The sequence below is a fragment of the Myxococcus faecalis genome, assembly GCF_050039385.1.
GTDB lineage: Bacteria > Myxococcota > Myxococcia > Myxococcales > Myxococcaceae > Myxococcus > Myxococcus fulvus.
On record NZ_CP144336.1, the window covers coordinates 8,645,001 to 8,758,867 of the forward strand.

The 113,867-nt window shown below is 69.9% G+C and carries 95 protein-coding genes, 2 tRNA genes and 2 rRNA genes (2 of these 99 cut by a window edge); 75 read left to right on the plus strand and 24 right to left on the minus strand.

What is annotated here, in order from left to right:
• From VZQ01_RS34975 to VZQ01_RS34995, 5 genes are all read left to right on the plus strand, one after another.
• Window positions 1–1,691 (plus strand): 23S ribosomal RNA (locus VZQ01_RS34975) (it extends 1,273 nt beyond the left edge of the window).
• A 164-nt stretch (window positions 1,692–1,855) separates the two neighbouring features.
• Window positions 1,856–1,972: ribosomal RNA gene (gene rrf / locus VZQ01_RS34980) — 5S ribosomal RNA — on the plus strand.
• Window positions 1,973–2,596: 624 nt separating this feature from the next.
• Window positions 2,597–5,479, plus strand: a complete 2,883-nt coding sequence (locus tag VZQ01_RS34985) for a serine/threonine protein kinase (RefSeq protein ID WP_426745800.1) — start codon at window positions 2,597–2,599, stop codon at window positions 5,477–5,479.
• Between the two features lie 99 nt (window positions 5,480–5,578).
• The gene (locus VZQ01_RS34990; RefSeq protein WP_141327821.1) at window positions 5,579–6,949 is read left to right on the plus strand and encodes a KamA family radical SAM protein; all 1,371 of its coding nucleotides are present in this window, start codon (window positions 5,579–5,581) and stop codon (window positions 6,947–6,949) included.
• Window positions 6,949–8,196, plus strand: coding sequence for a KamA family radical SAM protein (locus tag VZQ01_RS34995; RefSeq protein ID WP_426749013.1), 1,248 nt, complete (start codon window positions 6,949–6,951; stop codon window positions 8,194–8,196). The genes VZQ01_RS34990 and VZQ01_RS34995 overlap by 1 nt, the downstream gene beginning before the upstream one ends.
• Window positions 8,197–8,232: 36 nt before the next feature.
• Here the strand turns inward: VZQ01_RS34995 and VZQ01_RS35000 are convergent, their stop codons facing one another.
• The 3 genes from VZQ01_RS35000 to VZQ01_RS35010 form a co-directional block, all read right to left on the minus strand.
• A complete protein-coding gene (locus VZQ01_RS35000) occupies window positions 8,233–8,949 on the minus strand; it encodes a hypothetical protein (protein ID WP_223751711.1) in 717 nt (238 codons plus the stop codon).
• A gap of 139 nt (window positions 8,950–9,088) precedes the next feature.
• Complete coding sequence (locus tag VZQ01_RS35005; RefSeq protein ID WP_426745802.1) at window positions 9,089–9,424, minus strand: hypothetical protein; 336 nt, start codon at window positions 9,422–9,424, stop codon at window positions 9,089–9,091.
• A gap of 455 nt (window positions 9,425–9,879) precedes the next feature.
• Window positions 9,880–10,485: a hypothetical protein gene (locus VZQ01_RS35010; protein WP_426745804.1), complete on the minus strand. Its 606-nt coding sequence runs from the start codon at window positions 10,483–10,485 to the stop codon at window positions 9,880–9,882.
• Window positions 10,486–10,512: 27 nt separating this feature from the next.
• On the opposite strand from VZQ01_RS35010, the gene VZQ01_RS35015 reads away from it, so the two are divergent.
• The 6 genes from VZQ01_RS35015 to secF all read left to right on the plus strand — a co-directional run bounded on the left by VZQ01_RS35015 (window position 10,513) and on the right by secF (window position 17,433).
• Window positions 10,513–11,625, plus strand: coding sequence for a SpoIID/LytB domain-containing protein (locus VZQ01_RS35015; RefSeq protein WP_223751708.1), 1,113 nt, complete (start codon window positions 10,513–10,515; stop codon window positions 11,623–11,625).
• A 60-nt stretch (window positions 11,626–11,685) separates the two neighbouring features.
• The gene (gene queA / locus VZQ01_RS35020; protein WP_267700348.1) at window positions 11,686–12,771 is read left to right on the plus strand and encodes a tRNA preQ1(34) S-adenosylmethionine ribosyltransferase-isomerase QueA; all 1,086 of its coding nucleotides are present in this window, start codon (window positions 11,686–11,688) and stop codon (window positions 12,769–12,771) included.
• Window positions 12,772–12,776: 5 nt separating this feature from the next.
• Window positions 12,777–13,982 carry a tRNA guanosine(34) transglycosylase Tgt gene (gene tgt / locus VZQ01_RS35025; RefSeq protein ID WP_408889887.1) on the plus strand — a complete coding sequence of 402 codons (1,206 nt, stop codon included), beginning with the start codon at window positions 12,777–12,779 and terminating at the stop codon, window positions 13,980–13,982.
• A 143-nt stretch (window positions 13,983–14,125) separates the two neighbouring features.
• Window positions 14,126–14,485: a preprotein translocase subunit YajC gene (gene yajC / locus VZQ01_RS35030; protein WP_141327827.1), complete on the plus strand. Its 360-nt coding sequence runs from the start codon at window positions 14,126–14,128 to the stop codon at window positions 14,483–14,485.
• A gap of 2 nt (window positions 14,486–14,487) precedes the next feature.
• The gene (gene secD / locus VZQ01_RS35035) at window positions 14,488–16,260 is read left to right on the plus strand and encodes a protein translocase subunit SecD (protein ID WP_141327829.1); all 1,773 of its coding nucleotides are present in this window, start codon (window positions 14,488–14,490) and stop codon (window positions 16,258–16,260) included.
• 24 nt (window positions 16,261–16,284) lie between these two features.
• Window positions 16,285–17,433, plus strand: a complete 1,149-nt coding sequence (gene secF / locus VZQ01_RS35040; RefSeq protein ID WP_426745807.1) for a protein translocase subunit SecF — start codon at window positions 16,285–16,287, stop codon at window positions 17,431–17,433.
• Window positions 17,434–17,537: 104 nt separating this feature from the next.
• Here the strand turns inward: secF and VZQ01_RS35045 are convergent, their stop codons facing one another.
• The gene (locus VZQ01_RS35045) at window positions 17,538–18,137 is read right to left on the minus strand and encodes an outer membrane beta-barrel protein (protein ID WP_426745809.1); all 600 of its coding nucleotides are present in this window, start codon (window positions 18,135–18,137) and stop codon (window positions 17,538–17,540) included.
• Between the two features lie 227 nt (window positions 18,138–18,364).
• Here VZQ01_RS35045 and recJ point away from each other — a divergent pair, with 227 nt between their 5' ends.
• Complete coding sequence (gene recJ / locus VZQ01_RS35050) at window positions 18,365–20,080, plus strand: single-stranded-DNA-specific exonuclease RecJ (protein WP_426745810.1); 1,716 nt, start codon at window positions 18,365–18,367, stop codon at window positions 20,078–20,080.
• Between the two features lie 57 nt (window positions 20,081–20,137).
• Here the strand turns inward: recJ and VZQ01_RS35055 are convergent, their stop codons facing one another.
• From VZQ01_RS35055 to VZQ01_RS35065, 3 genes are all read right to left on the minus strand, one after another.
• Window positions 20,138–20,377, minus strand: a complete 240-nt coding sequence (locus VZQ01_RS35055) for a YHS domain-containing protein (protein WP_046714783.1) — start codon at window positions 20,375–20,377, stop codon at window positions 20,138–20,140.
• A gap of 186 nt (window positions 20,378–20,563) precedes the next feature.
• Complete coding sequence (locus tag VZQ01_RS35060; RefSeq protein ID WP_141327837.1) at window positions 20,564–21,346, minus strand: hypothetical protein; 783 nt, start codon at window positions 21,344–21,346, stop codon at window positions 20,564–20,566.
• The gene (locus VZQ01_RS35065) at window positions 21,346–22,629 is read right to left on the minus strand and encodes a hypothetical protein (RefSeq protein ID WP_248546492.1); all 1,284 of its coding nucleotides are present in this window, start codon (window positions 22,627–22,629) and stop codon (window positions 21,346–21,348) included. The genes VZQ01_RS35060 and VZQ01_RS35065 overlap by 1 nt, the downstream gene beginning before the upstream one ends.
• 323 nt (window positions 22,630–22,952) lie before the next feature.
• On the opposite strand from VZQ01_RS35065, the gene aspS reads away from it, so the two are divergent.
• Window positions 22,953–24,770, plus strand: a complete 1,818-nt coding sequence (gene aspS, locus VZQ01_RS35070; RefSeq protein ID WP_248546491.1) for an aspartate--tRNA ligase — start codon at window positions 22,953–22,955, stop codon at window positions 24,768–24,770.
• Window positions 24,771–24,773: 3 nt separating this feature from the next.
• Here the strand turns inward: aspS and VZQ01_RS35075 are convergent, their stop codons facing one another.
• Window positions 24,774–26,180 (minus strand): aminotransferase-like domain-containing protein, encoded by a 1,407-nt coding sequence (locus VZQ01_RS35075; protein WP_426745812.1) that lies wholly within the window; start codon window positions 26,178–26,180, stop codon window positions 24,774–24,776.
• A gap of 123 nt (window positions 26,181–26,303) precedes the next feature.
• On the opposite strand from VZQ01_RS35075, the gene VZQ01_RS35080 reads away from it, so the two are divergent.
• From VZQ01_RS35080 to VZQ01_RS35090, 3 genes are all read left to right on the plus strand, one after another.
• Window positions 26,304–27,191, plus strand: coding sequence for a PhzF family phenazine biosynthesis protein (locus VZQ01_RS35080; protein WP_426745814.1), 888 nt, complete (start codon window positions 26,304–26,306; stop codon window positions 27,189–27,191).
• A gap of 310 nt (window positions 27,192–27,501) precedes the next feature.
• The gene (locus tag VZQ01_RS35085) at window positions 27,502–27,939 is read left to right on the plus strand and encodes a hypothetical protein (protein WP_426745816.1); all 438 of its coding nucleotides are present in this window, start codon (window positions 27,502–27,504) and stop codon (window positions 27,937–27,939) included.
• A gap of 156 nt (window positions 27,940–28,095) precedes the next feature.
• Window positions 28,096–29,019, plus strand: a complete 924-nt coding sequence (locus tag VZQ01_RS35090) for a diacylglycerol/lipid kinase family protein (protein WP_223751700.1) — start codon at window positions 28,096–28,098, stop codon at window positions 29,017–29,019.
• On the opposite strand, the gene VZQ01_RS35095 is transcribed toward VZQ01_RS35090, so the two are convergent.
• Entirely contained in the window at window positions 29,009–29,713 is a 705-nt protein-coding gene (locus VZQ01_RS35095) for a DUF2306 domain-containing protein (protein WP_426745818.1), read from the minus strand. The genes VZQ01_RS35090 and VZQ01_RS35095 overlap by 11 nt on opposite strands.
• 137 nt (window positions 29,714–29,850) lie before the next feature.
• On the opposite strand from VZQ01_RS35095, the gene VZQ01_RS35100 reads away from it, so the two are divergent.
• From VZQ01_RS35100 to VZQ01_RS35115, 4 genes are all read left to right on the plus strand, one after another.
• Window positions 29,851–31,011: a sensor histidine kinase gene (locus VZQ01_RS35100; RefSeq protein ID WP_223751698.1), complete on the plus strand. Its 1,161-nt coding sequence runs from the start codon at window positions 29,851–29,853 to the stop codon at window positions 31,009–31,011.
• Window positions 31,012–31,300: 289 nt separating this feature from the next.
• Window positions 31,301–31,942, plus strand: a complete 642-nt coding sequence (locus VZQ01_RS35105) for a response regulator (protein ID WP_074955558.1) — start codon at window positions 31,301–31,303, stop codon at window positions 31,940–31,942.
• Between the two features lie 132 nt (window positions 31,943–32,074).
• The gene (locus tag VZQ01_RS35110) at window positions 32,075–33,130 is read left to right on the plus strand and encodes a DUF72 domain-containing protein (RefSeq protein ID WP_426745820.1); all 1,056 of its coding nucleotides are present in this window, start codon (window positions 32,075–32,077) and stop codon (window positions 33,128–33,130) included.
• Window positions 33,131–33,410: 280 nt separating this feature from the next.
• Window positions 33,411–33,782 (plus strand): Smr/MutS family protein, encoded by a 372-nt coding sequence (locus VZQ01_RS35115; protein ID WP_223785406.1) that lies wholly within the window; start codon window positions 33,411–33,413, stop codon window positions 33,780–33,782.
• On the opposite strand, the gene VZQ01_RS35120 is transcribed toward VZQ01_RS35115, so the two are convergent.
• From VZQ01_RS35120 to VZQ01_RS35135, 4 genes are all read right to left on the minus strand, one after another.
• The gene (locus VZQ01_RS35120) at window positions 33,764–36,523 is read right to left on the minus strand and encodes an SNF2-related protein (protein ID WP_141332169.1); all 2,760 of its coding nucleotides are present in this window, start codon (window positions 36,521–36,523) and stop codon (window positions 33,764–33,766) included. The two genes, VZQ01_RS35115 and VZQ01_RS35120, sit on opposite strands and share 19 nt — an antisense overlap.
• A gap of 201 nt (window positions 36,524–36,724) precedes the next feature.
• On the minus strand, window positions 36,725–38,071 hold the full coding sequence (locus tag VZQ01_RS35125; RefSeq protein WP_426745822.1) for a DUF58 domain-containing protein: 1,347 nt from the start codon (window positions 38,069–38,071) through the stop codon (window positions 36,725–36,727).
• A complete protein-coding gene (locus VZQ01_RS35130) occupies window positions 38,068–39,003 on the minus strand; it encodes an AAA family ATPase (protein WP_223751694.1) in 936 nt (311 codons plus the stop codon). Before VZQ01_RS35130 ends, VZQ01_RS35125 begins: the two co-directional genes overlap by 4 nt.
• Window positions 39,004–39,083: 80 nt before the next feature.
• Complete coding sequence (locus VZQ01_RS35135; RefSeq protein WP_426745824.1) at window positions 39,084–40,043, minus strand: hypothetical protein; 960 nt, start codon at window positions 40,041–40,043, stop codon at window positions 39,084–39,086.
• A gap of 49 nt (window positions 40,044–40,092) precedes the next feature.
• On the opposite strand from VZQ01_RS35135, the gene VZQ01_RS35140 reads away from it, so the two are divergent.
• On the plus strand, window positions 40,093–42,240 hold the full coding sequence (locus VZQ01_RS35140; protein WP_426745826.1) for a peptidylprolyl isomerase: 2,148 nt from the start codon (window positions 40,093–40,095) through the stop codon (window positions 42,238–42,240).
• Window positions 42,241–42,250: 10 nt separating this feature from the next.
• Here VZQ01_RS35140 and VZQ01_RS35145 read toward each other — a convergent pair whose 3' ends face one another.
• Window positions 42,251–43,366 (minus strand): HD domain-containing phosphohydrolase, encoded by a 1,116-nt coding sequence (locus VZQ01_RS35145; protein ID WP_223751691.1) that lies wholly within the window; start codon window positions 43,364–43,366, stop codon window positions 42,251–42,253.
• Between the two features lie 237 nt (window positions 43,367–43,603).
• On the opposite strand from VZQ01_RS35145, the gene VZQ01_RS35150 reads away from it, so the two are divergent.
• The 4 genes from VZQ01_RS35150 to VZQ01_RS35165 all read left to right on the plus strand — a co-directional run bounded on the left by VZQ01_RS35150 (window position 43,604) and on the right by VZQ01_RS35165 (window position 47,773).
• The gene (locus VZQ01_RS35150) at window positions 43,604–44,605 is read left to right on the plus strand and encodes an NAD(P)H-dependent amine dehydrogenase family protein (RefSeq protein WP_426745827.1); all 1,002 of its coding nucleotides are present in this window, start codon (window positions 43,604–43,606) and stop codon (window positions 44,603–44,605) included.
• A gap of 14 nt (window positions 44,606–44,619) precedes the next feature.
• Window positions 44,620–45,069 carry a MaoC family dehydratase N-terminal domain-containing protein gene (locus tag VZQ01_RS35155; RefSeq protein WP_046714763.1) on the plus strand — a complete coding sequence of 150 codons (450 nt, stop codon included), beginning with the start codon at window positions 44,620–44,622 and terminating at the stop codon, window positions 45,067–45,069.
• Window positions 45,069–45,758, plus strand: a complete 690-nt coding sequence (locus VZQ01_RS35160) for a MaoC family dehydratase (protein WP_223751689.1) — start codon at window positions 45,069–45,071, stop codon at window positions 45,756–45,758. Before VZQ01_RS35155 ends, VZQ01_RS35160 begins: the two co-directional genes overlap by 1 nt.
• 170 nt (window positions 45,759–45,928) lie before the next feature.
• Window positions 45,929–47,773, plus strand: a complete 1,845-nt coding sequence (locus tag VZQ01_RS35165) for an acyl-CoA dehydrogenase family protein (RefSeq protein WP_223785403.1) — start codon at window positions 45,929–45,931, stop codon at window positions 47,771–47,773.
• Window positions 47,774–47,913: 140 nt separating this feature from the next.
• Here the strand turns inward: VZQ01_RS35165 and VZQ01_RS35170 are convergent, their stop codons facing one another.
• Together VZQ01_RS35170 and VZQ01_RS35175 are read right to left on the minus strand one after the other, a co-directional pair.
• Window positions 47,914–48,363, minus strand: a complete 450-nt coding sequence (locus tag VZQ01_RS35170) for an ExbD/TolR family protein (protein WP_141324745.1) — start codon at window positions 48,361–48,363, stop codon at window positions 47,914–47,916.
• Window positions 48,364–48,382: 19 nt separating this feature from the next.
• Window positions 48,383–49,102 (minus strand): MotA/TolQ/ExbB proton channel family protein, encoded by a 720-nt coding sequence (locus VZQ01_RS35175; RefSeq protein ID WP_426745828.1) that lies wholly within the window; start codon window positions 49,100–49,102, stop codon window positions 48,383–48,385.
• A 43-nt stretch (window positions 49,103–49,145) separates the two neighbouring features.
• Here VZQ01_RS35175 and VZQ01_RS35180 point away from each other — a divergent pair, with 43 nt between their 5' ends.
• The 27 genes from VZQ01_RS35180 to VZQ01_RS35310 all read left to right on the plus strand — a co-directional run bounded on the left by VZQ01_RS35180 (window position 49,146) and on the right by VZQ01_RS35310 (window position 76,712).
• Complete coding sequence (locus VZQ01_RS35180; RefSeq protein ID WP_426745829.1) at window positions 49,146–49,976, plus strand: DUF4292 domain-containing protein; 831 nt, start codon at window positions 49,146–49,148, stop codon at window positions 49,974–49,976.
• Window positions 49,977–50,036: 60 nt separating this feature from the next.
• Entirely contained in the window at window positions 50,037–50,798 is a 762-nt protein-coding gene (locus VZQ01_RS35185) for a cyclic di-GMP-binding domain-containing protein, MshE-related (protein ID WP_141324748.1), read from the plus strand.
• A 9-nt stretch (window positions 50,799–50,807) separates the two neighbouring features.
• On the plus strand, window positions 50,808–51,791 hold the full coding sequence (locus VZQ01_RS35190) for a GspE/PulE/PilB domain-containing protein (RefSeq protein ID WP_426745830.1): 984 nt from the start codon (window positions 50,808–50,810) through the stop codon (window positions 51,789–51,791).
• A complete protein-coding gene (locus VZQ01_RS35195; protein WP_223751683.1) occupies window positions 51,788–52,813 on the plus strand; it encodes an ABC transporter ATP-binding protein in 1,026 nt (341 codons plus the stop codon). The genes VZQ01_RS35190 and VZQ01_RS35195 overlap by 4 nt, the downstream gene beginning before the upstream one ends.
• A complete protein-coding gene (locus VZQ01_RS35200; RefSeq protein WP_426745831.1) occupies window positions 52,810–53,865 on the plus strand; it encodes an ABC transporter ATP-binding protein in 1,056 nt (351 codons plus the stop codon). The genes VZQ01_RS35195 and VZQ01_RS35200 overlap by 4 nt, the downstream gene beginning before the upstream one ends.
• Complete coding sequence (locus VZQ01_RS35205; RefSeq protein WP_141324752.1) at window positions 53,834–54,241, plus strand: DUF2085 domain-containing protein; 408 nt, start codon at window positions 53,834–53,836, stop codon at window positions 54,239–54,241. The genes VZQ01_RS35200 and VZQ01_RS35205 overlap by 32 nt, the downstream gene beginning before the upstream one ends.
• A 115-nt stretch (window positions 54,242–54,356) precedes the next feature.
• Window positions 54,357–54,956 (plus strand): RNA polymerase sigma factor, encoded by a 600-nt coding sequence (locus tag VZQ01_RS35210; protein WP_254043128.1) that lies wholly within the window; start codon window positions 54,357–54,359, stop codon window positions 54,954–54,956.
• Window positions 54,953–56,386, plus strand: a complete 1,434-nt coding sequence (locus VZQ01_RS35215) for a zf-HC2 domain-containing protein (protein WP_223785399.1) — start codon at window positions 54,953–54,955, stop codon at window positions 56,384–56,386. Before VZQ01_RS35210 ends, VZQ01_RS35215 begins: the two co-directional genes overlap by 4 nt.
• A 96-nt stretch (window positions 56,387–56,482) precedes the next feature.
• Window positions 56,483–57,469, plus strand: a complete 987-nt coding sequence (locus VZQ01_RS35220) for a TadE/TadG family type IV pilus assembly protein (protein WP_141324755.1) — start codon at window positions 56,483–56,485, stop codon at window positions 57,467–57,469.
• A 15-nt stretch (window positions 57,470–57,484) separates the two neighbouring features.
• Window positions 57,485–59,542, plus strand: coding sequence for a TadE/TadG family type IV pilus assembly protein (locus VZQ01_RS35225; RefSeq protein WP_223751679.1), 2,058 nt, complete (start codon window positions 57,485–57,487; stop codon window positions 59,540–59,542).
• Window positions 59,543–59,562: 20 nt separating this feature from the next.
• Window positions 59,563–60,723 carry a TadE/TadG family type IV pilus assembly protein gene (locus VZQ01_RS35230; protein WP_223751678.1) on the plus strand — a complete coding sequence of 387 codons (1,161 nt, stop codon included), beginning with the start codon at window positions 59,563–59,565 and terminating at the stop codon, window positions 60,721–60,723.
• A gap of 19 nt (window positions 60,724–60,742) precedes the next feature.
• Window positions 60,743–61,504 (plus strand): hypothetical protein, encoded by a 762-nt coding sequence (locus VZQ01_RS35235; protein ID WP_248546473.1) that lies wholly within the window; start codon window positions 60,743–60,745, stop codon window positions 61,502–61,504.
• Window positions 61,501–62,322 (plus strand): hypothetical protein, encoded by an 822-nt coding sequence (locus VZQ01_RS35240; RefSeq protein ID WP_141324758.1) that lies wholly within the window; start codon window positions 61,501–61,503, stop codon window positions 62,320–62,322. Before VZQ01_RS35235 ends, VZQ01_RS35240 begins: the two co-directional genes overlap by 4 nt.
• Entirely contained in the window at window positions 62,319–62,543 is a 225-nt protein-coding gene (locus tag VZQ01_RS35245; RefSeq protein ID WP_046714745.1) for a hypothetical protein, read from the plus strand. The genes VZQ01_RS35240 and VZQ01_RS35245 overlap by 4 nt, the downstream gene beginning before the upstream one ends.
• A complete protein-coding gene (locus VZQ01_RS35250; RefSeq protein WP_223785398.1) occupies window positions 62,540–63,316 on the plus strand; it encodes a hypothetical protein in 777 nt (258 codons plus the stop codon). The genes VZQ01_RS35245 and VZQ01_RS35250 overlap by 4 nt, the downstream gene beginning before the upstream one ends.
• Before the next feature lie 125 nt (window positions 63,317–63,441).
• Window positions 63,442–64,185: a hypothetical protein gene (locus VZQ01_RS35255; RefSeq protein ID WP_267700366.1), complete on the plus strand. Its 744-nt coding sequence runs from the start codon at window positions 63,442–63,444 to the stop codon at window positions 64,183–64,185.
• A 185-nt stretch (window positions 64,186–64,370) separates the two neighbouring features.
• The gene (gene cpaB, locus VZQ01_RS35260; RefSeq protein ID WP_046714742.1) at window positions 64,371–65,186 is read left to right on the plus strand and encodes a Flp pilus assembly protein CpaB; all 816 of its coding nucleotides are present in this window, start codon (window positions 64,371–64,373) and stop codon (window positions 65,184–65,186) included.
• Window positions 65,187–65,225: 39 nt separating this feature from the next.
• Window positions 65,226–66,071 (plus strand): type II secretion system F family protein, encoded by an 846-nt coding sequence (locus tag VZQ01_RS35265; protein ID WP_141324761.1) that lies wholly within the window; start codon window positions 65,226–65,228, stop codon window positions 66,069–66,071.
• A 28-nt stretch (window positions 66,072–66,099) separates the two neighbouring features.
• Window positions 66,100–66,966 (plus strand): type II secretion system F family protein, encoded by an 867-nt coding sequence (locus tag VZQ01_RS35270; RefSeq protein ID WP_223751674.1) that lies wholly within the window; start codon window positions 66,100–66,102, stop codon window positions 66,964–66,966.
• A gap of 86 nt (window positions 66,967–67,052) precedes the next feature.
• Window positions 67,053–69,008, plus strand: coding sequence for an FHA domain-containing protein (locus VZQ01_RS35275; protein ID WP_408891706.1), 1,956 nt, complete (start codon window positions 67,053–67,055; stop codon window positions 69,006–69,008).
• A 35-nt stretch (window positions 69,009–69,043) separates the two neighbouring features.
• Entirely contained in the window at window positions 69,044–70,780 is a 1,737-nt protein-coding gene (locus VZQ01_RS35280; protein ID WP_223751673.1) for an FHA domain-containing protein, read from the plus strand.
• Window positions 70,777–72,501, plus strand: a complete 1,725-nt coding sequence (gene xseA / locus VZQ01_RS35285) for an exodeoxyribonuclease VII large subunit (RefSeq protein ID WP_426745835.1) — start codon at window positions 70,777–70,779, stop codon at window positions 72,499–72,501. The genes VZQ01_RS35280 and xseA overlap by 4 nt, the downstream gene beginning before the upstream one ends.
• Before the next feature lie 48 nt (window positions 72,502–72,549).
• A complete protein-coding gene (xseB, locus tag VZQ01_RS35290; RefSeq protein ID WP_046714739.1) occupies window positions 72,550–72,897 on the plus strand; it encodes an exodeoxyribonuclease VII small subunit in 348 nt (115 codons plus the stop codon).
• A gap of 24 nt (window positions 72,898–72,921) precedes the next feature.
• Window positions 72,922–73,302, plus strand: a complete 381-nt coding sequence (locus tag VZQ01_RS35295; protein ID WP_141324765.1) for a response regulator — start codon at window positions 72,922–72,924, stop codon at window positions 73,300–73,302.
• A gap of 28 nt (window positions 73,303–73,330) precedes the next feature.
• Window positions 73,331–74,224: a polyprenyl synthetase family protein gene (locus tag VZQ01_RS35300; RefSeq protein ID WP_223751670.1), complete on the plus strand. Its 894-nt coding sequence runs from the start codon at window positions 73,331–73,333 to the stop codon at window positions 74,222–74,224.
• Entirely contained in the window at window positions 74,221–75,969 is a 1,749-nt protein-coding gene (locus VZQ01_RS35305) for a 1-deoxy-D-xylulose-5-phosphate synthase (protein WP_426745837.1), read from the plus strand. The genes VZQ01_RS35300 and VZQ01_RS35305 overlap by 4 nt, the downstream gene beginning before the upstream one ends.
• A 2-nt stretch (window positions 75,970–75,971) precedes the next feature.
• Complete coding sequence (locus tag VZQ01_RS35310; protein WP_141324772.1) at window positions 75,972–76,712, plus strand: TlyA family RNA methyltransferase; 741 nt, start codon at window positions 75,972–75,974, stop codon at window positions 76,710–76,712.
• Window positions 76,713–76,765: 53 nt separating this feature from the next.
• Here the strand turns inward: VZQ01_RS35310 and VZQ01_RS35315 are convergent, their stop codons facing one another.
• Window positions 76,766–78,385 carry a hypothetical protein gene (locus VZQ01_RS35315; RefSeq protein WP_426745839.1) on the minus strand — a complete coding sequence of 540 codons (1,620 nt, stop codon included), beginning with the start codon at window positions 78,383–78,385 and terminating at the stop codon, window positions 76,766–76,768.
• 559 nt (window positions 78,386–78,944) lie between these two features.
• Between VZQ01_RS35315 and VZQ01_RS35320 the strand changes: the two genes are divergently transcribed.
• The 9 genes from VZQ01_RS35320 (at window position 78,945) to VZQ01_RS35360 (ending at window position 88,147) form a co-directional block, all read left to right on the plus strand.
• Window positions 78,945–81,452 carry an ATP-binding protein gene (locus VZQ01_RS35320; protein WP_141324769.1) on the plus strand — a complete coding sequence of 836 codons (2,508 nt, stop codon included), beginning with the start codon at window positions 78,945–78,947 and terminating at the stop codon, window positions 81,450–81,452.
• A 43-nt stretch (window positions 81,453–81,495) separates the two neighbouring features.
• Complete coding sequence (locus VZQ01_RS35325; protein ID WP_426745841.1) at window positions 81,496–83,373, plus strand: tetratricopeptide repeat protein; 1,878 nt, start codon at window positions 81,496–81,498, stop codon at window positions 83,371–83,373.
• A gap of 12 nt (window positions 83,374–83,385) precedes the next feature.
• Window positions 83,386–84,225 carry an alpha/beta hydrolase gene (locus VZQ01_RS35330; protein WP_426745843.1) on the plus strand — a complete coding sequence of 280 codons (840 nt, stop codon included), beginning with the start codon at window positions 83,386–83,388 and terminating at the stop codon, window positions 84,223–84,225.
• A 55-nt stretch (window positions 84,226–84,280) separates the two neighbouring features.
• The gene (gene bacN, locus VZQ01_RS35335) at window positions 84,281–84,622 is read left to right on the plus strand and encodes a bactofilin BacN (RefSeq protein ID WP_046714731.1); all 342 of its coding nucleotides are present in this window, start codon (window positions 84,281–84,283) and stop codon (window positions 84,620–84,622) included.
• Window positions 84,623–84,677: 55 nt separating this feature from the next.
• Window positions 84,678–85,001 (plus strand): bactofilin family protein, encoded by a 324-nt coding sequence (locus VZQ01_RS35340; protein ID WP_002636698.1) that lies wholly within the window; start codon window positions 84,678–84,680, stop codon window positions 84,999–85,001.
• 3 nt (window positions 85,002–85,004) lie between these two features.
• A complete protein-coding gene (gene bacP, locus VZQ01_RS35345) occupies window positions 85,005–85,700 on the plus strand; it encodes a bactofilin BacP (RefSeq protein WP_223751665.1) in 696 nt (231 codons plus the stop codon).
• Between the two features lie 352 nt (window positions 85,701–86,052).
• A complete protein-coding gene (locus tag VZQ01_RS35350; RefSeq protein WP_223751664.1) occupies window positions 86,053–86,952 on the plus strand; it encodes a ParB/RepB/Spo0J family partition protein in 900 nt (299 codons plus the stop codon).
• Window positions 86,952–87,518, plus strand: a complete 567-nt coding sequence (gene pyrE / locus VZQ01_RS35355) for an orotate phosphoribosyltransferase (RefSeq protein WP_074955483.1) — start codon at window positions 86,952–86,954, stop codon at window positions 87,516–87,518. Before VZQ01_RS35350 ends, pyrE begins: the two co-directional genes overlap by 1 nt.
• Window positions 87,515–88,147 carry a hypothetical protein gene (locus VZQ01_RS35360; RefSeq protein WP_408889909.1) on the plus strand — a complete coding sequence of 211 codons (633 nt, stop codon included), beginning with the start codon at window positions 87,515–87,517 and terminating at the stop codon, window positions 88,145–88,147. The genes pyrE and VZQ01_RS35360 overlap by 4 nt, the downstream gene beginning before the upstream one ends.
• A 19-nt stretch (window positions 88,148–88,166) precedes the next feature.
• Here the strand turns inward: VZQ01_RS35360 and VZQ01_RS35365 are convergent, their stop codons facing one another.
• From VZQ01_RS35365 to nadB, 3 genes are read right to left on the minus strand one after another with little or no spacing between them, the layout of a single operon-like run.
• The gene (locus tag VZQ01_RS35365) at window positions 88,167–88,760 is read right to left on the minus strand and encodes an LOG family protein (RefSeq protein WP_223785389.1); all 594 of its coding nucleotides are present in this window, start codon (window positions 88,758–88,760) and stop codon (window positions 88,167–88,169) included.
• A 1-nt stretch (window position 88,761) separates the two neighbouring features.
• Entirely contained in the window at window positions 88,762–89,487 is a 726-nt protein-coding gene (locus tag VZQ01_RS35370) for a rhomboid family intramembrane serine protease (protein ID WP_426745846.1), read from the minus strand.
• Window positions 89,488–89,492: 5 nt separating this feature from the next.
• Complete coding sequence (gene nadB / locus VZQ01_RS35375; protein WP_223785387.1) at window positions 89,493–91,082, minus strand: L-aspartate oxidase; 1,590 nt, start codon at window positions 91,080–91,082, stop codon at window positions 89,493–89,495.
• A gap of 87 nt (window positions 91,083–91,169) precedes the next feature.
• Between nadB and VZQ01_RS35380 the strand changes: the two genes are divergently transcribed.
• The 10 genes from VZQ01_RS35380 to VZQ01_RS35425 all read left to right on the plus strand — a co-directional run bounded on the left by VZQ01_RS35380 (window position 91,170) and on the right by VZQ01_RS35425 (window position 105,417).
• Window positions 91,170–91,859: a lytic transglycosylase domain-containing protein gene (locus VZQ01_RS35380; protein WP_223751659.1), complete on the plus strand. Its 690-nt coding sequence runs from the start codon at window positions 91,170–91,172 to the stop codon at window positions 91,857–91,859.
• Entirely contained in the window at window positions 91,816–93,681 is a 1,866-nt protein-coding gene (locus VZQ01_RS35385) for a tetratricopeptide repeat protein (RefSeq protein ID WP_426745848.1), read from the plus strand. The genes VZQ01_RS35380 and VZQ01_RS35385 overlap by 44 nt, the downstream gene beginning before the upstream one ends.
• Before the next feature lie 10 nt (window positions 93,682–93,691).
• Window positions 93,692–94,381: a CDP-diacylglycerol--glycerol-3-phosphate 3-phosphatidyltransferase gene (pgsA, locus tag VZQ01_RS35390; RefSeq protein ID WP_141324607.1), complete on the plus strand. Its 690-nt coding sequence runs from the start codon at window positions 93,692–93,694 to the stop codon at window positions 94,379–94,381.
• A 78-nt stretch (window positions 94,382–94,459) separates the two neighbouring features.
• Window positions 94,460–94,534: transfer RNA gene (locus VZQ01_RS35395), tRNA-Gly, on the plus strand.
• Window positions 94,535–94,627: 93 nt separating this feature from the next.
• Window positions 94,628–94,702, plus strand: a tRNA-Gly gene (locus VZQ01_RS35400).
• A gap of 219 nt (window positions 94,703–94,921) precedes the next feature.
• Entirely contained in the window at window positions 94,922–95,704 is a 783-nt protein-coding gene (locus tag VZQ01_RS35405) for an ABC transporter permease (protein WP_223785385.1), read from the plus strand.
• Between the two features lie 9 nt (window positions 95,705–95,713).
• A complete protein-coding gene (locus tag VZQ01_RS35410; protein WP_408889912.1) occupies window positions 95,714–97,006 on the plus strand; it encodes an ABC transporter ATP-binding protein in 1,293 nt (430 codons plus the stop codon).
• Between the two features lie 75 nt (window positions 97,007–97,081).
• The gene (locus VZQ01_RS35415) at window positions 97,082–100,894 is read left to right on the plus strand and encodes a rhamnosyltransferase WsaF family glycosyltransferase (protein WP_426745851.1); all 3,813 of its coding nucleotides are present in this window, start codon (window positions 97,082–97,084) and stop codon (window positions 100,892–100,894) included.
• A 273-nt stretch (window positions 100,895–101,167) separates the two neighbouring features.
• Window positions 101,168–103,129 carry a class I SAM-dependent methyltransferase gene (locus VZQ01_RS35420; protein WP_426745853.1) on the plus strand — a complete coding sequence of 654 codons (1,962 nt, stop codon included), beginning with the start codon at window positions 101,168–101,170 and terminating at the stop codon, window positions 103,127–103,129.
• A complete protein-coding gene (locus VZQ01_RS35425; protein WP_426745855.1) occupies window positions 103,126–105,417 on the plus strand; it encodes a glycosyltransferase in 2,292 nt (763 codons plus the stop codon). Before VZQ01_RS35420 ends, VZQ01_RS35425 begins: the two co-directional genes overlap by 4 nt.
• Window positions 105,418–105,465: 48 nt before the next feature.
• Here the strand turns inward: VZQ01_RS35425 and VZQ01_RS35430 are convergent, their stop codons facing one another.
• The 3 genes from VZQ01_RS35430 to VZQ01_RS35440 are packed head-to-tail and all read right to left on the minus strand — an operon-like array spanning window position 105,466 to window position 109,939.
• The gene (locus tag VZQ01_RS35430; protein ID WP_426745857.1) at window positions 105,466–107,649 is read right to left on the minus strand and encodes a glycosyltransferase; all 2,184 of its coding nucleotides are present in this window, start codon (window positions 107,647–107,649) and stop codon (window positions 105,466–105,468) included.
• A 21-nt stretch (window positions 107,650–107,670) separates the two neighbouring features.
• A complete protein-coding gene (locus VZQ01_RS35435) occupies window positions 107,671–108,315 on the minus strand; it encodes a hypothetical protein (protein ID WP_426745858.1) in 645 nt (214 codons plus the stop codon).
• Window positions 108,305–109,939 (minus strand): glycosyltransferase family 4 protein, encoded by a 1,635-nt coding sequence (locus tag VZQ01_RS35440; protein ID WP_426745859.1) that lies wholly within the window; start codon window positions 109,937–109,939, stop codon window positions 108,305–108,307. The genes VZQ01_RS35435 and VZQ01_RS35440 overlap by 11 nt, the downstream gene beginning before the upstream one ends.
• Before the next feature lie 120 nt (window positions 109,940–110,059).
• On the opposite strand from VZQ01_RS35440, the gene rfbB reads away from it, so the two are divergent.
• Genes rfbB through rfbC form a run of 4 tightly spaced genes read left to right on the plus strand, consistent with a single transcriptional unit; the run spans window position 110,060 to window position 113,443 of the window.
• The gene (rfbB, locus tag VZQ01_RS35445; RefSeq protein WP_046714716.1) at window positions 110,060–111,085 is read left to right on the plus strand and encodes a dTDP-glucose 4,6-dehydratase; all 1,026 of its coding nucleotides are present in this window, start codon (window positions 110,060–110,062) and stop codon (window positions 111,083–111,085) included.
• A gap of 1 nt (window position 111,086) precedes the next feature.
• On the plus strand, window positions 111,087–111,989 hold the full coding sequence (locus VZQ01_RS35450) for an SDR family oxidoreductase (protein ID WP_223752192.1): 903 nt from the start codon (window positions 111,087–111,089) through the stop codon (window positions 111,987–111,989).
• Between the two features lie 15 nt (window positions 111,990–112,004).
• Window positions 112,005–112,889, plus strand: coding sequence for a glucose-1-phosphate thymidylyltransferase RfbA (rfbA, locus tag VZQ01_RS35455; RefSeq protein ID WP_426745860.1), 885 nt, complete (start codon window positions 112,005–112,007; stop codon window positions 112,887–112,889).
• Window positions 112,886–113,443, plus strand: a complete 558-nt coding sequence (gene rfbC, locus VZQ01_RS35460; RefSeq protein WP_426745861.1) for a dTDP-4-dehydrorhamnose 3,5-epimerase — start codon at window positions 112,886–112,888, stop codon at window positions 113,441–113,443. Before rfbA ends, rfbC begins: the two co-directional genes overlap by 4 nt.
• A gap of 24 nt (window positions 113,444–113,467) precedes the next feature.
• Here rfbC and VZQ01_RS35465 read toward each other — a convergent pair whose 3' ends face one another.
• A protein-coding gene (locus VZQ01_RS35465; protein ID WP_141324597.1) for an SRPBCC domain-containing protein crosses the window boundary here: on the minus strand, window positions 113,468–113,867 show its 3' portion. The gene runs 41 nt beyond the window's last position; the window shows 400 of its 441 coding nt (coding positions 42–441); the start codon falls outside the window, past its right edge; it ends in the stop codon at window positions 113,468–113,470.

The following is a 113,867-nucleotide window of genomic DNA, read 5'->3' on the forward strand; positions in this document are numbered from 1 at the left end:
GCCGACCGAAAGGGCGACTGGAGCGGTTGGGAGTGCTGATGCCGAAATGAGTAGCGATAAAGGGGGTGAGAAACCCCCTCGCCGTAAACCCAAGGTTTCCTGGGTCAAGTTAATCTTCCCAGGGTTAGCCGGAACCTAAGTCGAGGCCGAAAGGCGTAGATGATGGAAAGCGGGTTAATATTCCCGCGCCATCTTGCAAGCGTTGAACTAAGGGAGGACGGAGAAAGCTAGACGAGCTGACCGGCGGTTGTGTCAGTCTAAAGGCGTAGGGGTGTCGCGTACGAATAAAGGCGCGGCAGCTATCCTCGAGACCTTATGGCGCCCCGTAAGGGGTAAGTCGTCGATGCTCTGCTTCCAAGAAAAGTCCCGTAGGGAGCTTGCAGGGTGTCCGTACCGTAAACCGACACAGGTGGGTGAGGAGAAAATCCTAAGGCGCTTGAGAGAACTCTCCTCCAAGGAACTAGGCAAATTTCCACCGTAACTTCGGAAGAAGGTGGGCCTCTGGTAGGTGAAGGCGTACAGCTGGAGCCGAGAGAGGTTGCAGAGAAATGGCGGTAGCGACTGTTTACCAAAAACACAGGACTCTGCGAAGGCGACAAGCCGACGTATAGGGTCTGACTCCTGCCCGGTGCTGGAAGGTTAAGGGGATTCGTCAGCCGCAAGGCGAAGCGATGATCCGAAGCCCCAGTAAACGGCGGCCGTAACTATAACGGTCCTAAGGTAGCGAAATTCCTTGTCGGGTAAGTTCCGACCTGCACGAATGGAGTAACGACTTCCGCGCTGTCTCGGAGAGGGACTCAGCGAAATTGAAATAGCTGTGCCGATGCAGTTTACCCGCAGCAAGACGGAAAGACCCCGTGAACCTTTACTATAACTTGACAGTGACACTAGGGATTGACTGTGTAGGATAGGTGGGAGCCTTTGAAGCCGGGCCGCTAGGTTCGGTGGAGGCAACGGTGAAATACCACCCTGTTGATTTCTGGTGTCTAACCATGTCCCGTTAGCCGGGATTGGGACACTGTCTGGTGGGTAGTTTGACTGGGGCGGTCGCCTCCCAAAGAGTAACGGAGGCGCGCGATGGTTCCCTCAGCCCGATTGGAAACCGGGCGGCGAGTGCAATGGCATAAGGGAGCTTGACTGCGAGACGGACACGTCGAGCAGGTGCGAAAGCAGGTCATAGTGATCCGGTGGTCCTGAATGGAAGGGCCATCGCTCAACGGATAAAAGGTACTCCGGGGATAACAGGCTTATCTCCCCCAAGAGTTCACATCGACGGGGAGGTTTGGCACCTCGATGTCGGCTCATCGCATCCTGGGGCTGGAGCAGGTCCCAAGGGTTTGGCTGTTCGCCAATTAAAGCGGTACGCGAGCTGGGTTCAAAACGTCGTGAGACAGTTTGGTCCCTATCTGCTGTGGGCGTAGGATACTTGAGAGGCTCTGACCTTAGTACGAGAGGACCGGGTTGGAGGCACCGCTGGTGTACCAGTTGTCTCGCCAGAGGCATCGCTGGGTAGCCATGTGCCGATTGGATAACCGCTGAAAGCATCTAAGCGGGAAACCGACCTCAAGACCAGGTATCCCGGGCGCAAGCCCCTGAAGACCCGTCGAAGACTACGACGTTGATAGGCTGGGTGTGTAAGCGCGGTAACGCGTTGAGCTAACCAGTACTAATTGGTCGAGCGGCTTACTTCCCCCTATCTCTTGCGCGCCCCCTCGAGGGGAGTAAGGGACTCGGGGCCAAGGCCGAGGCTTGAATGCATGCGCATTCACCCGGAAGAAACTTCTTTAAAGCACAGCGAGGCTTGATACTCGCAGAATGCTGCAACTTACCCTTCGTATGCACTGTCTCTATGTTTTCCGGTGGCAATGTCGGAGGGGTCACACCCGTTCCCATCCCGAACACGGAAGTTAAGCCCTCCAGAGCCGATGGTACTCCGCGGGAAACCGCGTGGGAGAGTAGGTCGCTGCCGGATTCTTTTTGAGAAGCCCTCGTCGCCTCGTGCGACGGGGGCTTTTCTTTTTCCGCGTGGACCACCCGCCTCAGCGCTCCAAGGACCTGCAGGCCTGGGGAAGCGCGGCGTGCCCAACGCGGCCTGCGTGGCTGTCCTGCTCAGCGCCGGACCCCATGCCTTCGTACACGAAGCCCTCGTTGCGCGCCTGTTCGTCATCGCGCGGACGGCCGGCGAGCTCGACCGCGTCAATGGCGCCACTCGGCTCCCTGAGCGACTCCGCGCGCCGCTTCGCTGCCCCGGCGCGCGTCGAAGGGCTTCGGCCGACACCGTTTCTCCCGCAGGAATCCGGCGGGAGTCGCCGTCGCGGCGCCATCGGTTCAAGCACCGGGCGGGGTGGGATCAGCGCGGCCGATGTGGGGCGTTTGCCGGGAGCGCATCAGGTCCTGTCCGACAGACGACGCTGCGCCTGGTCCCCACGCTGCCTCCGAGTGGCCTCTGAACCCCTCAACCTTCTGAATTCGTTCGGCTTTTGGGGCTGCCGAGGTGTTTGACTCGCTATCTGTGCAGAACTAGAGTCCCACTTCTCCGCCCGGTCTGCGCTCCGCCTGCCGCGGTGCTCACCCCGGCCTCGGACCGCTCCACGAGATGAAGAAGCCGACCCTTTTTGGGAAGTACCTGCTCCTCGAGCGCATCAACGTCGGCGGCATGGCCGAGGTGTTCATCGCGAAGGCCTTCGGCGTCGAGGGCTTCGAGCGCATCCTCGCCATCAAGAAGATCCTCCCCACGATGGCGGAGGACGAAGAGTTCATCACGATGTTCATCGACGAGGCGCGGATCAGCGTTCAGCTGAACCACGCCAACATCGTGCACATCCACGAGCTCGGGAAGCACGACGACACCTACTTCATCGCCATGGAGTACGTGGCGGGTCGCGACGTGCGGACCATCCTGGAGCGGTACCGGCGGCGCAAGGAGATCATGCCCACCGCCCAGGCGGTGTTCATCGCCTCCAAGTTGTGTGACGGCCTGGACTACGCCCACCGCAAGAAGGACGCGCGCGGCCAGGACCTCCACATCATCCACCGCGATGTGTCGCCGCAGAACGTCCTCATCTCGTACGAGGGCGAGGTCAAGGTCATCGACTTCGGCATCGCCAAGGCGGCCAACCGCTCGCAGAAGACGCAGGCCGGCATCCTCAAGGGCAAGTTCGGCTACATGAGCCCGGAGCAGGTCCGGGGCATGCCCATCGACCGGCGCAGCGACATCTTCGCCGTCGGCGTGCTGCTCTACGAGATGCTCACCGGCGAGAAGCTCTTCGTCGGCGAGTCGGACTTCTCCACCCTGGAGAAGGTGCGCAACGCGGACGTCCCGCTGCCGCGCGAGTTCAACCCGAACATCCCCCCAGGGCTCGAGAAGGTCGTCCTCAAGGCGCTCGCCCGCGAGCCGGAGGAGCGCTACCAGTGGGGCTCCGACCTCGCCGAGGACCTGATGCGCTTCCTCCTCGCGGGGGATGCCATCTACTCGTCGAAGCATCTGTCCTCCTACATGAAGGAGGCCTTCGCCGAGGACATGCTCCGCGAGGCGGAGAAGATGGAGCGGTTCGCGGGCATCGAGCGCCCGGACCAGATCGAGACCTCGGGCATCACCGTCCCGCCTCCCGCGCAGGTTCGCAGCACCAAGCAGCGTCCTCCGCCGGCGGTGGTGGTGACCGGCTCTCCCGCGGGGCGTGCCCCGACGGCGCCGGGGCATCCAGCCCCTGGCTACATCCCGCCTCCCTCCGCCGAGGAGCTGGAGGAGATGGGCGTCGGCGCGGGCGACAAGACGCAGATCGTCGACTCGACCCAGACCTTCATGTCGCCGGAGACGCGCGTCGCCGAGAGCAGCGTGCTCGTCGACGACAGCATAACGGGACGGTCCGAGAACCCCACGCTCCAGGGCAGCGGCACCGCGTCCGCCTATCCGTCGCGTGAGCCCGAGCCCTCGATGCGCAAGGGCAAGAGCGGGCCCAAGGCCCAGGTGGTCATCGCGAGCGAGGACGGCGAGGCCTACTCCGGCGCGACGATGATTGGCCCGGCGCCGACGGCTCCGCCCTCGCGCCCGAGGCCGATGGAGGACGAGCCGCCCGAGGAGACGACGGGCAACATCACCGTCGCCCAGAACGGGCGAGGGGGCCGTGGCGGTCAGCGCGGCTCGCAGCAGCCCCACGACACCGGCGCCTTCGATGCGCCCCAGGACGAGGGCTACGACCACCAGGACGGCTACGGTCAGCACGACGACGGCGCCTACGCCGACGACCACCAGGACCCTGAAGAGGTCACCGGTTCCCAGGCGCCCGCGCCCGTGGCGAACAAGGGCGGGAAGGGGAAGGCCAAGCCCGTTCAGCCCACGAAGGCCAAGCCCAAGGCGAAGGGCTCCGGCAAGGGGCAGCCGCCGCTCCTGCAGACGCTCGCGAACCTGCCCAAGCCGGTGCTCTTCGGTTCCGCGGCGGGCATCGTCGCCGTGTTGATTCTGCTCCTGGCGCTCGTGATGAGCGGCTCGGGGGGAGAGCAGGTCATCTTCTCCGTGACGCCCCAGGTGGGCGCGTCCGTCACGGTGAACAACCAGGCCGTCGAGCCGAACACCGTCCTGGCCCTCCCCGCCGGTGACTACGAGGTCATCGCCAGCGCTCCGGGACACAAGTCCGAGCGGAAGTTCGTGAAGGTCGTCGAGGGCACGCCGCTCGCCGAGTCCTTCAGCCTGGTGCCCGATGCAGTCGAGCCTCCGGCGGACGAGCCTCCCCCGAACAAGCCCGTCGAGGTGGCCGAGCGCCCCGCGACGCCCCCGGAGAACAACCCGGGAACGGTCGTGGACCCGGGCCAGCCCGGCACGCCTCCAGCCCAGCCTGGGACGGAGTCTCCGAGCGATGCGAAGCCGGGCACCGACTCGCCGACGGAGACGGTGAAGGTGGAGCCTCCTCCCAGCACGCCCACGGCCCCCGTGGAGCCGCCCGCGCCCAAGAAGCTCGCGGCGGTGTTCGAGGGCACCGAGGGCGCGGAGATCTCCGTGAATGGCAGCCGGGTGGGGCTCACGCCCGACGCGCGGATGGCCAACCTGGAGGCGGGCAAGACCTACCAGTTCACGGCGAAGCTCGCGGGTTACAAGCCCTACTCGGGCAAGTTCGTCGCCAAGGGAGAGGGGGACGAGCTGACCGTTCCGTTCCAGCTCGTGAAGGAGGAGGCTCCTCGGCCCCCCAAGCCCGTGGTACAGGCCGACCCGCCGCCGACTCCGAGGCCGCAGCCGCCCAAGCCGCCTCCGGCGTCCAAGGCCACGGGGACGCTGGCGTGCAGCACCAAGCCCGCGGGCGCGGAGATCTTCGTCGACGGAAAGAAGACTGGCCGACAGACGCCGGTGACCCTCGGCAGCCCCCTGGTCCTGCCGGTGGGCAAGCGGAAGATCACCTTCAAACTCAATGGCAAGACGAGCAAGCCTTTCGTTGTCTCCATCGCGGAAGGCAAGATGGAGAAGCTCGTCAACGTCGCCATCGAGTGAGGAGTCGGGCAGGCTGCGCGTCGTCGAATTGTTGAATGAACCGGTGCCGGGCGCGGTATGACGCCCGGCCCGCGACGCCACACGCTGAGGGAATGCGCCATGACCACGACGCCCATCCGGGGCAAGACCGAGGCCGGTCCTGCCCAACAGCCTTTTTCCTATCCGCTCCGCCGTGAGTTCGTCGAACCCGACTGGAAGCGCATCCCCGGGTACAAGGACGTCACCCAGGCGGAGTGGGAGAGCTCCGTCTGGCAGCGCAAGCACACCGTCAAGAACCTGAAGGAGCTCAAGGCGACGCTCGGCGCGCTGCTCCCGGATGACCTGGCGGAGAGCCTGGAGCGGGATCAGCGCGAGCGCGCGACGATGTCCATCCTCGTGCCCCCGCAGATGCTCAACACGATGGACTTCCAGGACCTCTGGAAGGACCCCGTGCGCCGCTACATGCTGCCGGCCTTCGCGGACCGCCTGACGGACTGGCCCAACCACCCGAAGGCCAGCCGCGACAGCCTCCACGAGCAGGACATGTGGGTCGTCGAGGGGCTGACGCACCGCTATCCGACCAAGGTGCTCGCGGAGATGCTGCCCACGTGTCCCCAGTACTGTGGACACTGTACCCGCATGGACCTGGTGGGCAACGACGTGCCCCAGGTCAGCAAACACAAATTCTCGATAGGCCCCAAAGATCGCTACGAGCAGATGCTCGAGTACCTGCGTCGCACGCCGACGGTGCGCGACGTGGTGGTGTCCGGCGGTGACATCGCGAACCTGCCCATCCAGCAGCTCGAGCCGTTCGTCAGCTCGCTGATGGACATCCCGAACATCCGGGACATCCGTCTGGCCAGCAAGGGCCTGATGGCCATTCCCCAGCACTTCCTGCAGGACTCGGTGCTGGCGGGGTTGGACCGGCTGGCGAAGAAGGCGGTGGAGCGGGGCGTGGACCTGGCGCTGCACACGCACGTCAACAACGCCTCGCAGCTCACGCCGCTGGTGGGCAAGGCGGTGCGAAAGCTGTTGGACATGGGCTTCCGCGACGTGCGCAACCAGGGCGTGTTGCTGCGCGGGGTGAACGACAGCGCGCAGTCGCTGCTCGAGCTGTGCTTCACGCTGCTCGACCACGCGAAGATCCTGCCGTACTACTTCTACATGTGCGACATGATCCCCAACAGCGAGCACTGGCGGCTGTCGGTGGACCAGGCGCAGCGGCTGCAGCACGACATCATGGGCTACATGCCGGGCTTCGCCACGCCGCGCATCGTCTGTGACGTGCCCTTCGTCGGCAAGCGCTGGGTCCATCAGATCGCCGAGTACGACCGCGAGCGCGGCATCTCGTACTGGACCAAGAACTACCGCACGGGCATCGAGGCGAACGACCCCGAGGCCCTCAACCGGAAGTACGAGTACTTCGACCCCATCGACTCGCTGCCCGAGGCGGGCCAGGCCTGGTGGCGGGAACAGACGAAGGCGGCGTGATGGATTCCTCCGCGTGGGTGGTGCCCCGGTCGCCGGAGCCTCGCTCCGAGCGGACCTCGTTGAGCTCCGAGGGGCGCCGTCGCCTGTTCCCCCAGGCCACCGACGCGGAGTGGGCGGACTGGCGTTGGCATCAGCGGCATGCGGTGCGCGGGCTGGAGCAGCTCGAGCGCTACGTGCCGCTGACCGCCGATGAGCGCGCGGGCGTCCAGGAGACGGCCTCGCTGTTCCGCATCGGCATCAGCCCGTACTACCTGTCGCTCATCGACCCGGAGCATCCGTTCTGCCCGGTGCGCATGCAGTCCATCCCCGTGCGCGCCGAGGCGCGCGTGCGTCCCGGCGAGCTGGAGGACCCGCTCGGCGAGGACAAGACGCGGCCGGAGGAGTGCATCGTCCACAAGTATCCGGACCGGGTGCTGTTCCTGGCGCTGGATACGTGCTCGGTCTACTGCCGTCACTGCACGCGCAGGCGCATCACCCAGGGCGGCGTGGCGGAGCTGTCCAAGGACCAGATGCGGCGGGGCATCGACTACGTGCGCCGTCACCCCGAGGTGCGCGACGTCCTCATCTCCGGCGGAGACCCGTTCCTGCTCAGCGAGCAGCGGCTGGAGGAGCTGCTCGCGCCGTTGAGCGAGATTCCCCACGTGGAGATGATTCGCATCGGCACCCGGGTCCCCGTGGTGCTGCCCATGCGCGTCACCGACTCCCTGGCGAGCCTGCTGCGCCGCTACGCGCCCGTCTTCGTCGTCACCCACTTCAACCACCCGAAGGAAGTGACGCCCGAGGCTCGCGAGGCCTGCGAGCGACTGGTGGACCACGGCGTGCCCGTGGAGAACCAGGCCGTGTTGATGCGGCAGCTCAACTCGGACGCGCGCATCATCAAGGAGCTGTCACACCTGCTGCTGCGCACGCGCGTGCGCCCGTACTACCTGCACCAGATGGACGTGGCGGAAGGCTGCGAGCACCTGCGCACGCCCATCGCCAAGGGGCTGGAGATCATCCAGCAGCTGCGGGGGCACACCACGGGGCTCGCCGTGCCCCACCTCGCGGTGGACCTGCCGGGCGGCGGCGGCAAGGTGACGCTCCAGCCGGACTACGTCGTCGAGCGCAACGAGCGCGAGACGGTGTTCCGCAACTTCAAGGGCGAGCGTTACGCCTATCCGGAGCCCGAGGAGACCGACTGCGCCTGTCCGTATGACGAGACGTGGCGCGAGCGGGCCCAGCAGTTCGGCTACCACCGGAAGGGCTGAGGCCCGGGCCTCGGCCCAGGCTCCGTGGGACGACGCTCAGTCGTCCCTCGACTTCTTCTTCCGGACGAACTTCTTCTTCGCCTTGGACGACTCGGAGCTGGCGCGGCGCACGGCCTTCTTCGCCGGCTTCGCGTCGCCGTCGCCCATCACCTCCACCTGCACGTTGTCCTCGGCCGACGCGGCGGCATCGGCGCCCACCGCGCCTCCACCCTCGCCCTCGGCGGTCTCCACGCCTTCACCGTTCTCGCCGCCCGCCTCGTCCTCGACGGGGATGCCAATCTCGACCTCGGGGCCATCGCCTCCGGAGGACTCCAGCTCGACGGGGTTCTCGTTGTCGAAGCCCTTCTGGACGGAGACCTCCTTCTCCTCGCTGGCCTTCGCCGCGGCGGCCTGGCGGGCCGCGGCCGCCTTGGCCTGGTCTTCCAGACGCTGGGCCTCGACCTTGGCGCGCTCGTTGCCCTCCGGCCCCATCTTCGCGGTGAAGCGCTCGTACTCCTTCGCGCTGACGCCGTGCTTCTCCATCACCGCGGCGGTGACGGCGGCCTGCTTGCGGCTGGCCTGTCCGCGCTCCTCGTTGCTCATCTCCGAGGGCTTGCGGTTGCCGAACTCCTCATCCACCTGCTTCATCGCCGCCGCTTCGTCCCGGCGGATCTGCGCCACCTTCTCGGGAGTCATCTCGCCCCCTTCTTGCGCTCCAGCACCGCCCGGAACGACGAGCAGGGCAGCGATGAGCATGGAGATGGGGCGGGACATGACGCGGCTCCTCGATGTTGGAAACAAGGGCATCTAAGCACGGCCATCCACCGGCGTGCACCGGTTGCGTTCCTGCTGGAGAACAGTGTGGCGACGGGGGCGAATCCCGTGAAGCCCCGGCGGGCGCGCGCCGGTGGGCTCAGCCATTGCGGCAGCTCGTACAGCCGTCCCGGGCGCTGGAGCACTGCTCCCGACCCTCGGCGCAGCGCGGGGGCAGGTCATCGCGGTCCGCGTGACGGTCCACCAGGGCGCAGAGCTCCTCGGAGACCTCGCACGTCTGTGTCGCCGCGGCGCAGCGCTGGTCGCACGTCAGGTCGTCTTCCGCGGTCCGCACCCGCAGCTCCTCGAGTCGCGCGGTGGCGCCATCGATGGCCGCGTCGTCATCTCCCGCGACGCGCGTGTCCACGTTGCGCGCGCAGCCAGCCAGGAGGGACGTGAGGACGACCAGGGGCAGGGCGAAGGAGAGGGCACTCATGGATTCCCCTTACGCGCCGGGTTGCCCCGTCGTCCAGCGCCCCAGGCTCCCAATGTCGGCCGATGACCGGCGCTCCGGCGCTGTCTGCTGCGCGCGCCCGACGGTGCGGAGTCTTTGCTCGGTCCGTGGAGAAGCGGCCTGAAGTTGTCGAAGCGCGAAACCCCCAGCCACGGTGGCCGCCGCGCTGGGCTGTTGTCCCATGCCAGGCGCGGCGGTCCATCGGCGGCGGATAGGCGCTCCGGTGGGACTGTCAGGTGCGTCGGCGAAGCCAGGGGCAGCGCCTCCCACGAGGCGGCCCGTCGGAGGAGTCACTGCACCGCTGCGCTGGGCTGACGTCCCATGGACGCCGAAGGTCGGGATGGCGCCCCCCGCTTCGCGAGGTGCCTGGTGTGTTCGTCCACGCGGCCAGGGGCGAGGCGGCACGTGCAGGGCGATGCCCCCGTGCTCTCGAATGCTCAGGGGCGTCCCGAGTCCGGCGCCGTGGGCTGTGGCGCCGTGCTGGGGCGACGCGCGGGCTCCTCGGGACGCGACAGGTACAGATAGGCCGTCAGCGCCAGCAGGGCCATGACGGCGAGCCTGCGGAGCCAGTCCTCACGACGCCGCTGGGGCGATGCCTGGTCCTCCCGCGTCGCGGCCTCGAGCCCCGCCGTCACGTCGCCGCTCAGCGCGCGCAGCCTGCGACACGCCTCCACCACGGGCACCAGGCCCGCGGGGACCGGGGCGGCCTCGCGCTCCAGCGCCGCCGCGAGCATCCTCGCCCAGGCGGATTCCTCCTCCGCCGTCGCGGGCTCCCGGGCCCCGGGGAAGACATTCCGCGTCAACGACACGGCCGCCCGAAGGAGCATCACCGACAGCGCCTCGTCCGTGACGCCATAGAAGCGCGCGCAGTCGCCCAGGGACGCCCCCGTCACGAGCCGACGGGTGAGGACGGCGGCGGAGCGGGGCTCCATCTCTCGCAGGGCCCGGACGAAGGCCTGGGGGGGAGGTCGGGAAGGGGGGGACTCGGGAGGTGTCACGTGGCCGCCATCCTCGCCCATCCACTGGTCGTTTTCTTGAGGCACGTGGCCACCCTCCTACACTCCCAGGCCATGTTGCGACCTGTTGCACTCCTCCTGCTCCTGCTCGCCGCTCCTCGCTCGCTCGCCGTGGAGACCCTGCGCATCGCCATCGAGGACACGGGGAGTGAGGTGCGCATCCGGGGACAGGGCCTCGGCTTCGGCGCGGACAGCGAGGAGGCCACCTACGTCTCCATCCCCTCGGAGGTCGCCATCGTCCGACGCAAGGCCGGCAAGCTCGAGGTCAACGGCGCGCCGGTGCTCGGGGACTCGGTGCGCTTCCGCGCCGGCTTGAGCACCTCCGAGGACGCGGGGACGATTCCCGGGGAGCAGCCCATCAAGGCCGGCAACACCCAGGTGCGCGGCGATGTCGTCGTGCGCCCGCTGCGCGAGGGCCTGCAGCTCATCAACGTCATCCCCCTGGAGGACTACCTGGCCGCGGTGCTCGGCAGCGAGATGCCCGTGTCCTTCCCGCCCGAGGCCCTCAAGGCCCAGGCCGTGGCCGCTCGCACCTACGCGTTGCAGAAGAAGCTGGATGCCTACAGCAACGCGTTTCATCTGGGCAGCAGCGTGCTCCACCAGGTGTACGGCGGCGTCAACCGCGAGGACCCGCGCACCCGCGCCGCCGTGGACGCCACCCGCGGCCAGGTGCTCACCTACGAGCTCGCGCCCATCGAGGCCTACTTCCACGCCTCCTGCGGCGGCCGCACCGAGTCCGGCCAGGATGCCCTCCACCGGGACTTGCCCTACCTGCAGCCCGTCGACTGCCCGTGCGGCCGGCTGCCCGCGAGCCGCTGGTCCGCCTCCATGTCGGATGCCGAGATCAAGGCGGCGCTCAAGCGGCCCGCCCAGGGCATGAAAATCACCGCCCGCACGTCCACCCGCCGCGTCACGCGCGTCACCCTGGGGGACGGCAGCTCGGTGGACGGCGTGGAGCTGCGGCGGAGGCTCGGCTACACCCGGCTCAAGAGCCTCGATTTCGAGGTGGAACGGACCGACCAGGGCTACCAGTTCTCCGGACGCGGCTATGGCCACGGGGCCGGGCTCTGCCAGTGGGGCGCCAAGGCGCTCGCCGACAAGGGCAGGGGGTACCTGGAAATCCTCACCCACTACTACCCCGGCGCCGAGCTGCAGCAGCTCTACTGAGGCTCCCGGCGTCGGCGCGCTTTCCGTGGCGGCGTGGGGGCTGCTACAAGCGCCAACCCCGTGTCGTCCCGCCTCTCAGACTACGACTTCGAGCTCCCCGAGTCCCAGATTGCCCAGGCGCCGCTCCCCCAGCGCGACGCCTCGCGGCTGATGCACGTGCGCCGCGCCTCGGGCGACGTGAGCCACCGCCAGTTCTCCGACGTACTGGAGCTGCTCGGCCCCGGAGACCTGCTCGTCCTCAATGACGCCCGCGTCATCCCCGCGCGCCTGCTGGGCCAGAAGGCTGGCTCCGGAGGCCGCGTGGAGCTGCTGGTGGTGCGTCCGGCCGCCTCCACGCTCACCTCCGCCGCGCTCGGTGGTGCCCCCGAGTCGCTCGACTGGCTCTGCCTGGGACAGGCCTCCAAGGGCCTCAAGCCCGGCCAGCGCCTCACGTTCGCCAGCGGCCTTGAGGCCGAGGTGCTCGAGGTCCTGGGGGGCGGGGAGTACCGCGTGCGCTTCCACGCGCCGCCCGGTGCGTCGCTGGCCTCGCTGCTCGACGCCGCGGGCCGCCTGCCATTGCCGCCCTACATCACCCGCGAGCCCGACGCCGCGGACGCCGAGCGCTACCAGACTGTGTACGCCAAGGCCTCCGGCGCCGTGGCCGCGCCCACCGCCGGCCTGCACTTCACCCAGGACACCCTGGCCGCGCTCGAGGCCCGCGGGGTGCGCCGCGCCCTGGTGACGCTGGACGTGGGGCCCGGCACCTTCCTCCCCGTGCGCGAGGAGGAGTTGGACAAGCACCACATGCACCCCGAGCGCTACACCGTGCCCGAGTCCACCGCGCGCGAGGTGAACGCGGCGAAGGCGGAAGGCCGGCGCGTGGTGGCCGTGGGGACCACCGTGGTGCGCACGCTGGAGTCCGCCACCGACGCGGCGACGGGCCAGCTGCGCGAGGGCCCCGGCGAGACGACGCTCTTCATCCGTCCGGGCTTCACCTTCCGCCAGGTGGACGCGCTGTTGACGAACTTCCACCTGCCGCGCTCCACGCTGGTGGTGCTCGTCAGCGCCTTGTTGGGCCGGGAACGCACGCTCGCCGCGTATTCAGAGGCGGTGCGCGCGGGATATCGATTCTTCAGCTACGGCGACGCCATGCTGGTGTCGGAGTGAGTGTCATGGGTGAGCAGCACGAGCAGGACGCGGGCACGCCGCGCGAGAAGGGCGACACGCGGGTGGCGCCGGGCATGGTGAAGTTCGAGCTGCTCCACGAGGACGCCTCCGGCACCAAGGCCCGCCGCGGACGGCTCGACACGCCCCACGGCCCCATCGAGACGCCCATCTTCATGCCCGTGGGCACCGTGGGCAGCGTCAAGGGCGTGGGCCCGGACGACCTGCTCGCCATGGACGCGCAGATCATCCTCGGCAACACGTACCACCTGATGCTGCGCCCCGGTGAGGCGCTGGTGGGCGAGATGGGCGGCCTGCACCAGTTCGTCTCCTGGAACCGGCCCATGCTCACCGACAGCGGCGGCTTCCAGGTCTTCAGCCTGTCGGAGAAGCGGAAGATCACCGAGGAGGGCGCCGCCTTCCAGTCCCACCTCGACGGCGCGCGTCACTTCCTCACGCCCGAGCGCTCCATCGACATCCAGGAGACGCTGGGCGCGGACGTCATCATGGCGTTCGACGAGTGCCCGCCCTCCACCGCCGAGCGCGCGTATCTGGAGAAGTCCCTGGCGCGCACCACCCGCTGGCTGCACCGGTGCGAGAAGGCGTGGACCCGGGGGCGCTCGTCGCTCTTCGGCATCGTCCAGGGCGGCCTGCACGAGGATCTGCGCAAGCGCCACGCCGAGGAGGTGTGCGCGGTGGACCTGCCCGGCTACGCGCTGGGCGGCTACTCGGTGGGCGAGGCCCCCGAGGCCATGCACGCGGGCGTGGCGTACTCCGCGCCGCTGCTGCCCCGGGACAAGCCCCGCTACCTCATGGGCGTGGGCACCCCGGTGGACCTGGTGACGTGCGTGGAGCACGGGGTGGACATGTTCGATTGCGTGCTGCCGACGCGTTGTGCACGCAACGGCCTGCTCTTCACCTCGGAGGGCAAGCTCACCATCCGCAACGCGGCGTTCGCCAAGGACCCCAGGCCGGTGGACCCTGAGTGCTCCTGCTACACCTGCCGCAACTTCAGCAGGGCCTACCTGCGCCACCTGTTCGCGGCGGGGGAGATCCTCGCCATGCGCCTGAACACCCTGCACAACCTCCATTACTTCCTGGGGTTGATGGCCCAGGTGCGCCGGGCCATCGCGGAGGACCGCTACGCCGCCTTCGCCCGGGACTTCCGCGAGCGGGCGCGGGCCCAGGAGGCCGAGCGGACCCGTGGCCGCTGAGCGGGCGGTTGGGATGTCGGGGTTCCCGCGTTCACTTGCTCACATGGGGACCCCTTGCTAAGAGGGCCCCCTTTCAGGATGGGTTCCTCGATTAGCGTGGGGGGTCCCCCATCCCAAGCCTTCCACAACCGACGAGGCAGTCTGTGGCTGAGAGCTTTTTGATGCTGGCGCAGGCCGGGGGCGGCGGGACGAGCCCGCTGAACACCCTGGCTCTGCTCGTGGGATTGGTCGCGATCATGTACTTCGTGATGATCCGCCCACAGCAGAAGCAGATGAAGGAGCACCGCAACCTGCTCACTTCGCTCAAGAAGGGCGATGAGGTGGTCACCGCGGGCGGCATGCTCGGGAAGATCCACCAGGTGGACGAGCGGACCGTGACGGTGGAGGTCGCGAGCGGTGTGCGCATTCGCATCCTGAAGACGTCCATCAGTGCCAAGGGCACGGTGGCCGAGGGCGCGCAGGCGGGGGCGCCGACCGAAGAGAAGAAGAAGGAGGAGAAGTAAAAATGGACCGCGGCTGGTGGTGGAAGTTCGGACTGATTGTCGCGGTGACGCTGGGGACCCTCTGGTTCCTGATTCCGACGTATTACACGCTGGTGGTCATGGATCGTGACCAGCGCAACAACCTGGCGCTTCTCGAGGAGAAGCTGCCGGCGTGGGCGCCCCCCGCGAAGTACCGGCTCAACCTGGGCCTGGACCTTCAGGGCGGCATCCACATGGTGATGCGCGTGGACACCAAGACGGCGCTCCAGAAGCGGACCGAGCGCCGAGGCCAGCAGATCGCCACGTACGTCGCCGACAAGAAGCTCGGCGAGGTCACGGCGGATACGGACCCGGAGAAGCTCCAGCTCACCTTGACGGCGAAGGACCCGGCGACGATGGACGCCATCGAGAAGGACGTCCTGGCGACCTTCGGCGACTTCAAGCGGGTCAGCCGCGACGGCGCGACGCTCGTGCTGTCGCCCGACGACACGCAGGTGAACCGCTTCCGTGAGGAAGCGGTGGACCAGGCGATGCTCGTCATCCGCCGCCGCATCGACAAGTGGGGCGTGGCCGAAGTGGACGTGCGAAAGCTCGGCACCGACTCCATCCAGATTTCGCTGCCCGGTCGCAGCAACCCGGAGCAGGCCAAGGAGCTGGTGGGTACCACCGCGCAGCTCGAGTTCCGGATGGTGGACGACACCAACCCGCAGTTCTTCGCGCAGATGCTCCAGACGACGCCGCCGCCCGCGGGCAGCGACATCACCGTGACGGACGAGGGGGGCTTCGCGCAGCTGCAGAGCGCCTCGCGCGAGGCGCTGCTCGAGTACACCAAGGACAAGGTTCCGGAGAACCGCCAGGTGGTCACCGAGTGCATCGCGAACCCGCTGAAGAAGAACGAGTGCTCCTCGTACCGCACGTACCTGCTGGACAAGAACGTCCCGCTCACGGGTGAGAGCCTGGCGGGCGCGGACGCGTCCGTGAACCAGATGAACGAGCCGGAGGTGAACATCGCGTTCGACCCGGCCGGCGCGCGCGAGTTCGAGAAGCTGACCGAGGCGGGCGTGGGCCGCCGGATGGCCATCGTGCTGGACGACAACGTCCACACCGCGCCGAACATCAACGAGAAGATCGGCGGAGGCCGCGCGCGCATCACCATGGGCCGCATGGGTGCTCGCACCCGCGACGAGTGGCTGGGCGAGGCGCAGACGCTGGCGCTGGTGCTCAAGGCGGGCGCGCTGCCCGCGCCGGTGACGGTGGGCGAGATTCGTCAGGTGGGCGCGAGCCTGGGTGACGAGCTCATCAAGAAGGGCGGCCTGGCCGTGGTCCTGGGGCTGGGCCTGGTGGTGCTCTTCATGGCGCTCTACTACCGCAAGGCGGGGCTCATCGCGGACGTGGCCCTCATCCTCAACGGTCTGCTCATCCTGGCGGGGTTGGCGTTCTTCAACGCGACACTGACACTGCCTGGCATCGCGGGGTTCGTGCTGACGCTGGGCATCGCGGTGGATGCCAACGTGCTCATCAACGAGCGCATCCGCGAGGAGCTGTCCCACGGGAAGACGGCGAAGGCGGCGGTGGACCAGGGGTATGATCGTGCCTTCTGGACCATCTTCGACGCGCACGTGACGGCGCTCATCGCCGGCTTCATCCTGTTCTTCACGGGAACGGGGCCGGTGCGAGGCTTCGCCACCACGATGATCATCGGGCTCTTGGCCTCGCTGTTCACGTCCATCATGGTCACGCGCGTGCTGATGACCTACTTCGTCCACGGCCGTAATGCGCAGTCGGTGTCCGTCTGACCGGCGGGAGCCCGGGAAACTGCCATGCAGATCCTCAAGAACAAGACCAACATCGACTTCATCGGCAAGCGCAAGCCGGCCGTGTTCATCTCCACCCTCATCAACCTCGCCATCCTGGTGGGGATTGCGACGGTGGGGTTCAACTACGGCGTGGACTTCGCGGGCGGCACGGTGGTCGAGCTGAAGTTCGACCACCCCGTCTCCGCGGCCGAGGTGCGTGAGCGCGCGGAGAAGGGTGGCCTGCACGACGTGAGCGTGCAGAACATCGGCAGCGCCTCCGAGAACGCGTTCCTCCTGCGCATGGGCGGCGTCACGCAGCTCAACGAGGAGAACGCGGACAAGGCCAAGGCGGCCATCGAGGGCCTGGGGAGCGTGAAGAACGTCTACGCGGACCTGGCCAACGGCATCATCAACTTCCGCTCCTCGACGCCGCTGACGGCGGAGGCCATCAAGGCGGCGGTGGAGAAGTCCGGCACCGGCGTGCAGGAGGTCCGCGTCCTGGGCGAGAACCAGGGCGGCACGGGCGTCGACTACCAGGTCGTCGCCAGCGGCATGGCGGACAAGGTCTTCGGCGCGCTGAGCGCGGGCCTGGAGAAGCCGGACTTCGAGCAGCGCCGCGTGGACTACGTCGGTCCGCAGGTGGGCAAGCAGCTGCGCAACCGCGGCGTCATGGCGCTGCTGTACTCCATGGTGGCCATCCTCATCTACGTGGCGTTCCGGTTCGACTTCAAGTTCGGCCCCGGCGCGCTGCTGGCCATGCTCCACGACGTCATCATGGTGGCGGGCTACTACCTGGTGAGCCGCCGCGAGTTCAACCTCACGGCCATCGCCGCGCTGCTGACCATCGTCGGCTACTCGGTGAACGACACCATCGTCATCTACGACCGCATCCGCGAGGACATGGCCAAGTTCAAGGGCAAGCCGTTCGCGGAGGTCATCAACATCGCCATCAACGACACGCTGGGCCGCACCATCCTCACCTCCGGCACCACGGCGCTGTCGCTCATCGGCCTGCTCATCTTCGGCGTGGGGGAGATCTTCGACTTCGCCATGGCCATGCTGGTGGGCATCCTGGTGGGCACCTACTCGTCCGTGTACATCGCCAGCCCACTGACCATCTGGCTGGACGAGCGCGCCGCGGCGAAGGAAGCCCGCGTCACCGCGACGGCCTGAGGCCGCGTGGGCCCTGCAGGGGCGACGTGACACGAAAGAGGGCCCTGCGCTTCCGGAGGTTCGGAAGTTCAGGGCCCTCGGTGTTTCTGGAGCGGGACGTCGCGCTAGAAGCGCGCGCCCAGCGTCACGGAGGCGTCGAAGAGGCCGCCGTCGGAGTCCTCCACCGCGCCGTTGGCGAAGCCCGCGTCGTCAATCAGCAGGCGGTAGGTGGCCCGGAGGCCCGCGGTGAGCGCGCCGCTGTTGAACTCCAGGCCCGCGGCGAGCGGCACCTCCTCCATGGTGTCGTTGTCGTAGAAGCCGCCGCCGGTGCCGCGCACGTCCACGTACGTCAGGCCGAAGCCCGCGCCGACGAAGGGCCGCACCGAGGTGAGCATGGGCGGCGAGAGCTTCACGAGCGCGCTGCCACCCTGCCGGACGATGGACGGGCCATCATCAAGGATGCGCACGTCGTTGATGCCGTTCTGCGAGCCCTCGTAGCCCAGCTCGAACCCGAGGAACGTGGTGGGCTGCACGTTGAGTGTGAGGCCCCATGACGGACCGGTGCTCGTCAGATCTCCCAGGTCGCCCGTGTAGTCGCCCAGGCCGCCCTTGAGGAACACGTTGACGTCTCCGCGCTTGCCCGCTTTACGCTCCTGCGCGGAGGCCGTCCCCGCAGCGAGAATCGCGAGCGCGAGCGCGCCAACCTGGATACCCCTTGAAAACATGCGTCCTCCCTATCAGGTGGTGTGCACTCAAGCTGTGCACCGGGCGCACGGCGCGCCTCCCACCGGCAGGCAACGGAGCAAGCGCATGCCTGAACGCGTGAGCAGGAAGGGAAATGTCGTGCCCCAGGTTGGACTTTCCTCGTCAGACGTCTGAGGTACTGTCTCGCGTGTCAAGATTTCGTCCCGGCCACGGAGGAGTTCCGTGCGCCGAGGAGGGGAGCTCGCGAGTGCGGTGGTTGCTTCCAGACGTGGTCGAGGAGGAGGTGGGGTCGCTCGCTGGGGAGCTGTCGCTCCATCCGCTCGCGGCGAGGGTGCTCCTGCACCGGGGATACCGGACGCCGGAGTCGGCCTCGGCGTTCCTGTCGGACCGGTTGGCGGACCTGCCGGACCCCTTCCGGATGAAGGGCATGGCGGCGGGCGTGGAGCGGCTGGTGCGCGCGCTGCACAAGCGCGAGAAGGTGACGCTGTACGGTGACTACGACGTGGACGGTGTGTGCTCCACGTCGCTGCTGTTCCTGTTCCTGCGCGAGCTGGGCATGTCGCAGCTCGCTACGTACATCCCCCACCGGCTGGATGAGGGCTACGGCCTGAACCTGGGCGCGGTGGAGCGCATCGCCGGGGACGGGACGCGGGTGCTGGTGACGCTGGACTGCGGAATCACGTCCGTGGCCGAAATCACCCGCGCGAAGGAGCTGGGGCTGGACGTGGTGGTGGTGGACCACCACACGGTGCCGCCCACGCTGCCCCCCGCGGTGGCGGTGCTCAACCCGCACCAGCCCGGCTGCGAGTACCCCACCAAGGCGCTGTGCGCGGCGGGCGTGGCCTTCAACTTCTGCATGGGGCTGCGCAAGCGGCTGCGCGACGACGGCTACTTCGCCACACGCAAGGAGCCCAACCTCAAGGCGCTGATGGACCTGGTGGCGCTGGCCACGGTGGCGGACGTGGTGCCGCTCACCGGCGCCAACCGCATCCTCGTCACCCACGGGCTGCAGGAGCTCACCGCCGCGCGTCGTCCCGGCGTGCGCGCGCTGAAGGAGGTGGCGGGGATGGACCCGGACACCCCGATCACCGCGGGCCAGGTGGGCTTCCGGCTGGGGCCTCGCATCAACGCCGCGGGTCGGCTGCATGACGCGTCGCTGGGCCTGCAGCTGCTCTGCTCGGAGTCGCTCGAGTCGGCGCGCGCGCTGGCGTCGGTCCTGGACCGGGCCAACGCGGAGCGCCAGGGCATCGAGAGCACCATCCTCACGCAGGCGCTGGCGCAGGCGGAGGAGCGCAAGGACGCGCGCGGCTTCGTGCTCTACGACGAGGGCTGGCACCCGGGCGTCATCGGCATCGTCGCCTCGCGCGTGGTGGAGCGCTACCACCGGCCCACCGTCATGGTGGGGGTGAAGGACGGGGTGGGGAAGGGCTCGGCGCGCAGCATCGAGGCGTTCCACCTGTTCGACGCGCTCAGCGGCTGCTCGGAGCTGCTCACCAAGTTCGGCGGGCACAAGCACGCCGCGGGCCTCACCATCAACGCGGACAAGCTGCCCGCCCTGCGGGAGGCCTTCGAGAAGATTGCCCTCCAGCGCCTGTCCCCCGAGGACCTCATCCCCCGCTGCCGCGTGGACGCGGTGGTGAGCCCCCGGGAGCTGGACGCCACGGCGGTGGAGGCGCTCCAGCGGCTGGGGCCCTTCGGTCAGGGCAACCCGGAGCCCGTGCTGGTGCTGCGCCACCAGGTGGCCCGTCCGCGCGTGCTGCCGGCCAAGTCCGCGGGCAGCCACGGCCACCTCAAGCTCGCCCTCCTGGACGCGCCGGAGCTGGACGCCATCGGCTTCGGCATGGCGGACCGCGTGCGGCTGGTGGAGGGGCCGGTGGACCTGGCCTTCCAGGCCGGCTTCGACACCTTCCGGGGCCAGCGCAAGCTGTCGCTGCGCCTCAAGGACGTGCGCGTCGCCGCTTGAGCCCTTGGCTTGTGAGGCGGGCCCTCGCGGGTGTCGCGCGGGCCCGCGGGTGTCACCTCAGGCAAGGCCCCAGCGCACCCGGCCGGGCGTCATCAGCGCGCCCACGCGGGCCAGCTCGTTGAGACGGAAGCGCTCCGCCTGACGCTCGAAGGTGTGGCGACACCGCTCCGAGCAGAAGAAGTACCGGCGCTTCTTGTACTCCGAGGAGGGCTGGCCCTCCGGCGTCTCCAGCTGCTTGCCGCACACCGGATCCCAGTGCTTGCCCTGGCCCTGCGTCTGTCCCTGCACGCCTGTCATTCCTCGCCTCCCCGCGCCGCCCTGAGGGCTCTACGCCCACACCCGACGGTGGACACAAGCAGGGGATATGCCAACCCCCAACTCCTCGGAATGCCGAGGGGCGGGGGAACGCACGGTGGGCAGGAGGTGGAAAAACTTCCACTCGGCCGCGCCCGCGTGGGAGCGAGCGCGGCCGGGAAGTGTTCTTCAGAAGGCGATGCCGGCGCTGCCGCCCAGGAAGAAGTCGTTGAGGTAGCCCCGGCGGAAGCCCATGGCCTCCAGGCGCAGGGACAGCCTCATGTTGCTGTCGCCGAACACGCGGGGACGTCCGCGCAGGCCCAGGCCGTACTGGATGACGGGCTTGATTCCGTTCACCTTCGTCTCGGCGGTGTCGATGGTGATGGACGTGGCCTGGTAGGCGATGCCGCCGCCCACCTGCCCGAAGACGCCGAAGTCCGACTTGCCGAACTTGAACTCGTAGGCGGGGGCGAGGGTGAAGTAGTGCTGGCTGGAGCGGCCCTTCAGGAACCGGGTGCCGTCGCTCTGGCTGCCGTACGTCCAGCGCAGGTCCGCCCAGAGCGCCTCGCGCAAGGGCTCGATGTCGAGGATGCGGCCGTACTCCCAGGTCGCGCGGATGCCCAGGCCGAGCACGGGCTCGGCGAAGCGGCCTCGCGACGAGTCGAGCAGCAGCGCGCCGGCGAGCAGCTCCGCGGCGAAGCCCTTGTTGGGGTCGTCGATGCCGGCGAGCCGCTTGAAGTCGCCGTCCTCGCCCTCCTGCTCGGAGATGTCGCGGAACTCCTCCACCTGGTCCGCGTTGCGGCGGCGGCGCTCGTAGGCCTCCTCCTCGTCGAGCTGCTCCTGGGTGGGGCCCGGCTCGTCCTCCGGATAGGCGTACGGGTCGTCATCGGTCTGCGCGTGGGCGGCGGGCGCGACGAGCAGGCCGCCCAGCAGGCAGCGGGTGAGCCAGGTCTTCACGGTGGCGGTTCTCATCAGTCTTCGCTCAGGCGGGGGCAGGTGGTGCCGCCCGCGGCGCTGGGCGGGCAGAGGTTGGGATTGGTGGTGCCGACGAGCAGATCCCGGGGAATCTGCAGGTGGTCCATCACCTCGTTGCAGACGGCCTCCTTCAGGCGCAGGTCCGTGATGTGGGTGATGATGGGCGTCACCGCCACGGCGAGCGTGAACTTGGTCTGGTCCGACAGGTACTGACGGGTGAGCTGCAGGATGCCCGGCGTGGTCGTGGACTCGTCGTTGTACGCCGTGACGATGGAGCGCAGCAGGATGTCGCGCTGCCCGGTGGCCTCGCCCGCCTGGTACAGGGCGCTCGCGAGGATGGTGCCCACGCGGTAGTAGTTCTCGAACTGGTTCAGGTTGGCGCTGAGCAGCGTGTCGCGCAGGTTCTCGTCGATGCAGCGGTCCGAGCGGGCCAGGTCGCGCTCGTCGGCGACAGCGCCGTACTGGCCCTCGAAGGACGTGGAGAGGAAGCGCGTGTCACAGCCGTTCTTGGAGCGGCAGGTGGCGCCGTAGGCGTGCAGGTCCGCCAGGCCCTCGTCCATGGACTTGAGGATGTTGGCGCCCGGGCTGGGGCCGCCGCCGTCGGACCACGTGCCCAGGGCCTGCGGGAAGGGGTTGCCGCCGTAGGCCTTCTGGTTGAAGACGCGGTGCGCGTACTCGTGGGTGGTGACGCCCGCGTTGATGGCGAGCGGCGCGCGCTGCAGCTCGTCGAAGGGCAGGATGAAGAAGGAGTCCATCGCCGAGAAGTACAAGGCGTTGTCCCGCAGGGGGTCCTTGTCGGTGGCGGGGGTGCGGAACTCGGGGAAGTAGTACGTCCTGGGAGGCTTCTTGAAGTCCGCGACCGGGATGTTGGTGACCTCGCGGAAGTAATCGAAGGCGCGCTCGAGGTTGTAATACGTCGTCACCATGTTCCAGGTGTGGAAGTCCGCCGGCCACAGGACGTCGCCCTGGGTGATGTAGCTGGCGGTGACGTCGCGGCCCTCGTCCTTGAGCAGGGCGTTGACGAAGGCCTCGGGGGTGGTGGCGCGGTCGAGGTCCGGGTCGTTGGGGTCCAGGACGATGCGCGCGCCACCGTGCAGGTCGGCCACGCTGCCGCTGAGACCGACGATGTCGGAGACCGTCTTGAGCTCGACCTCCTCGGGGATGTACTGCCCGTTGCTGGAGAGCACCAGGGCGCGAATCTTGACCGGCGCGCTCGGGTCGGGCGCACAGCCGGCGGCCAGGCCGAGCACGGCGGTGGTGGCGATGACTGTTCGGAGCATGGGGCCGTTTTACTCCGGTCCGGGCGGAACGTGTATTCCCCTCCGGGTGCCAGCGGCGCGTGAGGGAGACGCGGGGTGTGGGCGCGCGGCCGGACAGGGCAGGGGGCCGAGCATCCTGGCCGCGGGGACGAGGACGCGGGGGCCGTGAGGTTCTCCAGGCAGGTCGACGTCGGGCGGGCAGGGCTTTCCGGGGCCGTCAGGAACGCGCGTCAGGCGGCGACCGTCTGGGAGCTGTCAGGCCGGCGCGGACTCCTTGACGCATCGTTTCCACGCTCTTTATGGTGCCGCGCCTTTTCCCTCTACGCACAGCGCAGGCGGTCTTTATGGCGGTCCCGTTCATCTCCGAGGTCAAGCGTACCCACACCTGCGGCCAGCTCACGGCGCGCAATGTCGGCGAGGAGGTCGTCCTCTTCGGCTGGGTGCACAATCGACGCGACCATGGTGGCGCGGTCTTCATCGACCTGAGGGATCGCGACGGCTTGACGCAGGTGGTGTTCGAGCCGGACCACGCGGAGGCGCATGGCCTCGCGGGCAGCCTTCGGCTGGAGTACTGCATCGGTGTGCGCGGCAAGGTGGTGTCGCGCGGCAAGAACGTGAACCCGAAGATGAAGACGGGTGAAATCGAGGTCCAGGCGAGCGACCTGACCATCTTCAACCGCTCGGAGCCGACGCCGTTCCCGATCGAGGACTCCATCGACACGTCGGAGGAGAAGCGGCTGGCGCACCGCTACCTGGACCTGCGCCGCGCGCCGCTGCAGAAGTCGCTGCGCACGCGCTCGCAGATGAACGCGCTGACGCGGGCGTACATGGTGGACCAGGGCTTCCTGGAACTGGAGACGCCGTTCATGGGCAAGTACACGCCCGGCGGCGCGCGCAACTTCCTGGTGCCCAGCCGGATGAACGCGGGCAAGTTCTACGCGCTGGCGGAGAGCCCTCAGCTCTACAAGCAGCTCTTCATGGTGGCGGGCTTCGACCGGTACTTCCAGATCGTGAAGTGCTTCCGTGACGAGGACCTGCGCGTGGACCGGCAGCCGGAGTTCACGCAGATCGACGTGGAGATGAGCTTCGTCAGCCAGGACGACATCTTCACCATCATCGAGGGGCTCATCAAGAAGCTGTGGGGCGAGGTGCTGGGCATCGACGTGCCCACGCCGTTCATGCGCATGGACTTCTACGAGTCCATGGCGAAGTACGGCAACGACAAGCCGGACCTGCGCTTCGGGCTGGAGCACACGGTGCTGACGGACCTGATTCGCGAGCACGGCGAGGCGGGCGGCGTGCCGATGATGTTCGAGGCGGTGCAGAACAAGGGCATCGTCAAGGCGATGGTCATCCCCGCGGACAAGGCGATGAGCCGCGCGGAGAGCGACAAGCTGGAGGAGTTCGCCAAGCAGGCGGGCGCCAAGGGCCTGGCGCGCGCGAAGGTGGCGGAGGGTGGCGAGTGGACGCAGTCGCCGCTGTCCAAGACGATCACGCCGGCCTTGCGCGCGGCCATCAACCAGGCGGTGGGCGCGAAGACGGGCGACCTCATCCTGTTCCAGTTCGGCAAGGAGGCGCTGGTCCACACGGTGATGGCGAACCTGCGCGTGCACGTCGCCAAGAAGCTGGGGCTGATTCCGGAGTACGGCAGCGGCGGCCAGTGGAAGTTCCTGTGGGTGGTGAACCCGCCGCTGTTCGAGCACGACGAGGAGACGAACACGTGGGTGGCGGCGCACCACGCCTTCACGCGGCCGCACGATGGCGACGTGCAATATCTTCTGACGGAGCCGGGCCGGGTGAAGTGCCACCGCTACGACGTGGTGCTCAACGGCTTCGAGATTGGCGGCGGCTCCATCCGTCTGCATGACCCGAAGGTGCAGGCGGAGGTCTTCAAGGCGCTGGGCATCGGCGACGAGGAGGCGCAGACGAAGTTCGGCTTCCTGCTGGACGCGCTCAAGTACGGCGCGCCGCCGCACGGTGGCATCGCGCTGGGCATGGACCGGCTCGCCTTCCTGCTCACCGGCTCCGAGTCGCTGCGCGACGTGATTCCGTTCCCGAAGACGAAGACGGGCACGGACCTGATGACGGGCGCGCCGGGCGACGTGGACGACAAGCAACTGCGCGAGCTGCATGTCCGTCCGGTGCCGCCGCCGCAGAAGTAGTCGTCAGACGATGGAGGCGAGGGGCTCGGGCCCTCCCTCCAGCGTGTCTTTGAGGCGCTGGAGGCCCTTCTCCAGCGCGGCGCGGGTGCGCGGTGCTCCCAGGCACAGGCGCACCGCCGCCGGCGCGGTGGCGGGCCCCACGCTGAAGACCTCGGCGGGTGTGACGGAGACGCCGCGCCGACGGGCCTGCGACGTGAACGGCTCCGCGCGGAAGCCGCCGGGCAGCTCGAGCCACAGGTGATAGGTGACGTGGTTCGCGGGAATGCGCCGCAGCCTGTCTCCCAGGATTTCCTTCGCCAGCTCCAGTCGCTCCCGGGCCTCGCGTCGACGGCGGGTGACGAGCTCGTCCGCGGTGCCGTCGTTCACCCATCTCGCGGCGAGCTCGGCCGTGAGCGCGGGCGTCATGCGTGAGGCGAGCGCGGCCTCTTCCGCGAGGCGCTCCGTACCAGGGCCCTCGGGCGCCGCCAGGTAGCCGATGCGCAAGCCCGGGGCGAGCAGCTTGGAGACACCCGCGATGAACCAGCCGGACTCGGGCAGGAGCGCGCAGAGCGGGGGTGGGCGCTTGTCGAGCAGCAGGCCGTAGGCGTCGTCCTCCACGACGGAGAGCCCGTGCTTGCGGGCCACGGTGGCGATGCGGCGGCGGCGCTCCTCGGACATGACGGCGCCGGTGGGGTTCTGGAGATTGGGCAGACAGAAGAGGACCTTCGCGCCGCCCCGGCACGCGGCCTCCAGGGCTTCGGGCACAAGTCCTTGCGCATCCATGGCCACGCCCTGCAGGCGCAGGTGGAGCCGGCTTGCGAGCACCTTGAGGCCCGGGTAGGTGAGGGCCTCGCAGAGCACCGTGTCGCCCGGGCGCGTGAGGACAGTGAGCGCCACCTCCATCGCGTGCTGGCCACCGGAACACACCATGACGCGCGCCGGGGACACGTCGAGGCCGAAGCGGGACATCCACTCGGCGCCGGCCTCGCGGTGCGCGAGGTTGCCCAGGTGCGGAGCGTACTCGAGCAGCTCCGCGACGCGGGGCGAGCGTTGCAGGGCGTCCAGGGTCTTCGCGAATGCGGCGCTGGCCGGGTCCTTCGCTGGTGTGGCGGGCCAGTTGAGGCCCAGCTCCACCAGGGCGTCATCCCCTTCATCCGGTGCGGGGGAGGGCAGGTGGCGGGGCGTGTCGCGGTGGCGGACGAAGGTGCCTCGGCCCACCTCTCCGCCGATGAGGCCTCGGCGCTCCGCCTCCGCGTAGGCCCGAGTCACCGTGCCCACGGTGACGCCGACCTTCTCAGCGAGCTCCCGGTGGGTTGGCAGGCGTGTCCCCGGAGCGAGGCGGCCCTCCTCGATGTCCGCGCCGAGCGCATCCGCGATGACCCGGTACAGCGGACCCTCTCGGTCGCGGAGGTTGGGCGTCCAGATTGTCATGGTGACAATTCATACGGTTGACGGGCGGCTCCGCGCAATGCATCGATTGTGTCGATTCTTGAGGTCGATTGTTTCGGTACAATCCACGGCCATCGAGCGAGGTGGCCAGCGGAGGAGCACACCATGCAGGTGAGCATTGTCGATGCCTTCACGCGGACGCCGGGAGTCGGCAACCGCGCGGGAGTGGTCCTGGATGCGGCCGGGTTGGGGGAAGACGCCATGCAGCGCATCGCCGCGGCGGTGGGCGCGTCGGAGACAGCCTTCGTGTTGGCGGGCCCCGGAGCGCAGGGGGTGAAGCTGCGGTACTTCACGCCGGAGGCGGAGATTGATTTCTGCGGCCACGCGACTGTGGCGACGTTCCATCTGCTAGCCGAGCGAGGGCTGTTGCCGCGCTCCGGGGCGACGCGGTTGGAGTGCGCGGCGGGGGTGCTCGACGTGGAACTGGAGGCGCTGGAGTCGGGTGGCAGCCGCGCGTGGATCGTGACGCCCAAGAACCCGTGGCTGGAGTCGCCGGTTGCGCTGTCACAGGTGCTCGCGTTGGTGGGCGGGACGGTGGAGATGGTGGATGCGTCGCTCCCGGTGCGGCGCAATGCACATCGATTGATGGTGCCGTTCCGTCGGCGCGAGGATGTGTGGGCATTGGCGCCGCGCTCGGGAGCGCTGGCCGAGTTGCTCCGGCCGCATGGGCTGAGTGGTGTGTATGTCTTCACGCGCGAGACGCGTGAGGCGGGGAGCGTGGCGCACTCGCGCTACTTCGTGCCGGGGCTGGGTGTGCCGGAGGACCCCGCGACGGGCTCGGCCGCGGGGCCGCTCGGGATGTACCTGGCGATGCACGGTGCGCTGGAACTGCCGGCCTCGGGTGGAACGGTCCGGGCGCGCATCGAACAGGGCGACGCCATGGGCAAGCCGGGGCGCATCGAGGTCGAGGTCTCCGGTCGCGCGGGCCATCCCGAGCAGGCCCGCATCGGCGGTGTCGCGGTGACGGTGCTCGAAGGCTCGCTGCGCGTTTGATTCGGACTGCTCGAAGGTCCTCTCGGGCCCGTTGGTGAAGTCCGCGGTGACAGTCCTCGACGGCCCGCTGCGCGTTTGAATCGTGCAGCGGGATTGTGTCCGAGCGACTGCTCGATTCGCGGATGAAGTCCGAGTTGGCGCTGCGGTGAGACGCGTCTGGGCTTGCGCCTCGCGTTTTTTGTGGCTTCTTGTCCGTGTCGGGCGGCCAGCCCGTCCGCGCCGCATGCGATTGCTTGCCTACAGCTATGTGGGGTCCCGGGAGATACGACAGCGCTCGCTCGGGACTCCCGGGACACCCGTGACGTCTGCGTTGGCGCTCCGTTCCTGGCTCTCCGTTCAGCCGGAGGCCTTCAGCGAAGGAGCGACCTACGTCGTCGACCTGCTCGGACGCCTGCGTCTGGCTCCGCGCCGCTCCGAGCACGTCGCATGCGCGGACGGCGAAGAGGTGCTCGCGGCCGGAGAGCTTCGCTTCCGGCTGGATGCAGGACAGCCCTCCGTCGCCGAGGTCTCGAACCTGTCCACCGGCTACTGCCCGGACGTCACCTGCTGGGCGGCCGTGGCCCGGGCCCTGGCGCCCTTGGGGCTCCACTCGCCCACCGGCTTCACCGGGGCGATGGACTTCCGGCGGTGCCTTGCGTGCGGTGAAGTCACCCTGGTGAAGGAGCGGTGGTTCGTCTGCACCTTCTGCGACGCGGACCTGCCCTCTGACTGGAATGTGTCGCTCGCCCGGGAGGTGGACGTGGAGTGACGGCATCGTCGTGCCTCAAACGGCCGGGGCCTGTGCGCTGCGTCAGCGGAGGGGCGGGGTCGCGGGGACCTGGACGACCTGGGGAGGGGGGCTGCGAAGTGGAGGTTGGCGGCACAACCGCGTAAACAGGGGCGTTACAGGGAGGGGTAGGTGCCGATGAAGACGTTCCTCGTGGTCAACCCGCGCAGCGCGAATGGTCAGACTGGAAAGCGCTGGGTGGAGATTGCCGCGCAGGTGGGAAGGGTGCTCGGCGACTTCGGGCATGGCTTCACCCAGGGCGGGATGGACGCCGCGCGCATCACCCGGGAGGCCATCGACCAGGGCTACGAGTGCATCGTCGCCGTGGGCGGTGACGGCACCCTCAACGAAGTGACGAACGGCTTCTTCCGCGACGGCAAGGCCATCAACCCGAACGCCGCCCTCGGCCTCATCCCCCGTGGCACCGGCGGCGACTTCCGCCGCACCTTCGGCTGGGGCCTGGACCTGGAGTCGTCCCTGGAGCGCCTGCGCACCGACACCACGGAGCCGTTCGACGTGGGCCGGCTCGACTTCATCGACAACGACGGCAAGCCCGCGACGCGCTACTTCGCGAACATCGCCTCGTTCGGTGTCAGCGCGGTGGTGGCCCGCGAGGTGAACAGCGGCAGCAAGGCGCTCGGCGGCAACTTCAGCTTCGTCTGGGGCACGCTGAAGGGCCTGGTGAAGTACACCGAGCGCAAGGTGAAGGTGTCCACCGACGGCGGGCCCGCGCAGACGCTCGATGTCACCGCCGTGGCCGTGGCCAATGGCCGCTACTTCGGCAGCGGCATGTTCGTCGCGCCCGACGCCATCACCCACGACGGCGCCTTCGACGTCACCATCTGGTCCGGCTATGGCCTGAGCGACTTCCTGCTCAAGTCGAAGGGCGTCTACAACGGCTCCCACGTCACCTGGAAGGGCACGCGCCGGCTGCGCTGCCAGTCCGTGCATGCCGAGCCCGTCGACGAGCAGGAGGTGTTCCTCGACGTCGATGGCGAGACGCCGGGCCGCCTGCCCGCGACGTTCACGCTCCTGCCCTCGGCCATCCGCATCAAGGTATAGCCGGCGCCGTGGCGACGTTGGCGCGGGACTTGGGCGCGAACTTCTTCAGGTAGTACCGCTCCCACAGCTTGAGCCCGGTGACGCCCACCACGGTGGGCCCGAGGAACACCGCGAGCTGCATGCCGTTGATGCCCAGGTGTCGCGCGTTGACCACGAGCACCGCCGTCAGCGTCGCGATGCCCGAGCCCACCATGGCGCCCATGTGCTCGAACCACCAGTGCATGCGTGTCTGGGGCGGGCGCAGCCAGTAGCGGAGCGATGACGCTCCCAGGAAGATGCCCACGAACGAGAAGCCCCAGAGCAACGGCATGCTCACCGCGAGCCCCCACGCCGCCGTGAACAGGCCGAGCACGAGCGTCAGCGCCGACATCCCGATGTCAAAGGGATTGCGATTCGCAGTCGTCCTCGCGCGGGTGCGCAGCACTCGCACGCCCATGGACGCGGACGTGCCACTCAGGACGCTGATGTAGATGAAGAACAGGGCCGCGGAGCGCTCCGCCGGCTCGTGCAGGAACCGCCAGCCGGACAGGAGGAAGCCGGTGAGGGACACGGCGGCCATCGCCGCCACGTAGACCCAACCCACGCGTTTGTGGAGCGTGCCGCCCTTTCGGGCCACCAGGGGCAGCCAGAGCGCGGTGAACCCGATGACCCCCGCGGTGATGTGGAGCGTGCGAGCCAGGGCATAGAAAGACATGCGAGCCTCCCGTGTGCTGCGAGACGAGGCCAAGGTACGGGAGCGCTCCGGGGCCCACATCTGCGGGAAGTCACACGGGCGCCCTGTGACTTCCGGCACATGTCCACCCGGAAGGGGAGGTCCTATGCTGCCCCTCCATGGCCTCGAGGCACCACACGCGCAAGTCGGCATCGGTCCACCGGTTGTTGCTCGTGGCCGGGCTGCTGACGTGGGCCGTGGTCGGCTCCTCCTACATGGAGGAGATTCTCCGGCGCCCCTCGGTGCTCGCCTCGCCGCGCGTGCTGGCGTGGTTCCTCGGATTCCTCGCGTTCGGCGTGGGGTACTGGCGAAGTGCTCGTTCACGGGGGCAGGGCGGTCCGGTGCTGATGGCCGTGCAGACCGTGGCGGCGCTCGTCGTCATCGCCACGGGAGGCACGGGCGTGGAGGGCGCGCTGCTCGCCATCATCGCGGGACAGGCTCCCGAGATGATGTCCCAGCGTCGCGCGATGGTCTGGGTCCTCGCGCAGTCGGTGGCGATGCTGGGCGTCTTCCTCGTCATCTACCCGCTGGAGCGCGCGCTGCTCCAGACGCTCATCTTCGTCGGCTTCCAGGGCTTCACGCTGGGCTCGGCCGTCGTCATGGTCCGTGAAGCCAAGGCCCGCGCCGAGCTGGCCCGGCTCAACGTGGAGCTCCAGGCCACGCAGGTGCTGCTCGCCGCGCGGGAGCGGGAAGGGGAGCGGCTGCGCATCGCGCGGGAGCTCCACGACTCCTTGGGACATCACCTCACCGCGCTGTCGCTGAACCTGGAGGCCGCCGTGCACACGGTGAAGGACCCGGCCTCGGTCGAGCATCTGCGTCGTGCCCGCGAGGCCTCGCGCACGCTGCTCTCGGAGGTCCGGCAGTCGGTGTCCGCGTTGAGGGAGTCGCCCGAGCCGTTGCTCGCCACGCTTCGCGAGCTCGCGCGAAGCACTCCAGGGCTCACCGTGCATCTGGATGTGCCGGAGACTCTGGCGCTCGATTCGCCGGAGGCGACCCACTCGCTCATCCGCTGCGTGCAGGAGGTCCTCACGAACACGCTGCGCCATGCGCGAGCGACGCAGCTCTGGGTGCGCATCGCGCCCGAGGAGGACGGCGGGGTCCGCGTCTCCACGCGGGATGATGGGCATGGCGCTCGTGCTCCGACTCCGGGCGCGGGGCTCACGGGGATGCGCGAGCGCTTCAGTCGACTGGGCGGCCGCGTGGAGTGGCGCGCGGAGGAAGGGCAGGGATGGGAGCTGAACGCATGGTTGCCCGCGGCGCGCGGCACGGAGCTCTCGTGATTCGCTCGACAGTGAGTCGCGCGTATCCGATGAAGAGTCGTGACAGGGGCATGCGGAGGATGACTGCTGAATCCCTGGATGGCTCCGGTGCGCGAGGCGGAGCGCTCTTGCGTCGCTTCATTTTGAGTCGCGCACAGCAGATGGCACGCGTGACAGCGTCGCGCGGAGGCCGGGCGGAGAATGCAGCTGAAGCCAGGGCTGCCTGCGACGCGCGAGCCCGAACGCTCATACATCCCTTCATCCGAGAGCGCGTGCAGCCAATGGCATCCTGTGACTCGAGGGCCCGCGGATGATTCGTCTCGTCCTGGTGGATGACCACGCGCTGGTGCGCCAGGGGCTGCGCAGCCTGCTGGACCTGACTCCGGACCTCCGTGTCGTGGGCGAAGCGGTGGACGGTGAGGATGCGCTGGCCAAGGTGGCCGAGCTGAACCCGGACGTCGTGCTGATGGACGTGCGCATGCCGCGCATGACGGGCCTGGAGGCGCTCAGGCGCCTGCGCCAGGAGCCGGTGAACCGGCGCGTGGTGCTGCTCACCACCTTCGACGAGGACGCCGCCATCGTCGAGGCGCTGCGCGCGGGCGTGCAGGGCTTCCTGCTCAAGGACGTCTCGCTGGAGGAGCTCGCGGACGCCATCCGCCGCGTCCATGCTGGCGAGACGCTGCTGCCGCCCGGAGTCGCCGAGCGTGTCGCGCGTGGACTCGTGGACCTGGGCCGCGACTTCCCGCACGCGGAGCTGCCCGAGGGCCTCACGCGCCGCGAGGTCGAGGTGCTCCGCCTCATCGCCCGGGGACTGAGCAACCGCGAGATTGCCCAGGCGCTCGGGACGGCGGAGGGGACCGTCAAGAACCAGACCTCCAGCATCCTGTCGAAGCTCGGCGTCCGCGACAGGACGCGCGCGGTGCTCCGGGCCATGGAGCTCGGCTGCCTGTAGGACGGACATCCCCCTTGGGGAGTCCCTAGGTTCTGAGGCAACCTCCTGAATCCCGTGGAGTCCGGCGTTATGTGCGCTGGACGTGCGGCCCGCCGTCGCGGGGCCACGGGACGCAGGACGTAGGAGACGCCGATGGCCCCTCAGCGTGGACCTTCCCAGCTCGACCTCTTCACCGGCGCGCCCGCCGAGGCCCCCGCGCGCGCCCGGAGTCGGAGCCAGCCGGTGGAGCCCGCGCCGGTACAGGACTCGCTCGCGTCCCTCGGTCAGCAGCTCCCCACTGGCGTCTTCCTGGGCACCTCGTCGTGGACGTTCCCCGGCTGGTCCGGCCTCGTCTACGACCACGAGGCCTCCGCGTCGCAGCTCGCGCGCGAGGGCCTGTCCGCGTACGCGCGTCACCCCGTGCTGCGCACCGTCGGCATCGACCGGACCTTCTACGGCCCCATCTCCGCCGAGGCCTTCGCCGAGTACGCCGAGCAGGTGCCCGCCGACTTCCGCTTCCTCGTGAAGGCGCACGAGGTCTGCACCCTGGCCCGCTTCCCCGTGCACGAGCGCTACGGCGCGCACCGAGGCCAGCTCAACGAGCGCTTCCTCCACGCCGCCTACGCCGAGGAGCACGTGGTGCGCCCCTTCGTCGAGGGCCTGGGCGACAAGGGCGGCCCGCTCGTCTTCCAGTTCCCGCCGCAGGACCCGCAGGGGCTCGGCGGCGCCGCGCGCTTCGTGGAGCGCCTCCACGCGTTCCTCTCCGCGCTCCCCAAGGGCCCCCTCTACGCGGTGGAGGTCCGCAACGAGGAGCTGCTGACGGAGGGCTTCGCGCAGGCCCTGGCGGACGTGGGCGCCTGTCCCGTGCTCGCGGTGTGGGCCCACATGCCCTCCATGGGCATCCAGGCCAGGCGCACCCGCGCGCTCGACGCCCGCGCGCTGGTGGTGCGGTGGATGCTGCCGCCGAACCTCGGCTACGAGGAGGCTCGCGCCCGCTACGCGCCCTTCAACCGGCTGGTGGACGAGGACGTGCCCACGCGCGACTTGCTGGCGCGCGCGTGTCTGGCGGCCCTGCGTCGTGAGCGCCCCGTCTTCGTCACCATCAACAACAAGGCCGAGGGAAGCGCGCCACTGTCCGCCATCAAACTGGCGGAGCGCATCGTCACAGGTACGACCAAGGAGGGGGACCAGCGAAGCGTCGCCTCATGAACGGGGGCTTGCCACCGAGCACGACTCTTGCTTACCTCATCAGGCATGAAGTCCGTCCTGCTCGCGGCACTGATGGTCCAGATGACGACAGCCGGTGGCGCTGGCGCGCGGGAGAAGCGCGCGGACGCACACCGCAGCGTGGCCGAGGACGAGGACGTTTCCAGGCACCTGTCGGCCCTGAAGAACGAGCTGACGTCCGTGTCGGAGCAGTTCCGCGCCGCTCGGGAGCGACGCCGGCTGGAAGCCGAGCAGAAGAAGCGCGAGTCAGGAGAGTGGACGAATGAGCCCGCGTCGCCTGCCCCCGCTGCCAGCAAACGAGCCCTCGCTCCCACCGGAGGGGCCGGAACCCCCGCCCCCTGATGACGAGGTCGTCGAGCTGCCCATCGACGGCACCCTCGACCTGCATTTCTTTCAGCCTCGCGAGGTGAAGCCCCTCGTCATCGAGTACCTCTGGGCCTGCCGCCAGAAGGGCCTGCTCGATGTGCGCATCATCCACGGCAAGGGCACCGGCGCGCTGCGTCGCACGGTGCATTCACTGCTGCCGAAGCTGGAGGAGGTGGAGTCGTTCCGCCCCGCCTCCGAGTTCGACGGAGGCTGGGGCGCGACCTGGGTGCGGCTCAAGCCGCTGGAGGCTCAGGACAGCCAGAAGTAGGCGGAGGCGATGAGCGCGCGCTTCTCCGTCACCTTCGCCTTCTGGGCGAGCTCGGCGAGCTGACGGTCCTTGGAGGCGTAGCGCTTCTCCTCCTCGTTGCGCAGCGAGGACAGCTTGCGGCGGTACTCGCGCTCCATCCGGTCCGAGTTCGCCCGGGCCTTGGCGCGCTCCGCGACGTCCTCCACCGTGGTGACCTGCTTGCGCGCGTCGATCCACTGCTGGCGCGCCGCCTCCACGCCCTCGCGGGACTCCATGAGGCAGTCCTCGACGTAGCGGTCCGCGCGCTCCTTGGCCTTGTCCAGCTCCAGCGCGTTGCGGCGCTCGGCGGCGCGGACGATTTCGTCCTTCGCGGCCACCAGCGCCTGCTCCTGCATCAGCTGCACGGACACCGGCGCGGGCTGGCGGCGCTTCTCGTCCTTGGCGGACAGCTTCACGAAGTGCGCGCCGTCCTGGAGGGGCAGGGCGCGGAAGTTGCCCTCGCGGTCCTTCACCAGCACCAGGTGGACCAGCTTCTCCTCGGGCTTGAGGCCCGTCGTCTCGAACTTGTAGACGAACCACCAGCCCTCGCTGCCGGCCAGCCGCGCCAGTCGCGACGGGAGCCCCGAGGCGTCGAGCTGCAGGTAGCTGACCGCGTCCTGCTTGCGCTCCTTGACGGCGTAGGCGGCCTTGGCGATCTCCAGCCGGCCGGAGGTGCGGCTGCCCAGCACGGAGCTGGTGAGCGCGCGCGCCTCCTGCTGCCGCTTGGCGAGGGCCTCCTTGGTCTGCTCGCCCTGGCCGCGCAGGCGGCGGCGCACGTCACCGTCGAAGCGCTCCAGCACCACCGAGCGCATCTCCGTCATGCGCTTGCTGATGCGCGACTCCATCTCCGCGCGCAGCTTGTCGAAGGCGGCGTTGATGTCCTCCACCTTCCGGCAGCCCTGGTAGATGTCGAGGATGCGGCGCTCGAAGTCGACGCCGCTCTCCAGCGCGCCCAGGATTTCGTCGGAGGCGCCGAAGACACCGTCGAAGAGGTTGAGCTTCTTCTCCAACAGCTCGAACAGGCGCGCGTCCGCCGCGTTCGCGCGGTTGAGGAAGTTGATGACCAGCACGTCCCGCTGCTGCCCGTACCGGTGGCAGCGGCCGATGCGCTGCTCCACCCGCTGCGGGTTCCAGGGCAAATCGTAGTTCACCACCAGGTTGCAGAACTGGAGGTTCAGGCCCTCGGCGCCGGCCTCGGTGCAGATGAGGATCTGCGTCTTGTTGCGGAACTCGTCCACCAGCGCGCGCCGCTCCTCGGGCGTGCCGGCCATGTCCCCGGACAGGAGCGAAATCTTGCCCCGGTAGCCGTTGTCCGACAGCAGGTTGAACAGGTACTGCTGCGTGCGCTTGGACTCGGTGAAGATGAGCGCCTTCTCCGGCCAGCCGTGCGCGCGCATCACCCCGAAGGTGCGGTCCAGGCCGCGCTTGAGGGCCTCGCCCTTGGCGTTGACCTTGATGGAGTCCGCCAGGTCCGCGTACTGCCGCAGCTCCCAGACCTCCTGCTCCAGCACGCGGATGTTGGGCGCCTTGGCCGGATCATCCGACCACTCCTCGCCCTCCTCGACGTACTGCTTGGCCTCCTCCGGCTCGAACATCGCCAGGGCCTGCTGCCCCAGCTTCGCCGCCTGCAGGCGCTTCTCCAGGTTGTCCGACAGCCGCCGCAGCGTGGGCGCGATGGCGTACGTGGAGGACGCCAGCAGCTTGCGGTAGCACAGCGTCAGGAGCGTCTTCTTACCGGGTTCAATCGCCGCGGCCTCGGAGCGCTGCAGGTACTCGCTGACCTTCTCGTAGAGGTCGTGCTCCTCGGGCGAGGGCGTGAAGTCCTCCACGATGGAGCGGCGGTTGGTGTACCGGACGTACTCGCGCACCTGCCGGCGCAGGGTGCGTTGCACCACGGGAGCCAGCCGCTCCTTGAGCTCGCACGCGGCGGCCTCGGACATGCCGCCGCCCTCGTCCACGCGGTAGCGGCTGCGGAAGGCGTGCTCGGGGCCGAGGATCTGCTCGTCGAGCAGCGACATCAGCCCGAACAGCTCCATCAGGTCGTTCTGGAGCGGGGTGGCGGTGAGCAGCAGCTTGGGCTTGCCCGCCAGGGACGCCTTGAGCGCCTGGCCCATCTTGTTGTTGGCGCGGTGGGCGTTGCGCAGGCGGTGGGCCTCGTCGATGACGATGAGGTCCCACGGGATTTCCGACGTCAGGTGCGCCTTGTTGGCCGCGAACGGGTGCGAGCAGATGACGGGGAAGGGCTGGTCGAAGCAGTTGCCGGTGGCTCGCACGGTGCGGCCGTCCACGAGCACGCTGTCCAGGTCGAACTTCTCGCGCAGCTCGCTGTTCCACTGTGCGCGCAGCGTGGCCGGCGCGAGGATGAGGATGCGCGTCTTCCCCTCGGCCATCAGCTGGGCGATGACGAGCCCCGCTTCAATCGTCTTCCCCAGGCCCACCTCGTCGCCCAGCATGCAGCCGCCGCGCGACAGCGAGTCGAGCGCGAACATGGCGCCCTCGACCTGATGCGGGTTGAGGTCCACCTTCGCTTCCGACAACGCGCCCGCCAGGCGCTGCTGCGTGTCACCACTGCGCGCCAGCAGCTCCTCGGCCAGCAGGCGCTCGTGGAAGTGCGTCAGCGACTGGACCGGCTCGGTGGGCTCCGCCCGGGCGGCGATGGCCGCCGCATCCGCCTCGACTTCCAACCTCAATCCCCTCGCGACCTCCGCCAAGACCGTCTCCATCCGTGCTGTTTCAGGGGGCCCGCCGATGCGGCGGGCGAGAGAGACGCGCCATTTTGTTGACGAAGGCCCTCATGTAAAGGGGGTCGTGTCCGAGGCCGAAAAATCGGCCTCCGCGCGATTGGCATGCTTCTTCGCGAGCGACGCGCGCGCGCGCCGTATGTGCACGCCACACGAACTTTCCGCTGGACATATTCGCGAGGCCTACAACAGCCCGCGCGACTTGACGTCCAGGTACACGTTGAGCGCGGCGGCGCCGAAGCCCTGGGCCGGCGCGCGCACCACCAACGCCCCCGCGTCGCGCAGCGTGGTGGCGGTGCGGCGGAACTCGGCTTCCAGCCGCGTGGCGGCCTGTCGCGCGTAGGCGTCCTGGGCCGCGTCGGGCACGCGCGTGGCCGCGTCGCGCACGTCCTCGTCCAGCAGCGAGGCCACCACGGGCAGGTGCCGGGGACGCAAGGCGAGCGTGCGGGTGAGCAGGCCCGCGGAGGCGTCCGGGTCCACCAGGTCCGTGAAGAGCACCACGAGCGTGCGGCGCGTCTGGCGGGCGAAGGCGAAGTCGTAGGCGCGGCCGTAGTCGCTCTCCTCGAGCGCGGCCTCGGCGCGGTAGAGCGACTCGGTGATGAGGCGCAGGTGCTCGTGGCCCTTGCGAGGAGGCAGGTACGTGAGCACGTCGCTGGCGAAGGACATGACGCCCACCACGTCTCCGGCGTCCAGGCCCACGCGCGCCAGCCGCAGCGCCGCGTCCACCGCGTGGTCCAGCTTGCGCCGGCCGCGCACCTTGCCGGCCATGTGACGGCCGCAGTCCAGCAGCAGCAACATGGGCTGGTGGCGCTCGGGCTGCCACGTGCGCACCAGGGTGTTGGCGTGACGGGCGGAGGCCTTCCAGTCGATGTGCCGGTAGTCGTCGCCGGGGCGGTATTCGCGCAGCGACTCGAACTCGCGTCCCTCCGCGGCGCGGCGGCGCAGGGTGCGCTCGGAGGGAGCGTCCGAGGCGCGCGCCAGGCTCAGCGCCTCGCGCGAGAGCGCGGTGAGGTCCGGATAGATCTTCACCGCCTGCTCCGCCTTCACGCGCACCTGCCGCGCGCACAGGCCGAGCGGGCCGGGCAGTCGCAGGTGCACGTCGCCGAAGCGTGCGTCTCCGCGAGACGGTGGGGTGACGAAGTACGTCATCCTCGGGGCGGGCTCGCTGGGGGCGCCTCGGGGCGGCAGCACGACGGACTGCCGGTGGTCGTGGCTCGCGACGACCAGGGGCGGCTCGTCGCGCACCTCCACGCGCAGGGGCGAGGTGCCCGTGTCATGGCGCTCGAGGGCCAGGTGCACGGGGTTGCGCGTGCCGGAGGAGAGGATGGGCTCGACGACGCGTGTGACGGTGACGTCGCCCTCGCGAGGCGCGCGCAGGAAGTCCACGGCGCACAGCGCGAGCACCGCCACGTCCACGGCCAGCGCGAACCAGCCGAAGGTGGGGCTCGCCACCGAGAGGGCGGCGGGGACGAGCGCCACGGCGAGCAGCGCCACGGCGAGGCCCGTGGGGACCGGGCGGCCCAGGCTCACCGGGGGACCCGGACCCGCTCGAGCGTCTGCTTCAGCACGTCGTCGGAGGTGAGCCCCTCCACCTCGGCCTCGGCCTTGAGCAGCAGGCGGTGGTTGAGGACGCTGCCGGCCACGCCCTTGACGTCATCGGGGGTGACGAAGTCGTTGCCCATCAGCGCCGCGCGGGCCTTGGCCGCGGCGAGCAGCGCCTGCGCCGCGCGGGGGCTCGCGCCCAGTCGCACGCGGGGGTTGGCGCGCGTGTCGCGCACCACGGCGACCACGTACTGGAGGATGGAGTCGTCGCAGGTGACGCGGGCCGCGCGGGCCTGCAGCTCCAGCAGGGTGGGGGCGTCCAGCACGCGCTCGACGGAGGGCACGCGGCCCTCGCGCTGGTGGAAGGCGCGCAGCATGGTCGTCTCCGCGTCCGAGTCCGGGTAGCCCACGCGCACGCGCATGAGGAAGCGGTCCAGCTGCGCCTCGGGCAGGGGATAGGTGCCCTCGAGCTCCAGCGGGTTCTGCGTGGCGACGACGAAGAAGTGCGGCGGCAGCGCGTGGGTGACGCCGTCGATGGTGACCTGGCGCTCCTCCATGGCCTCCAGGAGCGCGGCCTGGGCCTTGGGCGGCGTGCGGTTGATTTCGTCCGCCACCAGGACCTCCGTGAAGATGGGGCCCTTCACCAGCCGGAAGGCGTTGTCCTGCGGCTGGAAGACGTTGGTGCCCAGGATGTCCGCGGGCATCAGGTCCGGGGTGAACTGGATGCGCGTGAAGAGCAGCCCCAGCGCGCCCGCCATGCTGCGCGCGGTGAGCGTCTTGGCCACGCCGGGCACGCCCTCCAGCAGCACGTGTCCTCGCGCCAGGAAGGCCGTCACCAGGTCCGCGAGCACGCGGGGCTGACCGAAGACGGTGCCGCCGAGCGCGGCGGTGAGGCGGGACAGGGGCGTGGCGTCGGACATGGTGCGCTGGACGGTAGAACGGCCGCGCGCGGCGCGGCACCACTTTCGTGGCGTCCGGGCCGCGCGGGCGGGAAGGGGCGTCAGTCCTGACGGCCCTTGAGTCCCAGGAACGCGCCGATGAGCGCGCCCACCGAGCCCAGGATGCCGATGAAGACGCCGAAGCTGGGCGACGAGTTCATCATCTCCGAGTTGCCCACGGGGCTGGGCACCAGCGCCGTGTCCGAGGACACCTTGATGAACACGATGCACCAGATGAGGCACAGGAACGTGGTCAACAGCTGCGCCATCCACGGCACCACGGGGTTGAGCTTGGGGAAGGTGGCGCGCACGCGCACGCCGATGGCGCCCATCGTCAGCAGCGCGAGCAGGAAGGCGCCGAAGCCCAGGCTCATCAAGCCCAGCGCGTCACCGTCCGCCGCCGTCTCCTTCCACGGCACGAAGCACGACAGGACCACGAGCCCCGCGCTGTAGAAGGCAATCTTGTCGCCGGCGCTCATCGCGCCCAGCAGGTCCTTCGCGTCCTGGATGAGCTCGTCCGGGTCGGCGATGGCGCTGTTGTTCTCCTCGTCCTCGTCGCGCGCGCCTCGGGCCCACGGGTCGGGCCCGGTGGCGACGGGGGCGGGCGCGGGCGCCGGGGCACGACGCGGGGCGGTGCCGCCACTGCGCGCGGGCGCGGGACGGCTGGCGCGCTGCGAGGCGCTCCGGGCGATGTCGTCCACGCTGCGCACGTTGGTGGCGTCCCCACCCGCCGCGGCGGCGGGAGCGGGCCGGGCGCCGGACTTCGCGGGGCGGGGGCGCGCGGGGGCGGGCTTCCGGGCGGGAGGTGGACGGGGGGCTTCTCCGACGCCCGTGTCCTCATCGTTGTCCGCGGGGGGCTCGGCGGAGAGGAACGAGCCGTCGATGATGTAATCGCAGACGGGACAGATGGATGAGTTGGCGGCTACCTTCGAGCCGCAGCCAGGGCAGTTCAGGACCGGCGCTCCTGCTGAGAGATGCGAAGGCGCATCTTCCGGGGCCGGGGCGGACGTGTCAAACGGCACGCGGCCTAACCCCTGGATTTTCGCGGGGAATTGGCCTAGGCCCCAGCCCATGCGCCGCTTGAGCCCCGTCCGACTTCCCCACGTCTGCCTGGCCCTCGTCGTCCTGCTCTCCGGGTGTCACCGCGGTGTCCGCGGCTCCGACGAGGCGCCCCCGGACCCGGAGGTGATGGCGCGCATCCTGGACTGGGAGGACCGCCGCTCGCTCGGCGACGGGCAGCTCGCGGCGCTGGCCCACGACGCGCCGGACGCGCGAATCCGGGTGCGGGCCTATCGCGCGCTGGCGCGCATCCAGGACCTGGCCACGCTGGACGTGGTGGCGCGGGGGCTGAAGGACCCGGAGCCCCGCGTGCGCGGTGAGGCCGCCTTCGCGGTGGGGGAACTGGCGCTGGCGTGGGAGACCCCGACGGACGCCGAGCGCGTGCGGCTGGTGGCGCCGCTGCTCGAGGCCGAGGCGGTGGAGCGGGACGTGGACGCGCGTGACGCGCAGCTCGACTCCCTCGGACGGCTCGCGACGCCGGACGCGCTGGCGCGGCTGGTGGAGCGCCTGCAGGCAAAGGAGGTCGCGACGGCGGGCAAGGCCGCGCTGGTGCTCGGCGTGGCGGCGCGTCGGGGCGGCGCGGCGGTGGTGAAGGACGTCCCGCTGGCGCCCGCGCGGGCGTTGCTCGCTGTCGGGGTGCCGGTGGAGTCGCGCTACGGCGCGGCGTACCTGCTCGCCACGGCGAAGCGCGCCGAGGAGCTGCCGACGCTGCGCCGCTGCCTTTCGGACGAGGACGCGGACGTGCGCAGCCTGTGCGCGAAGGCCTTCGGCGACGTGGGCGGTCCGGAGGACGCGGTGGTGCTGGGGCGGCTGCTGGATGACTCGGTGCCGCGCGTGGCGGCGGAGGCGGCGCGCTCGCTGGCGAAGCTCGCGGCGATGTGTGGCGGGCCCTGCGTGCCGCTGGACGTGCTGGAGGGCCTTGCGCCTCGGGCGAAGCGTGTGGCGCGCGGCATGGAGACGCCCGTGCCCACGAGCGCGACGCCCCGGGTGGAGACGCTGGCGCGCTCGGCGGATGGCCACCCGTTGCTGGCGCTGGCGCAGCAGGGCCTGCCGGACTTCGGCGCGCCGGTGCTGGTGGCGCTGCGGCTGGCGCTGGCGGACGCGGAGCGGGGCGCGGCGTCGGACCTCGCGCGCGCGGACCTGGGCTGGCTCGACTGTCGGCTGGCGGCGGCGTTGGACCGGCAGCGCGGCGTGGTGGCGGACGTGCGCACGTGCGGCTTCGACAAGGTGCCCGAGGAGCGCCGGCTGGCGCTGGGCCTGCGCGAGGTGGCGCTCTTCTCGAAGAAGACGCCCGCGGACTTCGCGGTGGGCTACCTGCGCCACCCGGCCGCGCGCGTGCGGCTCACCGCGATGGAGGTCCTGGCCGAGCGCCCCGTGCTCCGCGGCGCGACGGCGGTGAGCGCGCTCCTGAAGGACGAGGACCTGGTGGTCGCCGGCGCCGCGGCCGCGACGTTGGGACTGCTCAAGCCCCCCGCGATGCCTCCGGAGCTCGAGGCGCTGGCGGAGCGGGTGCCGTCCCAGCCGGACCTCGCGGACCCGGTGGCCGGCGCGCTGGTGGCCCTGCAGGGACAGGCCGCGGAGCCCCGGTTCCGGCAGTGGCTGTCGCTGCCTCACGCCAACGTGCGCCGCGTGGCCGCCGAGTCGCTGACGAAGCTCACCGGCCAGCCCGTGCGCTCCGAGCGCGTGGAGCTCCCCGCCTACGCCTTCCGCCCGGAGCCCGCGCCCAAGGGAGCGGGGCTGGTGCTGCGCACGGACAAGGGCGACATCACCGTGCGGCTCGACGCGGACGAGGCACCCCTCACGGCGGGCAACCTGTACGCGCTCGCGCGCAAGGGCTACTTCAACGGCGTCACCTTCCACCGCGTGGTGCCGGACTTCGTCGCGCAGGGCGGAGACCCGCGCGGGGACGGGGAGGGCGGGCCGGGGCACTCCATCCGCTGCGAGATGACGCGCCGTCCGTACACGCGCGGCACGCTCGGCATGGCCCTGTCCGGCAAGGACACGGGCGGCAGCCAGTTCTTCTTCACGCACGCGCCCCAGCCGCACCTGGATGGCCGCTACACGGCCTTCGGCGAGGTGGCCTCGGGGATGGACGTGGTGGACGCGCTGCTGGAGGGCGACGTCATCCGCGAGGTCACCGCGGTGACGCTGTCGCCCTGACGGCCGTCGCTCAGGCGCCGCTCGCGCGGGCGAGCGGTGCGGGGACCCCGAGCGGGTGGCTGCGCCAGCGCTGGTTCTCCTCCTCCTCGAGCTGCTCCACCTGGTGGCGGATGCGCTGCCACTCCGTCTCCGGGATGCGCAGGAACGCATCCGCCAGGTTCGGGTCGAACTGGGTGCCCGCGCAGCGGCGGATCTCATCCCGCGCCACGCTCATGGGCCGCCCCTTGCGGTAGGGCCGGTCGGAGGTGATGGCGTCCACCGTGTCGGCGATGCAGAAGATGCGCGCGCCGATGCTGATGTCCTCGCGGGACAGCCCCTGGGGATAGCCCTTGCCGTCCCAGCGCTCCTGGTGCTGCAGGACGATGAGCGCCGCCTCGTGCAGGTAGGGCATCTTCGCCATCATCCGGTAGCCGAACTCCGGGTGCTTGCGCATCTCCACCCATTCGTCCGGCGTCAGCGGCCCGGGCTTGAGCAGGATGGAGTCGCGCACGCCAATCTTGCCGATGTCGTGCAGCAGCGCTCCCTGCTCCACCACGTCCAGCGCGGCGCCCACCAGCCCCACCTCCTCCGCCAGCCGACGCGAGTACAGCGCCACCCGACGCGAGTGCCACTGCGTCTCCGTGTCGCGGTAGTCCAGCGCGCTGATGAGCCCGTCCAACAGGCCCGTGGTGCGCTCCACCACCCGGCGCTCCAGGTCCTGGTTGATGGCCACCAGCTCCGCGTTCTTCTCCGCCACCTCGCGCGTCAGCCGCTCGTTGGCCTCCACCAGCCGGTAGTGCTCCACGGCCTGGCGCACGCTGCTCGTCAGCTCGCTGAGCGACCACGGCTTGCCGAGCAGCCGGAACACCTCGCCGCGGTTGACCGCCTCGGACGCGACGCGGAAGTCCGCCGCCGCCGTGAGCATCAGCCGCACCGCCCTCGGGTTCTTCTCCCTCAGGGCGCCCAACAGCTCGATGCCGTTGAGGTACGGCATCATGAAGTCCGTCAGCACCACGCAGAAGCCCACCTCGCGCGCGGCGAGCGCGGGGTCGCTGTGCGTGACGACGTCATAGCCTTCCGTCTGGAGGATCCGGGAGAGCGCGGCGAGGATGAGCACGTCGTCATCCACCACGAGGATGCGGTCCATGTTGGAGGGTCTCCGGGGGATTTTGGGCCTGTCTTTCTTTATACAGCCTTGTCGCGCACCCAAACAGGGCCCCCCGACGGTTTTGCGCGCGCAAGCCCCGGAAATCCTTGAAGGTTCTCGCATTGCGCAAGATGCGCGGAACCAAGTGATGCTTGCCTGCCCGCCAAGGTGTGATTTATGGTGCGCGGCAAGGCTGCGTTTCAGCGCTAACCCCTTGGAATCCTGGAGCAATCTCCGATGGCTAGAGCCCCAGCAGGGCCGGTGCCGGTGGTCGTGATGGGGCTGGGATTCATCGGGCAGGAGATTGCCAATGCATCCCTGTCCAGCCCGGAAGTGGAATTGATTGGGGCCGTGGATACCCATCCCTCCCTGGTCGGTCGCCCCTTGGGTGACGTGCTGGGAGGTCCCGCGCCGCGCGTGAAGGTGGTGGACTCTCTGGAGAAGGCGGTGGGCCGGCGCAAGGGCGTGGTGCTGCTGCACGCCACGGGCTCACGGCTGCCGCAGGTGATGGAGCAGCTGCTGGAGGCCATCAAGCTGGGCCTGCCGGTGGTCAGCACGTGCGAGGAGCTGGCCTTCCCCTATCTCAACCACCCGGAGCTGGCGGACAAGCTGGACCAGGCCGCGCAGCGCGCCGAGGTGGCGGTGCTGGGCGCGGGCGTCAACCCGGGCTTCATCATGGACCGGCTGGTGGCCACGGCCGGTCAGGTGTGTGGGCCCGTCAGGCGCGCCACCGTCACGCGGGTGGTGGACGCGCGCACCCGGCGTGAGGCCCTGCAGCGCAAGGTGGGCGCGGGGCTGACCGAGGAGGAGTTCTTCGAGTTGGTGGATGGTGAGCAACTCGGCCACGTGGGGCTGGTGGAGTCGGCGGCACTCGCGGCATTGGGGCTGGGGTTGGATTGTGATGACTACGAGGAAGAGGTAGCCCCCGTCTTCGCCGAGGAGGACATCTCGGGCGGAGCGTTCGCGGTGAAGAAGGGACGGGTGGCGGGCATGTTCCAGTCGGTGGTCGGGTTGGAGGACGGGCAGGAGCGGGTGCGGCTGGAGCTGACCATCGCCGTGGGGGCAGAGGACCCGAAGGACCGCATCGAAATCGATGCGGACCCTCGATTGGTGCTGGAAATCCCGGGGGGAGTGGCGGGCGACCGGGCCACCGCGAACGCGCTGGTGAATGCCGCGCCACGCTTGACGGCCGCCGAAGCTGGGCTCCTCACGGTGCTCGAGCTTCCGGCCGGACGCTAGTCAGGAGAGGGATAATGCTGGACAAGAATGCGATCGGCCGTGCCTCGCCGCCGACGCTGAACGAAGTGGAGAAGGGTGCCATCCGCCGCTTCGCGGAGGCCATCGGCGACTACAACCCCATCTACTACGACGAGGAGTACTCTCGGGCCTCCGGTTACCCCACCATCATCGCGCCGCCCACCTTCCCCGCGTCCTTCCATTCGGCCGCGGACCTGAGGGAACTCTTGGGGGTGGGCATCAAGAGCCTGCTCCACGCGGAGCAGGGCTTCGAGTACGAGCGCCCCATCTTCGCCGGAGACCGCATCTACGTCTCCACGCGCGTGGCGGACGTCTCCGAGCGCCAGGGCCCGTCGGGGAAGATGGACATCGCGGTCATCGAGGACGAAGGCCGCGACGAGGAAGGCAACCTGGTGTTCCGAGCCCGCCGGACGCTCGTGGTCCGCGCCACCAAGGAGACCCCGTGATGCCCGCGCGCAAGCTCTACTTCGAGTCCATCCGCGTCGGGGACGAGCTGCCCGCCCTGGCCAAGGCCCCCGTCGACCGCGTGCAGCTGTCCCGGTACGCGGGCGCCTCGGGGGACTACAACCCGGTCCACGTCGATGAGCTCTACGCCAAGAGCGTGGGCATGCCGAGCGTCTACGCCCCCGGCATGCTGGTCATGGGCATGCTCGGCCAGCTCATCAGCGACTGGGCCCGCGGCGGCCAGATGCGCCGCTACAACGTGCGCTTCAACAAGATGGTCTGGCCGGGCGACACCGTCGTCTGCAAGGGCCGGGTGAGCAACCGCCACGGCACCGGCGGCCGCTACTACGTCGAAATCGACCTGTGGGCGGAGAACCAGCGCGGTGAGCTGGTGATGAAGGGCGGCGCGCACATCCAGCTCTTCTATTCGCTCGAGGACGAGAACCGTCAGCGCTCGGGTCAGAGCCCCATCGTCATCGAGGTGCCCCGCGAGAGCCTCGCGGCCCCCGTGCCCACCCCCAGCAGCACCGGTGGGGTGAGCGAGGCGACGGGCGCCTCCGAGGACGACGAAGGAGACGACGAGGACTCGGACGAGCGTCCGGCCGGCGCCTCCTCCAAGAAGACGGCGCCTCGGGAGAAGCCCGCCGCCAAGACGGCGACGCTTCCCTCGGCCAAGAAGGTCAAGAAGTAGCGCTTTGCAGTCCTGCGGTGGGGGGCAGACGGGTTGCCCCTCAACGCAGGGTGTCATTCAGGGTTGACTCAAAAATCAGTCGCCGCCACACTTCCTGTGTCTCAATTTCGCGCCGCTGACCCGAGGCCCTCCCTGGAGGGTGGGCAGCGAGCCGTCACGCAGGAGTGGCCATGTCCGCCGGCATCAACACCTACAAGACCGACCTCCGAGAGATCTTCTTCACGTTGTTCGAGCAGTTCGGCTTCGGCCAGGTGGCCGGTCAGGCGCCGTACGACGCCTGGGGCCCGGACGAGGCGAAGGCGGTGCTGTCGGAGACGTACCGCTTCGCGCGCGAGGTGCTCGGGCCCCTCAACTCCGTGGGAGACCGCGAGGGCTGTCGGGTGGAGAACGGCTCCGTCTACACGCCCACGGGCTTCAAGGACGCGTGGAAGAAGCTCTACGAGCAGGGCTTCAAGACGGTGGCGGTCAGCCCCGAGCACGGCGGCCAGGGCGCGCCGATGATGCTGCAGGTGACGGTGGAGGAGCTGCTGTCGGGCGCCAACACGGCCTTCAACATGTACCCGGGCCTGTCCTTCGGCGCGGCCGAGGTCATCGCGGAGTGCGGCACGAAGGAGCAGCAGCACCTGTTCGTGGAGCGCATGCTCAACGGCACGTGGGGCGGCACCATGTGCCTCACCGAGCCGCACGCCGGCTCCGACGTGGGCGCGGCCAAGTCCACCGCGCGCCGCAACGGTGACGGCACGTACAACATCAAGGGGACGAAGATCTTCATCTCCGGCGGCGACCACGACATGGCGGAGAACGTCATCCACCTGGTCCTCGCGCGCATCGACGGCGCGGCGCCCGGCACCAAGGGCCTGTCGCTGTTCATCGTCCCCAAGCTGCGCATCGGCAAGGACGGCAGCTCGGGTGCGTCCAACGACGTGTCGGTGGGCTCCATCGAGCACAAGATGGGCATCAACGGCTCGGCGACCTGTGTGCTGAACTTCGGTGAGAACGACGGCTGTCTGGGCGAGCTCGTCGGCACCGTCGAGCACGTCGGCATGAGCCAGATGTTCAAGATGATGAACGGCGCGCGCATCGCCGTGGGCATCCAGGGCGTCGCGCTGGCGAGCGCCGCCTACTACAACGCGGTGGACTACGCGAAGGACCGCAAGCAGGGCTCCCACTTCACCAAGTGGAAGGACCCCACCGCGGCGCGCGCGGCCATCATCGAGCACCCGGACGTCCGCCGCATGCTGCTGGACATCAAGGCCCACGTGGAGGGCATCCGCGCGCTCATCATCAAGCTGGCGCACCACCTGGACAAGGCGCGGCAGCTGGCGGGCAAGGACGACGAGGCGGCCACCTACCACAAGGGCCAGGTGGAGCTGCTCACCCCGCTGGTGAAGTCCTACGGCTCCGACCAGTCCTTCCGCCTGTGCTCGCAGGCCATCCAGGTGTACGGCGGCGCCGGCTACATCCAGGACTACCCGGTGGAGCAGTACACGCGCGACTCGAAGATCTTCTCCATCTACGAGGGCACCAACCACATCCAGGCCATGGACCTGGTGGGCCGCAAGCTGGGTCAGGCCGGCGGCGCGCACTTCCAGCAGTTCATGGGTGACGTGGGCGCCTTCGTCGAGGCCAACCGCGAGCACGCCGTGTACGGCGAGGCCGTGAAGATCCTGGCGAGCGCCCAGGAGGCGCTGATGTCCAGCGCGATGACGGTGTTCGGCTGGTCGCAGGACGGCGGCAAGTTCCCGCTGATTCCGCTGTCCGCCAACCGCTTCCTCAACATGATGTCCGAGGTCGCCGTGGGCTGGCTGCTCCTGGACGCGGCGCTCATCGCGGAGAAGGCCAAGGCGGAGCTGTCCGCAGACCACCCGGACCGCGCCTTCTACGACGGCAAGAAGTACAGCGCGCTGTTCTACGCGCGCAACGTGCTGCCCAACGTGGAGCAGGCCGCGCGCCTCATCGCCCTCGAGGACACGTCCCCGATGGAGATCACCGACGCCGCGTTCGCGTCCGTCTGAGCGGGGAAGGCTCGCTCCTGGAGTCGAGGCGCCCCACGTGAATGGGGCGCCCGCCTGAAACACTCGAGGCCACCCTGGGGAGCCCAAGCTTCCCCGAGGTGGCCTCGATGCTTTCCAGCGGTGTGGCGTGGGCTGGCGCGTCAGTCGCCCTCGCGCACGCCGATGGCGAGCTGACCCAGGCCGGCCTTCTTCGCCAGCTCCATCACCTGGACGACGGTGCCGTGGGGCACGCCCTCGTCCGCCTGGACGATGACGACGGTGTCCGGGTCCTTCACCTTGGCCTCGTCGAAGGACTTCTGCAGCTCCTCCTGGGTGACGACGTTGCCGGCGAGCACGAAGCGGCCGTCGGCGAGCACCGCCACCGACAGGTCCGTCGTCTTCGCGGTGACGTCCGCCGCGCCGCCCTTGGGCAGGTTCACCTTGAGGCCCGCCTTGGCGCCGCCTCCCGGGCCCTGCTGGACGATGACCGAGCTGGTCACCATGAAGATGATGAGCAGCACGAGGAAGATGTCGGTGAGCGGGGTGATGTTGATCTCCGCGAAGACGCCTTCCTCGCCGTCGTCGGACCCCGGTGTCTTGCCCATGGCCATGGTGCGTTCCTTCCGGGCGTCAGGCCGGCTGCGAGTCGGCGCGGGAAGCGGCCGGGGTGTCGGTGCGGGGCGCGGGCTCCGGAGGAGGTCCGCCCGCGGCGCGCTCCTTGAGCAGCTCCGCGAACTCGTCGCCCATCAGCCGCAGCTCCACCAGCACGCGCGACAGCCGGGCCTGGAAGTAGTTGTAGAAGACCATGGCCTGCACGGCGACGAGGATGCCGACGGCGGTGGCCACGAGCGCCTCCGAGATGCCCGTCATCACCGCGGCGCTGCCGCCGGTGCCGCCCGCCTCCACGTCCAGGCCCAGGTCCTTGAACGAGCGCATGATGCCCGCCACGGTGCCGAACAGGCCCACGAAGGGCGTAATGGAACCGATGGTGGCGAGGATCCACAGGTTGCGCCGCAGCTTGAGGCCCACCTGCGCGCGCTCGCGCTCCACGGCGGCCTCCACGCCCGCGCCGCCCGAACCCCGGCTGCGCTCCCAGCGGTCGAAGCCCGCGAGGAAGATGTCGGCGGCCACCGAGTCGGAGCGCTCGGCGGCGGTGCGGGCCGCGGCCACGTCGCCGCGAAGCAGGTGCTTGCTGACCGCCTCGCCCAGCAGGCGCGAGCGCTCGCTCACCCCCCAGAGGGCGATGATGCGCTCGACGGCCACGACGAGCGCGGCGACGGAGGCCAACAGCAGCAGGGCCAGGGTGACTCCGCCCAGGCGGAGGTAATGCAGGATGTCGTTCAGGCTCATTGGTGGGTGACCCGGCAGGGCGCCATGGCCCAGACTAGGACATATGAACCGCGCAGCCGCCGCAATCTTCCTGGGAGTGCTCTGTTCGGGTTGCCCCAAGCGCATCGAGTTCGGCCCCGAGGGCCAGCTCACCGACGCCGAGGTCGTCTACGAGCGCGTCCGGGCGAACCAGGAGAACGTCGTGACGCTGGAGGGGGACGCGAAGCTGCGCGTCGAGTCCCCGCAGCAGAGCGGCACCATCGGCATGTTCCTCGCCGTCACCCGGCCGGCCTTCCTGCACCTGGAGACGTTCGACTTCTTCAACCGGCCCCTCGCCTCCCTGGTGGGGGACGGCTCGCGCTTCGGCCTGTACCAGGCCCAGACGCATACCTGGTACCAGGGGCCGGCGAGCCCCGAGAACGTCTCGCGCTTCCTTCCCGTCGTCCTGCCGGGTGAGGAGCTGGTGGCCATCCTCCTGGGCCAGGTGCCCCTCATCCCGCCCGAGCGCAAGACGCTGGAGCTGGACACGAAGGAGGGCGTCTACGTGCTCACGCTCCACCGGGGGGCGGCCACCCAGGTGCTACAGGTTCACCCCAAGTACTTGCGCGTGGTGCGCAGCCAGGTGCGGGGCGTGCCGGGGTACGACCTGGCGTTCGACGACTTCCTGGAGCAGGGCGGGCTCATCTTCCCGGGCAAGGTGGAGCTGGAGGCGAAGCAGGCACAGACGAAGCTCCAGGTGCGCTACCAGCAGATCAAGCTCAACGCCCGGCCGGACCTGACGCTCTACGAGCTGGCCCCGCCGGAGGGGGCCAAGGTCGTCGAGGTGGATGACTCCGGGCGTGAGCAGCCCGTCGGTCCCCCCGAGTCGCCGGCACCCCCGGCGCCGGGTTCCTGACCGGCCAGGCACGGAAGAAGAAGCGCGACGGCTGGACTCGGGTAGAGTGGCCCCCACGACATGGCACAGATCAAGCTTGGAGAATTGCTGATCAAGGCGAATGTGCTCCAGGAGAGCCAGCTCAAGGCCGCGCTCGCCGAACAGGCGAAGTGGGGCGGCAAGCTCGGTGAAATCCTGGTGCGGATGAGCCTCGTCTCCGAGGACATCCTGGTGCGGGCGCTGTCCAAGCAGCTCGGCATGCCGGCGGTCAACCTGGACGCGGTGCAGGTGGTCGCGCCGCACGTGAAGGCGAAGATTCCGGCGCAGACGGCGCGCGACTTCTCCGTGCTGCCGCTGCAGCTTCGCGACGAGGGAAAGACGCTGGTGGTGGCGATGTCGGATCCGCTCAACGTGCGGATGCTCGACGAGCTGCGCGCCGTGACGAAGTGCCGCATCATCCCCAACGTCGCCGGCCGCACCTCCATCGCCCGGGCGTTTGCTCGCATGTACGAGCAGAACATGGAGCTGGAGGACGCGGACACCAACTTCAAGGTGGTGGACGCCCAGGGCCGCACGGTGGTGAAGAACCTCAAGGACCTGGACCCGGCGGCGGCCGCTGTCGCCTCCGCTCCGGCGCCCAAGCCCGCTCCCGCCGCGCGCCCGGCACCGCCGGTCGCGGAGGCCCCTCGCGCGTCCTCGGGAGGTGGCAGTCCGGCGGACCTCCTGCGCAGCGTGGAGGAGGTGCAGCGCAAGGAGGTGGCGGCCCTGAAGGCGATGGTGGAGCTGCTCATCGAGAAGAACGTCTTCTCCCGCGATGAGTACCTCGCGAAGGTCAAGCGGTAGCTCTGCCTTATGCGCAAGAAGATTGGCGAGCTGCTCGTCGAGTCGGGCGTGGTGACGGCGGAGCAGGTGAGGGTGGCGCTCGGGCAGAAGGGCGCTCCGGGGAGCCTGCGGCTGGGCGAGGTGCTGGTGGCGCAGGGGGCGTGCGCGCCCATCCATGTCGCCCGGGCGCTGGCCGTGCAGCACGGGCTGCCCTTCATCGAGCTGCCGGATGAGATCGCGCCAGCGGTGTCGTCGCTGGTGTCGTTGGACTTCCAGGCCGAGCACCGGGTGCTCCTCTTCCGGATGGAGGTGGAGGGCCGCAGCGAGCGCGTCCACGTCGCCGTGGAGGACCCGGGGGATTTGACGTTGGTGGATGAGCTGCGCTTCCAGCTCCGCAAGCAGGTGCGGGTCTTCGTCGTCGCGTCGGACGACCTGGACACCGCGCTGGCCCGGGCGCGGGGAGAGCCGCTGGACATCGTCGAGGCGGAGCCGCTGTACGAGGAGGAGGGCGCAGGTCCTCTCCCCGTGGCCGCGGGAACGCCACTGGAGTGGGAGATGCCGGAGACGCCGAAGCCCCCCGCAGCGAGACCACCCGCCGCCGCCGCTCCCGCGGCCCGTCGGCCCGGGACGCCGCCGCCTCCGCCCGCCGAGGCCCTGGGCGGCGCCGGGGGCGACTCGCTGGATGACCTGCTCGGCGTGAAGCCTCCGCCGCCCCGGCCTCCGCCGCCTCCCGTGCTCGAGGCCGACGACGGCAAGCCGCGCGTCCCGGTGGTGATGTTCGGTGGCGCGGCGAAGGGCTCGCAGCCCGCGCTGGCGCTCACGCCCACGCCGGACTTCTCCGACGACGACCTGGCCATCCTGGATGACCTGGAGCGCATGTCGCGGGGCGACGAGGCGGTGCTGGACACGGAGAAGGTGAAGCCCGCGCGCATGGTGGCCAGCCTCATCCGCCTGCTCATCCGCAAGGGGCTCATCCAGGAGGTGGAGTTCCTGGAGGAGCTGGCGAAGAAGTGACCTCCGTCGCGTCGCCCTCGGCGGAGGGGCCCCTGCTGGACGTCCGGGGCCTCACCGTGGAGCTGTCGCGGGAGGAAGGCCCGGTGCGCGCGGTGGACGGTGTGTCTTTCGCGCTGCCTCCTGGCGGCACGCTGGGCGTGGTGGGTGAGAGCGGCTGCGGCAAGAGCCTCACCGCGCTGTCCGTGCTGCGACTCGCGCCCCAGCCGCCCGTGCGGGTGGCGGGCGGCGAGGTGCTCTTCGAGGGGCGCGATCTGCTGACGCTCCCGGAGGAGGAGCTGCGGCGCGTGCGGGGACGCCACGTGGCCATGGTGTTCCAGGAGCCGATGACGTCGCTCAACCCCGTCTTCACGGTGGGCGAGCAGATTTCGGAGGGCGTGAGGCTGCACCTGGGCGCCTCGCGCTCCCAGGCCCGCGAGCGCGCGGTGGAGATGCTGCGTCAGGTGGGCATCCCCGCGCCCGGCGAGCGGGTGGATGCGTGGCCTCATCAGCTCTCCGGCGGCATGCGGCAGCGGGTGATGATTGCGATGGCGCTGGCGTGCGACCCGTCGCTGCTCATCGCGGACGAGCCCACCACCGCGCTGGACGTCACCATCCAGGCCCAGATTCTCGACCTGCTCAAGCGCCTGCAGGCCGAGCGCGGCATGGCGGTGATGCTCATCACCCACGACCTGGGCGTCGTCGCGGAGAGCTGCGACACGGTGGTGGTGATGTACGCGGGGAAGGTGGTGGAGCACGCGCCGGTGCGCGAGCTGTTCGCCCATCCGGCCCATCCGTACACCGCGGGGCTGTTGCGCTCGCTGCCCGCGCTGGGCGGCGAACTCGACGCGAATGCTCGCGCTCCCAGGATGAGACTGAGGGCCATCCCCGGCATGGTGCCCGCGCTGGGGCGACTGCCCTCCGGCTGCGCCTTCCGCGAGCGGTGTGAGCGGGCCACCGAAGAGTGCGCGCGCGTGATGCCGGTGCTCGAGCTCAAGCGCGGCTCGCAGCGCGCGGCCTGTCATCATCCGGTGCCCGCGCCATGAGCCCCGTCGAGCCGCTCCTCCAGGCGAGGGATGTCCAGGTGCACTTCCCCGTGCGCGCGGGCGTGTTGCAGCGCGTGCGCGGCGCGGTGAAGGCGGTGGACGGCATCAGCCTGGACGTCTTCCGGGGCGAGACGCTGGGCCTGGTGGGGGAGAGCGGCTGTGGGAAGAGCACGCTGGGGCGCGCGCTGTTGCGACTGGTGGAGCCCACCGCGGGCTCCATCCGCTTCGCCGGGCAGGAGCTCACCGGCTTGTCCCAGCGCAGGCTGAGGCCGCTGCGTCGCCGGATGCAACTCGTCTTCCAGGACCCGTATGCCTCGCTCAATCCGCGCATGACGGTGCGCGAGCTGTTGGGTGAGCCCTTCGACATCCACGGCCTGGCGCGTGGTCCGGGAGAGAAGGAGCGCGAGGTCCTCGCGCTGCTCGACGCGATGGGCCTGCCGCGCGAGGCGTTGGGGCGGCTTCCCCACGAGTTCTCCGGTGGGCAGCGACAGCGGCTGGGCATCGCCCGGGCCATCGCGCTGCGCCCGGACCTGGTGGTGGCCGACGAGCCCATCAGCGCGCTGGATGTCTCCATCCAGGCGCAAATCGTGAACCTGCTGGTGGACCTGCAGCGCGAGCGCGGGCTCACCTATGTGTTCATCGCGCACGACCTGAACATCGTCGAGCACGTGTCCACGCGCGTGGCGGTGATGTACCTGGGGCGCGTCGTCGAGCTGGCCCCTTCGGACAGGCTGTATCGCCGACCGCGCCACCCCTACACGCAGGCGCTGCTCGCGGCGGTGCCGGTGCCGGACCCATCACGGACCCGGACGCGGCTGTTGGTACCGGGCGAGCCGCCCTCTCCGCTCGCGCCGCCTCCTGGCTGCACGTTCCATCCGAGATGTCCCCACGCCATCGAGCGCTGTCGACGCGAGTCGCCTCCGCTGTATCCCCTGGACTCGGGGCACTTCGCCGCGTGTTTCCTGGCGGAGGACGCATCCCAGCGGGCTGCTCCCACTCCACCTCCCGGAGGGACCGACGGTGTTCTGGCTCAGTCACCATCACCCGGATGAGTACAACCGCACGTACCTCTTCGGCGGGCTGAGGCTCTGCGCCCGCTGTCTGGGGACCTACCCGGTGATGCTGGCCGGGCTGGTGGCGCTGTTCGTGGCGCGCGCGCCGCTGAGCTGGTCCTGGGACGTGCCCGCCGTGCTGCTGCTCACGCTGCCCGCGCTGGTGGACTGGGCGGTGGGCCGCTTCCGGCCCGCGGCGGGCTCCAACGCGGTGCGCACCGCGACGGGGGTCCTGCTGGGCCTGGCGCTCGCACGCTCGCTGCACGTCCACCTCCAGCGTCCCCTGCCTGGTGTGCTCCTGGCCCAGGCGGCGCTGGTGACAGGGGTCGCGCTGCCTGTCATTCTGGCCACTTACCGGAGACCACGACCGGATTAGACCCTCGCGCGCCGTCGTCCGTTATGACGGCACGGGTTGAGGGTGGGCCGGAAGTGAGCGTGGCTCCACGAGCGATGGGGGAGAGTTGGGACCGGAGACCTCAGACGAGCGCCTGATGCTCGCCTTCCAGGCGGGGGACGCTCGTGCGTTCGAGGCGTTGGTGCGAAGGCATCGGACACCGGTGTTCAACTTCATCCTGCGCTTCGTCGGGCAACGCGCGCGGGCGGAGGACGTGCTGCAGGAGACGTGGCTGAAGGTCGTACGCAGCGCCGGCGAGTATCAGGCGAAGGCCCGATTCACCACCTGGGTCTACACCATCGCGAGGAACCTCTGTGTGGACAGCGCGCGCAAAGAAAGCTACCGCCAGGCCGCGTCCCTGGAGTCGCCGGTGAATGGTGCGGACGGCGAGGACGGCCGGGCGCTCGCGGACGCGCTGCCGGATGGTGGCGCCAGCCCCGAGCGCGGCGCGCACAACGCGCGGCTGCGGCCCCTGTTGGAGCGCGCCCTGGCGGCGCTGCCGGAAGAGCAGCGCGAGGTGTTCATCCTGCGTGAGTACAGCGGCATCCCGTTCAAGGACATCGCCGACGTGACGGGCGTTTCGGAGAACACGGTGAAGAGCCGGATGCGCTACGCGCTGGACGGCCTGCGTCGCCGGTTGGCCGAGCTGGGCGTGGATGGCGACCTCGTCGAGGATGGAAGGACGGTGGTGGGATGAAGCCGCAGAACCTCCATGCTCATGAGGACCGGCTCCTCGACTTCGCCTACGGCGAGCTCTCCACGACGGAGGCCCAGGCGGTGGAGTCCCATCTGCAGGGCTGCGTGCGCTGCACCCAGGCCCTGGACGACATCCGTGGCGTGCGCGTCACCATGTCGCAGCTCTCCGAGGAGCCCGCGCCGGACGCGGGCCTGGAGTCGCTGCTGGCCTACGCGCAGCAGTCCGCGCGCCGGGCCGCGGCGGGCCCCGAACCCAAGCCGTCCCGGTGGCGTCGCTGGTTCTTGCCCGTCGTGGGGCTCGCGTCGGTGGGTACGCTGGGCATCGTCTCGTTCATGGCCGTCTCGCCCGACTTGACCCGCCCCGACCTGAGGCAGGGGGAGGCCCAGGTGAAGAAGGCGGAGCCCACCTCCGTGGACGCCCCTCCGCCGCCCACCGCGGGCATGGCCCCGGCCCCCGCTCCGGCCGCCGCCGCGTACGCGGACTCGGCGCCGGTCGTCGATGGCGAGCTGGCGGAGGACCGGCTCATGCACGAGACCCGGCAGCGCGACGAGTTCGGCGAGCGGAAGAACCAGGTGGCCCGCCGCGCCGAGGACTGGGACCAGAACGGCAGCGGGGGTGGAATCGGCTCGGTGGGCCCTCGCGAGGCTTCCAGGTCCAAGTCGAAGGGCGCCCCTTCGTTGCCCACGGCCTCGCTCCCCGTCACATCGAAGCCCGCGCCGAAGGCCCTGGAGAAGCGCGCTCCCGTGAGCGACGAGCTGGAGGTTCCGCAGGGGAAGGTGGCGCGCCGGGAGCCGCTCCGGCTCGGAGGTTCGAGCGCGGCGAAGAAGGAGTCCAGCGCGGACCTGGACGACAAGTCGTCAGCGGACGTTGCTGCTTGGGAGGAGGCCGAGGGTGCCCCGGCGATGGAGTCCGCCGCGGAGTCGCTGCCCCAGGCCGTCGTCGCCCAGCCGCCGCCCGCACCGCCCCAGGATGATTCCGCCATCGAACGTTCGCTCGCCTCCAGGACGGCTCCGGCGGCCCCGGAGCCGACGAAGCAGCAGGAGGATGCCCTGGTGATGCGGCCCAAGAGCCCCAAGGCCGCCTCGACGGCTCCCGAGGCCGCGAAGGAGGACAAGGCCCGGGGCCCCTCCGTCCGTGAGCTGTCCCTCAAGGCCGAAGCCGCGTTCCGGGAAGGGGACCGGGCCCGGGAGGCGGGTCTCTTGAACCTCGCCCTGAACGCCGGGGCCTCCGGGACGGAGCGCATGGGTCTGCTCAACCGGCTGTGCGATGCCGAGCTCGCCCTGGGACGCCGACGTGAGGGGTTGGCCGCGTGTCGTCAGGTGATCCAGGAATCTCCGGGTTCCAGCGCCGCGCAGGCGGCCCGGCGACGCCTGAGCCGCGAGGCCGACTCGGCCGAAACCCCGGCCGAGCCTGCCCAACCCGCGCCGTAAGCCCGCGCGATTTTTCAATAAATGGGAGGCTGAAACCGTCCGGCGGTGTCCATTTGACCGATGCGTGCCGGAGGCGCTGATCGAGATAATGGCGCCATGGGAATGGAACAGGAAGAGCGGCCGCGAAAGGCGTCGGGCCGTCAATCCGGGCAGGCGGCGGTCGAAGCGGCGATGATCATGCCGCTCGCGGTCTTCATGACGCTGGGCATCATCCAGCTGACGCTGATTCAGCACGCGAAGCTGATGACCGAGTACGCCGCCTACCAGGCCGCGCGCGCCGGCGTCGTGTGGAACGGCAACAACGAGCGCATGCATGACGCGGCCATCGTCGCGCTGCTGCCGACGTTGGGGCGCACCGACGACATCGGCAACCTGGCGAAGACCTTCGCCATCCATCAAATCTACGACTCCGCGATGCGCACGCTGAACTTCGGCGGCGGCGTGGTTCCTCGCACGGTGAACGGCTCGAACCTGTTCGGCCTCATCCGCGTGGACACCATCAACCCGGCGTACTTCACGCCCATCGACACCATCTGGAAGCTGCGCAGCGGCTACAACTGGCAGGAGCTGGACTTCGACGGCGCGGACAGCTTCCCGGAGGTCCCGTCGCTGGAGAGCAACATCCGCAAGTTCTTCAACCTGCCGGAGCCGGACAGCTCCGAGCTCGTCTACCGGAAGGCCACGCGGCTCACCATCCGCCTGCGCTACTTCTATGAGATGAAGGTCCCGTTCGCGAACTGGATCATCTTCACGTCCTGGTACGCGTCCAACGCCCAGGTGGCCCTGCGCGGCGCCATCGACCGCGCGACGCTCGCGCCCCGGGCCAACATGATGTCCGACGGCGGCAACCTCACGCCGCTGGCCGCGATGGCCAAGGGCATCGACCACGAGCAGGGCTACAACTCGCTGTACCCCGCCGAGATGTGGGTGCTCTGGGGGCTCGCCACCGGCAGCATCCCGTTCGTCTCCAGTCTCGTCGGCAAGCGCTACTTCATGCCGCTGACGGCCACCTACACCATGCGCATGCAGTCCAACTTCCACCGGAAGTGGATCATGCACCTCAACCCCGACTGGGGCCTGTAAGAGGACGCACGCACCATGTTCACTCGAATCCTCCGACAGAGCTTCCAGCGCCAGGAGGGCCAGGCCCTCATCCTGGCCGCCTTGATGGTGCTGGTGATGTCCATCGCCGTGCTGACCACGGTGAACATCGGCCACACCGTGCATGAGCGCGTGCGCCTGCAGAACACCGCGGACGCCGCCGCCTACTCGATGGCCGCCATGGAGGCGCGCGCGTTCAACTTCTACGCGTACGCCAACCGCACGCAGGTGTCGCACTACGTGTCGGCCATGATGTGGCACTCGCTCATCTCGGTCATCTACTCGGCCGAGGCGTTCTTCACGGACCTGTTCGGGTTCATGAAGACGCTCAACCCGTGCGCCGGCAAACGCAAGAAGCTGTGGATCGTCTTGTGTCCCATCATCGAAGTGATTCCGTACGTGGGACAGGTCATCAAGGCCGTGAACAAGATCATGACCTTGTACAAGACGGTCTTCCTGCAGCCGTTCCAGCGCATCCTCAAGGCCGCCAATCCCGACAAGTGGTTGGGCAAGTTCCTGATTCCAGCGCATCGGGTGCTCAACGGCGCCATGTACTTCATGTCCCAGGCGGTGATGATGTCCGCGTCGACACACGTGACGCAGACGACGCAGGGCGTGCTGGATGCGAACGACACCAAGCTCAACTCGCTGGCCAGCCAGCTGGCGACGGGCATCTACAGCCAGTGTCTCTTCAGCCAGGCGCACAACTCGCACGCGGGCGGCAAGCCCCTGAACCCGGGCACGTGGAAGAACCCGTTCGGCGCGCTGGACGTGACGAAGTACAAGGCCAACGACGACATCGCCCGCGCCAAGCGCTCCATGGGCGGCATCACCAACGCCACGCGCTACGCGTGTGACCACGAGGGTGGCATCTGCCCCGAGCGCTTCACCACCTCGCGCGAGCTGGGTGACATCCTCCCGCTGCCGGACGCGCTCGGCTTCCTGCGCGACATGCTCAACAACGGCGTGAACGCTCCGGGCCTGATGGAGTTCAAGAAGATGGGGCAGACGCGCATGCTGTCCGCGACGTTCCCCACCGCGAAGAGCATCATGGATTCGCGCAACTACATCCGCGACTGGAACGACAACCTGAGCCCGTGGGGCATGACGGCGCAGGGTGACAACATGGGCGCGGACGACCTGTACTGGCTCAAGCTGGGCCCCGCCGAGGTCGACGTGGGCGTGGGCAAGGCGGACAACCCGCTGTCCTGCAACAACAAGGACCCGTACACGCGCTGCTTCGGTGACAACCGCAAGGGCCTCAACGACAAGGGCGGCATCAAGCTGCCGTACCGTCACACCATGAAGCCCAGCGTGTGGGCGCTCAACGACAAGGACACCGGCAGCGTCAAGGGCGGCGTCCACTGGCGCATCCACTACCCCCAGAACAGCGAGGGGTGGCGCAACCACCGCGCGCCCAGCGGCGCCGAGCGCGAGGTGGGCATCCACCGCGAGAAGGTCTGCGTCCTCCAGCTCGTCGTCTGCTGGTTCAAGGTGGACGTGTACACGGCCAACGTGCGTCCGGCCCAGGACGGCAACCACCCCTGGGGTGGCGTGACGCCGTTCATGCACTTCGAGCCCGGTCAGTACTCGGGAAGCACCTGCAACCCGATGGCGAACGCGGCGAACAACGCCATCGCCGAGCGCAAGTTCGACTTCAACCAGCCGTCGGCCTGGGTGGCGCTGAACAAGTCTCCCGAGGACGTGGTGAACAAGGAGAACGCGGACGGCACGGGCTCCAACGCGCCCGCGCTCCTCAACGACGACGGCAAGGTGAAGTTCTCCTTCACCGCGGACTCGGAGGGGCTGGAGATGCTCAACAACCGCAAGAAGTTCCTCAGCCTCACCGAGGGCCTCAACGTCATCTCGCGCGGTCAGAGCTACTACCACCGCCCGGGCAACTGGACCGAGCAGCCCAACTTCTTCAACCCATACTGGCGTCCTCGCCTGGCGTCCGTGTACCAGGGGCGCAACCAGCTCCCGGTCGTCGGCAGCATGCTGGACGCGCTGCCCGGCGCGCTCCAGGGCTTCGCCCCGAAGGTCATGACGCACTGAGGACCGCGATGAGAGCCCCCATGTCCCGCAAGAGTTTCCGGCGCGGTGCCGCCACGGTCGAGTTCGCGCTCTCCGTGCCGCTCCTCGTCATGATTCTGATGTTCAGCATGTACCTGACGGAGTTGGTCCGGGCGAAGCTGAAGCTCCAGGAGATGGCGCGCTACGCCGTCTGGGAGATGACCAGCTACTCCCTGTCTGACTTCGCCAAGGGCAACCACGACAACGCCTTCGAGGACGCACGTCAGGAGGCGCACACCGAACTGGTCGAGCGCTACAAGGACATGGACTCGGTGGAGCCCAACGGCACGGTGGGCACGTTCATCGCCCGCTACGGCAACGTGCAGGGCACCATCACCAACAAGGAGATTCCCTTCCTCGAGTCCGGGATGCTGGGCGGTCCCGGCAGCACGGGAGAGGGTGGCGGGCTGGGCGCCGGGGTGATTGGCATGCTCAACTCGGGCGCCGGCTCGGTGCTCAACATGTGGGGCTTCAACAACAAGGGATGGGTCGAGTCCGAAGTCACGATGAACTTCGACAACGTCATCATCCCGCGCAGCTACCTGGACGAGTCGGGGCAGGGCGGCTTCTTCAAGTCGGACACCTTCGGCGGGCAGGACCTGGCGAGCATCCCCATGCGCTCGCGCTACTCGATGTACGCCAACGGCTGGAACATGCCGGACGGCGGCGACGCGGTGGTGCGAGACAGGCGAGCGGGCAACCACCGCTCGGGCAGCGACCCGCACGGCATGCACGTGCAGGTGGGGCGGATGAAGTTCCTGGGCCTGACGCAGGCGCTGGATGGCAGCGTCGGCAGCGTGCTCAGCTTCCTGGGGAGCTTCCTGCCGAACTTCTTCGGCACCTATGTCGTCGCCCGCAACTACGGTATCGATCCCCAGCAGAAGGGGAACTGCAACGGCCTGACGGGGTACGACAGCTCGGCGAGCAGCGGTCTGCACGCGATGCGCGACCTGCTGGACAACGACCGGCCGGACTGCTTCGACACGGCGCCGTTCCGCGATGAGATGACGTACGGGGACAGCAACTACATCAAGCTGTTCATGGCCCGCGGTCCGCACTTCATGGGCTGCAAGAAGGCCATGGCCGACGACCCGTCGGACCCGGACGCCAACCAAGAGGCGACGAAGAAGGATGAGCAGGACAACAAGATTCGCTGCGAGTAGGGCCGCGGCCCTCGGGCTGGTGCTCGGCTGTGCGCTGGGGGCCTTCGGGCCGGCGCGCGCGGCCGAGCAGCAGGTGCCCGTGTATCCGGGCACCGTCCACACCCGCATCGGCAACGACCTGGTCATCGGCGGGGAGTACTACCGCCTAGCCTACTTCACCACGACCGACCCCATGAAGAAGGTGGTGGCCTACTTCGCGCAGAAGTGGCGCGACGAGGGCTACCCCACCGTGGTGGAGGGCGACATGGAGGAGGAGGCCGTCGTCTCCGCGCTCTTCACGCGCGAGGGCCTGCAGCGCGGGGTGGTGCTGCGCATGCACGCGGGCAAGACGGTGGGCTTCACGGCGCTGCGCGATTTGTGGTCGCGTCCGCCGAAGACGCCGCCGCAGGGCCTGGTCAAGCTGGAGGGCACGCTCTACAGCCAGGACCTGGCGACGCGCGACGACCCGGGCGGCTCGCAGAACCGCACGTCCCTGGTGACGGGGGACCTCAACGACGTGCAGCGCCGCGTGGACGCGGAGCTGGAGCGCCAGGGGTTCTCGCCGGTGCGCAGCACGGTGACGAAGCTGGGCGGTGGCACGCAGGTGACGATGGAGCACGCGCGCAAGGGCGAGCAGGTGATGACGACCATCTCCGAGGTGGACGAGGGCATGTCGACCGTCCTCCAGACCTGGGTGGGCTCGGACCGTCCGGACGCGGTGCCCAACGACGACGCGGTCCGCAAGAGCCGCGAGGCCTACGAGCAGGAGCAGAAGGCCAAGACGAAGGGGACGGGCAAATGAGGGCGACGTGGGCCGTCCTGGCGGTGGTGTTGATGGCGGCGTCGGCGCGCGCGGAGGAGAGCCCCGCGGCGCGCGAGGTGATGAACCACCTGACGCGCGGCGCGCGCAACACGCGCGTGGGGGATTGGGTGACGTACCGCTTCGACGGCGGCGCGGGTGGCCAGCGCATCTACTACTGGCGCATGGCGGTGGTGGGGGAGGAGAAGGACAAGCAGGGCCGGGACGCGGTGTGGGTGGAGATGGAGGCGGGCACGCACCCGGCCATGAAGTCGCCCCTGATGCAGATGCGCATGCTGGTGGCGCGCGAGGGCGAGCAGATCCAGTACGACGCCATCTCCCGGCTCTATGTGGGCGGCCCCACGGACCGCCCGCAGGAGTACTCGCAGGAGGCCCTGGACCACGTCATGAAGAAGATGGGGCAGGAGGCCAAGGACGACAAGCTGCCGCACCCGGACGAGGACAAGGAGCCGCTGCCCGCGGGGCTCAAGCCCGTGCTACGCTCCAGCAAGGAGATGCGGGTGATGACGCTGGCGGGGACGGTGTCGGCCGTGCAGATCGAACTGGTCGTGAAGAAGACCGTCGTCAAGCGGATGTGGATTTCCCGCGAGATTCCGTTGATGCAACTGGCGAAGATGGAGATTCCAGGCATCGCCCATTCGATGGAGGTGGCGGAGTACGGTATCGACGCCAAGCCGCGAATGGTGCTGCCGCCTCCGTCCGCCCCCAAGGTCCGCCTGGAGTACGCGGACCGTGTGTTCCCCAACCTGCCCGACATGGACGCGCCGCAGGACGCGGCCCCGGAGGAAGCCTCCCCATGAGCATCCCCAAGACGCAGCGCCGGCGCGCCTCCCAGCGCGGCCAGGCCATGGTCGAATACTCCATCCTCAACTGGGTCCTCGTCGTCGCGCTCATCATCGGCGGGTCGGTCAAGGTCCGGTGGACGGATGACGTGCAGTCGAACGTCATCGACCTGTTCATGCGCTCGTACCAGATCTACTACGACTCGTTTTACTTCGTGCTGAACCTGCCGTTCCCGTGACGGACCGGAGCACGGTGGGGGCGCCGTCCCCCTTGGGACTGAGGCTGGTGCACGCGGCCGCCTTCCTCGCGATGGCGGGGGGCGTGCTGTACGTCTCCGTCCCCGAATGGCGGCACGTCGTCGGAGTCCTCGGACACGCGTTCCATGTCGGCCCCCTGCCGCGCTGGACGCTGCTCGGGGGCTCCGTGGTGGCGGTGCTCGCGGTGCTGCGTCTGGTCTGGGCGCTGGTGCGCGGGCACTCCGCGCCGCTCTGGGCGTCGGGCGCGGTGCTGGTGGCCGTGGTGGGCGCGGTGGCGGCGGGCGACGGGCGGCCCCTGCGCGAGGCTCGCGCCGAGGAGACCGCCAACCTGTCCATCCTCCGCGTGGGGCGCCGGGTCCATCTGACGATGGTGCAGGAGCTCCAGGCGCACGGAGAGGTCCCCACGGAGCGTGGGGACTGGAGCACGGCCCTCGAGGTGGCGGGGCCCGTGAACGACCGCGTGCGCACGCGCGCGTTGAGCGCCGTGCCCATGCGGCTGGAGTGGCTGGAGTCGGATGACGACCGTCCCGCCACGCTGGTGCCTGGAGCGCTGTGGGTCCACGTCACGCCGGACGGAGTGGGCTTCAGCGTGCGCATGGTCGGCCTGCGGGAGGGCGAGCCCGCGATGCTGCTGGATGAGCGGGGGCGGGAATTGATTCTGCGCGGCCTCTACAATCCGGACCTTCCGCCCATGCAGCAGCCCTCGGCGTCGCCCCTCGAATCGCCGCATCCTTCGCACACTGCTGGACACTGACGCGTTCCTTGCGCGTCGGTGTTGCCGAGGACCCGGGACTCGGCGAGTCTCGGGATACCTCATGACGCAGTGGCTCGTGGCCGGAGGAGTCGCCTGCGCACAACGACGAGGACAAGGAGCGCGACATGGCGCATGCGGCCTGGAAGTGGATGGTCGTCGCGGTGGGTGTCGGGGCAGGGGTGCTGGCGTGCAGTGATGACGACGACGGGGGCGGTGGCGGCGGCGGGGATGGCGGCTTCACCTTCGACGCGGGCGTGAACCTGGTGCGGCCCGGCTTCGGCGAGGACCCGGGCCGGCCGGTGGGCAAGACGTTCGTCTTCCCTCCGGGCGTGGAGCTCGCCGGGGTGCCGTACGGCGCCAGCGACGCCACGAAGGACTGTGGCAACGGCGTGGCGCCCATTGGAACGGGGCCCGCGGTGCTGGTCTGCGTGCCGCTGCGCAACACCACGGGTAGCCCCGTCGAGGTGACGTTCGAGCCGGGACTGGTGGTGCTCAACACGGCGCCCAGCCGCATCCAGAACGGCATGCTCATCGGCCGTGAGCCCATCACGGTTCCCCCCACGGGCACGGGCCCCGGCGGCGTCGACGCGGGCACGGATGGCGGCAGCGAGGAAGAGGTCTTCCTGGTCCCGCTCCACATGTACTGCCTCAACGAGGCGCGTGGCCCCTCCGAGGAGGGGGGCACCTTCGAGCTGGGCCCCGTGTCCACGGACCCCGACATCGTGAGGCTGCTGCAGCTCCTGGAGAACAAGGTCATCGCCAACGAGGATGACGCCGACGTGGTCCAGGATGCGATCTACAGCATCACCGAATACAACGGGTTGACCGCCGAGGACCTCGCCGCCATCAACGGCCTCAGGAACCGTTGACGCAACCCAGCGATTCGACAGGGTTGGCGCGGGATTCTGTGCTGTCGCGGGAGGTGGTTTTGACACCTGCTGTATCGCACGGCTAACATCCCGCGCCGTCGGCGCCGATGTGCGCCTTTTTGGAATTCAACACCCCTCGACTTCGCCGCCGAACGGCGCCCCCCCGTTTTGGAGGTTCCTGAACCATGCTGAAGGGCAAGACTCCGCTCGTCGTCGCGCTCGTGCTCGGCCTTCTGGCCGGCGTCATCGCGTACTCCGCCATCAAGAAGAAGGAGGCGGATGTCCGCCGCGGTTGGAACCTGGTGCCCGTCGTCGTGGCGGCTCAGGATGTCCCCGAGGGTACGGTCATCACCTTCGAGATGATCTCCCAGCGCTCGGTCCCCGAGCAGTTCGTCACCTCGTCGGTGGTCCGTCCGGACTCGGCGTCGTACGTGGTGAACCAGAAGGTGCTGGTGGCCCTGCAGGCGGGTGACCCGCTGCTGTGGAGCCAGTTCGAGACGACCAAGGCCGCCGAGCGCCTGTCCTCGAAGGTCCAGAAGAAGATGCGCGCGATGACCATCGAGGCGAAGAACACCACCTCCGTTGGTGGCTGGATCCGCCCGAACGACCACGTGGACATCATCGGCACGTTCCGCGACCCGCAGACGGACGAGAACGTCGGCGTGACGCTGCTGCAGAACATCATCGTGGTGGCCACCGGCAAGATCACCGGCACCACCAACGTGAACCTCATCCCGGAAGGCCAGCGCGACTACAACAACGTGTCGCTGATGGTGCTGCCGGAAGAGGCGGAGATCCTCGTGCTCGCGGCGGAGCTCGGCGCGCTGACGCTGTCCTTGCGCAACGAGGACGACGTGGACCTCATCGAGGAGCGCGGCCGCGCGACCATCAGCACGCTCCTGTCGGGTGAGCGCACCCGCGTGCTGGAGGCCAAGCGCCGGGAGATCATCCAGATCATCAAGGGCAGTGGCGACAAGGCCGCGGCCGCGGGCGCCCAGTAGTCGGCGCCACGGCGCCCTCGTCCTCAGGGAAGCACGCCCATGCTCGCAGGAATCGTCCTCCTCCTCGTCACCGGCTCGGTCTTCTTCTTCAGCCTGGTGATCTTCAGCGTCCTCTCGAAGGCGTACGAGCAGTACCAGGAGCGCTACGTCGCCAAGTCGATGAACGACTTGAGCGACATGTTCCTGTTCATCGACGCGCGGCAGATGTTGGTCCTCAACATCGCCAGCATGTGCTTGCTGGGCATCCTCACCTACATCATCTTCAACCCCATCCTGGCGGTCATCGCCACGGTCTTCGGCTTCTTCCTGCCGATGATCATGGTCAAGCACTACCGCAAGCGGCGCATCAAGAAGTTCAACGTCCAGCTGGTGGACGCGCTGCAGGCGATGGCGAACGCGTTCAAGGCCGGCCTCACCTTCCCGCAGGCCATCGAGCACGTGGCGCGCGAGGCGATGCCTCCGCTGTCGCAGGAGTTCGGCCTGTTCGTGAAGGAAGTGAAGCTGGGCGTGCCGCTGGAAGAGGCGCTCATCAACATGGGCCGCCGGGTGGGCAGCGACGACCTGGAGCTGGTGGTGGTGTCCACCAACATCGCGCGCCAGCTGGGCGGCAACATGGCGGAGATGTTCGAGACCATCTCCACGGTGATTCGCGAGCGCTTCCGCCTGGAAGGCAAGATCGACGCGCTCACCTCGCAGGGCAAGCTGCAGGGGTGGATCGTCGCCGCCATGCCGGGCGTGCTCGGCATGGTGCTCAACTACATGCGGCCGGACCTGATGGAGCCCATGATGAACCACTACTTCGGGTGGATCCTCGTGGTGCTGATCGCCATCATGGAAGTGATGGGCATCCTCATCATCCGGCGCATCGTCAACATCGACATTTGAGGGGTGCCCGGTGGATATCCTGACGCAAGTGTTGGTCGGAAGCTCGGCGCTGCTCTTCGCAGGCGCGGTGGGCTTCCTCGGAATCGGTCTGTACCAGGTGCTCCTGGAGCGCTTCCTGTCGGAGGTGCGCGACGAGTCCCAGGGCGGCATGAAGGGCTTCGGCTCGGTGGCCATCCGCCGGCTGGGTGCCATGAACCGCCGGTTCATCTGGCCCAGCTACGAGGCGAAGTCGCGCCGCAACCTCATCAAGGCCGGTGAGCCCCAGGGCTACAAGCCCGAGGACATGATGGCGCTGCAGGAAGTCAGCGCCGTCGTCGGCCTGCTGATGGGCCTGTTCATGCTCAACGGCCTGGGCCAGAACCTGGTCTGGTCGCTGCTGTTCCTGCTGTTCGGCATGTACTACCCGCTCCTGTGGCTGAACGACCAGGTGAAGAAGCGCCACCTGCTCATCAGCCGCGCGCTGCCCTACAACCTGGACCTCCTGACGCTGTCCGTGGAGGCCGGTCTGGACTTCACCGCGGCGCTGGCGAAGGTGGTGGAGAAGGGCAAGGCGGGCCCGCTGCGCGAGGAGCTGCAGCTGGTGCTCAAGCAGCTGAAGATGGGCAAGACGCGTGAAGAGGCCCTCAAGAGCATGATTGTGCGCGTGGACCTGCCGTCGCTGACGACGTTCGTCACGGCGCTCATCCAGGCGGACAAGATGGGTACGAGCCTGGGCAAGGTGCTGCGCATCCAGTCCACGCAGATGCGCATCGACCGCACGCAGCGCGCGGAGAAGCTGGCCGGCGAGGCGCCGGTGAAGATGCTCTTCCCGCTCATCGCCTGCATCTTCCCGACCGTGTTCATGGTCCTCTTCGGACCCATCGTGTTCCAGTTCTTCTTCGGTGAGCTCGCGTAGGGGGAAGTCCTCTGCCGATTCTCCTCTCCATCACGAAGGGGCTCCAGGAAGGACGCGAGCTCGTCTTCGAGCAGGCCGAGGTCAAGATCGGCCGCACCTCGGAGAACGACGTGGTGTTGCATGACCACGGCGTCTCCCGGCAGCACGCTCGCATCGTCCTGCGTGCCGGGCAGTACTACGCCGAGGACAACGGCAGCTCCAACGGCACGGTGCTCAACGGCAACCTGCTGAAGGGCGAGCAGCTGCTGCGCGACGGGGACCGCATCGGCGTGGGGCCGGTGGAGTTCACGTTCCTGTGGGTGCCGCCGGATGGGGACGTGGACGCCACGCGGCCCATCCGCCGCGCGCCCCCGCAGCCCTCGGTGGTGCTGGAGCAGCCGGACCAGGAGTACCTGCCCACCGGAGAGCTCCCCGCCGTCGCTCCCGTGGCGCCGTCCTCGTCGAACCCGCCCAGCGGCAAGCGTCCGCTCGTGGCCCCCGCGGCGCCGCTCCCCATCCTGCCGTCGCTCGCGTCCCTGTCCGAGCCGGCGCCGACCGCCTCGAAGCGCCCCTCCGTGCCGCCGGTGCCCCCGGTGTTGGTGCCCCCTCCAGCGCCGCCGCAGGAGGACCGCACCGAGCTGAACCTGGCGCCGGTGGTGATGGTGCCGGTCCTCACCTCGCGGCCCCTGCCGCCCCCCGTGCTCCCACGCGAGGAGCACACCGAGGTCCTCCCTCCCGCCCGCGCCGCCATGCCCCCGGTGCTCCCCGTCGAGGAGCGCACCGAGGTGCAGCTGACCCTCTCACCCGCCCTGCTGGGCGTGCCCCTGGCGCCGCCGGTGGAGGAGCGCACCGACGTGCTCCTGGCCGCGGTGTCGCCGCCCATCGCCACCGCCATGCCTCCGGGGTTGCTGGAGGAGTCCATCCCGGAGGAGCGCACGGAGCTGGCGCTGCCCACGCTCGCGGCGGTGGGGCTGCTGGAGAGTCCCGCGGACGAGGACTCCACCCGGCCCATCGTCCGGCTCGCGAAGCCCGTCGCCGCGCTCGCCCCTGGCGTGGAGGACGCGCCGACGCTCGCGCCCCCTCCCGTCGTCGCCAAGAGCGCGTCCGCTCCCGGGGCCACCGCCGCGGACCGTGCGCGCGAGCGACGGGCGCTGTCGCGGAGCCGGGGAGGGCAGTTGGTGCTCGGGTGGCGCGGGCTGTCCCTGCCCCGCAAGCTGCTGACGGGCGCGGTGCTGCTCCTGGTGCTGGGGGGCGTGTCGGTGGGGCTCGCCGCCGTGTTCCTGCCCGGAGGGGTGGGCCTGGGCGGCGCTCGCGCGGAGCCCTCGAGCCTGGGCCTGGAGGCCGTGACGGACTCGTTCGGGCTGGGGGAGGGGGTGCGCTGGGAGCACCCGGACCAGAAGTCCTTCGAGTTCCAGTTCGTCGCGCCCACCCGCGCGGTGGCCCTGCTGCACTACCAGGCCAGCGGCGTGTCCAAGGAGGAGGTCGCCCTGGTGCTCAACGGGGTGAACCTGGGCTGGGTGCCACCGGATACCACCACCACCGCCGAGCGGGAGCTGGAGCACATCCTCCCCGCCAGCGCCCTCAAGCGCGGCGTCGTCAACACCTTCGCCTTCGACAACGTCCGCAACCCCCCGGGCAACGAGACGTGGCGGGTGTGGAACCTGCGGTTGGAAATCATCCCCGTGCCGGAATTGCCGCCCGAGCAGCTTTTGGAGCAGGCGCGCGAATATGCCTCCACGGGCCGGCGTTTCTTCGACTCGAAGGGGGTGGGGGCGGAGAACCTGTTCCGGGCCTGGCAGCAGTTCCGCTTCGCCTGGATTACCCTGGAGGCCCTGGACACGCGGCCGGAGCTGTACGAGGACGTCCGGTATCAGCTTTCCCAGGTCTCCTCCGAGCTGGACCACCAATGTGCCCAGCTCATGCTCGAATTCCAACGCAGTGTGCAGTTCCGCAGCGCGAAGAAGGCCCGGGCGGCTTTGCAGGAAGTCAGCAGGCGCTTCCCTACGACAGAGCATCGCTGCCACAATCTGGCCAAGGAAAAGGCGTTCGAGCACGAGCTGTAGCTCTCGTGCTCTTTTCAGGAAGTCGGTGATTGGTCATGTCGAACGGTTCCCCTCCTGCTCGTCGCAGGCCTCCTTCCGGGACGCCCTCGGGCGGGACCGGAGCTCGCCCCGCCACCCGCAGGTCGTCTCCGGCCGCTGCTCGGCCCGCGCCCGTGGCGGCGTCGCCCCGGCTCGTCTGTATCGCGGGACCCAAGGCGGGTGAGGAGTTCTCCCTGGAGGACGGCGAGTACGTCATCGGCCGCGCCACGGACAACCCCATCTGCATCCCGGACACCTCCGTGTCGCGCAAGCACGTCATGGTGCGCAAGTCGGGCGGTGGCTGGACGGTGAGTGATCTGGGGTCCGGAAACGGCACGCTCGTCAACGGCGAGGCCATTGGCGACGAGACGCCCCTGGCCACCGGGGACATCATCACCCTGGGCGACACGGAGCTGCGCTTCGAGGACGTGGCCAACTCCACCATGATGGTGGCCGCGCCGCCGTCGCGCAGCCGTCCCTCGAGCGCCGCGGGCCGAGGCGGAGTCCCCGCGCGTCCGCCTCCGCGCGTGGAGGGTGGACGTGTGCGCAGCGCGCGCTCGTCGGCCATGGCGCCTCCTGACCCGGAGGTCCTGGCGAAGAAGAAGAAGATGATGCTCATCGGCGGCGGCGTGGTGGTGCTGCTGCTCGGTGGCCTCGTGGTCGCGCGCGTGCAGGTGGCGAAGCAGAACGAGCAGCTGCTCCTGCAGAAGGGCCAGCAGGAGGCCGTCCGCAAGGAGCTGAGCACCGTCTTCCAGGACGCGAAGAACCTGGTGCGCGAGGGCAAGTGGGTGGAGGCCAAGGCCAAGCTCGAGGAGCTGGCCGCCGCGGCGCCCGACTACCCCGGCGTGAAGGACTACCTCGACCACGCCCAGCGCGAGATTCCCATCCAGGAGCGGCTGACGGAGGCGCGCGCCGCCATCATCAAGAACGAGCTGGGCAACGCCGCCGCCGCGCTCGCGAAGGCCGGCGAGAGCCAGTTCCTCTACGAGCAGGTGAACGCCGCCAAGCGCGAGCTGAAGGACCTGGCCGACAAGCGCTCCGTGGAGGCGCGCAAGGCGCTGGACACCAACCAGCTGGACCAGGCCAAGTTCATCACCGACGACGTGCTCAAGGCGTACCCGGACCACCGCGACGCCAAGCTCATCAACGAGCAGGCGGTGCAGGCCATCGCCGTGCGTGACGCGCCCAGGCCCGTCATCGTCGGACCCGCGCCCAAGCCGTGGGAGCCCGCGGTGCAGCGCTTCGTCGACGGCGACATGTCCGGCGCGGTGGCCATCCTCAACGCCTGCATGTCGAAGGCGCCGCAGTGCAAGAAGCTGCTCGGACAGATGTCGGAGTTCAGCAACCTGTACAAGCGGCTGGAGGACCTGGACGCCAAGGGCCTGACGAAGCTGATGGCGCTGGACAAGGACATCACCGACGGGCGCACGAGCAAGATGGCGCGCAACGCGGGTACCCGCGCGGCGACCATCTTTTACAAGAGCGCCACGGGCGCGAAGGCCGCTGGCCAGTGGGCGCGCGCCATGGAGTACGCCCGCCGCGCGCTGCAGGCGGACCCGGGCCACGCGGGCGCGTCCAACATCATCAGCGAGCTGAAGGCGAAGGCGAAGGAGCTGTACTTCCTGGCCTACGCGATGAAGGACGGCAACCCCGAGGACGCGCTGCCGAAGTTCAAGGACGTGGTGGCGATGACGCCCCCGGACGACGAGTACCACGACAAGGCGAAGACCTGGGTCGAGAAGCTCTCGCGATGAAGAAGCGCAAGGGCGCGGGCGGCGAGGTTCCGCCGTCCGCCGCGTCGGGATTCCAGGGGGACTTGTTCGGGACGCTCGCGCCGGTGGAGCCCGCCGTGGCCGCCGTGCCCAAGGTGGTGGCGCTGCCGCGCAAGGCGCCTCCTCCTGTGGACGCGGACGGCACCGGGCTGTTGGGTCCGTTGGAGGGCGCTCCCTCGGCGCCTCCGAAGCCCGAGCGCTCGGTGCTCTCCGTGGGAGAGCTCACGCGGCAGCTCAAGCAGACGATTGAGTCCCGCTTCGCGCGCGTCATCGTGCGCGGTGAGGTGACGGGCTTTCGCGGGGCGAACGCGCGGGGCCACTGGTACTTCTCGCTGAAGGACACCGTCGCCTCCATCGACGCGAAGGTCTGGGCGTCGATGGCGGGGCGGATGCGCTTCGCGCTGCGCGACGGCATGGAGGTGCTGGCCGAGGGCAGCGTCGACCTGTACGAGCCGCAGGGCCGCTACAGCCTCATCGTCACGCGGCTGGAGCCGGTGGGCGAGGGCGCGCTGGCGCTGGCCTTCGAGCAGCTCAAGGCGCGGCTCGCGGCGGAGGGCCTCATCGGCGACCGCCGCGTGCGGGCGCCCCGGCCGTTGCCCTTCCTTCCCCGGCGCATCGGCGTGGTGACGAGCCGCACGGGCGCCGCGCTCCAGGACTTCCTGCGCGTGCTCCACTCGCGCAACCCGCGGTTGAGCGTGCTGCTCGCGGACGCGCGCGTGCAGGGGGAGGGCTCCGCGGCCGAGGTGGCGCGGGCCATCGCGCGGCTCTCCCGCTCCGACGTGGACGTCATCGTGGTGACGCGCGGCGGAGGTTCGGTGGAGGACCTCTGGACGTTCAACGAGGAGGAGGTGGCGCGCGCCATCTTCGCCTCGCCCGTGCCGGTGGTGTCCGCCATCGGTCACGAAATCGACTTCACCATCGCCGACTTCGTGGCGGACTGGCGCGCGGCCACGCCCAGCGCGGCGGCGGAGCGGCTGGCGCCGGTGCTGGCGGACCTGGAGCTGTCGCTCGCGACGCAGGCCGGGCGGCTGCGGCGGGCCATGGAGCGCCGGGTGCTGGAGCTGCGCGAGCGTCAGGGACAGCTCGCCTCGCGCCTGGAGGACCCGCGGCGGGCCCTCAACCACCAGCGGCTGCACCTGTCCGAGCAGGTGGAGGCGATGATGCGGGTGCTGCGGCCCGCGGTGCGCGAGCGGCGGGACTCGCTGCGCGCGCTGACGGAGCGGCTGCAGCGCGCGCGCCCGCAGGCGCGGCTGGGCGAGCAGCGCGCGCACCTGTTGAAGCTGGCCATGCGGCTGGCGGAGGCGGCGCGCGCGGGCGTGGCGACGCGGCAGGCCTCGCTGTCCGCGGCGCGGCTGGGGCTGGAGCGGGCCTCGCCGGTGGCGCTCGTGGCGAAGGAGCGCGCCCGTCTGGCCGCGCACCAGGCACGGCTGCGAGCGCTGCAGCAGGGGACGCTGGCGGACGCGCAGCGGCGGTTCCAGCGTCTGGAGGGACGACTGGACGCGATGAGCCCGTTGAAGGTGATGTCACGCGGCTATTCGGTGGTGTTCCGTCAGCGCGACGGGGGCGTGGTGCGCTCCGTCGCGGATGTCGAGGTGGGGGAGAAGCTGGGCATCAAGCTCGCGGCGAATGGCGCGAGGACACTCGGCGGGTGTGAAGAAGTCGAAGCCACTGTGACATCGGTAAAAGGGCCGGTGGACTGCTAACGGGCCACCCTCTAGAGTCCCGCGCCCCGAACGGGGAGGTGGAAGGCTGTGGCGAAGGCGGACAAGGCGTCCAAGGCGGACAAGGCAGGTGAGGCCGAGGTTCCCGGTCAGTACGGGGACGTCGTGAGCCGTCTCGAGGAGACGGTGGGCCGGCTGGAGAGCGGCAACCTGTCGCTGGAGGATTCGCTCAAGGCGTTCGAGGAGGGCATCCGGCTGGTACGTCGGGGTGAGAAGCTGCTCACCGAGGCGGAGCAGCGAATCGAGCAGCTCCTCCAGGACGAGGATGGCAACGACGTGGTGGCTCCGCTGTCGGTGGCGGCCCGACCTCCGGCGCAGGCGGCGGCCCCCCGGGCGCCCGCACCGCGACCTCCACCCGAGGATGACGTTCCGTTCTAGGTCGTGCGGGACGCGCGCTCGGGCATGTCGAAGCCGAAGATCACCATTGTCGACGATGACCGCGACACGCGGGAGCTGCTCGCGGCGGCCCTGGAGGACGAGGGCTTCGAGGTGACGCTGGCGGCCAACGGGCTGCGGCTCATCGCGTCGCTGCAGTTGCACCGGCCGCAGGCCATCCTCCTGGACGTGAACATGTCCTGGATCGACGGCTTCGAGCTGTGCAAGGCGGTGAAGAAGAACGAGCACTTCCGGGACATCCCCATCATATTCATCAGCGGGCGTGGGGACTCGGAGGACAAGAAGCGCGGTCGCGAGGTCGGCGCCGCGGACTATTTCGTCAAGCCGCTGGATACGGACAAGCTCGTCCGACGCATCCGTGAGCTGGTGACCCCGGCCGCGCCCTAGCGCTCATCCAGCAGAGGAGTACCGATTCATGGCTCAGTTCGACCTGGATGCCTTCCTGCGGACCCAGCAGGCGCGGGTGGAGTCGCTGTTGCTCGAGCGCGCGGACCGGCTCGCCTCCTCGGGGGCTCCTCCCCGGTTGGTGGAGTCCATGCGCTACTCGCTGCTCGCGGGCGGCAAGCGGCTGCGGCCCGTGCTCTGCCTCACCTTCGCGGACACCGTGGCGCAAGCCTCGCTCGTGTCGGCGCTGGCGGCGGACGCGGCGTGCTCGCTGGAGTTCGTGCACACGTACTCGCTGGTGCATGACGACCTGCCGGCCATGGACGACGACGACTTCCGTCGCGGCCGGCCGACGAACCACAAGGTCTACGGTGAGGCGATGGCCATCCTCGCGGGCGACAGCCTGCTGACGGATGCCTTCGGACTGCTCGCCGACGGGCCGGAGCCCGTGCGGGGCGCGCTGTGCCGCGAGCTGGCGGTGGCGTCGGGCGCCGCGGGCATGGTGGGCGGCCAGGTGCTGGACACCGCCGAGGACCGACCCGCGAACCTGGACTACCTGGTGCGCATGCACCGGCTCAAGACGGGAGCGCTCATTCGCGCGGCGTGCCGCATGGGCGTGCTCGCGGGGGGAGGCGATGCGGAGGCGCTCGTGCGCGCGCAGATGTACGGCGACGCGGTGGGTCTGGCGTTCCAGATCGCCGACGACGTGCTGGACGTGACGTCGACGCGGGAGCAGCTGGGCAAGCCCGTGGGCGCGGACGCCGACGCGGGACGCTTCACCTTCCCGGCCGTGGTGGGCCTGGAGGAGTCGCGCCGTCTGGCCGACGAGCAGGTGCGGCTGGCGGTGGAGGCGGTGCGGCCGCTCGAGGGTGAGGACGGGCCCCTGGCGGCGCTCGCGCGGTACGTGGTGGAGCGGAAGCTTTGACGGCGGAGGTCCTGAGCCGCATCGCCTCGCCGACGGACCTGCGGGCGCTTCCCGAAGCGGAGCTGCCCCAGTTGTGCACGGAGCTCCGGGAGGAGATCATCTCCATCTGCGGCCGCGTGGGTGGCCACCTGGGCGCCTCGCTGGGCGCGGTGGAGCTCATCGTCGCGCTGCACCGGGTCTTCCACTCGCCCACGGACGCGATTCTCTTCGACGTGGGGCACCAGACTTACGCGCACAAGCTGCTCACCGGGCGCCGGGAGCAGATGCACACGCTGCGGCAGGCTGGCGGCGTGGCGCCCTTCCTGGACCCGCGCGAGAGCCCGCATGACGCGCTGCTCGCGGGACACTCCTGCACCGCGGTGTCGGCGGCGCTGGGGGTGCTCGAGGGGCGGAGGATGCTGGGGCACCGGGGCCATGTGGTGGCGGTGCTCGGGGATGGCGGGCTCACCGGCGGCTTGACGTTCGAGGGGCTCAACAACGCGGGAGGCAGCCATCTGCCGCTCGTGGTGGTGCTCAACGACAACCAGATGTCCATCAGCGCGAACGTGGGCGCCATTCCCTCGCTCCTGCGCACGCGCGGCGCGCGGGACTTCTTCCAGGGACTGGGCTTCACGTACCTGGGCCCCGTGGATGGGCACGATCTGGGCGCGCTGACACACGCGCTGCGCGAGGCGCGCGCGTCCATGCGCCCCGTGGTGGTGCACGCGCTGACGCTCAAGGGGAAGGGGTTCCCTCCGGCCGAGGCGGATGCCCAGACGCGTGGGCACGCGATGGGGCCCTACGAGTGGCGCGACGGCAAGCTGGTGCGCTCGCGCGGAGGGCATCGCACGTACAGCGAGGCCTTGGCCTCGGCGCTGGAGGACGCGATGGCGCGTGACTCCCGCGTCGTCGCGGTGACGCCCGCGATGCTGGAGGGCTCGGCGCTCAATGCGCTCAAGGCCCGCTTCCCGGACCGCGTGCACGACGTGGGCATCGCCGAGCAGCACGCGGTGACGTTCTGCGCGGGGCTCGCCGCCGCGGGGGCTCGCCCCGTGTGCTGCATCTACTCCACGTTCCTCCAGCGCGCGTACGACCAGATCATCCACGACGTGTGTCTTCCGGGCCTGCCCGTCGTCTTCGCGGTGGACCGCGCGGGGCTCGTCGGCGCGGATGGGGCCACGCACCAGGGCACGTACGACGTGTCCTCGCTGCGCCCGCTGCCCGGGCTCCGGCTGTGGTCCCCCGTGGTGGGCGAGGACTTCGCGCCCATGCTGCAGACCGCGCTCGCCTCGCCGCTGCCCTCCGTGCTCCGCTTCCCTCGCGGCACGCTGCCAGCGCTGCCTGCCGAGGTGCACGTGGGCGAGGCGCCGGTCCAGGGCGCCCGGTGGCTCGTGCGCGCGAAGCAGCCGGAGCTGACGCTGGTGACGTTCGGGCCGTTGGCGCTCTCCGCGCTCGAGGCGGCGCGACACGAGCCGCGATGGAACGTGCTCGACGCGCGGGAGCTGTCGCCGCTGGACGAGGGCGCGCTCCTGGTGGCCGCGCGTCAGGGGCCGCTGGTGGTGGCGGAGGAGGGCACGGTGCGCGGAGGGCTGGGGAGCGCGGTGTTGGAGCTGCTCGCCGAGAAGGGCGTGTCCCAGCGCGTGCGGCTCGTGGGCATGCCGGACGTATTCGTCCCCCATGGCGATGCGCGGGTGCAGCGCGCGGAGCTGGGGCTGGACGCGGAGGGCTTGCGACGCGCGGGCCGGGCGCTCCTGGAGGGCACATGACGATGAAGCCTCGCAAGGAGCGGGTGGACGTGCTGGTGGTGGAGCGGGGGCTGGCGGAGTCGCGCACCAAGGCCCAGGCGCTCATCCTCGCGGGCCAGGTCGTCGTGGATGACCAGCGCGTGGACAAGCCCGGCTCCCTCATCCCCGTGGAGGCGGAGCTGCGCCTCAAGGGTGAGGTGCTCCCGTACGTCTCGCGCGGTGGGCTCAAGCTCAAGGGCGCCATCGACCACTTCGGCCTGGATGTCCGAGGCAAGGTGGGCGCGGACATCGGCGCGAGCACGGGCGGCTTCACCGACTGCCTGCTCCAGCATGGCGCGGTGCGGGTGCACGCCATCGACGTGGGCTATGGCCAGCTCCACGAGAAGCTCCGCAAGGACCCGCGCGTGCGCTCCCGTGAGCGCGTCAACGCGCGCTACCTGACGGAGGAGGACCTGCCGGAGAAGGTCGGCGTCGTCGTCATCGACGTGAGCTTCATCTCGCTCACCCAGGTGCTTCCCTCGGTGCTGCCCTTCCTGGAGCCGGGCGGTGTCCTGGCCGCGCTGGTGAAGCCCCAGTTCGAGGTGGGCCCGGACCGCGTCGGCAAGGGAGGCGTGGTGCGGGACGCCGCCGCGCGGCAGGACGCCATCGACACCGTGACGGCCTTCGTGCGCGAGCAGGGGCTGACCGTGCGCGGCGTCATGGATTCGCCGGTGCCAGGGCCGGCGGGCAACGTGGAGGCGCTGCTCGTCGCCGAGCGGCCCTGACGCGGCACGGAGGGAAGGGCGGCGGAGGGCTCGCCCTTCCCGGTGGCCTTCGGCTACGGCCGGGCGCTGCGGTACTGCGACGACGTCTGCAGCTCGAGCAGCTTCTGGTTGGTGCGCATCCAGAGCCGGCCGCTGTCGTCGAAGGCCGCGCCCATGGACACGGAGACCTGGTAGCGGAAGAGCTCGCGGCCCTCGGCCGAGCTCCCCAGCGTCTGGTCCACACCCACCAGCTCCACGGGAAGCGTGGCCGTCGAGCCCTGGGCCGCGGGGGCGTTCAGGAAGAACAGGTCCGAGGACGAGTTCGTCAATGAGTTCGCGGGCAGCAGGTACTTCACGTGGAGCGCGCCGTTGGCGTCCACCGAGCGCAGCTCCCGGTTGCGGATGGTGCCGGTGTTCGAGTCCAGCAGCCACACGCGCTGCGTGGTCGCCGCGGCCACCCGGCTGCCGTTGGCGTAGGTGGCAATCTGCTGCACCTTTCCGGTGAGCACGCCCGTGGCCCACTTCGACGCGTTGCCCTCGCAGCCCTCCAGGTTCGCGACACAGGCGAGGACCTGCGACTTGTCCTCGGGCAGCGCGAAGCCCAGGTAGAGGATGCTGCCGTCGCTGCTGAACTGCCCCACCGGGCGCGGCGTGGCGGTGTTCGACGTGAAGAGCTGCCGGATGATGTGCGTGGCCTGCAGCGTCCCGCCCGCCGAGTCCGTGCCGCCGTCCAACTCCTCGACGATGATGTCCGCGCGGTTCTCGCTGTACTCGATGTGGCTGGCGAAGAGCACGCGGCCATCCCCGCGGATCAACAACTGGCCGACGGGGGTTCCCACGGAGATCTCCCGCTGGTACTCCCAGCGCGTGACGCCGATCTTCAGGCCGTCCTGGGTGTCGTGGGTGATGCGGTAGATGAGGCCCTGGACGGAGCGGATCAACGCGTCGCCGTTGGGGAAGACGACCAGGTCGTTGACCTCCAGGTCCACCGGTGTGCGCGCCGTCATCTTGAAGTCGCGGTCGATGGCGAACGCGCCGTACCCGGGCGTGTAGACCCAGCGCTTGCCGCTCTGCGCGTTGCGAGGCGTGATGACGGTGGACGCGTTGCAGAGCGTCGGGGCCTGCAGCGTCCCGGCGGCGCCACCCGAGGCGTTGTGCCGGTACATGGTCTCGATGCCGCCCGTGGTCGTCTTGGCGCAGCTCAGGAACGTCGCCGTGGAGCCCGAGCCGTCGATGGCCAGCGGCATGGCGTAGACCTGCAGGCCCTGCGGGTCGTCATTGGCGCGGGACACCGGGAAGAAGGTGGCCGGCTGGGGCAGGGACGTGTTCTTGCGGCCGTCGTCGCACACCACCTCGGCCGTGAGCGACAGGCTCGCGGCGAGCCCCACCAGCGGGTTGGCGTACGGGATGTCCGACGCCAGCAGCTCGAAGTTGGTGGTGCCACCGCCCGAGGGGAACGCCTTGAGGAAGGTGGTCCGGTCGTAGAGGTTGAGCGTGTTGACCTTCTCGCAGCCGGCGATGGTCGCGATGAGCTTGAGGCTGGTGCCCGCGACGTTCCCCTGGGGAACCGTCAGGGCCACCTGCGGCGGATCCGGCGTGGGCGGTGGCGGGTCGTCGCCACAGGCGATGGCCAGACTGGAGACGAGTACGAGGGCGGTGCGCCATGCACGCCGAGTCACGGGAGGGTGGAGCATGGCACCGCACTCTACCTCGCTCGCACCATTCCCGGCATCCTCCCCCATCCGCAAAACGGCCCGGCCCCCGCGCCCCCGAAGATTGCGACCCTCCAGGGCCCCATGACGTGATAGCCCGGCGATTCCCGTGGGTGGGGACCTCGGGTCCTCCACCACTCCAGGGTACACGGGAACGGGTGGGAGCTTGCGATGACGGGTGGTTGGCTGCTCGAAGGGACGGAGTCCGGCCGGACGAGCGGCGCCAGGTCATGGCGGGCGTGGGAAGGATTCCCACCGCGCGGTGTTGGCGCGCGCCCGTTCTGCCCCCGGAGTGGGGGACATGGGGTGGAAGTGCTCCAGGGGCGTGGGTGTGGGAAGCCACGATGGGCGTGGCGCCCGGGCATCTCCACTCACAGTCCCGGTCGCCACCGGCCGTGCGCCGCTCTGGCCCACGGACGTGAACGGCGGCAAGATTCGGAAACCGAACCATGAACCCTTCCGCATTCAACGGGTTTTTGCAGCCTCCCCAGTGGCGCCCGCACAGGGCCGCCGCGGCGCGAGGTTCACTGTGAGAGTCGAGATGCAGGCGGATCAGCGGGGACGCGTGCTGGTGGTGGCCGGGAAGGAGTCCGGCGACGCCTTGATGGAGCGGCTGACCGCCAGCGGCTACCACTGCGCGGCGGCCGAGAAGGACACCGGGCTGGCGGAGCTGGCGGACTCGCTGCAACCCGAGGTCGTGCTGCTGTCGGTGACGGCCAAGCGCGCCGCGGAGCTGCTCGAGTCCCTGCGTCGGGTGGAGCGGCTGCAGCGGTTGCCCGTGGTGGTGGACCTGGGCAAGTCCCGGTCGGCGGAGGCCTTCAAGCGCCTGGCGGTGGATGACTGGATTCGCGGCGCGGACGAGGTGGTGCCCCGGCTGGAGGCCGCGCTCAGGGCGGGACGGCTGAAGGACCGCGAGGAGCGCGTCCGGCTGCGCATGGGGATGCTGCTGGAGATCACCCAGGCGGCGACCAGCTCGCTGGAGCTGGAGGAGATCCTCCGCATCGCGGTGGACAAGGTGGGGCGCGTCACCGGGACGGACCGCTGCTCGGTGGTGCTGGTGGAGGGCAGCCACGCGCGCACGGGCAAGGTGGTGGCGACGCAGGAGGACCCCAGCCTCGTGCAGCTCGACATCGAGGTGGCGCGCTATCCGGAGCTGCGCCGCGCGCTGGAGACGCGCGAGCCGGTGCTCATCGAGGAGGCGCAGCGGGATCCGCTCATGGCGGAGGTGCGCACGTCCATCGTGCCTCTGGGCGTGAAGTCCATCCTGGTGCAGCCGCTCATCTGCCAGGACGACCTGCTGGGCGCGCTGTTCCTGCGCGTGTCGCGCATGGACGCGTCCTTCGGCCGCGACGAGCAGGAGTTCACCCAGGCCGTGGCCGGCGTGCTGGCCAACTCCATCCGCAACGCGCGGCTGCACACCGCGGTGAAGAAGAAGCGCGAGGACCTGGAGCTGGCGTACGTCGAGCGCTACCACGAGCTGCTCGAGGCGAACCGCCGGCTCAAGGAGCTCAACCGCCTGAAGGATGAGATCATCGCGGTGGTGAGCCACGACCTGCGCGCGCCGCTCCAGGTGCTGCTGGGCCATGGCCGCCTGCTGCTGGAAGGGCCGCTGGAGTCGCAGCAGAAGCAGTCCGCGGAGGCGATGATCCGCCAGGGCAAGAAGATCCTCGGCCTGGTCGAGTCGCTCCTGGAGAAGGGCAAGGGCGAGGCGGCGCGGCTGTCCATCGAGCCCCGTGTGCTGGACGTCGCGCAGCTGTGCCGTGACGCGGTCAACGAGCTGGAGATATTGGCGGCCGAGCGGGGCGTGTCCCTGCGCGCGGACTGCCCCGACAGCCTGATGCTCATCGGTGACGAGGTGAAGCTGCACGAGGTGCTGCAGAACCTCATCACCAACGCCATCCACCACGCGCGCGACGCGGGTGAGGTCGTCGTGTCCACGCGGAGGCTGGGCCGTCCGGACGGTGACGCGGCGAAGGTGTGCGTGCAGGACGACGGCGTGGGCATCCCCCAGGACGAGCTGCACCTGGTGTTCGACCGGTACCGTCACGGCGGCAAGGGGACGGGGCTGGGGCTCGCCATCTGCAAGGAGTTCGTGGAGCTGCACGGCGGCGAGATCTGGGCGGAGAGCCCGCCCGAGCACGGGTGCCTCTTCGTCTTCACGCTGCCGCTCGCGCAGGAGGCGCCGCGCAACCCCCGGCCCGTGGTCGCCACGTCGTCGGTGACGGAGCAGCCGCGCGTGCTGGTGGTGGAGGACGAGCCCGAGATCGCCGCGGTGCTGTCGGAGGTGCTGCGCTCGAAGTACCGCGTGGAGGTGGCGCGCGACGGCGCGGAGGGCCTGGCCCGGGCGCGCGCGCAGCGGCCGGACCTGGTGGTCATGGACGTGTTCCTGCCCAAGCTGGATGGCCTGGACGCGGCCATGGCGCTCAAGTCGTCTTCCGACACGGCGCACATCCCCGTCATCCTGCTGTCCGCGCACCAGGGCGTCGCGGAGAAGGTCCGCTCGCTCAACCTGGGCGCGGTGGACTACATGAGCAAGCCGTTCAACGCGGTGGAGCTGCTCAACCGCACGGACCGCGCGCTCAAGCTGCGCCAGGGTGAGCGCGAGCAGCAGGAGAGGGAGCGCTCCCAGCCCTCGCTCCAGCGCCGCACCGGGAGCGACCCGGCCACGGGGCTGCATGACCGGCGCGGGCTGCTGCTCCGGCTGGAGCAGGAGCTGGCCCGCAGCCGGCGCTACCACCGGGCCCTGAGCCTGGCGGTGCTGCGGCCCGACCGGCCCGTGGAGCCCGTCCCGAACAACATCGCGGACGTGATGCGCAAGCGGGTGCGCCACCCGGATGCCATCTCCCACCTGGGCGCGGGGGTCTTCGTCGTCGTCCTGCCCGAGTGCAACGCGGAGGCCGCTCGCGCCGTCATCAGCCGCCTGATGCCCGACGTGGAGAAGGCGACGGACACCGAGTACCGCTCGGCGGTGGCGGACGTGAGCCAGGACAGCGACCCGGTGGAGAAGCTGCTCGAGAAGCTGGGCGCGCCGCCTCCCGAGGAGGCCTGAGACCCTGCAAGGCGGCTGGGGCCGCGCTAGACTTCCACCTCGCGTGAGCCCCTCCCGCCTCCTCGTCGCCGTCCTGCTCGTCGCCTTGTCCGGGCCCCAGGCCCTGGCGACGGCGCCCGCGTCGCGGCGTCCCCGCGTCGACCGGGAGGCCATGCGGGAGGCGATGGACGCGGCGGCCACGGACGACGGGGCCTTCTCCTCGTCCGCCAGCTACACCCAGTACCTGCGGGCCCGGTTGCTCCACCACGCCGGAGACCACCGGGGGGCGGTGGATGCGCTGCGGCTGGCGCTGGCCACGGATGACGGCCACCCGCTGCTGCTCACCCGGCTGGCGGAGGAGTACGCCCGGCTGGGAGACCTGGACAAGGCGGAGCGGGAGCTGCGCCGCGCGGTGGAGCGCTCCTCGGCGTACTACCCGGCGCACGTGCTCCTGGGCCGCGTGCTCATGGAGTCGGGCCGCTTCACCCGCGCGCGCCTGCACCTGCGCCGCGCCGTGGCCCTCAAGCCGCGCGAGCCCGAGGCGTACCTGGTCCTCGCCCAGCTCTACCTGGAGTCCGGCTCCCCGGCGGAGGCCGTGAAGGTGGTGGAGTCCCTGTCCCGCGCGCTGCCGGGAGAGGCCTCCGGTTACCGGCGGCTGGGGCTGGCCCTGGCCGAGCGCGGCGACACGGCCCGCGCCGAGCGGCTGCTCTCCGAGGCGGCCACGAGGGACCCCGGGGACGTGGAGGTGCTGGGCACGCTGGCGAAGCTGTACGAGGAGACGGGGCGTCCAGGCAAGGCCGAGGAGACGCTGGCGAAGGCGCTGGAGCGCGAGCCGGACAGTCAGGAGGTGCTCCTGGCCGCGGGACGCTCGGCGCTCAAGGCGGGCTCTCCGGTGCGGGCGCGGGCGTACTTCGACCGGCTCCTGTCGCTGTCGGGTGAGCCGGAGACGGCGGTGCGGGTGGCCTTCAGCTACCTGTCCGAGCGCGAGCCGGACGCCGCCGTGCAGGTGCTGGAGACCGCTCGGAGCGCCAGCGATGGCGAGCCCCGGCTGGCCTACTACGTGGGCCTGGTGCACGAGCGCCTGCGGCGCTTCCCCGAGGCGGCCAAGGCCTTCGCCTCCGTGCCAGAGGGCTCGGACATCTACCCCGACGCGCGGGTGCGCCTGGCGAAGTGCCTGTCGCTGTCGGGCCAGCACCCGCGTGCCCTGGCGCTCCTGCGGGCCGCGCTCCAGGACTCGCCCGATGACCTGGAGGTCCGCGCGCAGTACGCCCGGGCGCTGGAGCGGGGCGGCACGCCCGCGCGCGCCGAGTCCGTGCTGAAGGAAGGGCTGTCCCGCCAGCAGTCCGCGGCGCTCTACGACGCGCTGGCCGCCACGCTGCAGCGGCAGGGAAGGGGGGCGGAGGCGCTGGTGCTGCTGCGCGAGGCCCTGGCTCGGATGCCGAAGGACCCGGCCCTCCAGTACGTGATGGGCGCGGCCTTCGAGCGGCAGGGGGACATGGCGGGCGCGCAGGCGCGCATGCGCGCGGTGCTGGAGGTGGAGCCGGACCACGCGCCCGCGCTCAACTTCCTGGGCTACCTGCTGGCGCAGAGCGGACGTCACCTGGACGAGGCCGAGCGGCTGGTGCTGCGCGCGCTGGAGCTGCGCCCCGACAACGGCGCGTTCCTGGACTCGCTGGGGTGGGTCTACTTCCGCCGCGGGGACTACCCTCGCGCGGTGGAGGTGCTGGAGCGGGCCTCCACGCTGGCGCCGGACGAGCCCGTCATCCTCGAGCACCTGGGGGACGCCTATCAGCGCGCCGCCCGGGGACCGGAGGCGGCGGGGGCGTGGCGCCGGGCGCTGGAGGTGTTGTCGCTGGACCCCGAGTCCGCCGAGCCCCCGGGCCAGCGCGAGGCCCTGGAGCGCAAGCTCAAGGCGCTATCCACGGGTGCGGCGGGCCGCTAAGTTGCTGGGCCTATGGCTCGCCATGACGAGGGCTACTTCACCGGCCGGGACGGGACGCGGCTCTTCTGGAAGACGCACCTGCCGGACGCGGAGCCGCGAGCGCACGTCGCGGTGGTGCACGGCTACGGAGACCACTTCGGCCGCTACCAGTACGTGACGGACGCGCTGGTGGCGGACGGCTTCGCGGTGCACGGCTTCGACTACCGCGGCCACGGGCGCGCGGAGGGACGCCGCGCCTACGCGGAGAAGTGGCCGCACTACGTGGACGACCTGGAGGTGTTCTGGGAGCGCGTGCGCGCGGCGGCCGGCGGCGCGAAGACGTTCGCCCTGGCCCACAGCCACGGCGGGCTGATGGCCGCGCACTGGGTGGGCGCCCGCAAGGTGGAGGGCCTCTCCGGGCTGGTGCTGTCGGGCCCGTACTTCAAGCTGGCGATCACCCCGCCCGCCGTGAAGGTGCTGGCCGCGAAGGCGGCGGGAGCGCTGGTGCCCTGGCTGGGCATCGCCTCCGGGCTCAAGGTGGAGGACCTGACCCGGGACACGGAGGTCCAGCGCGCCACCCGGGAGGATCCGCTCTACCTGTCCATCGCCACGCCGCGCTGGTTCATCGAATCCACCAAGGCGCAGGCGGAGGCGATGTTGCTCGCCCCGAAGATTCAAGTCCCGCTGTTCGTGCTGTGCGGCGCGGAGGACGGGGTGGCGGCGCCCGCGGCGGCGCGGGTGTTCTTCGAGACGGCGGGCTCGGCGGACAAGAAGTTCAAGGAGTACCCCGGCATGAAGCACGAGCCGCTCAACGAGGTGGGGCGCGCCGAGGTGTTCCGGGATATCTCCGGCTGGATCTCCGCGCATCTCTGACATAATCAAGGCGCTCGGCTCCTCGGGAGGAGCGGGCTCTGGGTGAGGTCACCGCATGGCAACGGGTGAAACGGGCATCATCGGCAAGGGCATCGTCATCAAGGGGAACCTCACGGGTGGTGGGGACCTTGTCATCGAGGGGCGGGTGGAGGGGCAGATTGCCCTGAAGAACCACCTCACCATCGAGAGCACCGGGAAGGTGCAGGCGGACATCCGGGCCGAGGAGTTGACCATCAACGGCGAGGCGAGCGGCAACATCGACGCCTCGACCCGCGTGGCCATCAACGCCTCGGCGAAGGTGGCTGGCGACATCAAGGCGCCGCGCGTCGTCATCGAGGATGGCGCCGTGTTCAACGGCTCCATCGAGATGGACGTCCGGCTGCCGGACGACATCTGAAGCTCACGCCGCGGGCGGACGCGGCACACACCTTTCGAGAGGGCGGACAACACTCATGGCGAATACGGTCATTGGTTCGAGCATCGTCATCGACGGAGAGATTTCCGGAGACGAGGACCTGGTCATCCAGGGCACCGTGAAGGGGAAGATCTCCCTCAAGGAGAGCCTCTACGTGGAGGGCAGCGGCGTCGTCGAGGCGGACATCGAGACGCAGAACGTGGAGATCGCCGGCCGGGTGACGGGCAACATCGTCGCCAGCGACAAGGTCGAGCTGAAGACGGACTGCCGCGTGGTGGGCGACATCAAGGCGCCGCGCATCCTCATCGCCGATGGTGCCTCCTTCAAGGGCAACGTCGACATGGACATGAAGGAGCGCTGATTCGTGGCCACCCCGAAGGAGTTGAGCGGTAGCACCGCCGTCAACAACACCGTGGTGGGGCCTTCCATCCTCATCAGCGGCCGGTTGACGGGCGACGAGGACCTCACCGTCCGGGGCCGCGTGGAGGGAGAGCTGACGCTCAGCCGTACCCTCATCGTGGAGCCTTCGGGTGTGGTGAAGGCGAACGTGGCGGTGAAGAACGCCATCGTCAGCGGCGTGGTGGTGGGCAACATCAACGCCACGGAGAGCGTGGAGCTGACCCGCGAGGGCCGCATGGTGGGCGACATCCACGCCCCGCGCGTCATCATCGTGGACGGCGCCAGCTTCCGCGGCCGCGTGGACATGGGTGACGTGGAGCCCGGCCGCCTGCCTTCGGAGCGCCCCGTGGTGGCCCGTCCCACGGCCGTGACGCGGCCGACGACGGCGACCCCCGTGCGCACCACGACGACGCCCGCCCGCCCGCCGACGCCTCCCGCGCGTCCGCCGGCGCCCCCGGCCCGTCCCACGACGCCCGCCGCGGCGCCCACGACGGTGGCCCGCCCCTCGAGCAAGCCTCTGCCGCCGCCTCCGCCCCCCCGGGCCGAGACGCGTCCGACGCCGCCGCCCGTGGAGCAGACGACTTCTGCCGAGCCGCCAACGCCCTTCTCGGTGGGTGCTGGCGCCAAGAAGAAGGTCGTGGTGAAGAAGAAGACCCGCTAGAGCACACAGCCCGCGCCGCCGGAGTCGGTGGCGCGGGAGTGGGCAGACCAGGGGTGCCACCATGGACGCCGAGCACAGGGTTGACGGAGAGGAAGGGATGCCGGGTTCTCCGGAGGGTGGCTCGTCGTCCGCGCCCGAGGCGATGTCGGCGCGGGGCGACGGCGCGAGCCAGGACGGCGTGCCGTCAGAGTCGTCGCGTATAGAGGGAGCCGTCGGGGAGTCCGCCCCGGTCGATTCCCCCGCGCCCGAAGCGGGTGCGTCGGCGCCGGAAGGCGGTTCACCGGAGTCCCAGGCAATCGCCGCCGAAGGCGCGCCCAGCACGGGCGAGCCCGAGCGGAGCATGGAGTCGTCGGTGGGTTCGTCGGAAGAGTCCCAGGAGAAGTCCCCGTCGGAGGCCTCGAGCAGCGAGTCCGCGGCGTCGTCGGAGCCCGCGACCTCCGAGGGCGCTCCCCGCCAGGAGTCCGCGGAGGCGTCGTCCACCGATGGGGCGCCTGGCCAGGAGTCCGCGGCGTCGTCCTTCACCGGAGCGCCAGGCGAGGAGTCCGAGGCAGCGTCCTCTGAGGGGGCCCCGGGCGGGGCCGAGGCGTCCGGAGCGGAGGAGGACGAGGAGTCCGAGCTGCTCGCCGCGCCCGAGGAGCGCCTCGCGGGGCGGGTGGTGACGGTGTTGATGCCGCTGGAGCGCCTGGAGGACGAGTCGGCGTACCGGCTGCGGCCCGAGGGGGACGTGTCCGGGCTGGCCACGGACATCGCGCGGCTGGGGCAGCTGTTCCCGGTGGACGTGCGTCCCCGGGGCAACGACCGCTACCAGCTGGTGTGCGGGTTCCGTCGCGTGGCGGCGCTGCGCTTCCTCAAGCGCGACGCGGTGCAGGCGCGCGTGCACACCGACCTGTCGGACGAGGACGCGCTCCTCATGTCGCTGGCGGAGGCCATCCACGCCACGCCGGTGGAGCCGGAGGTCCTCGAGGCCAAGCGCGACCAGCTGGAGTCCGAGGGCCGGTTGAGCGCGGCCGTGGCGGACATGCTCGCCAAGGCGCTCGCCACGGACGAGTCGCTGGCGCCCGAAGGGGTCGAGGAGGAGATCGACGCCGACGAGCTGGCCTCGGACGTGTCGCAGCGGCTGGGCGCCATCAACCAGGACCTCTCGCTGCTGGCGGACGTGTTCGCGTCGCTGGACGAGTCACGCCGGGCGGAGCTGTTGATGCAGTTGCGGTACTCGTCGGAGCTGGTGGCGTACCTGGAGGGCCTGTCGTGATGGTGGATGCTCTCGCCCGAGACCGGGCCCGGCTGCTGGAGCTGCTCACGCAGCGCTCCTTCGAGCGTCGCCGCGTCGTGCTCTCGTCCGGCAAGGAGTCGGACTTCTACATCGACTGCAAGCGCACGGCGCTGCTGGCCGAGGGGCACTTCCTCATCGGTCGGCTGTTCCTGGACGCCATCCGCCGCGAGGCCCCGGAGGCGGTGGGCGTGGGTGGGCTGACGCTCGGCGCGGATCCGCTCGCCTCGGCGGTGAGCCTCACCGGCTACCTCTCCAGCTACCCGCTGTCCGCGTTCATCGTCCGCAAGGAGCCCAAGGGCCACGGCACCGGCCAGTGGATCGAAGGCCTGAGCGGGCTGGGCACGGGCGCGAAGGTGGCCATCGTCGAGGACGTGGTGACGACGGGTGGCTCCACGCTGAAGGCCATCGAGCGGGCCCAGGCCGAGGGGCTCACGGTGCTCGGGGCGTTCGCCCTGGTCGACCGGTTGGAGGGAGGGCGCGAGGCGGTGGAGGCCGCGGGCCACCGACTCACCACGCTGTTCACCCGCAAGGACTTCATCCCTTGAAGAAGCTGCTCGCGACGGGAGCGCTGCTGGGAGCGCTGGTCGGCTGTTCCTCCCTGCCTCCCATCGCCGTGGGCGAGCAGGCCCCCACGCTGAAGGACGAGAACGCGGAGTCGCGTTACCGGGCGTTGCTCGCGAAGTACACGGGCCACCAGGAGATCTACGACGGCTTCGACACGCGCCTGTTCGCGGGGGCGACGCTGCAGACGTGGACCTTCCGCGAGGCGCGCGTGAAGCGCCAGGCGGCCTTCCAGGTGCTGCCCGATGCGAAGGTGGCGGAGCTGCTCGCCGAGGAGCGCGCCGAGTCGTCCCAGGTGCACGAGTTCTTCCTGGGCGTGCACGTCAACGACTACCGCTACCTCGACTTCGACTTCCGTCGCTCCATCTGGCGCCTGGCGCTGGTGACGCCCGCGGGTGAGGTGACGCCCGTGCGCATCCGCCGCCTGGGCCGCGCGGACCTGGAGATGCGCGCCTACTACCCGTACACCAACGTCTTCTGGGTGGGGTACGAGGTGCAGTTCCCCACGGTGATGGCCAGCGGTCAGCCGGTGATTCCGCCGGGCACCGAGCACGTCACCTTCCGACTGGCCTCGTCGCTGGGGCAGGCGGAGATGAAGGTCTCCGCGCAGTAGCAGGACAGCTCGCGCCTCATCAGGTCTGCTCGGGGCGCTTGAGCCACTTCTCGGTGACGGTGAGCGTGGGGCCGGCCTGCAGCCGCTCCAGCAGCCCGGCCGGTGAGGCCTCCACCGCGAAGGGCAGGGCCTGGGATTCGGGGACGAAGCCCTCGGTGGCCAGGTGCCTGGACAGCGCAACCAGCGGCTGGAAGAAGCCGCGCGTGTCGAGCAGGCCCATGGGCTTCTGGTGCAGGCCCAGCTGCGCCCACGTCACGATTTCGAAGAGCTCGTCCAGGGTGCCGAAGCCGCCGGGCAGGGCGACGAAGGCGTCCGCGCGCGTGGCCATGAGGGCCTTGCGCTCGTGCATGGAGTCCACGCGGATGAGCTCGGTGAGGCCCAGGTGGGCAATCTCCCGCGCGCCCATGAAGTGGGGCAGCACGCCCACCACCTGGCCGCCCGCGGCGAGCGTGGCGGCGGCGACGGTGCCCATGAGGCCCACGCTCGCGCCGCCGTAGACGAGCGTCATCCCCCGGCGGCCCAGCTCCGTGCCCAGCTCGCGCGCGGCCTCGGTGTACTCGGGGCGGGTGCCCGGCCTGGAGCCGCAGAAGACGCAGACGCTGCGCACGGACATGTCAGAAGGCTCCGCGCCGCTCGGGGTGCGCCGCGTAGAGCGCCACCAGGGCCGAGAGGAACAGGATGAGGGGCAGCGCGAGCGCGTACACCTGCCGGCCCTGCCGGAGGGCGATGCCGCACGGCAGGCCAAAGAGGAAGCCGCCCAGGTGGCCCGACCAGCTCACGAAGGGCAACAGGCTGAGCACCGCCACCTGCACCAGCCAGATGCCCAGCTCCCGGCGCCCCTGCCGCGTGGCGATGGGCAGCATGGCGCCCGCCCAGCCCAGAATCATCCCGGACGCGCCCACCATGGGCGTGTCGAAGTTGAACAGCAGCGAGAACACGGACGAGCCCAGTGCCGTCACGAGCGACAGGCCGAGGAAGCGCAGCGAGCCGATGCCGCGCTCCAGCGTGAAGCCCAGCGTCACGACGACGGACATGTTGAAGACGAGGTGGAGGATGCCGCCGTGCTCCAGCGCGCACGCGAGCAGCCGCCAGTACTGGCCCTCCTGCACCGCGGGGCCGTACAGCGCGCCCAGCGGGAGCTGCCGCGCGGTGAAGGACGGCAGCTGTCCGGCCTCCTCCAGGAGGAAGACCGACACGCACAGGCCGATGATGGCGTAGCAGACCCACGGGCGCGGCTGCGGGGCCTGGGGCGGGGGAGGCGTGCCGAACGGATGGCCTCCGCCGCGAGGCTCAGTCCCGCCACCTGGCGCGTCGAGGATGTGTCGCGGTCCGGAGGACATGTCCCTCACAGCTCCCGGGAAAGGGTGGTGTCTCGCAGCCAGTGGTGGTCATCGGGATGCGGATAGTCGAGGGTGAAGTGCAGTCCCCGACTCTCCTTGCGACGGCTGGCGCAGTCGACGATGAGCAGGGCCACATCGGCGATGTTGCGCAGCTCGATGACGTCCCGGGTCACCTCGAAGCGCCAGTAGTAATCACGAATCTCCTCGCGCAACAGCTCCAGCCGGCGTCGCGCGCGCATCAGCCGCTTGTCCGTCCGGACGATGCCCACGTAGTTCCACATGAGCCGGCGGATCTCGTCCCAGTTGTGGCTGACGACGACGCTCTCGTCGGACTCCACCGCGCTGCCCGGGTCCCACTCCGGCGGGTCCTCGCGCGGGGTGGGCAGCGACGCCAGCTCCTCCGCCGCGACCTTCACGGCGCGCTGCCCGAACACGAGCCCCTCCAGCAGCGAGTTGGACGCGAGCCGGTTGGCGCCGTGCAGTCCCGTGCAGGACACCTCGCCGATGGCGTACAGGCCCGGCACCGACGTGCGCCCATGCAGGTCCGTCACCACGCCGCCGCACTGGTAGTGGGCCGCGGGGACGACGGGGATGGGCTGCACGGCCATGTCGATGTTGAACGCCTTGCAGGTGGCGTAGATGTTGGGGAAGCGCTCGGTGAGGAACGCCCGGCCCATGTGCGTCATGTCCAGGTAGACGCACTCGTCGCCGGTGCGCTTCATCTCCGCGTCGATGGCGCGCGCCACCACGTCGCGCGGGGCGAGCGCGCCCAGTGGGTGGTAGCGCTCCATGAACGTCTGCCCGCCCTTGAGTCGCAGCTTGCCGCCCTCGCCGCGCAGGGCCTCGCTGATGAGGAAGCTCTTGGCCTCCGGGTGGAAGAGGCAGGTGGGGTGGAACTGGTAGAACTCCATGTTCGCCACCTGCGCGCCCGCGCGGTACGCCATGGCGACGCCGTCCCCCGTGGCCACGTCCGGGTTGGACGTGTACAGGTACACCTTGCCCGCGCCGCCGGTGGCCAGCACCGTCACCTTCGCGAGGAACCGCTCGATGCCGCCGTTCTCCAGGAGCGCGTACGCGCCCAGACAGCGGCTGCCGCCGGGCCTGGGCTGGCGCCGGTCCAGGATGAGGTCGATGGCGGCCGTGTTGGCGAAGAAGGTGATGTTGGGCGTCTCGTCGCACCTGGCGAGCAGCGCGCGCTGCACCTCGCGCCCGGTGATGTCACCCGAGTGGATGATGCGCCGCGCGGAGTGGCCGCCCTCGCGCGTCAGGTCGAACTCGCCGGAGGTCTGCCGGTTGAACTCCGCGCCCAGCGTGACGAGCTCCCGCACGCGCTCGGGGCCCTCGCGCACGGTGACCTCCACCGCGTCCCGGTGGCACAGGCCCGCGCCCGCGACGAGGGTGTCCTCGATGTGGGCGTCGAAGGAGTCGGTGGGGGCCAGCACGCTGGCGATGCCACCCTGGGCGTAGGCCGTGTTGCTCTCGCCTCGCTCGCGCTTGGTCAGCACCGCCACGGTGCCATGCCGGGCCGCCTGGAGGGCGAAGGAGAGGCCCGCCACGCCGCCTCCCAGGACGAGAAAGTCGAACCGATGGGGCATGGCCAACAGCCTTAACGACTGTAAGTGCTGGAAACAAGGCGTTTTCTTGAGGACTTTCCGGCGTGTGTCTAAGGTTCGAGGGCCGATATGCGAGCCATTCCCGCGCTCATGCTCTGTGCCGTGCTGGGCCTCCCGTCCTGGGCGGGCGCGTCCGAGTCCATCTACCGGTACGTGGAGAAGGACGGGACCATCGTCTACACGAACGTGCCGCCGACGGGCTCCAAGGGCGCGAAGAAGATGAAGGGGGCGTTCACCCAGGCGCCGGCGAAGAGCCGGCCGGTGGTGGGGCGCTCCCGCACGCCGCCGGACCTGGACCCGCACATCGCGGCGGCGGCGGTGCGCTACCGCATCCCGACGGCGCTCGTGCGCGCCATCATGCACGCGGAGAGCAACTTCAATAAGAACGCGCTGAGCCACAAGGGCGCGAGCGGACTGATGCAGTTGATGCCGGCCACGGCGTCGGACATGTACGTGAAGGACATCTTCGACGAGCGCGACAACATCGAGGGCGGGGTGCGCTATCTGCGCGTGCTCGCCAACATGTTCGACGGCGACATGGTGAAGATGATTGCCGCGTACAACGCGGGCCCGGACGCGGTGAAGCGCTACGGCGGCAAGGTGCCCCCGTACGAAGAGACGCAGGGGTACGTGCGCAAGGTGCTCCAGCTCTACTACCACTACAAGGAGCGCGAGCGACCCGCCGAGAGCGGACCCCGCGAGCTCACATCCCAGAATGACGACGCGCGTGAAGGGGCGGCCGGAGACGAGCCCCGCTGACGACGAGTTCCTCCAACAGCTCCAGCGTGGTGGAGAGCTGCTGGCGGCCAACAAGGTCATCGAGGCCAGGAGCTTCCTGGAGCGTGCCCACCAGCTCCAGCCTCGCAACGAGAAGGCGCAGAACCTGCTCGGGCTGTGCTTCTTCAAGCTCGGCATGTTCGACAGGGCGGCCGAGCTCTACGAGATGCTCGTGCGCGACAACCCGGTGGACCCGACGCTGCGGGTCAACCTGGGCCTGGTGTACCTGAAGACGAACGCGCTGCAGCGCGCGGTGCGCGAGTTCGAGACGGCCACGGACCTGTCGCCCGAGCACCAGAAGGCGCAGAACTACCTGGGCCTGGCGCTCGCGCAGATGGGAGAGTACGGCCGCGCGCGTGAGCACTTCCTGCTCGCGGGCAGCGACGCGATGGCGGAGAAGATGTCCCGCGCCATCGCCGGGGAGAACTTCGCCCGCGCCACGCCCGCGCCCGTGCCGCCGCCCGCGGCGCGGGTGGAGAGTCCTGCCCCCGTGCGGGCTGGGTCCCCGGAGCCCGAGGAAGAGGAGATCCGCTTCGCCGAGGACGAGGGGCCGAGCGCGCTCGGTGGTGGTGAGTCGGAGTCCTCCGCGTCGCAGTCCCGCGAGGATGCGGGGAGTCCGTTCACGACCGCTGGCCCTGTCGGCACGTCGGGGGGGGCGCTCTCCGCGTCGGGGTCGTCCGGAGCGACTGGCGCGCCGGGAACCTCGGTGGCCGGTGGCGCGCTCTCCTCCTCGGGGGCGTCCGGAGCGGGTGGCGCCTCGGGAGCGTTCGCAGCGGGTGGCTCACCGGGGAGTTCAGGCCCGTCCGGGGTCGGTAGCTCGCTGGGAGCGTCCTCGGCGGGTGGTGTGCCGGGTGCGACGGGCGCGGTCGGTTCTTCGGGAGCGTCCGCCTCGGTCGGAGCCGTCACCGCTTCGGGCGCGTCGAACGTGGCGAGCCAGGGTGCCGCGGTGGGTTCGCCGCCCATCCACGGGGCGTCGGCCTCGGCGGGCGCGTCCCTCCAGACGGGCTCGAGCACGTCCTTCGCGTCGGGTTCCTCCGCCACGGCGGGCACGGGCTCCACCTCGGACGAGACCTCCGCCGCGACCTCCTCGGTGCCGCTGTCCCGGCTGCAGCTCACCAAGGTCGCCGCGCGGCCGGCTCCGACGCGTGAGGCGACCTCCTCCGCGCCGCTCCTGTCGGTGCTGGCGCCCTCACTGGCCCTCGAATCGGAGCGGGGGAGTGGTCCCTTCGCCCTCGGCGAGGGCCGCTTCCGCATCGCCGTGGAGACGGAGCTGCTCACCCGGCTGGACGGCCTGGTGGCGCTCGAGGGACAGCTCGCGTTCCAGCCGGAGATGAAGCGCTTCCGGGGCCGGGCGACGGACAAGCCCTTCGGTGAGGGCGCCTCGCGCATGGTGCGCGCCCGGGGCCGGGGCGTGCTCCACCTGGAGCCCTCCGAGCGCCGCACGTTCCTGGCGGTGGACCTGGGCGAGGACTCCGCCTACTTCCGGGACGAGAACGTCTTCGCCTTCGAGGAGCCGGTGATGTTCGAGAATGGCCGGGTGCCCTCCGACATCGCGCCGGACCTGGACCTGGTCCACCTGCGCGGTCAGGGGCAGGTGCTGCTGAGCCTGCCCGGGCCGCTGCGCTCGGTGGCGGTGCGCCTGGAGGCGCCGGTGACGGTGCCGCTGACACACCTGGTCGGGTGGCAGGGCAACCTGACGCCTCGCGTGGTGCCGCTGCTCAAGTCCGCCTCCGGCGAGTCGCTGCGCACGGCGGTGGAGCTGGGGGGCGAAGGTTTTGCCCTCATCGCGCTTGGGGTCCGCTAGAAGGCGCGCCATGGCCACCGACCGAGCGATTCGCAAACAGCGCAAGCGGGAGGAGCGGGCGCGCCGGCGCGCCGAGCGCAAGCCGAGCGTGCTGGTGCAGGAGTTCTGGAACCTGCCCAACATGCTGACGCTGGGGCGCATCTTCCTCATCCCCCCGTTCGTCTGGCTCATGTACGACGGGGACCCGCTCAGCTCCCTGTTCGCGGGGCTCGTCTTCGCCGTCGCCGCCATCACCGACGTCATCGACGGCTACCTGGCGCGCAAGTGGAACCTCATCACCGTGGTCGGCAAGTTCATGGACCCCCTGGCCGACAAGCTCATCGCCATGGCGGCCCTGGTGATGATGGTGCGGCTCGGACGCATCGCGGCGTGGGTCGTCATCGTCCTGCTCGCCCGCGAGCTCATCGTCAGCGGCCTGCGCACCATCGCCGCCAGCGAGGGCATGGTCATCGCCGCCGGCCAGGAGGGGAAGTGGAAGACCTCCCTCCAGCTCGTGGGCATCATCTCCCTGTGCGTCCACTACGTGCACCCGCTGACGCTCGGCTCGTTCAGCACGCCCGTGGACTACAACCTCGTGGGCAAGGTGCTCGTCTACCTGTCCGGCGCGTTCTCCGTCTGGAGCGCGGTCGTCTACTTCCGGGCCTTCCTCGCGATGCTCGCGAAGCGGGGAGACGAGGCGCCGATCGCGAAAAGTGTTTGACGCCGTTGGGAGGCCTCTGTATACCCCACCTCACTTCGGGCGCGGCGCTGACGCGACGCGGCTGAAGCGGTGCCTGATGCGGGAATAGCTCAGCGGTAGAGCATCGCCTTGCCAAGGCGAGGGTCGAGGGTTCAAATCCCTTTTCCCGCTCCAAAAGAAGGCCCCTTGGGAAACCAGGGGGCCTTTTGTTTTCACCTGAGAAGGGTGCGGGCGCCGGAAGGTTGAGATGTCGTCGCGGTCCATGATGCGGGAATAGCTCAGCGGTAGAGCATCGCCTTGCCAAGGCGAGGGTCGAGGGTTCAAATCCCTTTTCCCGCTCCAGAACGAAGGCTCCCAGGGAAACCCGGGAGCCTTTTTGTTTTCTCACGCAATGACTCGCATCGCATGCGTGGCGGCCCCGCGGGGTGGGACGGCCGAGCGTGCGTCAGGGCCGGCTGGACGGAGGGGAGACGACCCCTCGCGAGAGGGCACGAGGGAATCGTGCGGGGTGTATGGCTTGCCTCGCACGCACTCGGGCCCTGCTATATGAAGGGCCCCCTCATGATTCGCCTCGTCCGAGAACTGTACCAATACCGAGGCCTGCTCCTCAGCCTCGTCCAGCGTGAGCTCAAGGCCCGCTACCGCGGCTCGTTCCTGGGCTTCCTCTGGACGTTCCTGAATCCCACGCTGCACATGTTGGTGTACGCGCTGCTCTTCACCATGGTGATGCGGCAGAACATCCCCAACTACCCGTACTTCATGTTCGTGGGGCTGCTGCCGTGGATCTGGTTCACCTCGTCGCTGACGGCGGGCGCCAGCGCCATCAGTGACCGGCGCGACCTGATGACGAAGGTGCGCTTCCCGGCCCAGGTGCTGCCGACCACGGTGGTGATGACGAACCTGAGCAACTACGTGCTGTCGCTCCCGCTGATGCTGACCCTGGGGCTCATCTACGGGCAGTACCCCACCTGGCACGTCATCGCGTTCCCGCTGGTGGTGCTCATCCAGCTCATCTTCACGCTGGCGCTCACGTACATCGTCGCGGCCATCAACGTGTCGTTCCGGGACCTGCAGCACATCGTCGGCAACGTGCTGACCATGTGGTTCTTCCTCACGCCGGTGCTGTACCAGGCGAGCACCATCCACGACGAGAGCCTGCGCACGACCATCCTGATGGCCAACCCCATGGCCAGCTTGATGCTGTCGTACCAGGCCATCTTCTACGAGCACCGCCTGCCGGACGCGGGCCCGCTGGCCGCGCTGGCCGTCGTGTCGGTGGTGCTGCTGTGGGGCGCGTCCGTCCTCTTCGAATCCCGCCGCGAGGACTTCGCGGAATCCATCTGAGCCGTCGCCATGCAGGAACCCCTCGACGCCATAGTGCTGCGCGATGTCGTGAAGAGCTTCCGGAAGAGGACCATCCGGGGTGAGTACACGACCTTCAAGTCCGAGCTGCTGCGCTGGTTGCGCGGCAAGAACAAGCCGAAGGAGGGGGGGCTCATCACCGCCCTGCGCGGCATCAACCTGCGCATCCCCCGCGGCAAGACGGTGGCCATCATCGGCCGCAACGGCTCCGGCAAGAGCACGCTGCTCAAGCTCATCACCGGCATCTACACGCCCACCTCGGGGGTGATGGAGATCAACGGCCGCATCTCCGCGCTCCTGGACCTGGGCGCGGGCTTCCACCCGGACTTCTCCGGCCGGGAGAACATCCTCATCAACGGCATCATCCTCGGCATGTCGCGCACGGAGGTGCGCGAGCGGATGGATGACATCATCGCCTTCAGCGAGCTGGGCGAGTTCATCGACGAGCCGGTGCGCACGTACTCCAGCGGCATGTACATGCGCCTGGCGTTCGCGGTGGCCACGCACGTGGACCCGGACATCCTCATCGTCGACGAGATTCTCGCGGTGGGCGACGAGCACTTCAGCAAGAAGAGCCTCGCGAAGATGACGGAGTTCAAGAAGCGCGGGAAGACCATCGTCCTGGTGACGCACGACCTGGGCACCGTGGAGAAGTGGTGTGACGAGGTCGCCTGGATCGACGGTGGCTACATCCGCCGCGTGGGCCGCCCCTCGGACGTCGTGGCCGAGTACAAGCAGGCCATCGCCCTGGCGGAGGCGCAGTCCGCCACCTTCACGCCGCCGGCGCTGACCGAGGACGGCGGCGCGCTGCCCCAGGTCAACGTGCCCGTCGAGGACGGCCCCGTGCGCCTGTCCGGCCTGCGGCTGACGTCGCCGGGCGGCGCGGAGGTGGCGCGGCTGTCCCCGGAGGTGGCGGTGGAGGTCTGCGTGGACTTCTCCGTCCAGGGGCCGTGCGCGGACCTGGAGTTCGAGGTGTCGCTCCAGTCCCCCGAGGGCCGGGCGCTCTACGAGACGAGCACGCGCGTGGAGTCGGTGCCGCTGCCGAAGGAGCTGCCGTCCTCGGGGCGGATGCGCTTCGTGCTGGAGCGGCTGGGCCTCTTGGCGGGCACGTACGTGTGTGTGGTGTCGGCACGCACGGCGCAAGGGGTGTCCCGCGAGCGCTGCACCTTCGAGGTGAGCTCCTCGGTGGCCGAGCGCGGGGTGTTCCGTCCGGCCCACCACTGGGTGGTGGAGCCCGTCGCGGTGCAGATCTCCCCCGCGCTCGCGGGTGGCGGCCGTCCCTGAGTCATTCGGGTTGGCGGGAGTCGTCAGGGGGCGTATCCGTGCGGCCGGCACGCGAACGAGAGAGGCGGTACGGCGGTGAAGACAGTGCTGGAGAAGCTCGCCGGTGATTCACAGGCGCCCGACGCGGCGCCGGGCGCCGGGGAGCTGGCGCGGATGGTGGCCGTGGTGCGCTCGCTGCTGGAGGCGCGCCGCCCGTGTCTGCCCGGGGCCTGCGAGGACGTGACGGCGCTGGAGGGCGCGCTGCGGCTGCTCACCGAGCAGCTCTACCGGGCCCGGCCGGAGGGGGCGCACGCGCTGTCCCCGCTGCAGGAGGCCTCGCGGCTGGCGGTGCCGCACGAGTTCGCGGTGCCGGACTCGCACCGCGCCACGCTGGGCCGCGTGGTGACGGCGACCAAGCGCGCCTTCATCGAGGGACTGCACCCGTTCCACGTCGAGTCACTGCGTCCCCAGGCCGACTTCAACAAGGCCGTGGTGCGCGTGCTGGAGTACCTCACGGTGCACCGCGCGCTGGGCCTGCGCGAGGACGTGTCGGCCTGGGCTCGCGCACAGCTGGCGCCCAAGGCGGACCCGACGCGCTGGCGGGTGGCGCGCTCCCACCGGGGCGGCGCGCTGGGCTCGGTGGTGGAGGCCGCCAAGCGCTCGTACCTGTCCGCGGCGGGGCCCGTGCTGGAGGGGCTGCTCAAGGGACAGTCGGCCTGGAACGCGGCCATGGTGGAGGCCGTCGTCGCGGCGGCCAGCCCCACGCCGCCCGACGAGGCCACGGGCGCCCGGTGGGTGGCGGGGCTCGTCGAGCACAACGACCCGCTGCGGCCCGAGGCCCTGCCGCGCCCGCTGCGCGCGGGGGCGCCCTTGTGGACGGAGCTGTTGCGTCGGCAGACGCGCTTCAACGAGCAGGCGGTGCTGGCGCTGGCGGGTGTGCTGGGCACGCGCACCCCCGCGCCCCGTCCCCCGGAGCTGGGTGACTACGAGGGCTGGTGCGCGAGCCGGGAGCCGGCGGACCTGGAGGCCGCGCGCGAGGCGCTCGGAACGCTGTCCTCGCGGCCCCGGGTGACGCTCGTCACGCCCGTCTACAACACGCCCGAGTCCTTCTTCCGCGAGTGCGCGGACAGCGTGCGGGCGCAGCTCTACACGGAGTGGGAGTGGGTGCTCGTCGACGACGCCAGCACCGCGCCGCACGTGGCGGGGATGCTGCGCGAGGCGGCGGCGGGGGACGCGCGCATCCGCGTGGTGACGTTGGAGCAAAACGGCGGCATCGCTCGGGCGACGAACGCGGGCCTGGCGGTGGCGACGGGCGACTGGGTGGGCTTCCTGGACCACGACGACACGCTGGCGCCGCACGCGCTGGCGCGGATGGTGCTCGCGGCGGAGGCGGAGCCCTCGCTCGAGGTCCTCTACAGCGACGAGGACCGGCTGGACTCCGAGGGCCGGCGCACGGCGCCGTTCTTCAAGCCGGACTGGTCTCCGGACCTGCTGCGCTCGGTGAACTACGTCTGCCACTTCCTCTTCGCGCGGCGGCGGTTGATCGAGGCGGTGGGGGGCGTGCGCGAGGGCTTCGACGGCTCGCAGGACTTCGACCTGATGCTGCGGCTGAGCGAGGCGGCGCGCGGCATCGGCCATGTGCCCCAGCTCTTGTACCACTGGCGCGCCAACCCGGCGTCGTTCTCCAGCCAGGCGGCGGGGCTTTCGAAGGCGACGGACGCGGGCGAGCGCGCGCTGCGCGAGCACCTGGCGCGCAAGGGCGAGGCGGCCGAGGTGTCCAGCCCCGCGCCCACGCAGTACCGGGTTCGCTATCCGGTGAAGGGCACGCCGAAGGTGTCCATCATCGTCCCGTTCAAGGACCGGCCGGACCTGCTGGAGCTGCTGGTACCGGGGCTGCTCTCGCGCACGACGTATCCGCACTTCGAGGTGCTGCTGGTCTCCAACAACAGCACGAAGCCGGAGACCTTCGCGCTCCTGGAGCGGCTGACGGACCCCCGGCTGGTGAAGCTCACCTGGGACTTCCCCTTCAACTACCCGGCCATCAACAACTGGGCGGCGAAGCAGGCCACGGGCGAGCTGCTGCTCTTCCTCAACAACGACATGGAGGTGGTGGACCCGGGCTGGCTGACGGAGCTGGTGTCGCAGGCGCAGCGGCCCGAGGTGGGCGCGGTGGGCTGCAAGCTGCTCTTCCCCGAGGGCACGGTGCAGCACGCGGGCGCGGTGGTGGGAATCACCGGCATGGCGGGCCACCCGTTCTGGCGGCTGCCGGATGGCCCCATCTCCACGCCGTTCGGCCACACCGAGTGGACGCGCAACTGGCTGTCCGTCACCAGCGCGTGCGTCATCTTCCGGCGCGACGTCTTCGAGGGCCTGGGCGGCTTCGACGAGCGCTTCCAGGTCTGCGGCAGCGACGTGGACATCGGCCTGCGGCTCAACCAGCGCGGCCTGCGCGTGGTGTACACGCCGCACGCGCGCCTCATCCACCACGAGTCCGCCAGCCGCCGCGCGGACGCCGTGCCGGAGTCCGACTACTGGTGGTCCTACGTGTCCTACCGGCCCTGGCTGGGGGAGCGCGGAGACCCGTTCTACAACCCGAACCTCTCGCTGCTGGGCACGGACTGCTCGCTCCGACGTCACCCGGAGACGGGCGAGACGCTGGCCCTGCGCACGCTGACGCACGACGTGCCCAGCGCGCAGGACCCGGCCATGGAGGCGCGGGCGCGGGCGCAGCGCCACCTGGTGGAGCACCTGGGCGAGCTGGACTTCACGCCCGAGCAGGCGGCGGCGTCCCGCGAGTCGGCGGGAGCGGCCCTCTCGGCCCTGCGCGCGCGGGGGAAGGTGCGCACGGCCACCTGGTTCATCCCCGCGTTCGGCCACGTCTACGCGGGCATCCACACGCTGTTCCGCTTCGCGGACCTGATGCAGCGGCGTCACGGCGTGCAGAGCGACTTCGTCGTCTACGACAAGCCGGGCGCGAGCCCCGGGGACTTCGAGGCCAGGGCGGCCACCGTGTTCCCCGGCGCGGCGGGGGCCTTCCGCGTGCTGGCGGGGGCGTCCGCGCTGGCGGAGCTGCCCGAGTGCGACCTGGCCATCGCCACGTACTGGACGTCCGCGTACCAGGTGCTGCGCCACCCGCGCGCGGCGGTGCGCGCGTACTTCGTGCAGGACTACGAGCCGATGTTCTTCGCGGCCGGCACCCAGTCCGCGCTCGCGGAGCAGACCTATCAGCTGGGGCTCCTGGGCATCTTCAACACGCCGGGCCTGCGCGACACGGTGAAGGCGCTGCATGGCATGGACGGCTTCGCCTTCGAGCCCGCCGTGGACTCGGCGCTCTTCCATGACCGGCGTCCGGCGCGCAAGGGCCCGGTGCGTGTGTTCTTCTACGGACGGCCCGGCAACGAGCGCAACGGCTTCGAGTTGGGCCTGGCGGCGCTGGCGCGGCTCAAGCGGGAGCTGGGCCCGGCGGTGGACATCGTCACGGCGGGCGCCGAGTGGCATCCGGAGTCCTACGGCGTCCGCGGGCTGGTGACGAACCTGGGCGTGTTGCCCGCGGAGCGCACGGCGGCGCTCTACCGGGAATGCGACGTGGGTCTGTGCTTCATGTTCACCCGCCACCCGTCCTACCTGCCCCTGGAGATGATGGCGTGTGGCGTGACGGTGGTGACCAATGACAATCCCGCGAACCACTGGTTGCTGGAGGACGGGGAGAACTGTCTGCTGTCCGCGCCGACGGTGAGCTGCGTGCTCGCGCGGCTGCGCGCGGCCGTGACGGATGCCTCGCTGCGCGCGCGAATCGGTGCTCGCGCGGCGGAGCGTGTGCGCCGCACGAGCTGGGAGGAACAGGTGGACCTGCTGCTTGAATACCTGCTGACGCCAGACGTCGGGAGCGCTCGCGCCGCCGTCAAGTAAGGCACTCGCCCGGCCCGCTCGCTCGGATGTGGGCCAGGCGGGCGTCGGATGCGTCGGATAAGACAGGTGCCCGTGCGACTGGGCGCACCTCGTGGCTTTTACCCTTCACTGCCAGCACGTCCCTTGCCTGAGCGCCGCCAGTCATGGGAATGGTTGCAGGACTTACCGAACTTCGCTGGAAACGGACCCTCGGTCCATGTAGGCGGCGTCAATTCTCAACGGCCTATGTACAAAGACATCAAGAGCGAGCGCCCCAGCGGGGACTCGACGCAAATGAGCAAGGGGCTTCCATTGTGGACGCCGGCCGCCGGCCGCGCGCAGTGGGAGGCGGGGAACGCCGACGCGCAGGGCGCCAGGATTTACGGTCAGCAGGAGCGGGTGCTGAGCACGCTCATCCGCGCGGAGCAGAAGCGCCTGGACCGTGCACTGTCCGTGCTGGAGCTCGGCTGTGGCTTCGGTCGTCACGCCGCCTATGTCACCCGGCTCTCGCACGTCCAGTACCACGGGTATGACGCCTCCGAGTCCATGACGGAGCCGCTGCGTCGCGAGGCGCCGCAGCTGGCGAAGGAGCGCATCTTCTTCGGCGAGGACCCGCTCACCGCGGTGGGCGAGCGCCGCTTCGACGTGGTCTTCAGTGTCGCCACGCTGCTGCACACGCCGGGGGACCGCATCTCCAGCCTGCTGGAACGCCTGGGGCGGCTGCTGTCGCCGGATGGCGTGCTGGTGCTGGTGGAGAACCCGCTGGTGCCCACGAGCGTGTGGGACGCCTCGCAGCACCCGGGCGGTTGGCTCCACGCCTTCGCGGACCTGCTGCCGCAGGGGTGGGACCTGCACCACGGGCCCGGTCTGGTGGACGGCCAGGACGTCTATGTCCTCAAGCGCCACGGTGACGAGGGCCGCCGCTACTTCCAGCTCACGGGGCCGGAGTCGCCGCGGGACGAGTCGCGGCCGGTGACGCTGGAGGCGCTGCGCGAGCGCGCCATGCCCCAGTTCCTGGCGTGGGCGGAGCGGGCCAGCAAGTCCCTGTCGGGGGCCGCGGCCACGAGCGCCGAGGCGAAGGTGGAGGAGCTCACCGCGCGGCTGGCGGCGGAGACCGAGCGCTTCGCGCGCCGCCAGCGGCTCCAGGCGCTGTCCGACGACCTGGCGCGCCTGCGGGCCTCGCGCGTCGCGTTCCCGGATGCACCCACCGCGTACACGCCGCCCGCGGGAATCCCAGGCTTCCTCCACAACGCGCCGTTGGACACGCGTTGGGCGGCCGTCATGCCCCGCTTCGGGAAGCTGATGCATGTCTTCCATCAGGAGTGGCATGGCATCCGCGCCGCCGCCGGCTACATGCCGGGGCAGAAGCTGGCCATCGCCTGCGAGCGCACGCTGGATGAGCGCGAGCTGCGCGCGGCCCTGGAGTTGGTGCAGCGCAGCGGCTGTGACACGGTCATCGTCCACTCGTACTCGCCCAACGCCCGCGACTTCATGGTGCTGCTGCGCCGGACGATGGGCTCGTCGGTGCGCATCCTCTCGCTGTGGCACGGCTCGTCGGCGCAGTTCCACTACTCGCTGGAGCTCGACTACTTCGCGCAGCTCGTGGACCTGAAGCGGCGCGGCGTCATCGACGAGGTGGCCACCGTCAAGCCGGGCATGCACCTGCTGTCCTCGGACATCTTCCCCAAGACGGTCATCAACCTGCCGCCGCGCGTGTCGGACGCCGAGCGCACCTCGCCGACGCGGCGGATGACGCGCGCCGCGCTCATCCCCACGCCCAATGACTGGCGCAAGAACTTCTTCACCAACCTCTTCGCCTGCCAGGCCTCCTCGCGCATCGACGACGTCTACGTCACCGCGAGCTACAAGCTGCCCGAGGCGCTCAAGGCTCGCCGCCGCATCCACCACGTCGCGCGCCCCAGCCGCACGGAGCTGTTCGAGCTGGTGCGCCGGTGCGACATCGTCCTGAACGCCTCGCTGTCGGAGTGCCAGCCCATGACGGCGCTGGAGGCGCTCTCGCTGGGCATCCCGTGTGTCCATGGCACGCTGAGCATGGGCGCGCTGGATGCGCATCCCTATCAGCGGCTCTCGCAGATCGCCGGCGTGGACTCCGTGGAGGCCGTCACCGCCGCCATCGAGCAGGTGGTGTCGCTGCGCGAGCGCGCGCCCGAGGAGCTGGCGCAGATGATGGCGGACTACGCGCGCGCCCTGACGGCGGAGGCCGTCGACGTCCTGGGGGAGTTCGTTCAGTCATGAGCCCGCGTCGTGTCTGTCTCGTCACCGACGAGCTCTATCCCTTCACCGCGGGAGGCATCGGACGGGTCCTCCACAACCTGGTCGAGGACTCGCTCCAGCGCGACGCGGACATCGAGCTGCACCTGCTCTTCCCGTCGAACGCGACGTTGATCCCACGCGAGGTGGAGGAGCACTTCCAGGGCCGCGTGCGAGCGCACCGCGCCGCGCCGCGCGCCGACTGGGAGACGAGCATCGACGAGGGCGGCGTCTATCCGCCTCCGGGGGCCTTCACCGACACCTCCTGTCATGCCCAATCGATGGAGCTGCTGCTCGAGCTGCGCCGGCTGGAGTCCGAGGGCATCGACTTCGAGGTCATCGAGTTCCCGGACTACCGGGGCTGGGGCTTCTGCGCCATCCAGGAGAAGCTGCTCGGCTGTGGCCTCGTGGGCGCGCGGATGGTGGTGCGGCTGCACTCGACGGCCGGGATGCTGGCGCCCTTCGAGCGTCAGCTGCCGGGGCGCGAGCACCTGGGCCAGTACGAGCTGGAGCGCAAGGCGCTGCTGGACGCGGACCTCGTCGTCGCGCACATCCCCGGCGTCGCCGAGCTCAACTGCTCACACTACGGCTTCGCGCGTGGCTGGCTGGACAAGGTCATCCGGGAGTTTCCGCCCGTCGCGCCGAAGCGGGAGCTGGTGCCGCTGCGAGGCGAGGGTGAGCCGGACCTGCTGTTCGTGACCAAGGTGCAGAGCATCAAGCGCGCGGACGTCTTCGTGCGCGGAGCCGCCGCCTTCATGCGCCGCTGCTCCGAGTACCGCGGCAAGGCGGTGCTGGCCTGCCACGTCGCGAGCGCGGCGTACCTGGCCCAGGTCCAGGCGCTGATTCCGGAGGACCTGCGTCCGCGGTTCGTCTTCACCGGTCCCAGCAAGGACCGGGACGCGCTGATGCGACAGGGCATCGTCGTCATCCCGTCCGCCTACGAGTCCCTCAACCTCACCGCGTACGAGGCCGCCAGCGCGGGCGCCACGTTGGTGCTCAACGCGGCGTGCGTGGCCTTCGCCCCGGGCAGCCCCTTCGTGGACGGCGTCAACTGCCACACCTTCGATGGCTCGGTGGAGGGGCTGGTGGATGCCATGGAGCGCGCGTGGCGCTCCGGTGCGCTCCATCCGGTGGAGTGGACGGCGGACGCGCCGTACTGGGAGCGGCCCCAGCCGAAGCCCGAGCGGACCGGGATGCCGCCCGACGAGCGGCGGCCTCGCGTCAGCGTGCTCATCACCAACCACAACCTGGGGCGCTTCCTCCCGGAGACGCTCGAGAGCATCGCGGACAGCGACCATCCGGAGATCGAGGTCATCATCGTCGATGACGCCTCCACGGGGGCGTTCGACCACGAGGTGCTGGCGCACATCGAGGAGGCCATCCGCGCCGGTGACAGCGGGGTGAAGCTCATCCGCAACCCGGTCAATCGAGGGCTGCCGGCCTCGCGCAACATCGGCCTGCGCGCCGCGACGGGCGACTACATCCTGCCGTTGGACGCGGATGACTGCATCAGCCCCACCTTCATCCGCATGGCGGTGGAGGCGCTCGAGCGTCACCGCGAGTTCGACGTGGTGGTGCCGTCCACGGGCTACTTCGACTCCGACGAAGCGCGGGCCCAGCGCCGCTTCATCGACTACGCGCTCTTCATCGGTGACTGTCCATCCCTTGGAATGGTCGCCAACCGGTTGGCGTGCGCCACGTCGCTGATGCGCCGCTCGGTGTTCGAGCGGATCCGCTACAACGAGCAGCTGACGAGCTACGAGGACTGGGACCTCTACCTGCGGCTGGCCCACTCGGGCAGCCGGTTCCTGGTCACCAACGCGCTGCACTTCCACTACCGGCGGCGCAAGGGCTCGATGATTACCGGGGTCAACCGGCACCGGCACCTGGAGCTCCTGTACCAGCTCCACCAGGGCCTTCCCCGGCCGCTGCCCGCGGGTACGCAGCTGGCCATGTTCCTGTTGCTGGCCCAGCCGGAGCACGCGCTCCACGCGGCGACCACCGAGGCGGTGTCGACGGCGGCGGCGAGCGAGGCGCCCCTGCGCTACGACGTGGTGGACAAGGTCAACCGGGCATTGAAGCGCGTGCCCGTGGTGCACCGGATGCTCAAGGTCGCCGCGGCCGGATTGACGCCGGAGGGCGAGGAGGTCCGGCCCATCCGTTATTCGCTGGTGGACCTGCTCAACCGAACCCTCAAGCGGATGCCGGCCGTGCATCCCCGCATGAAGCAGGTGGTTCGCACCACCAGCCAGTGGGGGCTCAGCCGTCGCTGAACCGGCGGTGCCCGGAGAGGACACGTCACGGTGTCCTCCGGGTGTCCTTCAGCGCCGACCGCGCAGGCGGTCCACGAGCTGCTGACGCAGCGGGCGCGAGGTGTCCTCCGTCCCCACCACGCGTGTCGCGACGCCGCGCAGCGCGTGGTGGACGAAGTCGAGGCGCTTCAGCGTCCCGTTCACCCGGTCGACCACCTTGTCGAGCAGGGGACGGGGGGCTGCTTCCGCGGCCCTGGCGAGCGCCAATGACTCCAGTTTGAGGGCCTCTCCCTGGAGGATGCACAGCGAGCGCTCGGGGTGGAGCGCGAGGCGTGGGTGCTTCTGACGCAGGTAGGCCATCAGTGGAGGGCGGTCTCCCACCATCGACGTCCGCGTCATCGAATCCTGTCTCAGCCGGTACTGGAACAGGGGCTCCGGGATGACGGAGCCGCCGAGTCCCCGCTCCGCGAGGGAGCAGAAGACATCCCAGTCCTCGAAGCCGGTGAGCCACTCGTCGTACCCGCCGACCTCTTCCAGGTGACTGCGCCGCATCAGCGCGGTGCAGGTGGAGGCCACGTTGGCGACCCAGAGCGCGTCACGCTCGACGCCCCACGGAGCCCAGCCCCCCGTCACGTGGGTGGCGTCCTCGACGAAGTAGGTCACCAGGGACGTCACGTAGCCGAGCCCCGGCGTGCCCTCCAACACCGTGAGGCACTTCTCCAGGAAGGTCGGGGCGATGAGGTCGTCCGGGTCCAACGGCAGGATGTAGTGCCCTCGGGCGGCCTTCAAACCCGCGTTGCGGGCGGAGCTCAGTCCTCCGTTCTGCTTGCGGATGATGCGCAGGTCGGGTGCCTGGACCCTGTCGAGCAGCTCGATGCTCTCCGGGTCGGTGGAGCCGTCGTCCACGAGGAGGATTTCGTAATCCGTGAAGGTCTGCGCGCGGATGGAGCGCAGCGTCTCCGGCAGGTATCGCCCCATGTTGAAGTAGGGCAGGAGCACCGAGACGCGTGGTGTGTCGGACCGCTCGCGAGCGGGTCGGGGGAGCACGTGGTTTCGCACGTGCGCCACGCTCTCCACGGCGGTCTCCCACTGCTTCACGACTCGCGAGGGGGCGTGGACGTCGGCGACACGGAGCGGGGCTTCGCGCTGTGCCGTCTGTCGAAGCTCGGGGCGGGTGAGTGCCTTCTCCAGCGTGGCCGCCAGCTGTCCCACGTCGCCAGAGCGGAAGAGCAGGCCGCTGCGGCCGTCCTCGATGAGGTCCGCCAGTCCGCTCGCATCGTCGCCGACCACGAGCACGCCGGAGGACATCGCCTCGAGACAGGCATCCGGAACTGGCCCCGAGGGCGCTGGGATACAGCACACGGTGGTCGCGGCGAATGCCGCTGCCAGCTCGGCGTCGGGAAGCGCGGAGTCGAAGTGGATGCGCTCGTGCCACGCGGGAGCGACCTGCCGCTCCAGCCAGCCACGCAAGGAGCGCCCGAAGGGGCCGGTCTCGGTGTCGTCTCCGATGAGGCGGAGCTCCGCGTCCACGCCTCGCTCGAAGAGCGCCTGCATGGCCTCGATGAGGAGGTGGAGGCCCGCGCGATACTCGAGCCGGCCGGCATACACGACGCGTGGCCGAGGCGTCTGCGTGCGCCGGGTCGGGGAGGCGTCGCTTCGCGCGACGAACGGCGGGGGCACCACGACACCCCGTGTGTCGAGCTTCAGTCGGGTGCTCACCTGCGCGAGCAGGGCGCGAGTGGGGGACAGCAGCAGGTCCGCCTCGCGAATGGACGTGTCCTCCAGGTGCTCCAGCTGGGCCGCGTCCATGTCCATCGTGGCGACGCGATTGAGCGCACGGGCTTCGTGGGTGGGGCCATGCAGCCGCACCGCGAGCACGGCGGAAGCGAAGTGGCCCAGGGTGCGTCGGGCGCGGAGCGAGAAGTAGCCCTCTCCCTCGTACTCGGGGAACTCGATGACGTCGAAGGGGTGGCTCGCGTGCAGCTCGCGCAGCGCGAGATACACCGCCATCGAGTGACGCAGGGGCGGGAAGGGGAAGGCCCCCGCGAACCCCGGCGTCAGCTCGGACGGTACGGTGTGGATGCGGACGCCCGGCAGCAGCGCCCGTGCCTGTTCGAGGGCCGGATGCGGTGCGGTGAGCAGATGCACCTCATGGCCCGAGGCCGCGAGCGCGCGGCTCATCGACAGGGCATGGTGGCCGATGCCCTCGGCGGGGCTGACAGGCAGCGCTCGGCGGACCAGGCAGATGCGCACGAAGACCTCGGAAGCGAAGGGCTACCGTTTACCCGAACGGCGACGTCGCGAAGTGTCGGCGGACGGACGTGGCGTGGCTGCGCCGGTGCCCTTGGCGATGGGCTCCGGCGTCCGAGACGAATCCATCGCGTCGCTGCCTTGCGGTGACGTGAACGCAGGCGCGTCCTGAGCCACCTCGCGCGCGTTGCCTTGCGCCGACGCGGACTGCGCCTGCGTGCCGCTTCCGCGCGCGGCCTCCTCGATGCGCGCGAGCCGCCGCTCGACGTCCTGCCGCCAGGTGGCCTGGGTCCGAGCGTGCTCACGCTGCACGTCGTGAATCGTCGCCAGCGCATCGAGGATGGACTCGTTGAACTCCACCTGCTTGCGCAGCGCCTCGTTGATGAACGGCTGGAACACGAGCCGGAAGGCGCGCTTCGCCAGCACCAGCGCCGGCCCCGTCACGCCGCCGCGGTGCGACGTCACCGGGCCCGCGTAGCGACTGTCCATCTTCCCGCGCGCCTCGGTGAGCAGCGCGGGCCAGGGCGTGGTGACCGCCGGCCTCGCGGACGCCTCGAGCACCTGGCGAAGCGACTCCCTCGCCTCGTCCGAGGGCTCCGGAAGCTTCTGGGTCTCCCTCGCCACCGTCTCGGCGGAGGGCGCCCGGGTCAACAAGTCCTCAGCGCGCATTCGAGCCACCTCGGGCAGAAGAAAGTGCCTCTACCAACGCCGTCACGACCTGCTCCGGATGCGCAGGCTCCATGGCGACCAGCCGCGCTCCCAACTGACGACGCGCGGGCTCCAACACCGTCGACGGCGCCGACGGAACATGCGTGCCACAGGCCCTGGCTCCCACGTGCGGCAGGAGCGCCTGCGCCACCAACGTCTCCACTCCCAACAGCACCACCGGCGCCGCGGACACGCGCGCCGCGGTCTCCAGCGACGAGGACCCAGGCAGCGCATCAGGGCCCGGGCTCACCGGCTGGTCCGGCGTGAAGTGCCACACGGGCACCCCCTCCACGTCCTCGGGCCCCAGCGTGGTGGACGCCTCCTGTCCCCGAGGCCGCAACGCCAGCACCCGTGCTCCGGGCAACCGCTCCACCAGTCGCCGCGCCAGTCGCGACGAGGCGTCCTCGGGGCGCACGGTGAACGCGGGACACACCACGTCGACAGCAGCCTTCTCGTGTCCCAGCGAGGGCCCGCTCGGGCGCGCCGTGAGCAGCGCCTCGAACGCCTGGCGCACCTGCTCGGCCACGCTCTCCTGTGAGAGCGACGCCAGCCGGGCGCGCTGTCCCTGGAGCACCTCCGCGCGCAGGGCGGGGTTGCGGTCCAGCACGGCGAGCAACTGCGCCACCTCTTCCGGCGCATCCGTCAGCGTGGCCAGCCCCGCGCCACCCATCGTCTCCGGAACCGCCGCGGCTCCATACGCCACCACGGGCACGTCGCGGTACATCGCCTCCAACAAGGGCACACCGAAGCCCTCGTGCCGGCTCATCGACAGGTACGCGGACGCCGTCCTGAAGCACGCGGAGAGCTGCGCCGGACTCACGCGCCCCAGGAACAGCACCCGCTCCGCGCCGAGCACCTCCTTGAGCCCGTGCAGATACGCACCATAGGCCCCGTCCCGATGCAGATACCCCGCGACCACCAGCCGGCTCCTCGGTTGGTACAGCCGCTGGTACGCGGTGAAGACGCGCAGCACGTCATCCACCTTCTTGCTCGGCACCGCGCGTCCCACGAAGAGGACGTTCGCGCACCCATCACCCAGCTCCGCGAGCAGCGCCGGGTCCGGGGCCGTGTCGAACGCACTCCAGTCGATGGCGAAGGGCAGCGTCGCCACGGAGCCGTAGCCCGCGGCCACCAGCTCCTCCGCGCTGAAGCGCGAGTAGCCGAACGCCCGCTCGATGTGCGGCCGCAGCTCCAGCAGCTCCTCCCGGGCCGCGTCGCACGCGGCGGCCACCTTCCGCTCGAACCCCTCGAACAGCCGGGCGGGCGTCACGTTGTGGTACACGAGCACCTTGCGACCAGGCGCCCGGGCGATGAGCGGCACCAGCCGCGACTGGAAGCTGTGGTGCACCAGCAGGAGGGAGTCCGGGCGGGCGTCTTTCGCGTACTCGCGCGCGTGGCGGACCTGGTCCTTGCAGGCGTCGTCCCAGTCCTCGGCGTAGATGTCCGACGCGTGGCCCCAGCGACGCAGCAGGTCCTGGAGGTAGCGCACCTGGTTGCCCACCGCGTCGCCCCAGGCGAGCCGGGGCAGGAGCTGGTGGACCGCCGGGAGACCCGTCGTCGGGGGGCTGCGTCTGGATTCACTCACGCGGAGGCTCCCTTAGCGCCGCGAGGGGGAGCACACAAGCCCGAGGCCCCTGGCGCCTTGACCGTCAAGAACCTCTCCGATACGCAGGCACCCTCTCTGAGCACCCGAGGCCCGCGGCACATGAACGTAATGGTGACAGGAGGGTGTGGCTTCATCGGCTCCAACCTCGTGCGGTACCTGCGACGCGAGCGACCCGACTGGACGGTGCTCAATCTCGACCAGCTGACGTACGCGGGCAACCTGGAGAACCTCTCCGACCTGGAGGGCGACCCCCGCCACGTCTTCGTCCGCGGCGACATCGGCAACCGCGAGCTGGTGGAGCACCTGATGTCCGTGCACGCCATCGACGCCGTGCTGCACCTGGCGGCCGAGAGCCACGTGGACCGCTCCATCCTCGGCCCCGAGGTCTTCGTCACCACCAACGTGTTGGGCACCCAGCGGCTGCTCGAGGCCAGCCGCGCGCGCGGCATCCAGCGCTTCGTCATGGTGTCCACCGACGAGGTCTACGGCTCGCTCGGCCCCACGGGCGCCTTCACCGAGTCCTCGCCGCTCAACCCCTCCAGCCCGTACTCGGCCAGCAAGACGAGCTCGGACCTGGTGGCGCTCGCCTACCACCACACGTTCAAGATGGACGTGGTGGTGACGCGCTGCTCGAACAACTACGGCCGCTACCAGTTTCCCGAGAAGCTCATCCCGCTCATGGTGGTCAACGCGCTGCACGACAAGCCCCTGCCGGTGTACGGCGACGGCGCCAACGTGCGCGACTGGCTCCACGTGGAGGACCACTGCCGGGCGCTGCTGCTCGCGCTGGAGAAGGGCCGCGCGGGCGAGGTCTACAACATCGGCGGCGGCGCGGAGCGGCGCAACATCGACATCGTGAAGGCCATCCTCGGCCTGGTGGGCAAGCCCGAGTCGCTCATCCAGTACGTCAAGGACCGGCCGGGACATGACCGGAGATACGCCATCGACCCGTCGAAGATTCGCGCGGAGCTGGGCTGGACGCCCGCGCACACCTTCGAGGAGGGCCTGGCCCAGACGGTGCGCTGGTACGTGGACCACCCGGCGTGGTGGGGACGGGTGATGAGCGGCGCGTATCGCCAGTACTTCGAGACGCAGTACCAGCACCGCCTCCAGGGGAGGGCGTGACATGCGCGTGCTCGTCACGGGCTCGAATGGACTGGTGGGCAGCCGCGCCTGTCTGCAGTTGGAGCAGCGGGGCCACACCGTGGTGGGCCTGGGGCGAGGTCCCCGTCGCACCGGCGGCGCGTATGGCTACGCGGCGGTGGACCTGACGCGCGAGGCGGAGGTGGCCTCGGCGCTGGAGGCCGCGGCGCCCGAGGTCGTCATCCACTGCGCCTCCATGACGGAGGTGGACGCCTGTGAGAAGGACCCGGAGGCCGCCTACGCGGGCAACGTGCGCGCCACCGAGTTCGTCGCGCGGGGCGCTCGCAAGGCCGGGGCGCACCTGGTGCACGTGTCCACCGATTACGTCTTCGACGGCGAGGCGGGCCCGTACGACGAGGACGCCGTGCCCAACCCGCGCGGCGTCTACGCGGTGACCAAGCACATGGGGGAGCAGGCGGCGCGGGTGCTCGCGCCCGGCTGCGCCATCGCCCGCACGGCGGTGGTGTACGGCTGGCCTCCGGTGGAGGGGCGGCTCAACTTCGGCGCGTGGCTGGTGACGAATCTGGAGAAGGGCCAGCCCGCGAAGCTCTTCGAGGACCAGGTCGTCTCGCCCAGCCTCGCGGACAACGTGGCGGCCATGCTGGTGGAGCTGGGAGAGCGCAAGCTCGGCGGCGTCTGGAACACCTGCGGCGCCGCCGTGGTGGACCGGGTGGCCTACGGCCGGGCGCTGTGCGAGGTGTTCGGGTTCGACCCGAAGCTCATCGTCCCCACGCGCATGGCGGAGCTGAAGCTGCCCAGCCCCCGTCCGCTGAAGGGGGGACTGAGGACGGACAAGGTTCGCACCCAGCTCGAGGCGAAGCCCCTGGAGCTGGCCGAGTCGCTCGCGCGCTTCCACGCCACGTGGAAGGCCGCGCGGGGGCACTGACGTGGAGAGGTGGACATGAAGGGCATCATCCTCGCTGGCGGCTCGGGCACCCGGCTGTATCCGCTGACCCGCGTGGTCAGCAAGCAGCTGCTCCCGGTGCACGACAAGCCGATGATCTACTACCCGCTCAGCACGCTGATGCTGGCGGGCATCCGCGACGTGCTCATCATCTCCACGCCGCAGGACCTGCCGCGCTTCCGGGAGCTGTTGGGGGATGGCTCGCAGTGGGGCATGCGCTTCGAGTACGCCGAGCAGCCCCGGCCCGAGGGCCTGGCCCAGGCGTTCATCATCGGCCGCGACTTCGTGGGCAAGGACCCGGTGTCGCTCATCCTGGGCGACAACATCTTCTACGGCCACGGGCTCAGCAACCTGGTGCGCGACGCCGCGCGCCGCACGTCCTCCGGCGCCACCGTGTTCGGCTATTACGTGAAGGACCCGCAGCGCTACGGCGTCGTCGAGCTGGACGCGAAGAACCGCGCGGTGAGCCTGGAGGAGAAGCCGGCGAAGCCCAAGTCCAGCTACGCCGTCACCGGGCTGTACTTCTACGACAACCAGGTGCTCGACATCGCCGCGCAGCTCAAGCCGAGCCCGCGCGGCGAGCTGGAGATCACCGACGTCAACATCGAGTACCTGCGCCGGGGCCAGCTCGACGTGGAGCTGATGGGGCGCGGGTATGCGTGGCTGGACACGGGCACGCACAGCTCGCTGATGGAGGCCTCCAACTTCATCGAGGTCATCGAGCGGCGGCAGGGCCTCAAGGTGTCGTGCCCCGAGGAGATTGCGTACCGGATGGGCTACATCGACGCGAAGCAGCTCACGGCGCTGGCCGAGCCGATGCGCAAGAACGAGTACGGCGAGTACCTGCTGGCCGTCGCGGAGAACCGGGGGGCGGTGTCGTGAAGGTCATCCCCCAGGAGATTCCGGAGCTGCTGCTGCTCGAGCCCAAGGTCTTCGGTGACGACCGGGGCTTCTTCATGGAGCTGTTCCACGCGAAGCGCTACGCGGACGCCGGCATCCCCGGGCCCTTCGTGCAGGACAACTACTCACGCTCGGGGAAGGGCACCCTGCGCGGTCTGCACTTCCAGGAGCCGCAGGGGCAGGGGAAGCTGGTGCAGGTGCTCGCCGGCTCCGTGTACGACGTGGCCGTGGATGTGCGGCGCGGCTCGCCGACGTTCGGCCGGTGGGTGGGCGTGGAGCTGTCCGCGGAGAACCGCCGGCAGCTCTGGATTCCGCCGGGCTTCGCGCACGGCTTCTGTGTGACGAGCGCCACCGCGGACTTCCATTACAAGTGCACCACGCTGTACGCGCCGGAGGTCGAGCGCTGCATCGCGTGGGACGACCCGGACCTCGCCATCCCCTGGCCGGTGACGGAGCCGCTCATGTCCCCGAAGGACCTGCGCGCCCCCCGGCTGAAGGACGCGCAGGTGCTGCCTTCGCTGTCGTCGTCGCCTTGACGGGTGGGCGGGCGACGGGCCCGCTCACATCGCTCCGCCCGCGCGCAGGTTGATGCCGTACTCGAGGTAGGCCTTGAGGCACGACATCATGTGCATCCAGCCGCCGCAGTTGCCGTAGGACGCCTGGACGTCCGCCGGGGTGTCCTTCCAGCCGGACTCGCGAATCTGGACCATGGTGTTGCCGGCATCGATGGGCGTGAAGCGCATCTCCACCCGAATCTGATAGCCGCCCGGGCCCGCCTCCCACTCGAAGACGAGCCGGGCGTCCTTCTCTACCTCGCGGACGACGACGTCGTGCTCGCCCGGCACCTCCGCGAAGCTCCACTTCACCGTCGTGCCCGCCACCAGCGGCCCGCTCGCGGTCTGGACGAAGTAGCCGCTGAGCTTGCGCGGGTCCACCACCGCGTCGAACACCTGCGCCACC

Bases quoted from the DNA above. Each gene is read 5' to 3' on its own strand.
- VZQ01_RS34985 (WP_426745800.1), top strand. From the start codon at position 2,597: ATGAAGAAGCCGACCCTTTTTGGGAAGTACCTGCTCCTCGAGCGCATC.
- VZQ01_RS34990 (WP_141327821.1), top strand. From the start codon at position 5,579: ATGACCACGACGCCCATCCGGGGCAAGACCGAGGCCGGTCCTGCCCAA.
- VZQ01_RS34995 (WP_426749013.1), top strand. From the start codon at position 6,949: ATGGATTCCTCCGCGTGGGTGGTGCCCCGGTCGCCGGAGCCTCGCTCC.
- VZQ01_RS35000 (WP_223751711.1), bottom strand. From the start codon at position 8,949: ATGTCCCGCCCCATCTCCATGCTCATCGCTGCCCTGCTCGTCGTTCCG.
- VZQ01_RS35005 (WP_426745802.1), bottom strand. From the start codon at position 9,424: ATGAGTGCCCTCTCCTTCGCCCTGCCCCTGGTCGTCCTCACGTCCCTC.
- VZQ01_RS35015 (WP_223751708.1), top strand. From the start codon at position 10,513: ATGTTGCGACCTGTTGCACTCCTCCTGCTCCTGCTCGCCGCTCCTCGC.
- tgt (WP_408889887.1), top strand. From the start codon at position 12,777: ATGGGTGAGCAGCACGAGCAGGACGCGGGCACGCCGCGCGAGAAGGGC.
- secD (WP_141327829.1), top strand. From the start codon at position 14,488: ATGGACCGCGGCTGGTGGTGGAAGTTCGGACTGATTGTCGCGGTGACG.
- secF (WP_426745807.1), top strand. From the start codon at position 16,285: ATGCAGATCCTCAAGAACAAGACCAACATCGACTTCATCGGCAAGCGC.
- VZQ01_RS35045 (WP_426745809.1), bottom strand. From the start codon at position 18,137: ATGTTTTCAAGGGGTATCCAGGTTGGCGCGCTCGCGCTCGCGATTCTC.
- VZQ01_RS35055 (WP_046714783.1), bottom strand. From the start codon at position 20,377: ATGACAGGCGTGCAGGGACAGACGCAGGGCCAGGGCAAGCACTGGGAT.
- VZQ01_RS35060 (WP_141327837.1), bottom strand. From the start codon at position 21,346: ATGAGAACCGCCACCGTGAAGACCTGGCTCACCCGCTGCCTGCTGGGC.
- VZQ01_RS35065 (WP_248546492.1), bottom strand. From the start codon at position 22,629: ATGCTCCGAACAGTCATCGCCACCACCGCCGTGCTCGGCCTGGCCGCC.
- aspS (WP_248546491.1), top strand. From the start codon at position 22,953: ATGGCGGTCCCGTTCATCTCCGAGGTCAAGCGTACCCACACCTGCGGC.
- VZQ01_RS35075 (WP_426745812.1), bottom strand. From the start codon at position 26,180: ATGACAATCTGGACGCCCAACCTCCGCGACCGAGAGGGTCCGCTGTAC.
- VZQ01_RS35080 (WP_426745814.1), top strand. From the start codon at position 26,304: ATGCAGGTGAGCATTGTCGATGCCTTCACGCGGACGCCGGGAGTCGGC.
- VZQ01_RS35090 (WP_223751700.1), top strand. From the start codon at position 28,096: ATGAAGACGTTCCTCGTGGTCAACCCGCGCAGCGCGAATGGTCAGACT.
- VZQ01_RS35095 (WP_426745818.1), bottom strand. From the start codon at position 29,713: ATGTCTTTCTATGCCCTGGCTCGCACGCTCCACATCACCGCGGGGGTC.
- VZQ01_RS35100 (WP_223751698.1), top strand. From the start codon at position 29,851: ATGGCCTCGAGGCACCACACGCGCAAGTCGGCATCGGTCCACCGGTTG.
- VZQ01_RS35105 (WP_074955558.1), top strand. From the start codon at position 31,301: ATGATTCGTCTCGTCCTGGTGGATGACCACGCGCTGGTGCGCCAGGGG.
- VZQ01_RS35110 (WP_426745820.1), top strand. From the start codon at position 32,075: ATGGCCCCTCAGCGTGGACCTTCCCAGCTCGACCTCTTCACCGGCGCG.
- VZQ01_RS35115 (WP_223785406.1), top strand. From the start codon at position 33,411: ATGAGCCCGCGTCGCCTGCCCCCGCTGCCAGCAAACGAGCCCTCGCTC.
- VZQ01_RS35120 (WP_141332169.1), bottom strand. From the start codon at position 36,523: ATGGAGACGGTCTTGGCGGAGGTCGCGAGGGGATTGAGGTTGGAAGTC.
- VZQ01_RS35130 (WP_223751694.1), bottom strand. From the start codon at position 39,003: ATGTCCGACGCCACGCCCCTGTCCCGCCTCACCGCCGCGCTCGGCGGC.
- VZQ01_RS35140 (WP_426745826.1), top strand. From the start codon at position 40,093: ATGCGCCGCTTGAGCCCCGTCCGACTTCCCCACGTCTGCCTGGCCCTC.
- VZQ01_RS35145 (WP_223751691.1), bottom strand. From the start codon at position 43,366: ATGGACCGCATCCTCGTGGTGGATGACGACGTGCTCATCCTCGCCGCG.
- VZQ01_RS35150 (WP_426745827.1), top strand. From the start codon at position 43,604: ATGGCTAGAGCCCCAGCAGGGCCGGTGCCGGTGGTCGTGATGGGGCTG.
- VZQ01_RS35155 (WP_046714763.1), top strand. From the start codon at position 44,620: ATGCTGGACAAGAATGCGATCGGCCGTGCCTCGCCGCCGACGCTGAAC.
- VZQ01_RS35160 (WP_223751689.1), top strand. From the start codon at position 45,069: ATGCCCGCGCGCAAGCTCTACTTCGAGTCCATCCGCGTCGGGGACGAG.
- VZQ01_RS35165 (WP_223785403.1), top strand. From the start codon at position 45,929: ATGTCCGCCGGCATCAACACCTACAAGACCGACCTCCGAGAGATCTTC.
- VZQ01_RS35170 (WP_141324745.1), bottom strand. From the start codon at position 48,363: ATGGCCATGGGCAAGACACCGGGGTCCGACGACGGCGAGGAAGGCGTC.
- VZQ01_RS35175 (WP_426745828.1), bottom strand. From the start codon at position 49,102: ATGAGCCTGAACGACATCCTGCATTACCTCCGCCTGGGCGGAGTCACC.
- VZQ01_RS35180 (WP_426745829.1), top strand. From the start codon at position 49,146: ATGAACCGCGCAGCCGCCGCAATCTTCCTGGGAGTGCTCTGTTCGGGT.
- VZQ01_RS35185 (WP_141324748.1), top strand. From the start codon at position 50,037: ATGGCACAGATCAAGCTTGGAGAATTGCTGATCAAGGCGAATGTGCTC.
- VZQ01_RS35190 (WP_426745830.1), top strand. From the start codon at position 50,808: ATGCGCAAGAAGATTGGCGAGCTGCTCGTCGAGTCGGGCGTGGTGACG.
- VZQ01_RS35200 (WP_426745831.1), top strand. From the start codon at position 52,810: ATGAGCCCCGTCGAGCCGCTCCTCCAGGCGAGGGATGTCCAGGTGCAC.
- VZQ01_RS35210 (WP_254043128.1), top strand. From the start codon at position 54,357: ATGCTCGCCTTCCAGGCGGGGGACGCTCGTGCGTTCGAGGCGTTGGTG.
- VZQ01_RS35215 (WP_223785399.1), top strand. From the start codon at position 54,953: ATGAAGCCGCAGAACCTCCATGCTCATGAGGACCGGCTCCTCGACTTC.
- VZQ01_RS35220 (WP_141324755.1), top strand. From the start codon at position 56,483: ATGGGAATGGAACAGGAAGAGCGGCCGCGAAAGGCGTCGGGCCGTCAA.
- VZQ01_RS35225 (WP_223751679.1), top strand. From the start codon at position 57,485: ATGTTCACTCGAATCCTCCGACAGAGCTTCCAGCGCCAGGAGGGCCAG.
- VZQ01_RS35230 (WP_223751678.1), top strand. From the start codon at position 59,563: ATGTCCCGCAAGAGTTTCCGGCGCGGTGCCGCCACGGTCGAGTTCGCG.
- VZQ01_RS35240 (WP_141324758.1), top strand. From the start codon at position 61,501: ATGAGGGCGACGTGGGCCGTCCTGGCGGTGGTGTTGATGGCGGCGTCG.
- VZQ01_RS35245 (WP_046714745.1), top strand. From the start codon at position 62,319: ATGAGCATCCCCAAGACGCAGCGCCGGCGCGCCTCCCAGCGCGGCCAG.
- VZQ01_RS35255 (WP_267700366.1), top strand. From the start codon at position 63,442: ATGGCGCATGCGGCCTGGAAGTGGATGGTCGTCGCGGTGGGTGTCGGG.
- cpaB (WP_046714742.1), top strand. From the start codon at position 64,371: ATGCTGAAGGGCAAGACTCCGCTCGTCGTCGCGCTCGTGCTCGGCCTT.
- VZQ01_RS35265 (WP_141324761.1), top strand. From the start codon at position 65,226: ATGCTCGCAGGAATCGTCCTCCTCCTCGTCACCGGCTCGGTCTTCTTC.
- VZQ01_RS35280 (WP_223751673.1), top strand. From the start codon at position 69,044: ATGTCGAACGGTTCCCCTCCTGCTCGTCGCAGGCCTCCTTCCGGGACG.
- xseA (WP_426745835.1), top strand. From the start codon at position 70,777: ATGAAGAAGCGCAAGGGCGCGGGCGGCGAGGTTCCGCCGTCCGCCGCG.
- VZQ01_RS35295 (WP_141324765.1), top strand. From the start codon at position 72,922: ATGTCGAAGCCGAAGATCACCATTGTCGACGATGACCGCGACACGCGG.
- VZQ01_RS35300 (WP_223751670.1), top strand. From the start codon at position 73,331: ATGGCTCAGTTCGACCTGGATGCCTTCCTGCGGACCCAGCAGGCGCGG.
- VZQ01_RS35310 (WP_141324772.1), top strand. From the start codon at position 75,972: ATGAAGCCTCGCAAGGAGCGGGTGGACGTGCTGGTGGTGGAGCGGGGG.
- VZQ01_RS35315 (WP_426745839.1), bottom strand. From the start codon at position 78,385: ATGCTCCACCCTCCCGTGACTCGGCGTGCATGGCGCACCGCCCTCGTA.
- VZQ01_RS35320 (WP_141324769.1), top strand. From the start codon at position 78,945: ATGCAGGCGGATCAGCGGGGACGCGTGCTGGTGGTGGCCGGGAAGGAG.
- VZQ01_RS35330 (WP_426745843.1), top strand. From the start codon at position 83,386: ATGGCTCGCCATGACGAGGGCTACTTCACCGGCCGGGACGGGACGCGG.
- bacN (WP_046714731.1), top strand. From the start codon at position 84,281: ATGGCAACGGGTGAAACGGGCATCATCGGCAAGGGCATCGTCATCAAG.
- VZQ01_RS35340 (WP_002636698.1), top strand. From the start codon at position 84,678: ATGGCGAATACGGTCATTGGTTCGAGCATCGTCATCGACGGAGAGATT.
- pyrE (WP_074955483.1), top strand. From the start codon at position 86,952: ATGGTGGATGCTCTCGCCCGAGACCGGGCCCGGCTGCTGGAGCTGCTC.
- VZQ01_RS35365 (WP_223785389.1), bottom strand. From the start codon at position 88,760: ATGTCCGTGCGCAGCGTCTGCGTCTTCTGCGGCTCCAGGCCGGGCACC.
- VZQ01_RS35370 (WP_426745846.1), bottom strand. From the start codon at position 89,487: ATGTCCTCCGGACCGCGACACATCCTCGACGCGCCAGGTGGCGGGACT.
- nadB (WP_223785387.1), bottom strand. From the start codon at position 91,082: ATGCCCCATCGGTTCGACTTTCTCGTCCTGGGAGGCGGCGTGGCGGGC.
- VZQ01_RS35380 (WP_223751659.1), top strand. From the start codon at position 91,170: ATGCGAGCCATTCCCGCGCTCATGCTCTGTGCCGTGCTGGGCCTCCCG.
- VZQ01_RS35385 (WP_426745848.1), top strand. From the start codon at position 91,816: ATGACGACGCGCGTGAAGGGGCGGCCGGAGACGAGCCCCGCTGACGAC.
- pgsA (WP_141324607.1), top strand. From the start codon at position 93,692: ATGGCCACCGACCGAGCGATTCGCAAACAGCGCAAGCGGGAGGAGCGG.
- VZQ01_RS35405 (WP_223785385.1), top strand. From the start codon at position 94,922: ATGATTCGCCTCGTCCGAGAACTGTACCAATACCGAGGCCTGCTCCTC.
- VZQ01_RS35410 (WP_408889912.1), top strand. From the start codon at position 95,714: ATGCAGGAACCCCTCGACGCCATAGTGCTGCGCGATGTCGTGAAGAGC.
- VZQ01_RS35420 (WP_426745853.1), top strand. From the start codon at position 101,168: ATGAGCAAGGGGCTTCCATTGTGGACGCCGGCCGCCGGCCGCGCGCAG.
- VZQ01_RS35425 (WP_426745855.1), top strand. From the start codon at position 103,126: ATGAGCCCGCGTCGTGTCTGTCTCGTCACCGACGAGCTCTATCCCTTC.
- VZQ01_RS35435 (WP_426745858.1), bottom strand. From the start codon at position 108,315: ATGCGCGCTGAGGACTTGTTGACCCGGGCGCCCTCCGCCGAGACGGTG.
- rfbB (WP_046714716.1), top strand. From the start codon at position 110,060: ATGAACGTAATGGTGACAGGAGGGTGTGGCTTCATCGGCTCCAACCTC.
- VZQ01_RS35450 (WP_223752192.1), top strand. From the start codon at position 111,087: ATGCGCGTGCTCGTCACGGGCTCGAATGGACTGGTGGGCAGCCGCGCC.
- rfbA (WP_426745860.1), top strand. From the start codon at position 112,005: ATGAAGGGCATCATCCTCGCTGGCGGCTCGGGCACCCGGCTGTATCCG.